Genomic DNA, 115,343 nt, shown 5'->3' on the forward strand with positions numbered 1-115,343 from the left:
GACAGCGACGAAGCCCGCGCAGCGACCTACGACGCCTGGCTCCATCACTACAATCACCACAGACCCCACACCGGCATCGGCGGCCAAACACCCTCAGACCGCGTTCACAACCTCACGGGGAAGAACATCTAGCGCCGCCCCCCGCCCACCTCGCTGATCGGCCCCTCCGTGCGCGAACCGGCCCCTTGCGGACGTGCGCAAGGGGCCGGCTCGCGTAGAAGGGGGCCGGTCGGCAGAATCCTGCGGATTACTCTGCGACCCGCGCCGCTATGTCGGTGCGGTGGTGCGAGCCGTCGAGACGAATGCGTCCGATCGCCTCGTACGCCCGGTCGCGGGCGGAGCGGAAATCGGATGCCACGGCGACGACACTGAGCACGCGTCCTCCCGAGGCCACGAGCGAGCCGCCCGGCGCATCGGGGCTGGCCGTGGCGGCGTGCGCGACATGCACGCCCTCGACGGCGGCGGCCTCCGCGAGCCCCTCGATCGGGCGCCCCGTCTGCGGCGCCTCAGGGTACCCCTCGCTCGCGAGCACGACGGTGATCGCGACGTCATCGCTGAACTCCGGCTGCGGCTGATCCTCGAGAGTGCCGGATGCCGCGGCGAACAGCAGCTCCGACAGCGGGGTGACGAGGCGGGGGAGCACGACCTGCGTCTCCGGGTCGCCGAACCGGGCGTTGAACTCGATCACGCGCACGCCAGACGGGGTGAGGATGAGTCCGGCGTAGAGCAGGCCGATGAACGGTGTGCCCTCGGCGTCGAGCTGACGGATCACGGGAAGTGCGACGTCGCGCGTGACCGCGTCGACGAAGTCCTGCTCGCTGCCGAACTGCTCCGCCAGCCAGGGCAGCGGTGAGTATGCACCCATGCCTCCGGTGTTGGGGCCGGCGTCGCCGTCGAGTGCGCGCTTGAAGTCCTGCGCGGGGCTGAGCGCGCGGACGGTGTCGCCGTCGCTCAGAAAGAACAGCGAGACCTCGGGACCCGAGAGGAACTCCTCGATCAGGACTGGGCCTGACGGAAGATAGTGCTCGGCGTGTGCGAGCGCCTCGGCGCGGTCGGACGTGACGATGACGCCCTTGCCCGCGGCGAGTCCGTCGGCCTTCACGACGTACGGAACGCCGAGATCGTCGAAGGCTGCTTCGACGGCGGCGACGGTCGTCGCCCGCACGGCGCGGCCGGTCGGCACGCCCGCGGCATCCATGACCCGCTTCGCGAACGACTTCGAGCCCTCGAGCTGAGCCGCGGCCTTGCCCGGCCCGAAGACCGGGATGCCGTGAGCGCGCAGCGCATCGGCGACGCCCGCGACGAGCGGAGCCTCCGGTCCGACGACGACGAGGTTGATCGCATGCTCGTTGGCGAACGCGGTGACCGCGGCGCCGTCGAGCGGATCGACCGTGACGGGCGTGGCATCCTGCGCGATGCCGGCGTTGCCCGGGGCGACGAACAGCTCGTGCTCCGTCTGCTCGGCCCGCAGGGCGAGGATGATCGCGTGCTCACGGGCACCGGAACCGAGTACGAGAATCTTCACCGGTCCAGCCTACCGAGGGTGGTGGGTCGGGTTTCGGCGAGCGGCCGTGCACAATTCAGCAAGAACTTCGCTGATCAGCGCGCGCCGCTGGCGTGTCGGGCCGTTCCGCCGAATTCTTGCTGAATCGTGAACGCATCACGACGGGCACACGGCGGCGCCGGGCGCGTCAGAGCTCGATCGGGCGCTCGACCGATCGGTCCCAGGGGATGGTCCAGCCGGCGGCGTCGAACAGTGCGTCGAGCACCATGGCCGTGAACCCCCAGACGATGGTGCCGTCGACGTCGAACGCCGGTCCCTTGAACGTCTGGCCGAGCCGGTGGAGCGTCGACGTGAACCGGGTCGCGGGGTCCAGCAGCTGCGCGACCGGCACGCGGAACACCTCGACGGTCTCGGCGTGATCCACCGCCACGACGCGTGATGGCGACCGCCACCAGCCGAGCACGGGCGTGACGAGATGGTTGCTCGCTGCGAGTGGGATCTCCGGAAGGGTCGCGAGCACCTCGACGCCGGACGGGTCGAGGCCCGTCTCCTCTTCTGCTTCGCGGAGCGCGGTGGCGACGGCATCCGCATCCTGCGTTTCGCGCCGTCCGCCGGGGAACGAGACCTGCCCGGGGTGCGATGAGAGGCTCGCCGCCCGCCGCTGCAGCAGCACGTCGAGATCGGCGGCCACCGTGGCCTCATCGTTCTCGGCGGGGATGCTGTCGAGCCGGCCGAAGAGCACGAGGACGGATGCCGTATGCGCGCCGTCGGAGACCGCCGGGAACCCACGACTCCACCCGTCACCGCGCTGCGCGGTCGCCAGCAGCTCGGCGCGTGCGCCGCGCAAGGTTTCGGGGTCGGGGCTCATCGACACGAGCCTATTCCTGCGGAGTGCGGGCGGGGCCGGGCGTACCCTCTTTCTCATGCCCTCCCGCAAGATCGACATCGTCACCGGCCGGACGGCCCTCGACGCCGTGCGTGCCGCGGATGCCGCGGGCGAGACCCCGCAGCGCACCGACCTCGCGACCGCGGTGCGCTACCTGCTGCAGCTGCTCGACGAGAAGGCTCCGGGCAACAGCGTCGAAGTGCGCGTGCCGCCCTTCGGCGCCGTGCAGGTGATCCAGGGGCCGCGCCACACACGTGGCACGCCGCCCAACGTGGTGGAGATGGATGCCGCGACCTGGATCGCCGTCGCGACCGGGGCGGCGTACTGGACGGATGCCGAGGCCGCCGGCCGCATCGCCGCCTCGGGCACGCGGGCGAGCCTCGTCGACGTGCTGCCACTCCGGCCGTAGCCCGGGGTGCCGCACCACAGGCAACGGTGGGAGAATGGAGGCATGGCTCCCACCGATTCCCACCAGACCGTCGAGGCGACCGTGCGTCGCGTGCCTCGCTATGGCGTGCTCATGGGTATCGGCGTGGTGGTCGGCATCATCGCGGCAGCCATCCTGACGTGGACCGGCAGCTTCGAGCAGTCCGAGGCGCTCGACGTCGTCTACCCGCCGGCGCAGGTCTTCGGATTCCTGCTCCTGTGGACGGTCCCGATCGGACTGGCCGTCGGCGGTGTCGTGGGCATCGTCCTCGAGCGCGTCGCGCGGCGGCACGATCGCGTCGTGCAGGTCGACCGCGAGACGATCACCGAAACCGACTGAGCGTCAGGCCAGTTCGGCGATCACCGGACGGATCGCGGCGTCGAACGCCACGACGTCGCGGCGGAGCCCATCGGTCACGGCCACGGTGAGGGCACCGATCCACCAGATGCCGCGCTGCGAGAACGGCAGCACCTGCACGTTCAGCTCGAACGAGTGCGCACGCCGCCCGACCTCGCGCTCGAACTCCGCGATCGCACTCGCGTAGGCGCGATACGCGTCGCCGCCGGTGTTGCTCTTCATCGAGTGGACGTAGCGGTCGTGCGCGGCCCTGGCGTACCGGAGAGCCGTCTCGCCGTGCGGAGCGATGGCGGTGGCGAATTCCTCGGCCCCGGTGGCGGGCAGCGCGACGAGGGTGTCGAAGCCGTCGATGAGCTCGAGCGGAACCTCGGACGGATGCGCACGGGGCTCGACCGTCATGTCCCAGTAGTGACGCCACTGCGCCTCGACGGCATCCGACGCCTCCACGGCATCCGGCGCCCGCACGGAGAGCTCGCGCAGGCTCGGAAGGTCTTCCGGCGTGCGGATCCCGAGCATCTGGCGCAGCGCGAGCGCCACGAGCACCGGAACGCTCGCGTCTTCGCGGATGAGCCACTGCGGCTTGTCGGCCATGGCCCCATCGTAGGCGGGAGCGGGGCCGTCGACCGAGGGTTGTTCTCGCGGAGAGTCGGGTCGGCTGCGGGCGGTAGGCTGGAGGGGTGGCTGCCTCCTCCACCAATCCCTATTCCGAAGCCGGCGTCGACACCGCTGCAGGTGATCTCGCGGTCGAGCTGATGAAGTCTTCCGTGCGCGCGACGCACGGCCCCGAAGTCCTCGGCGGTGTCGGCGGATTCGCCGGCCTGTTCGACGCCAGTGCGCTGCGCGACTTCCGGCGTCCGCTGCTCGCGACCAGCACCGACGGCGTCGGCACGAAGGTCGCGATCGCGCAGGCGATCGACAAGCACGACACGATCGGTCAGGATCTGGTCGGCATGGTCGTCGACGACATCGTCGTCGTCGGAGCGAAGCCGCTCTTCATGACCGACTACATCGCCTGCGGCAAGGTCTTCCCGCAGCGCATCGCCGACATCGTCCGCGGCATCGCCGAGGCCTGCTCCGCCACGGGCACCGCGCTCGTCGGCGGCGAGACCGCCGAGCACCCCGGGCTCCTCGGACCGCGGGACTACGACGTGGCCGGTGCCGCGACGGGCGTCGTCGAGGCTGACGCGATCCTCGGCGCCGAGCGCGTGCAGGACGGCGACGCGGTCATCGCGATCGCCTCGAGCGGGCTCCACTCCAACGGCTACTCGCTCGTGCGTCATATCGTGACGAACGCGGGCATCGGCTACGGCGACAACGCCGCGGACTTCGGTTCGACCTGGGGTGAGGCTCTCCTCGAGCCGACCCGCCTCTACACGCTGCCGCTGCTGCGCCTGATCGATGCGATCCCCGGCGGGGTGCACGCACTCAGCCACGTCACCGGCGGCGGCATCGCCGCCAACCTCGCCCGTGTGCTCCCGCAGGGCAGCTGGGCCGAGGTCGATCGCAGCACCTGGTCGCCGAGTCCCGTCTTCCGCGTGCTGAGCGACATCGCCGGTTCCACGCTCGAGTCGGCCGAGGGCACCTGGAACCTCGGCATCGGCTTCCTCGCGGTGATCGCCGACGACAAGAAGGATGCCGCTCTCGCGGCACTCGGTTCGCAGAGCCTGCACGCATGGCAGGTCGGGACCGTGCATTTCGAGGGCGGCGCCGCCGGCGCTCGTCCGGCAGGAGAGTTCGAACAGGGCGCCAAGGGCGTCGACGGTGGAGCGGTGCGCCTGGTGGGCGCCTACTCGGATGGAGTGAAGTAAGAGCCCATGTGCGGCATCGTCGGAATGGTGGGGGCAGCCCCGGTCAATCAGGACATCTACGACGCACTCCTGCTGCTGCAGCACCGCGGCCAGGATGCAACCGGAATCGCCACGGCTGAGGCCAACGGCATCATGCACAACGCGAAGGCGCAGGGCATGGTCCGCGAGGCGTTCCGCACACGCGACATGCGGGCGCTGCTCGGCAATGTGGGTCTCGGTCACGTGCGCTATGCCACGAAGGGCACCGCGTCGAACGAGGAGGAGATGCAGCCGTTCTATGTGAACGCGCCCTACGGCATCATCCTCATCCACAACGGCAACCTCACCAACACGCGCGAGCTGACCGCCGACATGGCGAAGCGCGACCGTCGGCACCTGAACTCCTCCAGCGACACCGAGCTGCTGCTGAATGTGCTGGCCGGTGAGCTGCAGAACACGACCTCGACCGTCGACCTCGACGCCGAGCGCGTCTTCGAGGCGGTCACCCGCACCCATGAGCGCATCGAAGGCGCCTACGCCGTCATCGCCGTGATCGCCGGCTATGGTCTCCTCGCGTTCCGCGATCCGTTCGGCATCCGCCCGCTCATCCTCGGGCGCCGCCCGTCGACCGTCCAGGGTGCAGAAGGCCGCGACGAATGGGTCGTGACCAGCGAATCGCTCGTGCTCGAGAACGGCGATTACGACGTGGTCCGTGAGGTCGAACCCGGCGAGGCGATCTTCATCACGACCGAGGGCGAGATGCACTCGCGTCAGTGCGCGGAGGCCGCGCAGCTCGCGCCGTGCGCGTTCGAGTACGTCTACCTCGCGCGTCCCGACTCGGTCATGAACGGCATCTCGGTGTACGAGTCGCGTCTGCGCATGGGCGACCGTCTGGCCGACACGATTGCCAAGCACGTGCCGATGGACAAGATCGACGTGGTCATGCCGATCCCCGACTCCTCGCGGCCGGCGGCGATGGAGGTCGCCCGCAAACTGGGCATCGAATACCGCGAGGGCTTCTACAAGAACCGCTACGTGGGCCGTACCTTCATCATGCCGGGACAGGCGGTGCGCAAGAAGAGCGTGCGCCAGAAGCTCAACGCCATGTCGACCGAGTTCCAGGGCAAGAACGTGCTCCTGATCGACGACTCGATCGTGCGCGGCACGACGTCGAAGGAGATCATCCAGATGGCGCGGGATGCCGGTGCCGCTTCGGTGACTTTCGCGTCTGCGGCGCCGCCGGTGCGGCATCCCCACGTCTACGGCATCAACATGCCCTCGCGTCACGAGCTCATCGCGCACGGCCGGACGATCCCCGAGATCGCCGAAGAGCTCGGCTGCGACCACCTCGTATATCAAGAGGTCGACGACCTCAAGGCGGCGATCATCGAGGGGTCGGCTCTGACCGACCTTGACATGAGCTGCTTCGACGGCCGGTACGTCACCGGCACCGTCACCGACGAATACCTGGCCTGGGTGGAGGGGTCGCAGACCTCGTGACGTCGCGCCCGCTCTGGCAGGGCCGGGCGCTCGCGCTGGTCGGGATCGTGCTCGTCGCGTTCTCGCTGCGGTCGGCGGTCGCCTCGCTGTCGCCGGTGATCGATCACGTCGCCCAGGACTTCCCGGTGTCGTCGGTGGTCGTCGGCCTGATCGGCGCCGCACCGCCGGTGTGCTTCGCGCTGTTCGGTCTGCTCACTCCGCTGTTCGAGCGGCGGTTCGGCCTGGAGCGCGTCGCGGTGACGGCGATCGCCCTGATGGCGGCGGGGATGCTGCTGCGTGGGATCGTGGGTGACTCGATCGGTCTGCTGGCCACGACCGCGCTCGTGTTCGCGGGGGTCGGATCCGGGAACGTGCTGCTGCCTCCGCTGGTCAAGAAGTACTTCCCCGACCGCATCGGCGTCATGATGACGGTGTACTCGACGACGCTGGCCGTCTCCACCTTTCTGCCGCCGCTCGTGGCCGTGCCGGTCGCGGACGCGTTCAGCTGGCGGGTGTCGCTGGGCATGTGGGGTCTCTTCGCCGCGATCGCACTGGTGCCGTGGGTGATGCTGCTGCTGCGGGAGCGCACGGCTCCGATGGCTGCCCCGGTGGAGCTGTCGGAGAGCGATCCATCGGAGAACGACCCGACCGACGGACGCCACGACATGCAGGACGCGGTGGCTGTCGCGACCGGACCCATCATGACCACACGGTCGAATCCGCGCTATTTCGGACGGCTCTGGCGACTGCCCCTCGCCTGGGCGCTGGCGATCGTCTTCGGTACGTCGTCGACGATGGCCTATGTCTCGTTCGCGTGGATGCCGACCATGCTCGTGGATATCGGCGGGGTGACTCCGGCCACTGCCGGATTCCTGCTCTCACTGTTCGCGCTGGTCGGATTGCCGTGCTCGCTGATCGTGCCGATCCTCATCGTCAAGTTCCACGCCACGCGTCCGCTGTTCTTCGTGGCCGTCAGCGGTGGGTTGATCGGCCTCGCCGGATTCCTGCTCGCCCCGACCGCGGCGCTGCCCCTCTGGGTGTGCTTCTTCGGCCTCACCGCGATCATGTTCCCGCTCAGCCTGGTGCTGCTCAGCATCCGCGCACGCACGCCGGAAAGCGCCGTCGCGCTCAGCGGGTTCGTGCAGAGCATCGGCTACGCCATCGCGGCGGTCTTCCCGCTGCTGGTCGGCCTGCTGCACGAGACGACCTCGGGGTGGCAGGTGCCGCTCCTCGTCGTGGGCTCCGTGCTCGTGGTGTCGATCCCCGCGGGCATCGTCGCCGGACGCCGCCGCACGATCGAAGACGAGTGGGAGCGCCGGCACGGACGCTGGTGAGCGACGTCAGCTGCGCGGTCGCGGCGGTGCGGTCGATGACCGGACGATGAGCTCCGGCTCGGTCGACGGCACCTCGCCCACGGCATCCTGACCCTCGATCTTCGCGATCACGCGGAGCGCGGCGGCGCGGCCCATCGCCTCGAAGGGCTGACGCACGGTGGTGAGTGCCGGCGAGGCGTAGGCGGCGAGGGCGATGTCGTCGACGCTGACGACCGACACGTCCTCCGGCACATTGCGGCCGGCCTCGTGCAGCGCTCGGATGAGTCCGAACGCCATCTCGTCGCTCGAGACGAAGACGGCGGTCACCTCGGGGATCGCAGCGATGGTGCGGCCCGCCCGGTACCCGGACTCGGGCGTCCAGTCGGCGGGGATCACCGGCGGGGGAGTGATGCCGCGGTCGCGGAGCGTCTGCTCCCAGGCTTCGCTGCGCTGCTGCGTCTCGGTCCAGTACTCGTCTCCCGAGACGTGCCAGACGGTCGAGTGGCCGAGATCGAGCAGGTGCTCGACGGCGAGACGTGCGATCGCGCGCTGATCGACGGAGAGCGGTGCGTCCTCGTCCAGCGAGGCCCGCTCGCTGCGCGTCGACGGCGTGCGCTCTGTTCGCGCCCTCATGGCGGGGCTGTCGAGTTCCACCGGTACGCCGAGGATGATCCCTTCCGCGCCCTGGCGTTCGAGGCGGTCGAAGGCCTCGAGGAACGACTCGGTCGATGCGTGATCGGCCACCGCGGCGGTCGTGACCGTGTAGCCGTTCGCCGCCGCCGCCTGTTCGATGCCCACCCCGAGAGCTGCGGACGAGTACCGGTCCGTGGAGACGACGATGACACCGAGAATTCGCGAGCGGCCGGACGCGAGGGAAGCGGCCGCCGCGTGCACGCGATAGCCCAGTTCCTCGACGGCGGCGAGCACTCGCCGGGCGGTGTCTGGGCGGACGTTGTCCTGCGCGGACATCACGCGGGAGACGGTCTGCGTCGAGACTCCGGCGAGGCGAGCGACGTCGACCTGGCTCGGCGCTCGATCGGAGCGAGGACGGCGGGGGGACATGGGGCAATGATAGCGATCAATCGGCGCAGATCCGGGGAGCGAAGACCGCCATCGTGCGATAATGTGAGCGCAAACAATTCTTGGGAGATGCATGTCCGACCTTCTCGCGCCGCCGTCCGGCGTCGACTCTCCGGCGCACGACGGCGCCTCGCCGGCATTGATCTGGCGGGACGGCGAGATCCTCCGAGACGGCGTCGCGCACCGCATCCTCGCAGGCTCCATCCACTATTTCCGGGTGCACCCCGATCAGTGGGAGGACCGGCTGCGCCGCCTGGCGGCGATGGGCGCGAACACGGTCGACACGTACGTGGCGTGGAACTTCCACGAGCGGATCGAGGGTGACCGCCGTTTCGACGGGTGGCGCGACATCGAGCGCTTCATCCGTCTCGCGGGCGAGGTCGGCCTCGATGTCTTCCTGCGGCCGAGTCCGTACATCTGCGCGGAGTGGTCCAACGGCGGCATCCCCTTCTGGTTGTCGGGACGCGTCGCCGCGCTGCGTACGAGCGACCCTGGATTCCTCGCCGCTGTGGATGCCTGGTACGACGAGCTCATCCCGCGTCTTGTGCCGCTGCAGGCGGCCTATGGCGGCCCGGTGGTCGCAGTCCAGGTCGAGAACGAATACGGGTCCTTCGGCAGCGACGATGCCTACCTCGCCCATCTCCGCGACGGTTTGCGATCGCGGGGCATCGTCGAGATGCTCACGACCGCAGACGGTATCACCGACGACATGGTCGTCCATGGCAGCGTTCCCGGCGCGATGACAACCTTCACCTTCGGTACGGGCGTGAACGAGGCGCTGCGGCTGCGACGCGATGACGAAGCGCTCATGTGCAGCGAGCTGTGGGGCGGCTGGTTCGATCACTGGGGCGAGCGCCACCACGTGCGCTCGGCCGACAGCATGGGCGGGACCATCGGAGAGTTGCTCGACGCCGGCGGTTCGGTGAGCCTGTACATGGCGCACGGCGGCACGAACTTCGGGTTGTGGAACGGGGCGAACCACGACCGCGTCCTCCAGCCTACGACGACGAGCTACGACTCGGATGCCCCCATCGGGGAGGACGGCTCGCTGGGCGCGAAGTTCCATGCCCTTCGCGAGATGTTCGCTCCGCATCACGGCGGCGAGCTGCCGCCGATCCCCGCGCCGCCGCGGCGGCAGGCCGCATCGTCGTCGCCCCTGGTGCAGACGGCGTCGCTCCTCGACATCATCCGCGCAGTTCCGATCGCGGGGCCGCCCACGGCTCGTCCTCAGACGTACGAACAGCTCGACGCGGAAGACGGACTCGTCGCCTACGAGGCGACGATCTCGTTCCCTGAGGGGGCGGTGCTGTCGATCGACGGGCTGCACGATCGTGCGACAGTCTTCCTCGACGACGAGCGGATCGGCACGCTGGAGCGCGATGGGGTGACGACGCTTCCGCTTCCCGGCGTGACGCGCACGGCTCTGCTCACGATCGTCGTGGAGAGCCTCGGCCGCATCAACTACGGGCCCTACACCGGCGAGGGCAAGGGGATCATGAGGGGCGTGATGATCGGCCGGCGGCTCGTGCACGGATGGGCGCATCGCGTCATCCCGCAGACGGCCCCCGTGATCACCGGCACATCCGATTCCCGCGACGGCCTGGCCGTGGCGCAGATCGACGTGGATGAGCCGCTGGACGCCTGGCTCGCCTTCCCCGGTGAGGGGAAGGGCATGGTGTGGCTCAACGGATTCCTGCTCGGCCGGTACTGGAGCGTGGGACCGCAGCACACGCTCTACGCCCCCGCCCCGCTCTGGCGTCGCGGTCGGAATGATGTTCGCGTGCTGGAGCTCGATGCGGTCGGCAGCGCGGTCGAGATCTGCGAGCATCCGGTCTTCGGCGAGACCGAGGAGTTCGTCGGCTCCTGATCGCGAACGGGAAGAGGGTCGCTCGCGCGAAGTCGAGCGGCCCTCTCCGCCTACCGCGGCCTCGGGAGAATGTTTGCGCATATATTTCGTCACTCCCTTGCCTGCAATGATGGCGCGGTATACGGTGATAGCGCAAACATCAGTGCGATGCTGACGTTTTCCACTGCGACGCGTCGGGGCGTCTTTCCTCCCGAAGCGCGCTTCGTCCGAGAGGCAAGACGTGTCGAACACTTCCCGACGTTCCCGTACCACGCGCTCCGTCAGCGCCCTACTGGCGACGGTCCTCGTGTGCGGCGGTGTGGTCGCCCAGGCGTCCGCGGCGTCCGCCGCCGACCTGATTCCCGTGCCGAAGACGGACTACCGTCTTGCCGGGGTCTCCAGCGCCTCCGATCCCTACCCCGCGCCACCGGCGGTCGACGGCACCGCGCTCGCCGCTTTCGACGGTGACTACGCGACCCAATGGGTGTCGCGCTACACCGAGAAGGCGCCGTTCCCGCACTGGGTCTCGGTCGACCTCCAGCGATCACTGTCGGTGAAGGCGCTCGACTACTCGGGCAAACTCGGTCAGCGCATCGACGCCAAGACGGTCGAGGTGTACGTCACCGATGACGCTCAGGCTGCAGCGACATCGCCCGCGGATGGCGGCTGGGGCGAGGCGGCCGCGAAGTCCGAGCTGCACCCACCCACCGCGAACGACGAGAAGCAGCGCATCACCCTGGAGACGGCGAAGGAGGGGCGCTTCGTCGCCCTGCTGATCATCGACGCGCAGGACATGGCAGGCAACGGTGCCGGCGCCGGCGAGATCGAGATCTTCTCCGATGAAGAGCTCCCGCCGATCGTCGAGCCCGAGCCCGAGCCGCCCGTCGACATCGACACGGTCGAGATCGCGAACGGCGGCACGACCGCCACCGTCGCGGTCGGCTTTCCGCAGATCACGGGCTATCTGGTCGGTGAGCGCCCGTTCGGCGGACAGCGCGCGTCGTCGAATCAGTGGTCGGTCGACGGCACGTCTTACGCCGCCGCGACCACGTCCACGCCCTCGGCGACCGGCGTCGACTACGTCTCGACGCTCACCGGCGTCGATGTGACGGTGCACAGCAGCATCCGCGTCACGTCTGCCGGCACCGTCGAGTTCGAGGTGACAGAAGTCGGGGGCGGCGCAGCCGTGAACACCCTCGGCCTGCCCGGGAACGCGTTCCTCTCCACGGATGCATCGGCCGCAGGATCCGTCCTCGACCGAACGGTCATCGACCCGAACAGCACCACGAACGCCGACGAGCACATCGCCGTGGACGCGTCTGCGGCCATCGGTGAGAAGGGCGCGGCCTTCGCGTTCCTCGGCAACGGCGCACTCGTCGGCAGCGTCATCACGAATGCGACCACGCAGGCGTCGGTCGAGCCGCAGTCGTGGGACGGGCGACTGCTCACCCGCATCACCGCGGCCGCAGGGCGCACCGCCGAGATCGGCTCCAGCTCTTGGCTGATCCACCCCACGGCGGCGGTCGACAGCCGCGTGACGACGTACGAGCTGCCGAAGGTCACCGTGCTGCTCACCGCCGACCGCAACGAGGACTCCGTCGTGGACTGGCAGGATGCCGGCATCCGCTATCGCGAGGTCGACACGGTGCGCCTCGGCGCCGAGCGGGTGGCGGAGCGCGTGGTCAGTCGCATCCCCTTCAACTTCGCGTCGACCGCGACGAACTACTTCGACCTCACGCTCGACAACACCAAGCGCATCGCCAACCAGACCGACGGTCTCGGTCAGTGGGTGCTCAACAAGGGCTTCGGCAACGAGGGCCACGACTCGGCCAACACCGACTACGGTGACAACTTCAACGAGCGGGCCGGCGGCGTCGGCGATCTCAACCGCCTCGTCGACGCGGGAGCCAAGCTCAACGCCGACATGAGCGTGCACGTGAACGCCACGGAGATCTACCCGCAGGCGAACTCGTTCGATCCCGCGATCCTCAGCGGGAGCGCGCCGTACCAGCCCGGCTGGAACTGGCTCGATCAGTCGTACTACATCGACCAGCAGGCCGACCTGGGCTCCGGTCGGGTGCTCGACCGGTTCCAGCAGCTGCGGGATGCCGTCCCCGGGCTCAGCGGCGTGTACATCGACGTGTACTACTCCAACGGGTGGGTCGCCGAAGAGCTGGCCGACGAACTGCGCGCGATGGATCTCGAGATCGCGACCGAGTGGGGCGACAGGTTCGTCGACAACTCCGTGTGGGCACACTGGCCCACCGACCTCGCTTACGGCGGCGTCGACAACAAGGGCATCAACTCGACGATGGTGCGGTTCATCCAGAACGGCCAGGCGGATGTCTGGAACGACGACGTCCTCCTCGGCCAGCAGCGACTGATCGACGCCGAGGGATGGAGCGGCAACCGCAACTGGGACGGCTTCATCGGCAACATCTGGACGCAGAGCCTCCCGACGAAGTTCATCCAACAGTTCGATCTGCTCACCTACGAGGCCGAGACCGCGGCGACGCTGACGGATGATGTGAGCATCGCCGTCGAGGACGGCGTGCGGATCATCACGATGGATGGCGCCACGGTGCTCCGCGGTGACTCCTACCTGCTTCCCTGGCAGTCTCTGGCATCCAACGCCGACGCCGGTTCCCCCGTCGACGCCGACAAGATGTACTTCTACTCGGCACCCGGCGGTGCCCAGACCTTCGGTCTGACCGGCGCATTCAGCGGCAACTCGGCCTTCGACGTCTTCGAGCTCGGGGATCAGGGCCGTGAGAAGGTTTCGACCGTCACGGCGGCCGACGGCGAGCTGACGATCGACGGCAAGAAGGGCACGGCGTACGTCGTCGTTCCTCAGGGCGGCGCGCAGCGTGCTGCCGTCGAGTACAGCGATGCGGGCCTGGGTGATCCCGGATTCAACTCCGGCTCACTCGACGTCTGGAACCCGCAGGGTGATGTGTCGATCGAACGCACCGACGTCGGCGCGCAGAAGAACGAGTCGCGCGGTGACAACGTCGCCGTGCTCGGAGCATCCGCGTCGTCGATCTCGCAGAAGGTGACCGGCCTCACCACCGGCGAGCGGTACTTCTTCTCGGCGCAGGTGCAGATCGATCCCAGCGAGACGCGCGACGTCACCGTCTCCGTCGACAGCCCGGCAGGGGCGGTCACCCGCACCTGGAACCTGTCTCCGACTCTCAACCTCATGCTTCCCGACTCGAAAGCGGGCCAGCACTACCAGCGGGGTGCGGTCTCGTTCCTCGCCCCCGCATCCGGCGAGGTCACGGTCTCCATCGCCGCGCCGGCAGGACCGGCGAAGGTCCGCATCGACAACGCCCGCGTGATGACCGACACCACGGCGCCGCTGGCGGCCGGAACGGTGTACTCGGAGGACTTCGAGGGCAATCAGCCCGGCTGGGGTCCGTTCGTCTACTCCGGCGATCCCGGGGGGATCCGCACGAGCATCGCGCAGCGGCACGATCCCTACACGAGCAGCGAATGGCGCAACACCGCGCGGCCGTACACCGCCGGTGAGCCGCTGGCCGGTCTCGCTGTCGACTCGACCCTGAGCGGCGATCACTCTCTGTTGTCGCACTCCGAGCTCAGCGGTGTCGTCTACCGGACCGACCCGACGCTCGTGTCATTGCAGGCCGGGCACACGTACCGCGTCGACTTCGATTACCAGCTCGGCGCGAGCGGGGCGTACCGCTGGGTGAGCGGGACGGATGCCGTCGCCGACGGCGCGGTGACCTCGACGACGCTCGGACGCACCGACCTTCCTCAGGCGCTCGAGACGACCGCCTTCCAGCACGAGGTCAAGGTCGGGTGCGGCGACTACACCTGGGTGGGCCTCGAGCGCATCGGCGGTCCGGAAGTCGACTTCGTGCTCGACGACTTCACGGTCACGGACCTCGGACCGACCGAGGGTGGCACGCCCTGCGCGACCGTCTCGGGCGGTGCCGCGGTGCTGAGCCCCGGTGGGCAGTCGGCCTTCACGTCGAGCTTCACGAACAGCGAGGACGTCGCGGTGGAGAACGTCGGTGTATCCCTCTCTCTTCCCGAGGGGTACGTGGTGGAGGTCGCCGACGGCTCGACGAATGTGTTCGAGCAGGTCGCTTCGGGCGACACCGTCGAGACGACCTGGTTGATCACCGCACCTGCCGCAGCCGCTGGCACGACCGTCGGCATCGGGATGGAGGCGACCTACCTCGCCGATTGCGATGTGCGATCGGTGCAGACAACCCTGCAGACCACGGTCGCGACCCGCGCACGGATCCCGAACGAGCAGATCACCGCATCGGCGAATTCCGAGGAGACAGCGAACGAAGACGGCAAGGCGTCGAACATGCTCGACGGCAACGCCGGCACCCTTTGGGTGAGCCGGTGGGGCACGGATGCCACGACGTATCCGCACGTGCTGACGTTCGATCTCGGTAAGGCGGAGAACGTCGACGGCATCTCCTACCTGCGACGCACCCCGAACGCGAACGGACCACTCAAGGGTTACGAGGTCGCGGTCTCGACGGACGGCGAGACCTACACGCCGGTGACCACCGGCGAGTGGGCGAACGTCGCCGAGTGGCAGGATGTGAGCTTCGCGCAGACGACGGCGAGGTATGTGCGGGTGACCGCGACGTCATCGATCTCCGGGTCGCAGTACGGCGCGGTAGCGGAGATCGCGATCTACGGGTCTTCCGCACCGCAGAGCGGCCACGCGCCGGAGGAGCGGCCGGCCGACGACCTCGGCGATTGCAACCCCGCGATCGACCCGAAGCTCAGCCTGGATTCCGCGTCGGTGCGCGCGGGGGAGACGGTCGGTGTGAACCTGTCCGGATTCGCTCCGGATTCGACTGTGTCGTTCTGGCTAGGCGACGTCAAGATCTCGGACGCCGCGGTCAATGCCGAGGGCGCCTGGGCGAGCCGGGTGCTGATCCCGGCGACGGCCGAACTCGGCAAGCATGACCTGATCGTGAAGAACTCGTCCGGTGAGGTGCTCGCGAGCGCGTCGCTGAAGGTGAAGAAGGCCAAGCCGGCGAAGGACGCGAAGGTCACCGCGTCGGTGGGTACGGTGCGCGGCGGCTCATCGATCGCCGTGCAGCTGCGCGGTTTCGAGCCGGATGCCGGCGTGCAGCTCTGGTTGCACTCGGAACCGGTGAAGCTGGGTGATGTCAGCCTCGATGCTGACGGAAACGCGGTGGCGACCGTCGTGATCCCGGCGGCGACCGAGGCCGGACAGCACTCGATCGTCGTGACAGATGCCGAGGGCGTGGAGCTCGCGCGGACCGGGCTGGCGGTGACGTCGGCTCCGGGCGCCGCGGCCGGAGCCGGTGCGGGCTCGGGGGCCCCGCTCGCCGCGACCGGGGCGGATGGCGTGCTGTGGTCGACGGTGGCGCTGTCAGCGCTGGCGCTGATGGTTCTCGGAGCCGTGTTGTGGACGCGGCGGCGACGGGTCAGCTGAGACCGCCTAGCAATCGCTGACCTGTGATGGGACGGCCCGGAGGATGATCCTGCGGGCCGTTCGGCGTGACCTCCATCGCGTAGCTAGTATGCTGCCATATTCGAACATCTGTTCTAGTCTGGGGGTATGACCCCGCAGCGGACGGATCTCGACCTCGATCTCGAGGAACGCCGTCGCGTGCTGGACGCGTGGGTCGAGAAACGGCGGCAGGTCGCGGTCCTGGAGGCGGAGGCGTGCGAGTTGCTGGTGGAGCAGATCGGGTTCCATGACGCGGATGTCGCGGAGAGTCCCTTTCACCGGGATGCGATCTACCGGTCGATGGTCGCGGAATTCTCCGCCGCGGGTCGGATCCCGAAGGGGTCGATCGAGTTCGCATTCACCGACGCCCGCACCCTGAGCGAAGAACTCCCCGCGGTGCGGGCGGCATTCCGGTCGGGGCGGGTGAGCGCGGGGCATGTGCGACAGATCGCCCGGGCGAGCGCGATCGTGTCCGAAGCGATTCGCAACAAGAAAGTGGATGCCGACGTGATGGGACTGTATGAGGCGGCGGTGCTGGTGTACGCGGAGCGGGAGACCGCGGCCCGCACGGGTGCGCACGCGAAGCAGGTCGCCGCCGCGCTCGTCGGGGAGACCGTCGTGGAGCGGCACCAGCGGGCGTCCGGGGAACGGTGTGTGAGCATCCGCTCCGTCGGCGACGGCCTTGCCCTGCTGTCCGCGGTGCTCCCGGAATGGGCCGCTGTCGCGATCAGAGATCGCCTCGACCAGATGGCCCGCCACGTGATGAACACCCGCGACGACCGGGACCCGGCCCTGGCCGGGTGGGCGTTCGACGATGACAGTGACACGATCACCTCGGACGACATCGCCCCGGACGATCCGGCGTTCGACCTGTTCGCGGGCCTCTTCGATGACGTGATCGACGGGCACGACGTGATCCACGGGAACGGGACCTTCGCCGTCGACCCCGACGCCAACGTCCAGCGCATCCCGGCGGATGACCGGACGTGGGACCAGGTTCGGGCCGACCTGTTCATGGACCTGCTGCTCGCCGCCGACCCCAGCACCGCGCAGGGGGCCGGGCTCGACAACATCCAGGGCCGCATCCAGGTCACCGTCCCCGGCAGCACCCTCACCGGTGCCGACAACCGCCCCGCCCTCCTCGACGGGCACGGGCCGCTGCACCCCGACATCGCCCGGGCACTTGCGGGCCGGAACACCGGCTGGTCACGCCTGTTCCTGGACCCCGACGGGATGGTCACCGAAACCGACACCTACACCCCGACCGCGCAGATGCGCCGATTCCTCCGCGCCCGCGACCAGCACTGCCGCTTCCCCGGCTGCCGCATGCCCGTCCACCGGTGCGACATCGACCACACCCACGACCACGCACGCGGCGGCAGAACCCGGCTGAGCAACCTCGCCCACCTCTGCCGCACCCACCACACCCTCAAACACCCCGACATCCCCGACAGACACCGATGGACCGCCCGACAACACCACGACGGCACCCTCACCTGGCACAGCCCCCTCGGACGCGAATACCGAGACAACGCGCCACCACGCGTCATGTTCACCTGAGATGGGGTGCGTGAGTCGGGAACTCGGGTAGGTCTTCAGAGATGGTTCCGCGGGCTCAGCCCTTGACGGCCCCCGCGGCGAGTCCGGAGCGCCAGTACCGCTGCAGGCTGAAGAACAGCAGGATGAGCGGGATGACGCCCAGCAAGGCACCGAGCATCACGGCTCCCTTGTCCGGGGAGAAGTACGTCATCATCCCGTACAGGCCCTGCGTCACCGGCTTCAGCTCGGCGCTCGAGATCATCATCAGCGGCAGGAGGAAGTTGTTCCACGTCGCCACGAAGATGAAGAGGAAGATGGTCACCATCGCCGGCCCCAGCAGCCGCAGGACGATCGTGAAGAAGATCCGCGCTTCGCCCGCTCCATCGATGCGTGCGGCCTCGAGCAGCTCGGTGGGCACGGACGACTGGGCGTAGACCATGCCGAGGAAGACGCCGAACGGCGACACGGCCGAGGGGATGATGATCGCCCACGCGGTGTTCGTCAGCCCGAGGGCGTCGAACTCGATGTACAGCGGCACCGTGAGCAGCGCTACGGGCAGCAGCAGGCCGGCCATGATGACTCCGACCGCGATCCGCTTGCCGGGGAACGCGAACTTGGCGATCGCGTACCCGGCCATCACGGCGAACAGCGTGCCGATGACCCCGGCGCTGACGGAGTAGAAGAGCGAGTTGCCGACCCAGCGCCAGAACAGCCCCTGCGTCCAGCCCATCAGGCTGTCGTAGTTCGACGCCAGGTTCCATTCCGCGAACCAGAAGCCGAAGGTCGACGTGAGGTCCGTGTTGTTCTTGGTCGACGCGACGATCAACCAGTAGACCGGTACGAGGAAGTACAGCGTCGCGATGACGAGCACGACGATGCCGAAGACGCGGGCCAGCGGCCCCGGCGCCATCGACGGCGGCGGTGCGTCGGCGGCCTCAGCCCGGCGTCGGCTCCGCTTCGACGTCGAGCCGACCGTGGTGAGGAGAGAGGTCGTGGTGGTCATGAGTCCGCCTTCCGGCGCTGCAGCAGCGCGTAGACGATCGCGAGCACGCCGGCGATCAGGGCCATGAGCAGGGAGTAGGCGGATGCCGGGCCGCTGCCCGACGGCGAGATCTCACCCATCATCGAGTTGTACGTGAGCATCATCGGCGTGAAGTCCTTGCCCATCCAGGTGTTGGCGGACTCCATGATCACGGGCTCGTTGAACAGCTGGATCGTGCCGATGATCGACAGCAGGACCGCGAGGAGTGCCGCACCACGGACGAGCGGCACCTTGATCCGCATGGCGACCTGAAACCCGGAGGCGCCGTCGAGCCGCGCCGCCTCGTACAGGTCGCGCGGCACGGCCTGCAGGGCGGAGAGGAAGATGAGCATGTTGTAGCCCGTGTACGTCCAGGTCGTCATGTTCGACATCGAGAAGAGGATGCTCTGCGGCGACATGAGGTCCGTCCCCTCCGGCAGATAGGGGAGCAGCGGCGAGACCTCGGGGGTGTACAGGTACAGCCACATCATCGCGGCGATGATGCCCGGCACCGCGTACGGGAGGAAGAACGCGAGGCGGAACAGCGCGGGGCGCCGGAGGATGAAGGAGTCGAGCAGCAGCGCCAGCCCGAGAGCGATGACGATCATGACGGGGATCTGCAGGCCGGCGTACAGCACGACCCGGCCCATGCCGGCCCAAAACGCCCCATCGGTGGCCGCGGCCGCGAAGTTGTCCAGACCGACGAACGTGTCGACGAGCTCGCCGCCCCCGTACAACCCACCCCCGGAGGGGACCTGCGCGAAGAAGGATGCGCGCACCGACACGACGATCGGCACCAGGAAGACCACGGCGAACAGCAGAGCGAACGGGGCCATGAACAGCCAGCCGGTGAGGCCTTCTCGTCGTATCCCTCGGCGCTTGACGCTCCGCTCGCCTTCGATGCCCGGGTCAGACGACGGTGACGCGCGCCGAGTCTCGGTCGCTGTGACCATTGTCCTGCCTCTCGATTCGTGAGGACGGCGGGGTGCGCGATGTTCGCGCGCCCCGCCGTCGCTCATTCGATTGTTGTCTGCGGCGAGTTCACTCGGCGACGGGGAGCCCGAGGTCTTCGAGTGACGTGACTGCGGTGTCCTGCGCAGTGCTGAAGATGTCGGCGACCTTCGCGGTGCCCGCCACCGCTGCGGCGGCCGTCTCGTTCATCTTCGACAGCGTCGAGAACCCCGGTGCGTAGGGGAAGTCGGGATTCAGGTTCGCCGTCGCGGTGGAGAGCTCGGCGAGCACGTCCTGTCCGCCGAACTGACGCAGCATCTTCTCCGGGGTCTCGACGCTGCCCTCGGCAGCGATCACGAGACCCTGCGAGGCCAGGTCATCGGCCTGCGTGTTGAACCAGTCGTTGAACTGCATGGCCTCCGCCGGGTGCTCGCATCCCTTCATCACGCCGATGCCGGAGCCGCCGTCGGGGCCGCTCTGCGCACCCGCGCCGAGATCCGGGAGCTGAGCGACGCGCCACTGGCCCTCGGCAGGCGTGCCGTCGAGGGAGTCGAGCAGGAAGCCGGCCTCCCAGGCTGCGCCGATGTGTCCGATCAGGCTTCCGTCGTTGAGCGCTGTGGTGAAACCTTCGCCGAACCGCTCGGTCGCAAGGGTCTGCTTGTTGTCGAGCAGGCCCTGCCAGAAGGCGGCGATGCGCTCGGAACCCTCGCCCTCGGCCTGAACCTTCCACTCGTCGCCCTCGGTGGAGAACCAGGTATCACCGGCGGCCGCAGACTGCGCGGACAGCCAGTACTGCGCCTCGTCAGGGGTGAACGCGGTGACGTACTTGCCGGCCGCAGCGGCGGATGCCGAGGTCGCCTCGAGGTCGGCCAAGGTCGCCGGCACCTCGGCGCCGAGCGTCGCGAACGCGGTCTCGTTGTAGAAGTACACGAGGGGCCCGGTGTCGGTGGGCAGACCCACCACGGCGTCGCCGACCCGCATGCCGCTGAAGGCTCCCGCGGAATAGTTGTCCTCGTACTTCTTCGCCTCGGGGGCGACATCCTCGAGCAGCCCCTTCACATAGAGCTGCGGGACCTCGGCGTACCCGACCTGAGCGAGGCACGGTCCGTTCTTCGCCTTGATGTCGGTCTCGAGCTTCAGAATCAGGTCGGCAGCCTTGCCGTCGAACTTCGTCGGCTTCACCTGAACGTCGGGGTTCTCTTCGTTCCAGCGCTCCACGATCTCGGCGACGCTCGTCATGCCGTCGCCGTCGGGGAGGCGGTGCACGTATTCGATCGTGATCGGCTCGCCACCGTTCGTGTCGCCGGTCGAGTCTCCGGAAGAGCAGGCCGCGAGGCCGAGAGCCGACACGGCACCGACCGCGATGATCGCGACCGTCCGGGTGGCAGGTGATGTGGATGCCATGCTGTTCTCCTCTTCGAGGTCAGATTTCTACAGGATCGCCGAGACGCCTGGTCGCTTCACCGCGATGCTGACACTGGTCATTAAACAGCAGAATGTTTGCGTTCACAACACCAGGAGAGTAACAAACCACCGCTTCGATGGCGTCCGCTACGGTAGCGCTGACATTCGAAGCGCGCACAGGGGCCGCGTCGTGCGGCATCCGTTGCGGGCGATCAGACGCCGAGAACCTCGTCGCCGACGCGGATGACGCCACTGAAGCTGTCGGCAGGCGCGTCGCTGGGCAGGAGCAGCCGTCCGAGCGTCGGCTCATCTTGCGCGAAGGCCTGGGTGAGGGTGGTGAGGACCTTGGCATCCCGGACGCCGGTGTCGGGATTGGCGTGGGTCGCGAGACAGCGGACGATGGGTCCCGCCCCATGGAAGGACAGGTCGCCGACCCGCACCTCACCGGACCAGCCGAGCTCCGCCCAAGGGTCGACACCGTCGATGACGATGTTGGAGCGAAAACGACGATCGTCGGCATCCGCGCCGAGTTCATGGGCCAGCGCGAGGGTGCTGCCCCGACTGTGAAGTGAGACGTAGCCGCGGGGGCGATCCTGGAATCGCGATGTCTCGCCGTCACCGACCAGGACGAGTGGGAGCCGACCCGGCCTCTGCAGCCGGCGGCCCTCGTGGGTGGAGAGCGCGAAGTCCGTGATCGCAGCGACGAGCTCGGCGCGTCCCGCGTCATCGAGCCTGGCATCGACGAGAACGCCGCCGTCGTGCTCGACCCGCACCCGTCGCGTCGCGTCGTCGTAGGTCGTCCGCAACGCGGCCAGCGCAGGGAAGTCCTGAAGCGCGAGGCCCTTCGACTTCGGCCAGTAGTCGAGGCCCTCGCGGTCTTCCGGTGTCGCGGCGTCGGCGAAGCGGAAGGCGAGCACGCGGTCGCCCGCGACGCGGCCGTCCGCCTGCACGGTCAGTGATTCGACCCGCTCAGGTGTGAAGCCTTTGATCGGGTGACGATACAGGGCGACGACGTGCGCCACGGGAGCATCCTCTCCGGCGAGGTCGACCCGCCCGGGCATGACGAAGCCCCCGTGGGTCACACGGGGGCGGAACGACGGAGCGGGCGGTCAGGCCTTTTCCAGTTCGTCCTCGTCTTCGTCTTCATACTCGTCAGCCCACTTGTCGACGTAGGCGTCTTCGTCGGTCGGATGAGCCAATTCGCGCTCGAGCGCGGAGTAGTTCACCGACGGACTGTACGCCTTGAGTTCGCGGGCGATCTTTGTGTGCTTCGCCTTCTGACGGCCACGGCCCATACGCCAGACCCCCTCACGATTTCAGCTGCGGGCGGCAGGAGCCCGACGCATTTCACGACACCGGTCGAGGCCGGTAAGAGTAGCATTCAGAATAGCACGCGGGTTAGACCCTCTGGCTGACGCCAGGCTGGTGAAGGAAGTGATCCTCATGACCGACAGCACCTCCACTCCGTCCGACGAGGCCGCGCAGAACGTCGCGCTGCAGAAGGCGGTCATCGTCGGCCTGCAGCCGGATCAGGATCGGCACGTGCTCGACGAGGCCGTGAGATTCGCTCGACTGCTGAGCGCGCCGCTCGTGGTCGCCCATGTCGACGTCACCCGTTTCGTGACCTATGAGGACCCGGACGGGTACGTGCACTCCGCGCCCATCGACATCAACTTCGACGCGGGTGCCGCCGAATTCGAAGCCGTGCAGGCTGCTGCAGCGGCGATCCTCGAAGGAACCGGCCTCACCTGGACCGCACGCCAGCTCGTCGGCGACCCCGCGCTCGCCATCAAGCAGCTCGCCAACAAGCTCGACGCGTCACTGATCGTGGTCGGCACGCGCAAGCGAGGGCTGGGCGAATCGATCAGGGAGTTCTTCACCGGATCGGTCGCTGCGCGGCTCACGCACCGACAGCACCGTTCCGTCCTCGTCGTCCCGCTCGGCGAGTCCGTGCCGGACACGCAGAAGGAGATCTGGCCGGAGTAGTCCTGTTCGTCGAGCGAGCGGCGTTTCGTCTCGCTGCGCTCGCTCAACGAACAGGCGTGGGGGTGATCGGACCCGTCAGCGACCGGAGCCGAGAGCGCCGAGAGCGCGGGTCACCGCGTGCGCGGCGGCATCCAGGCCGTCTTCGAGTTCGCTGACGACGGATGCCGGAAGCGCGCCGCCCTTCGCGACGTGCGTGCGCAGATCGGTGCGCACGCGGGCGCGGAAGGCGTTGACCACGGCATCCGCCCGATGCAGCTCTTCGCGACTGATGATGCGGGCGTCGTCCGAGGCCTGCCGCGGCCGGTTCTTCGCGGCGGTGCGCTCGTCGTGCTCGGCCGAGGCGAGGTCTGCCCTGAGGCTCTTCATCGCGTCCTTCACGCTCTGACGCACCTCGTTGGCGATCAGGCGGACCGAGTCGGTGAGGCCGGCCTCGATACCGGCGAGGTCGCCCTCGCGTGACGCGAGCTCGGCCCGTCCGGCATCCGTGATCGCGTAGATCGTGGTGCGGCCATCGACGGTCTTGGACACCAGGCCCTCCTCCTCGAGCTTCGCGAGCCGCGGATAGATGGTGCCGGCGCTGGGCGTGTACGTGCCGCCGGTGCGATCGGTGAGCGACTGGATGATGCCGTATCCATGCTGAGGCGCCTCGGCGAGCAGCGACAGCAGGTACAGGCGCAGGTCGCCGTGGGAGAAGACGGCGGGGCTCATGACTCTTCCCATTCGGGGTCGTTCGCGATCGATGCGGGGGAGCGTCGCAGCACGGTGACGCCGCCGGAGACCGAGTTGGCGCGCAGGTCGACGAAGCGGCCGGCCAGTTCGCCGGCGGTGCCGGTGAAGTTGCTCGGACCGGAGGAGCTGCGCTCCACGCCGTCGATGAGGAGGCGTCCGCTGAGCGAGCGGATCACGTAGTTGGCGGCGAGTGACTCGTCGAGGCGCACCGTGGTGCCGCCTGAGACGGAGTTCACCGTGATGGTGTTCACGTCCCCCGCAGCATCGACGAGCGTCGAGCCGGAGACGATGTCGACGGTCGCCTTGCGCACCACGCCGGTGACGGCGACGTCGCCCGAGACGCTGTTGGCCGTGATCGAGCCCGTGAGGCCGCGCACCTGCACGTCGCCGGACACCGAGTTGACGTTGAGGTCGCCGATCAGCGTGTCGACGATGATGTCGCCCGACACGGTGTTGAGTCGAGCGTCGTTGCGGATGCCGGAGACGAGGGCGCCGGCGCTCACGACACCGAGGTTGAGGGCGATGGAGCGGGGGACGGCCACGCTCACCTCGGCGCGAGGGCCACCGGACCCGAAGTTGCGGAAGACCTCGAGGAAGTTGTCCCAGCCGAGCTGCGGGTGGTCGATCTCGACCTCGCCGTCACGGGCCTCGACGCGGAGGTCTTTCGTGGTGACGCCGTGCACCTCGATGCGGATGCCGGGTTCGTCGTGGGCGATGATGTCGACCTGTCCGCCGACGAGGCCCACCTTGAGTCTCGTGACGGAATCGATGTCGATGACGCGTTCCTCGCCGGGGGCGATGAGCCACTTCTCGGTCATGTCTGCTTCTCCTGGGTTGAGGGATCACGATATATCGTGTCTGGTCAGAGTAACACGATATATCGTGATTGTGTCAACTCTCTCGGAACACCACCCTGTTCCAGGATCGCGCCGAGACGATCATGATGCGCCCGTCATGGAAGACCGGAGTGAGAAAGACGGCGTGGAGCAGATGCCAGGGGTGCAGCAGCAGATTCGGGGCGATCGCCCAGAGGAGCAGGCCCAGCCCGACGCAGCAGGCCGGGCCCGATGCTGCGCCGATGAAGGCATCGCGACCACGGACCTCGCCGAGCGGACGGACCGAGATCCGCAGAGCTGTGCGCTCGAGCGTGACCGCGCAGACACCGGGTGCCTTCATCAGCACCACGGCGTGCACGAGCTCGTGGAGTGCGAACGACGCGCACAGTCCGACGACATAGTGCGCGGCGACCACGAGCAGGGCGTCGACGATCAGCGGCTGGTCGAGGGCGACGGCGAGGATGAGACTCGATCCGATCACCACCGCGAACACCAGGTGCACCGGCCAGGCGGCGAGTGCCAGCCACCGGATGACAACTCTCGCGCCGAGTCTGCTGACCGTCGTCGACCACCTCACTCGGTGTCGGCGAGGAGCTGCTTCCGCCGTGCCCGCAACTGATCGTGCACCACCATCACCGCGAGGATCAGCACGGTCAGCACGATGACGGTGACGACGAGCGGGATCGGATCGTTGATTCCCACCCCCAACTGAGTGGTCCCTTGAGGCGTCTGATTCACATCGACGAAGATCGCATCGAAGTAACCCAGCCGCCGGCCTTCGGCGGAACCTGCCGAGAACATGAGCCAGATCGCGGTGCTGACCGCGGCTCCCGCGCTGACCACCAGCGCCGCGACGACGCTTCCGAGCGTTCTAAACAACCACTTCATGACGTTCGATCCTTTCGATCTTCTGCATACCGATGGCGGAGAGGGCTGCGGCGGCGACCGTCACGAGCACGAGCACCATGGCGCTGAACCAGGCCGGCAGGCCGAGCAGGTTCGCGCCGAGCAGGAGGGTGCCGGTGATGAGCGCCGCCACAGCGACACCGACGACGACGGAGAACGGGTTGCCCTTCTCCGGGGGGAAGATGATCCCGGCGAGCGTCAGGACCACTGTGTTCGAGGCGCAGAATCCCACCACGAGAAGGATCTCGCCGCCCTCGATGCCGGTGAGAGCGGACAGCAGGCCCACGGGTACGGCGCACACGCCCAGCGCGAGCACCTGCGGGCCGAGCACGAGCAGGTAGCGCCGGACCGGTCCATGGCGGCGAGGGCCGGAGGCCCGCAGCGGCTCGGTCGACACGTAGGCGTACACGCCCTGGATCGTCACGGCGATCAGGAGGAACGGTGGCAGGCGGACGTCGGCGACGAAGAGCGCGTATGACCCCCCCAGCACGATGCCGTACACGGTGATCGTCTCGATGGCTCGGATGTGCGCAGCGAAGTAAGCGCCGAACTCGGAGGAGCCGAGCAGCATCGGAACGCGAGCGAAACGACGGGTCGGGTCGAATTGGCGAGGCGTCGTAGAGCACACGAGCGCGACCAGGAGCACGACGGCGACGAGCCAGAAGACGAAGGCAGCGCCCAGCCCGTGGGCATCCGCCATCTCGGCGAAGATCAGTTGCGGCGCGAAGTACTCGCCCTCGCCCACGGCAGCGAAGAGCACGCGCTCGGACTGACCCGAGACGGCGACCGCGAGGGTGACGAGGGTTGCCGCCAGGATCACCGGCACCAGGAAGGCGCGCAGCCGCGCCAGCCGGAACTGGAGGAGCACCCTCTCGAGGATGAGGTAGTACGTGGCGGCGAGGAGATATGAGAGGCAGGTCGGCATGACGAGGCAGACGATCACCTCGTCGAGGATTCCCGGTCCTCCCAGGGAGATCGTTCCGGCCACCAGCGCCCCGAGGATGACGACCACGCCGATGCCCACGAGCATCGCCTCGAACAGCATGAACCCCAGGGTTCGCGCCCTGTTCGTGAGCGGGAAGCAGAACGTGAGCTCGACGAGATCGCTCGACTTCATGAACATGACGCGCACGACCGTGAAGATGGCGAGAACCCACATCGGGACCGCCGTGCCCGCGACGTGCAGCAGGGGGACGAGGAGGGCCGGATCGCTGATCAGCTGCCGGAGCGTCACCACGCCGAACACGCAGAACCCGGCGAACGCGACGAGCGCCACCGCCGCGAGCCCCCAGCGGACGATCGCGAGCCGGAGCGCTCCGCGACGGAGGATGCGGCGGAGGAGGAAGAGCGAGAGGAAGCGCGTGAGTGTCAGTACCGGCTTCACGACGTGCTCCGAGGCTGCGACGCGCTGATGGCGCGCTTCACGAGCTCGTCGACGGAGCCATGCTCCTCGTTGATGCGACTCAGAGGGAGGTCGTAGGCGATCTCTCCGCGACAGAGCACGACGATGCGGTCGCAGACGGCTTCGAGCAGGCGGAAGTCGTGGCTGCACAGCAGGAGGGCGATGTCCTGGCCCAACTCGCGTGCGCCGCGTTCGAACTCGTAGAGCGCATCGACGTCGACGCCGTTCAGGGTCTCGTCGATGATCGTGAGCGGACGCTCGAGGAGCAGGCTCGCGATGATCTGCACCTTCTTGCGCATACCGTGGGAGTAGTCCTCGATGAGGTCGAACTGCCGCGACTTCATCTGGTAGCGACTGAACAGATCGTCGAGGCGGGCGGTATCGGGCTCGCGGCCGTAGAACCGATGCATCAGATCGACGTATTCGCGTCCGGTGAGAAATTGCGGCAGGTAGTCGTTGCTCGCGACGTAGACGACGCTCTCGCGAGAAGCGCGGTCCTGATGCGGGAGGCCGGCGATGCGGATGCTGCCGTGCCGCAGCTGCAGGAGGTCGGCGATCAGACGGATCAGGGTGGACTTGCCGGAGCCGTTCGGGCCCACCAGCCCCACCCGCTCCCCGGGCGCGATGGTCAGCGAGAGGTCGTGCAGCACCGGTGCCCGTTTCGCGTAGGCGAACTCCACGGCAGAGACATCGAGCAGCATTCGTTTCCCTTCTTCCTTTCGTGCGGACCCTCGGCGCACCCTTGCGGATGCGCCGAGGACGTGTGCTAGACGCACTCCAGCCAGACGGAGACTCCGCGCTTGCCCCAGTTCCAGTTCCCGGTGAAGCGCTTGCCTCCATTGGCGAGGAAGCACCACGCGGCCAGGGATGCGAGGAAAGCGACACCGAACACGAGAAGCACGGCAAGAAGCACGAGCCACCACCCGTCGAACCGCAGGATCGCGGTGTCGAGAGCGTTCTCCACGCGGCTCTTCAGCAGCGTCGGCTCGATCACAGTCATAACGGGCATAAATCACCTCCAGACACTTCGTCAAGACCTCGATCGTGGCAGTCCTTCACCTTCGAAACAATACGAATGAACGCTATATACGGTCATATGAGTACGCTTGACATTGTCGCTACGTCAACTTCTAGGGTGAAAGACGAGAAGAGGAGGATGCCGTGATGCAGCAGGGCTGGTCGATCCAGGAGATCGCGCGACTCGCGGGGACGACGAGCCGCACGCTCCGGCACTATGACGACATCGGACTGCTGCCCCCGTCGCGCATCGCGCCGAACGGGTACCGGCACTACGACGCCGCGGCGCTCGTGCGCCTGCAGCGCATCCTGCTGCTGCGGGAACTCGGACTCGGACTGCCGCAGATATCGGAAGTCCTCGACAAGGAGCAGAGCGAGACCGCGGCACTCCGGACCCATCTCGCGCTGCTGCGCGAGGAGCAGGCCCGACTCGCGCGACAGATCGCGTCGGTCGAATCCACCATCACGGCGTTGAAAGGAGGTGAAGAACTCATGGCAGAGAACATGTTCGACGGCTTCGACCACACCCAGCACAAGGAGGAGGTCGAGGAGCGTTGGGGAAAGAAGGCCTACGCCGACAGCGATCGCTGGTGGCGCGGGATGACGGATGCCGAGCGCACCGCATGGCAGCAGCGCGTGTCCGACCTCGGACGCGACTGGATCGCCGCCGCGGAGAGCGGCGTGGATCCGGCATCCGCTGCTGCTCAGGATGTCGCGCGCCGCCACGTCGCGTGGCTCACGGGAGTGCCCGGCACTCCTGCGGCGGCCCTTCGACAGGCTCAGGGACCCAATCCTGACGTCAAGGGGTACGTGATCGGCCTGGGCGAGATGTACGTCGCGGACCCGCGTTTCGGCGCGAACTACGCCACGTCGTCCGGCGGCACGCACGGAGCGGAATTCGTCCGCGACGCGCTCCGCATCTACGCGGAGGGCAACCAGTAGGCGGAGGCGTTTCGTCTCGTCGCAAGCTCCTCGCTCAACGACCGGGGGCCCTCGGTCGTTGAGCGAGCGGAGCGAGACGAAACGGGGCTCGCCTCGCACACATCGGGACACTACTGCAAGGCCGAGATCGGATGCCGAGCGCGGGCGTAAGGTCGGGGCATGAGGCAGCGAACGCAGCGGACCAGCGCCGCGCCGCTGTTCGTGGCAGCCGCCGTCGCGTACGGCGTCAACGCCGCGCTCGGCACCGCCGTCGCGACGAAAGTCATCGACACCACGAACTTCCGCTGGGTGCATCACGCCCTCTACATCGCGACCTGTACCACGACCTCCGCCGCGATCAGCACCGCATTCTGGGCTCGGCCGCGCCGTGCCAGCCGCCGAGCAGCGCTGAGCCTCGCGCCGGCAGCCATCCCCCTCGCCGCCATCCCGTATCTCGGCACGCACAGCGCGCGGCATCCGCTCGTGGCGCTCGCCGCCGCTCCCTTCCTCCTCGCGGGCCTCGTGTGCTCGCTCCTCCCCCCGACCCGGAAGTGACCGCATGGAACTGCTCGATGCCATCCGCCGCCGCAAGACCACGAACGGCGCTTTCCTGCCCGATCCCGTCTCCGAGGAGCATCAGCGGCTCCTGCTCGAGGCGGCCGGCCGGGCGCCGTCGCAGCTGAACAGCCAGCCGTGGCGATTCGTCGTGATCGAGAACCGGGACACGATCGAGCGGATCGCTGGGATCTCCGGCGAGAGCATGACCGAGGCGATGTCGAACGGCACGTTCTTCGAGCGCTACAAGCCCTACTTCCGCTTCAGTCAGGCCGAGATGGAGGAGAAGCGCAGCGGGATGCTGTTCGACAAGCTCCCCGCGCCGCTGCGACCTTTCACCGGTCAGGTGTTCACCAAGCGCGGGCAGAGCCTCATGAACGCCCTCGGGGTGCCGAAGACCCTGGGCGCCGAGAACCGGAAGCTCGTGTCGGGCTCCCCGCTGCTGCTCGGCGTCATGCTCGACCGGAGCGAATACCGGCCGGGACAGCTCTCGTCGTTCTACTCGGTGTTCAGCATGGGCGCGGCGATGGAGAACATCTGGCTCACCACGGTCGAGCTCGGCATGGGCATCCAGTTCATCTCCTTCCCGATGGAGGTGCCGGGCAAGTGGGACGAGATCGTCGACCTGCTCCACGTGCCCGACGGTCTCGAACTCATGGCCGTGTACCGGCTCGGGTACGTGCCGCCCGAGCAGCGCCGACCGGCGATCGACTGGTCCAGCAGTCAGCGCAAACTCGCCTCGCAGTATGTGTTCCGGGAGAGCTGCGAGACGCCCCAGCAGGGCTGGGACGACGTGCAGCTGCGGCACGAGAGCTGAGCGCCCTCGCCCTCAGTTCCCGCCGCCGGTGCGAGGCAGGCTCTTCAGGTCCTTGAGCGCCGGTCCCTCGATCCGCGTTCCGTCCGCTGCGAAGCGCGAGGCGTGCAGCGGGCAGTCCCACGTGCATTCGGCGTCGTTCCAGTCGAGCACCCCGCCGAGGTGCGAGCAGACCGCCGAGACCGCGCGGGTGACCCCGTCGACGGTCGAGATCCCGACCGGCAGCCCGCCGCGGTTGGCGACCACGCCCTGACCTTCTTCCGGCTGAGCGACCGGAACCGGGCGCTTCTCGGCATCCAGCCATCCCGACACCGCGGCAGCGCCGACCTTCACGCCTTCGGAGGCGGCCTTCGCGAGATCGGCTGGCACGGTGAGCCGCGTGCCGAGGGCATTCATCCAGGGGGACCGGTCGCGCCAGTTCGTGCCGAGGATCTCGGCGGTCAGGCGCAGTGCGGCGGCCGGGGCGTTCGACAGTCCCCACTTGGCGTAGCCGGTGGCGACGCGGATCGCGCCGAGGCCGCGCGGCAATGCCCCCACGAAGGGGATCTGATTGTGGGATTGGTAGTCCTGCGCCGACCACCGGTGCGTCTCTTCCGCGCCGGGGAAGTGCTGCACGGTCCAGGCGACCAGGTCGTCGATCGCGGCGGTCTCACCGTCGGAGCGTCCCACCGGATGCCCGTTGCCGCCCACGATCAGCTGCGCCGTGCCGCCGGGACCGTCCGCGGCGGACACGGGGCGGATCGAGCGCGACGGGCTGTCGACCGACAGGAAGGTGCTGGTCGGCACCTCGCCGGGCACGCGGAACGAGACGCAGTACGACCGCATCCCGCTGATCTTCGAGAAGTAGAGGCCGCGATCGAGGATCGGGCTCCCGGTCGCGAGCACGATCTGATCGGCGAACAGGGGGCCGTCCGCCGTCTCGACGCGGACAGAGGGGAGGGCGTGAGCGCCGGTGACGCGGATGCCGGTGTGCAGGGTCCCGCCCTGCTCGAGGAACTCCCGGGCCAGAGCGGCCGTCACGGTCACCGGATCGATCGTCACCTGGTCGTCGAGCGCGACACCGCCGGAGACCGGGAAGGGGGTCGAGGCCAGGTCGCCGGGAGAGAGCATCCGGGTGGGCAGCCCGGCCTCGCGTGCGGCGGCGTGCTGTTCGCGCACGGTCTCCAGGCCCTCCGGGGTCTGCGCGTAGGAGTGGTCTGTCCGCCAGGTGTACGGCACGCCCGCGGTGTCGGCGAAGGATGTCAGCCAGTCCATGCCCTCCCGGTTCGCGTCGACGTAGGCGCGCACGAGTGCTGACGGGTGGTGCTGCCGGATCTCGGCGAGACGCTTTCCCTGGAGGAGTGAGAGCTTGCCGGTGTTGCCGCCGGTCGCGAGTTCCGCGATCTTGCCCGCCTCGAGCACTGCCACATCGAGCCCCGCCCGCGTGAGCATCACCGCGGTCGAAAGACCCGTGAGGCCGGCTCCGACGATGATCACGTCGTGATGCCGACCAGACTCGAAGGGTGTGCCGAGGGGCAAGGCCGAGTCGATCTTCCAGAGGGGCTTCATGAGGCCAGTGAACGCCCTCGGGGCGCGAGCGCCCACCGGCTTGACAACGGGAGGCCGTCCTGCCACGGAGCGATACAGTGACGATCGTGAATCTCCGCCGCGTCTTGCTCGTCGCCCTGGGCGGCACGATCGGCACCGCGGCCCGCCTCGCCCTGGGGCTGGCGATTCCTGATGCCGTTGGCTTCCCCTTCGCGGTGTTCGTCGCGAACATCCTCGGCGCGTTGTTGATCGGTGTGGTGGCTGCCCGGCCCTTCGACGGGCTCAGGGAACCACGAGTCGCCGATCTCCGGCTCTTCCTCGGCACCGGCGTGCTCGGCGGCTTCACCACCTACAGCGCGTTCATGACCGGCACGCTCGCGTTGTGGACGGATGCCCCGCTCCTCGCCGGCGCATACGCGATGGGGAGCCTCGTTCTCGGTCTCGCCGCAGCCGTCCTCGGTCTCCGCATCGGGCGACCCCGCGACGCTCGGGAGGTCGCGCCGTGAATCCGCTCCTCTTCCTCGCTGCGGCGCTCGCCGGCGGACTCGGCGCGGTGCTGCGCTATGTCGTCGACCTGGGGATGGCTCGCCTCGTCGGACGCCGGTTCCCGTGGGGCATCCTGGTGGTCAACGTCACCGGGTCCTTCGCCCTCGGCGTCCTGACGACGGCGCTCCCGGATGCCGCCTTCGTCCTCGGCGCTGGGCTCCTCGGGGGCTATACGACCTTCAGCACCGCCATGCTCGACACGGTGACCCTGTGGCGCGACGGCGAGCGACCGGCATCTGCCCTCCATGCGATCGGGATGCTGCTGCTGGGACTCGCCGCGGCGGGACTCGGGCTCGCCCTCGGGGCGGGTCTCTGACGCAGGATCCCGCGCCTCCCAGCATCCTCCCATCGCGGAAATGTACAAATGTACATGTACGGATGTCCAGGGGAGGGTCGCATGGCGGAAAGCACGCGGCGACGCCGTGACCCCGAGGCGCGCCGTCGCGAGATCGTGACCGCCGCGGCGGAGCTGATCGTCGAGGTCGGCGTCGACGGCGTCACGCACCGGATGGTCGCCGCCAGGGCCGGCGTGCCGCTCGGAGCCACGACCCAGTACTTCGACACGCTCGACGATCTGCGCACCGCCGCCCTCCGCGCGCTCGCGGAGGAGGTCGACGCCCGTCTCGACGGCGTCCGCATCGCACTCGCTCAACGCGGACCCACCCCGACGGTGATCGCCGACCTGATCGCCGAGGGACTCGACGACGCCCGCGCCGTCAAGGCCGACCGCGCCGTGGTCACCGCAGCCGTGCACGACCCCCGGTTGCGCAAGCTCGCACGGCACCTCTCCGAGCAGCTCGTCGCCTTCCTCGAGCCCACCTACGGTCACGACCGGGCGACCGCCGCGATGATCTTCATCGACGGGGTCATGTGGAGCACGCAGATCCGCGACACCACCCTCGACCGCGCCTTCATCGAGACCGTCCTCACACAACTCCTCGGCATGCCCGAGACTGATACCACCCCCGGTCGCACCGCAGCGCCGTCCGCACCCTGAACCGAGGAATCCCCCCGTGTCGAATCTCGCCGTCCTGAGTCTGAAGAACCGGGCGCTCATCGCCCTCATCACGATCGTCGCCGCGGTATTCGGCGGTCTCGCCCTGACCAACCTCAAGCAGGAGCTCATCCCCTCGCTGGAGCTCCCCAACCTCATGGTGATGACGACGTACCCCGGCGCATCGCCGGAGGTCGTCGAGAACGACGTGTCCACGCCCGTCGAATCCGCGATCCAGGGCGTTCCCGGCCTCGAGGCCACGACGGCCACCAGCACGACGAACGCCTCGATCGTGCAGGCGACCTTCGCCTACGGCACGAACCTCGCGACGGCCGAGCAGAAGATCCAGCAGGCGATCAACCGCATCTCGGGTCAGCTGCCCGAAGACGTCAGCCCGCAGGTGCTCGCCGTGTCGATCGACGACTTCCCGGTGATCCAGGTCGCCGTCACCGGCTTCGAGGATGCCGAGAACGCGCAGGCCGAGCTGCAGAACGTCGCGATCCCCGAGCTCGAGGACGTCGACGGTGTCAACGCGGCCGAGATCATCGGCGGTGTCGGTCAGCGCATCACCATCACCCCGGACGTCGCGGCGCTCGCCGCCGAGGGGCAGAGCACGCAGGCGATCACGTCAGCCCTGCAGCAGAACGGCACGCTCTTCCCGGGCGGCGACATCACCGAGAACGGCGAGACGCTGACCGTGCAGACGGGCGCCAAGATCACCACTGTCGACGAGCTCGCGGCCCTCCCGCTGGTCGGCACCTCGCTGACCATCGGCGACGTCGCGACTGTCGTGCAGGAGTCCGATCCGATCAGCTCCATCTCGCGCGTCGACGGCAAGGACGCGCTCTCCATCTCGATCACGAAGCTCCCCGCCGCGAACACCGTCGAGGTGTCACAGGGCGTGCTCGTCGCGCTGAACGAGATCGGTGACGCCTTCCCGGATGCGGAGTTCACGATCATCTTCGATCAGGCTCCGTTCATCGAGCAGTCCATCGAGAGCCTCGCGACCGAGGGCCTGCTCGGACTCGTCTTCGCGGTGCTCGTGATCCTGGTCTTCCTGCTGTCGATCCGTTCGACGCTGGTGACCGCGATCTCGATCCCGACCTCCGTGCTGATCACCTTCATCGGCCTGCAGGCGTTCGGATACTCCCTGAACATCCTCACGCTCGGTGCCCTCACCATCGCCATCGGACGAGTGGTCGACGACTCGATCGTCGTGATCGAGAACATCAAACGCCACTACGTCGGCGACGCCGACAAGGGCGATGCGATCCGGCTCGCCGTGCGCGAGGTAGCGATGGCGGTCACCGCATCCACGATCACGACCGTCGCGGTGTTCCTCCCGATCGTGTTCGTCGGCGACATGGTCGGCGAACTGTTCCGACCGTTCGCTGTGACCGTGGGCATCGCCATGATCGCGTCTCTGTTCGTCTCGCTGACGATCGTGCCAGTGCTCGCCTACTGGTTCCTCCGCCCCGGCAAGCCGCTGCTCGACGAGAACGGCGTGGCCATCGACCCCGAGCACCCGGACGCGCCGCCCACGTGGCTGCAGCGCCGGTACCGGCCGATCCTCGGCTGGACGCTCAAGCACTCCGTCGTCACCGTCGTCCTCGCCCTCGTGGTGCTGGGTGGCACCCTCGCCGCTGCCCCGCTGATGAAGGTGAACTTCCTCGGCGACTCCGGCCAGAACACGATGACGGTGACCCAGGACCTCGGCCCGACCGCGAGCCTCGAGGCCAAGTCGGATGCGGCGATGGTCGTCGAGGACGCGCTGCTCGGCATCGACGGCATCGAGCACGTGCAGGCCTCGATCGGCTCGAGCGGCTCGGCCCTGCGCGACGCCTTCTCCGGGGGCGCAGGCGTCACCTACTCGGTGCTGACCGACGGCGACGCCGACCAGGAGAAGCTGCGCACCGACGTGCAGGAAGCGATCGACGGTCTCGGCGACGAGGTCGGCGACGTGTCGGTCGCGGCATCCGCCGGCTTCGGGTCCAGCGACATCGAGATCACCGTCTCGGCGTCCGACGCCGACGACCTGCAGACTGCGACGACGTCGGTGGTCGATGAGCTCGACGGCCGCGACGGCGTCGGTCAGGTCACCGACAACCTCGCCGCATCGCTGCCCTACATCGCCGTCGTCGTCGATCGGGAAGCCGCGGCACAGCGCGGACTCTCCGAGGTCGCGGTCGGCTCCATCGTCTCCGCCACCATGCGTCCGCAGCAGGCCGGTTCCGTCGAGATCGACGACACCGCGCTGACCATCTACATCGCGAACGCAGCGCCGCCGACCACGGTCGATGCGCTCCGGACCCTCGCGATCCCGACCCCGCTCGGCGTCGTGCAGCTACAGGACATCGCGACCGTCGAGGAGCGCAACGGCCCCACCTCCATCACCACGGAGCAGGGCCGCCGCACGGCGACGATCACGGTGCCGCCGGCATCCGACAACCTCGCCGTGGCCACGGCATCCGTCACCGCGGCGCTGGCTGCGGCCGACCTGCCCGACGGCGCGTCCGCCGAGGTCGGCGGTGTCGCCTCGCAGCAGGCGGATTCGTTCTCGCAGCTCGGACTGGCGATGCTCGCCGCGATCCTCATCGTCTACGTGGTCATGGTCGCGACGTTCAAGTCGCTGCGTCAGCCGCTGGAGCTGCTCGTCTCGGTGCCGTTCGCGGCGACCGGTGCGATCCTGCTGCAGATCATCACGGGGGTGCCGCTCGGCGTCGCATCGCTGATCGGTGTGCTGATGCTCATCGGCATCGTGGTGACCAACGCGATCGTGCTCATCGACCTGGTGAACCAGTACCGGGAGAAGGGACTGTCGACGGTCGAAGCGGTGAAGGCCGGTGGCGAGAAGCGTCTGCGCCCGATCCTGATGACCGCCCTCGCGACGATCCTCGCCCTGACTCCGATGGCGCTCGGCATCACCGGGCAGGGCGGATTCATCTCGCAGCCCCTCGCGATCGTCGTGATCGGCGGACTGATCTCCTCCACGGTACTGACGCTGATCGTGCTGCCGACGCTCTACAACCTCGTCGAGGGTGCGAAGGAACGACGCCGTGCGCGCAAGGGCGGCGGGACGGATGCCGAGGCAGGCGCGGGTGCGGATGCGGTGACGGTGGATGCGTCCGGCCTGCCGGATCTGTCGCACCTGACCCGCCGCGAGATGCGCGACCGCGGACTCATCTGAGCGACGAGCCGTCCACAATTCAGCAAGAATTCTGCGGCCGGGGCGGAATCAACCGATGTCGCCCCGGTTGCGCGAATTCTGACTGAATTGTGAACGCGGTCGAGCCGAGACCAGGCGCGTCTCAGCCCAGCGTGATGCCCCAGCGCAGGGTCCACGACTCGCCGGGCGCGAGGCGGCGGATGCCGAGGCCGCTGTTGAGCGCGTCGGCGGGCGCCGTCATGGGCTCGATCGCGACGGCCAGCTCATGCCCCGGATACTTCGACGTCGTGAACGCCTGCACGAAGTCGAAGCCCTCGCCCTGCCAGAGCGTCAGGCGGCGGCCGTCGGGCGCGGTGAGGGTGGTGCGGACGAGCCCGTCGTCGTCGCGCGCGAGGTCGGTGAAGCCGGTGTCCAGCGTCGTGTCACCCAGACGGATGCCGTCGCGCAGAGCAGCCTCGGCCGGACGGGTGCCGGTGGGGAGCATCCGCTCATCGGTCTCGAGCGCGGTCTGCGCCGGCACGCGCAGGACGAGGTCGTGCGTGTCCACGTCGCCGATGGTGAGGAACGGGTGGGTGCCGAGCGCGACCGGTGCGGGTTCGGCCGAGCGGTTGGTCAGCACGTGCACGACGTCGGCTCCGGACTCGGTCAGCAGATACGTCACCGAGGTCTCGAGCAGATACGGATACCCCGTCTGCGGGAAGACCGTCGCGCGCAGCGTCGCGGCGGCATCCGTCTGATCGATCTCATACGCGATGAACCGCAACAGGCCGTGGCTCGCGTTCTGGAACTTGGGCTCGGTGATCGCGAGCTGGCGGGAGGTGCCCTCGTCGTCCCACAGGCCGTCGCGCACACGGTTCGGCCACGGGGTGAGGACGACCCCGGAGCAGGAAGGCGTCGGTATGTCGAGCGGGTACGGCGTGACGAGGTCGACACCTCCCACGCGCAGCGAGCGCAGAGACGCGCCGACCTGAGCGATCTGGGCCGTGACGTCGCCGGACTGGAGGTGCACCTGCGTGCCGGTGGGGGATTCGTGATTCACCCCGCCATCGTACGGGGAGGATTCTCAGGCGTGACCTGTAGACTTGTTCGGTCGGCTTCGGACACCCGCGCAGAGCGCGGACGTTTTTGTGTCAGAAGTGTGAGTCCAGGGGCCGATGGTGAGCGTCGATCGACGCAAATCAACCATCACATGAATGGCCCCGGCCGCTGATCGTCCGGAACCCTGTTTCCCCTTCGAGGAGGAAGCACTCGGGTGCTCGCGCGTGCGCGCAGCGCTGTTCTCGTGCGAGAACTCAGAAGGACAAGACTGTGCCCAAGAACAAGAAGCCCCGGGGCGGCCGTCCCGCCGCCAACTTCGAGCCGCGATACGGCGCCAAGAAGACCTCATTCCACGATCGCCACACCACGGGTCGCGACGGCGCCCGCGACGGCGCTCGCCCTGATCGCGGTGGACGGACGGATGCCGGCGACCGCCGCGCCGCTCCCGCAGCCGGCGGATACGACCGTCGCCCCGGCAGCCGCAGCGCAGGACACCGCGGATACCGGCCCGGCGAGGCCGAGACCGGCGCGCCCAAGCAGCGCTGGAACGCGCAGGAGCGCGCCGGCCGCGACGAGGCCCGCAGCATCCGCAACCGCGCCGAGTCCGGTCGCCGTGAGGCTCCGCACCACCGCGGCGACGAACGGCGCCCCACCGGCCCCGGCACGTACCGCGACGAGCGCGGCGGCCAGCGGTTCGACCGCGACGCACGTCCCAGCCGCGACGACCGCGGAGCATCGACCGAGCGTCGCGGCTTCCGCGACAACGACCACCGCGACGGCGCCAGCCCGGTGCGCGACGCCCGTCGCGGCCAGCGGCCCACCGGTGCCGGCAACCACCGCGAGGAGCGGGGAGGCCAGCGGTTCGACCGCGACGCCCGTCCGAGCCGCGACGACCGAGGAGCCGCGCCCCAGGGCCGCGGCTACGACCGTCCGAACCGTGGGAGCGCCGAGCGCCCGGAGCGTTCGTACGACGCCGATCGCGCCCGCCGTGCCTTCGACCGCGACCGGACGCAGCGTTCGTTCGACGCGCCGCGCGACGAGCGTCCTCGTCGCGATGACCGCACCTCCTCCGACCGTGTTTCTTCCGAGCGCACCGAGCGTCCCCGCTACGACCGGGATGCCCGCGATTCCCGCGGTGGCGACCGCGCCCGTCCGTCGACCGGTGGCGCCTACCGCACCGAGCGGGTGCGCCCGCTGACCTCGGACACCCGCGGGCGTCCGGCCCGCAACGACCGCCCGAGCCGCAACGACTGGAACGCGACCAGCCGTCCCGCGTCGCCGGCAGCGAAGTTCGCGCCCGGTGAAGACGTCGTGCACGACCGCCTCGAGGCCAAGTCCGTCGCGGCCGTCGAGGTCGACGGTGTCACGTTCGGCGACCTCGGTCTCGGCTCGAACATCGTCGACACGCTCGCCGAGCTGGGCGCCGCATCGCCGTTCGCCATCCAGGCGGCCAGCATTCCGGCCGTCCTCGAAGGACGCGACGTGCTCGCCCGTGGTCGTACCGGCTCCGGCAAGACCATCGCCTTCGGTGCGCCGCTCGTCGAGCGCGTGCTGCAGTCGCAGGCCGGCAAGCGTCGCGAGTTCGGTCGGTCGCCGCGCGCGATCATCCTCGCTCCGACGCGCGAGCTCGCGCTGCAGATCGACCGCACGATCCAGCCGATCGCCCGCAGCGTCGGTCTCTTCACGACCCAGATCTACGGCGGCGTGCCGCAGGGTCGTCAGGTCGGCGCGCTGAAGAAGGGCGTCGACATCGTGATCGGCACCCCCGGTCGTGTCGAGGACCTCATCAACCAGGGCAAGCTCGACCTTTCCGACTGCCGCATCGCGGTGCTCGACGAGGCCGACCACATGTGCGAGCTCGGCTTCGTCGAGCCGGTGCAGCGGATCCTCCGTCACACGGCGGAGGGCAGCCAGAAGCTGCTGTTCTCGGCGACGCTCGACCGCGAGGTCGCTGCTCTCGTCGACGAGTTCCTGATCGATCCCGCGGTCTTCGAGGTCGCCGGTGAGGACCAGGGCTCCAGCCAGATCGAGCACCGCGTGCTCGTGATCGAGCACCGCGACAAGGCCGAGATCCTCACCTCGCTCGTCGACCGTGCCGGCAAGACGCTCGTTTTCGCCCGCACCCGCGCCTACGCGGACATGCTCGCCGAGCAGTTCGACGATGCCGGCATCCCGGCCGTCTCGCTGCACGGAGACCTCAACCAGGCCAAGCGCACGCGCAACCTCGAGCGCCTGACGTCGGGCCGGGTCAACGTGCTGGTCGCGACGGATGTCGCCGCCCGCGGCATCCACGTCGACGACATCGACCTGGTCGTCCAGGCCGACGCCCCCGACGAGTACAAGACGTACCTGCACCGGTCAGGTCGCACGGGTCGCGCCGGACGCTCGGGCCGTGTCGTCACGCTGATCACGCGTCAGCGCCAGCGCCGCATGACCGAGCTGCTCGACCGGGCCGAGATCGACGCCCCGTTCGAGAACGCGCGTCTCGACGACGACATCATCGAGGAGATCACCGGTCGCATGCCGACTGCGGCGGCCCTCACGAGCTGAGGTCTCGAACAGGCTGGCGTTTCGTCTCGCTTCGCTCGCTCAACGACCGGTAGTGCCTCGGTCGGCTGGCGTTTCGTCTCGCTTCGCTCGCTCAACGACCGGTAGTGCCTCGGTCGGCTGGCGTTTCGTCTCGCTTCGCTCGCTCAACGACCGGTAGCGCTCGGTCGGCTGGCGTTTCGTCTCGCTTCGCTCGCTCAACGACCGGTAGTGCCTCGGTCGTTGAGCGAGGAGCGGAGCGACGAGACGAAACGGCTACCCGAGCTCGTGCTCGTGGATGCTCGACGTGAGGCTCGTGCCGTTCAGGTCGAGGTAGAGCACCTGCTCGGTGACCGTGAGGATGATCGTGTTGCGACGCTCGATCAGCGCCGCAGCCGTGTCGATGAAGCCCGGGTCGAAGCTGTACACGCGAATTGCGTCGGACCGGTGGATCTTCTTCCCGACCCACGGGGCCATCACCTTCGCCGGGTCGCGGTGCGTGTAGACGACCGTGCGCTCGGCGAGGCGGCTGCCGTAGTGCAGCCGCTCGGCGTCCGGAGCGCCGATCTCGATCCATGCCATGATCGCCCCGGTCATATCGCGTACGATCACGGCCGGCTCGTCGGTCGACGAGATGCCGTCGCCGAATGCGATCCCTTCTGCGTACTCGAGCCCGTGGGCCAGGACGCGGGTGATCATGTAGGCGTCGGTCTCGGACGGATGCCGGGCCACTCGCAGCGCGTAGTCCTCGTACACGCCCCTGTCCGTGTCGGCCAGCTGGACGTCGAACGTGTGCATCGTGGAGCCGGTAGCCATAACTGTCGAGCCTACGCGGCTGCCGGGTCGCCCCGGTTCAGAAGAGCATCGGCTGTGCCGCGGATGCCGTGCTCGATCCCGTCGTACGGAACGTGACGGCGGCGCTCGGGCGCTGCGTCGGCTGCACGCCTCCCTGTCGCCAGATCGATTCGACGTGGCCTTGGCCGGAACGGGATCCTCGCTGCGGGTAGTCGTCTTCGTGTCGGCCGTCGAGCCCGTGCATCCGGATCAGCGGACGCGCGCGCTTCGCGAGCCACTGCCGGTACCCCTTCGGTGCCTCGGCAGAGACGCCCGGGTATAGGCCGCGGTACGACGAGACGAGGTCGGGACGGGCCTCGCCGAGCCACTGGAAGAACCACGGCTTCACGCCTGCGCGCAGGTGCAGGGCGCCGTAGATCACGGAGCGCGCCCCGGCGGCCTTGATACGGGCCAGGGCGTCGTCGATGGCGGCGACCGAGTCGGTCATGTGCGGCATGATCGGCATCAGGAACACGGTCACGCGGAATCCGGCATCGGCCAGCGCCCGCACGGTGTCGAGTCGCGCCTGTGTGGTCGGCGCCCCTGGCTCGATCGTCTTCTGCAGGTCGTCGTCGTACATCGCTATCGACATCTGCACGTCGACCGGTACGCGCTCCGCGGCCTTCACGAGCAGCGGGATGTCGCGGCGGATCAGCGTGCCCTTCGTGAGGATGGACATCGGCGTGCCGGATGCCGCGAGCGTCTCGATGATCCCCGGCATCAGCTTGTAGCGGCCCTCGGCCCGCTGGTACGGGTCGGTGTTCGTGCCGAGCGCGACGGTCTCGTGCTGCCAGCTGCCCTTGCGTAGCTCTTTCTCGAGGATCTCGACGACGTTCACCTTCACGACGATCTGCGAGTCGAAGTCGGCGCCGCCGTCGAGGTCGAGATACTCGTGGGTGCCGCGGGCGAAGCAGTTATGACTGATGACGCCGTTAGCGATGAAGTCGCCCGTCCCCGTCGTGATGTCGAGGAGATCTTGGACCTCGCCGAGCGCTTCGAGCGAGACGACGCGGAGATCGGATGCCGTCTTCACGGCCGTTCCTACGACATCGAGCTTTCGTGTGATCGCGGGCGTCGTCAGGGTGAAGAATCGCTGTCGACTCGGCAGGCCGCCGGTCACCCGCACGTTGCGCACATCGTTGGATCGAGGAGGCTCGACGATGTGCGGGATGCCGAGAGTTCGCATGCCGTCTTCAATGAGGCGGATGATGTCGGCATCCTTGTTCGAAATGCGAAGGACCCCGCGAGAGCAGCTTCCCTCCGCATCGAAGATGCCGCCGAGGAATCCGGCGAACCAATGCGTGTCGGGGGTCGTGGGTGTCACGATGAGCTGTTCGATCGTCTCCACATTCGCCCGCGCTGCCGTATGGATCGCGTCGGCGGCAGTACGAGTAGCGCTTGCAACCGTGAAGGGCCGTACTCGGGTGAACACGTCCTCGGCCTCGAGATACTCTCGGGTTCTCTCCAAGGCTTCCGCATCGATCAGCGCAAGTCGGAACATGTTGATCTCGCGAGTGCGTGTGGCGCTCGGGTAGGTGCCATGAAAGATCATGCCGTCGCCACGGATCATCCCGGAGAGATACCCGCGGCGGTATGCGACAGACTCTTGATCTATCGCCGCGCCGACGGGCCCGATCCCGAAACCCATCAGGCGATTGTTCGTCGTGAGATGGGGTCGTTGACCGGTCTCTGCATCGGCGACGTGTTTCCAGCCACGTTCCGTCAAGAAGCGGTGATCTCCGCTTGCGATGAGCTCGGTCCCGTCGGCAAGACCCACTCGATACGCCGGCTTGCGAGTCGACCATTTGGCCTGGATGGTCGTGCGCACGTAGCGCCGGTAGTCACCGACCTTCTCCGTGCCGACGATCTCGTCCCCGATCTCGAGGTTCTTCAGTGGGCGCTGTCGCCCATCCGCGCAGAGGATCAGAGTGTCAGGGGAGACGCAGTAAACGCAGGCATGACTGCATCCGCGGTACGGGTTGATGGTCCAGGCGAACGGCATCCTCGAAGCGCCCGGAACATGGTTCAGGGCGGACTTCGACAGCACCTCGTGGAAGGTCATCCCGGCGAACTCGGGAGTCGTCACAGACCGCAGCACGCTCGACCGGTCTTCGAGACCGGGGAGTGCCGCGGCATCCGTCTCTCCGAGCTTCTGTCCCTGCCAGCGCATGCTTCATTCGAACATGCGGACGAAGTTAACGCAAGCCGAATTCGAAGATATCTACCCCTGCGCCGGAAGGAACGGATCCACGAGGGTCGCCGATGCCAGCGGATGCCGACGCTCGGCGGGCGGCCGCGGCCCGGCCCCGCGCACATCGGGCACGCGGATACCCAGCTCCTCTGCCGGCGACCCCGGCCGAACCCGCAGATCGCGCGCCTCGACATCCACGAACAGCGGATCGGCGGTGACCGAATGCCGGTCATGCCCGAGCCGCGCCCACTCGTCGTCGAGACGCTCGACGATGTCGAAACCGACGCGCCCGTCCGCGCCGGTCGCCCTCGCCGCGTTCGCCGCCCGCGAGGCCCCTTCCCGCAGCGCAGCATCCCAGAAGAGATTCAGGTCGCTGTCGATCCCGAAGTTCCGGATGTCACGGTGGTCCGGGTAGCCGACGAAGGCCGGCATCCCGTCACCCACGACGATGTTGCGGTGGAAGGTGAACGACACGTGATCCTCGGGGCGCGTGATCGAGATCTGTCCGTTGCGGCCGAAGGCCCAGACGTTGTCGCGGATGATCACCTCGCGGCCGTAGTGCTGGTGATACGCCTGGCTCGACACGTCGTGCACCACGTTCTGCTCGATCACCACGTGCGACGACCCCTCGTCGAGGTAGATTCCCCACCCGCCGTAGTTCGCGCACTCCACGTCGTGGATGCGATTGCCGCGGATCACCGTTCCCGGGGCGATGCCGAGCAGATACACGCCGCCCATGTCGTTGAGCAGCCCTCCACCCAGGTGGTGGATGTCGTTGCCCTCGATGCGGTTGCCCTCGGACGGGCTGTGCAGGTAGTCCCACGTCCAGCCGACCGAGACTCCCGAGTAGAGGAATTCGCGGATCTCGTTGTGCGCGATGACGTTGTGCGAGCCGTGCTGGAAGAGCACCGCGACCGCGTTCGGGTAGACCTGTCCGCCGCGCTCGATGAGGCAGTCCGACACCTCGTTGGCCCGGTTGTAGTCGGCGGCCAGGGCGTCGATCCCGCCCCCGGAGCGCACAGCCCCCGCGCCGAGATCGCGGAACTCGACGCCGCTGATCAGCGCGCCGCGGGTGCCGGGGCCGAGGCTCACGCCATACCCGCCGACGCGTTCGATCGCGCCGCCGACGATCGCGCAGGACCGCGCGAAGGAGAACCGCAGGGCAGCGGGCACGGTGCTCGCCGCCTGCACGTCGGCCGCATACCTTCCGTCGGCCGGTAGCTGCGGATCCTCCCGCACGCCGAACGGCGGTACGGCCGCGGGCACCGCCTCGAAGTCCGCCTCCGCGAACCGGATGCCCTCGAAGCGCACCTCGCGCACCGGCGCCTCCGCCGTGCCGTCGAGGGTCACGAAGGCGTCTGCCACCGGCATCCGTACGTCGAGATCGGTGATGTCGGTGCCGGGGGAGGGCAGGTACAGCACGTGCGGTCCGGATGCTCCGACGAGCTGGCCCGTCGCATCGAGGTACCACTCGCCGGCGACCTCGCCGAAGCTCTCGGCGACGTTGTCGAGGTAGTACCGCGCGAAGAGGGCGGCGGCATCGTCGCGCAGGGCGAAGATGCTGCGCAGTGAACTCGTGATCGTGCGGTTCTCGCGGTCGATCGCGGTGATCGGCATCCGCTCCTGCACCCAGTAGTGCGGCACCACGATCTCGACGGCACCTTCCTGCGCCAAGGAGGGGATGTCGCCCTCGGCGAAGCGGAAGGATGCCGCGCCGTCGAACAGCGTGCCGACGAAGCTGCCGGCGGGGTCGAGCCCGGCCTGCTCCTCGACGCGCAGGAAGCCATCGCGCGGATACCGAGGGCGGGATGCCGCGACACCGTCGACGTACAGGCGACGTGCGACCGCACGCGGAGCGGGTGCGGCGAACGCCTCGACGCCGTTGACCGAGACCGGCCGCCAGCCCGTCAGGCGCACGGATCCGCGGAGCATGGGAGGGTTCGAGGGGTCTGCGGCGACCACTGACGTGAACGAATCGGCCGCCGTGAACGACACCGGTGGGGTGTGCGCGTACTCGCCCCCGGCCATCCAGATCACGGCGCGCTGCCCGGGCTCGCGCCGCTTCCGCACGAGTTCGAGCGCGTGTGCGAGGTCGTTCGCCGGATAGCCGTGCGATCCGTCGGCGTACGGCGATCCGTTCGGGGCGGCGTACACCTCGATCCGGTCCGTGCTCATGCGCTCAGCCCTTCGTGGCGCCGGCGGTGACTCCGGCGGAGATCTGCCGCTGGAAGATCAGGTACACGACGATGATCGGCGCCACCGCGAGGAGAACGCCGGCGATGTACGTCGGCACGTTGTCGGGGTACTGGCCGCGCAGCGCGCTCACGCCGACCATGACGGTGCGGTTCTGCGGCGACTGCATGATCAGCAGCGCGATGAGGATGTCGTTCCACACGAACAGCGCATTCAGGATGCCCATCGAGATCAGAGCGGGCTTGCCCACCGGCACCATGATCCGCCACCACACGCCGAACAGTCCGCTGCCGTCGACGCGGGCTGCCTCGGTGAGTTCCCTCGGGATGCCGGAGTAGTACGACGTCATGAAGAACACCGTGAAGGGGAGGAACTGCGCGACGTACGCGATGATCAGCCCCGGGAACGTGTTGATCAGTCCCATGTCGCTGAGCACCTTGATGGTGGGGACCATGATCACCTGGAACGGGATCATCATCATCGCCAGGATGATGAGGAACGCGATCTTGCTCCCGCGGAACGTGAGGTGGCTGAGCGCGTACCCGCACATCGAGGCGAGCACCAGCAGGATCGCGACCGAGAACACGGTCACGATGATCGTGTTCGCGAAGTAGCGGCCCATGTCGGCGTTGGTCCACGCGTCGATGAAGTTCTGCACGTTGAACGTCTGGGTGACGCCCAGGCGGTCGAGCACATAGTCCTTGCGCGTCTTGAGCGAGATGTTCAGGCCGTAGAGCATCGGCGCGATGGTGGCCAGAGCCAGCAGCATCATGGGGATGGCGATGAGCCACCTGCCCAGGCGTTCCCGGCGCATCATGCCTCCTTCGTGGCGCGGCGGAGCACGCGGATCTGGATCAGGCCGATCACCAGCACGATCAGCAGCAGGAAGACGGATGCCGCCGAGGCGAGCGCCGGGCGGGCTTCGCCGTTGAGCTTCCAGATGAGGAACTCCGGCAGGTAGCTCGCAGCTCCGGGGCCGCCGGCGGTCATCGTGTACAGGAGGCCGAAGAGGCCGGTGAGCATGCCGATCGTGGTGGTGACGAAGACGAACTGGATGGTCTGGCTGAGGCTGGGGATGATGACATGCACGATCTGCTGCCAGAGGTTCGCGCCGTCGATCTTGGCCGCGTCGAGCAGCTCGGCGTCGAGGGTTGCGAAGCCGGCGAGGAAGATGGTGAAGGCCATGCCGAACGTCGCCCAGATGTGCACGACGAGCACGGAGGGCAGTGCGGTGTTCGGCAGGCCCAGCCAGTCGACTCCGGGGATGTTGACCGCGCCGAGCGCGTTGTTGATCGGCCCGTTGGCGGCGAGCAGGATGTTGAAGATCGCGCCGATGATGATCGGCGACAGCACCACCGGTAGGAAGTACACGCTGCGGTAGAAGCGGTGACCGGGGATCTTGAGGAAGACGAACGTCGCCAGGATGCCGGCGACGAAGACCTCGATCGGCACGAAGAGCAGCACGACCAGCACGTTGCGGGCGGATGCCTGGAAGCGGGCGTCGCCGAGGAGGGTGAAGTAGTTGTCCAGTCCGACGAACTGCCCGTTGAGCTCCCGGTCGCCGGTGAACGAGTAGTTCACGCCGAGCAGCAGCGGGTAGAGCCGGAAGGCGACGAGGATGAGGATGACCGGCAGCACCATGAGGTAGGGCGCGATGCGCTCGGACGTCCACGGCTTCTTCCGCAGCGGAACGCCGAGGTCGGCGCGGACGCGGCGGGCGGTGCGGCCGCGGCCCGGAGCCTTGTTCTCGAGAACAAGGCTCCGGGTCGAGGTGGTGTCGGTCGACAAGGGATCAGCCCTCCGACGCTGCCAGCTGGGCTGCCGCGTCCTGGACGGTGACCTCGCCGCCGAGCAGCTGCTGTCCGAGGCGGTGCAGCAGGTCGAGCGTGTCGGCTTCGAGCGCCGTGTGGAGCAGCGGCTTGCTGCCGGACAGCTCGCTGACGATGTCGTTCGCCGACGAGATGTCGGTGTCCAACTCGATCGTCGTGTCGGAGGTGATCTGGCCACCCGCGAGCGAGTAGGCGGCGAGGGCGTCGTGGTCGACCGTGGCCTTGATCCAGTCCACGCCGAGTTCCTTCTTGTCCTCGTTGAGCACGCCGTAGCCGATGCCGCCCTCCGCGGGAAGCGCCAGGGTCGTGCCGTCGTTCGTGCTGACCGGCATCATGAACCCGAGGTCCTCACCGAGGAACTCGTCGAACTGCTTCCAGTGCGCGGTGCCGCTCATGAGGCCCACGACCATCGCCGACTTACCGCCGGAGAAGAGGTCGAAGGAGTCGTTGAACATCGCGGTGGAGTTCGCACCCTCGTTGTACCAGCCGTCGGCTGCGGTATCTGCCCACAGCTGCAGCGCCTGCACGGCGTGCTCGCTGGTCCAGTCGCGCTCGCCGTCGATCCAGGCGTCGTACTCCTCCGGCGTGAAGATACCCGAGGCGAAGCCGGAGAGGAAGAACTCGATGCCGAGCCCCTCCTTGTTCCCGAGGGCGAAGCAGGAGGCCTCGGTCTTCTCGGTGATCGCGGTGCAGGCCGCGGCCAACTCGTCCCAGGTCGCGGGCGGGGTGTCCGCGTCGAGACCGGCGGCGGTGAAGAGCGCCTTGTTGTAGTAGATCGGGAAGCCCTGCAGGAACATCGGCGCGGAGTACGTCTCCCCGTCGGCCTGGAAGGCGGGCCAGCCGGCAAGAGTGTCCTCGAGGTCGGCGAGCTCGTCGGTCAGGGGCACGAGGGTGTCGGCGCGGCTCTTGAGCTGCGTGCCGCCGTTGAAGAGCGCGAGGTCGGGGCCGGTGCCGGCTTCGACCGCGCTGCCGAGCAGCGTGTAGTACTGGTCGAACGGCTGGTTGACGATCTCGACCTCGACGTCGGGGTGCTTCTCCGCGAACGCGGCCTTGACGTCTTCCGTGTAGGCGGCTGCGGCCTCGTCGGCGTCGCCCCAGTTCCAGATGACGAGCTTGTCGTCGGTGCCCGAGCCTTCGGACGAGCCGCTCGGCGATGCACCTCCACAGCCGGTGAGTGCCAGTGCCGCCACACTGATGGCGGCGGGGATGGCGATCCTTCGCTTCATTGCGGATCCTCTCGACGTTGATGAAGAAGTTGCTGCAGGACCTGAGGGTGCAGGTCTCTGAAGGGAAACATACTACGTCTTACGAAAACGGGCAAGCAAAGGTCACATGACTGATGTTCGACCGTGATGAAGGGATCAGTCACCGACCCAGCTGAGCGACGAGTGCTCGACGCCGTTCCAGGCTCGGCGATCGCGGGCCGCCGGCCGGGAGGAGAAAATCCCGCGCCAGGCTCTCCATATCCCGCTCGGCCCAGCGTCGAGCCAGGTCGCCGCGGTTGGCAGCGGACAGCTGCGAGAGGGCGTCTTCGCCGAGCAGTCGGGTCGATGCGGCTTCGACGTCCATCCCCAACTCGGACAGGAGAGCGAACCCCTCATCCGTGTCGTAGAGCCGCTCCGAGATCTCTGCGGCGGTCTGGTACCAGAACGCCGCAAGCGCGAGATCCTTGGCATCCCTGTCGTGCCCGTAGTACTGCACGGAGCGGTCGATCCACGATCGCATCTTCAGTGCCGCGTAACCGGCTGGTTGAGGGATACGGATCTCGTGACCTGTGGGCAACATCAGAGGCAGGGAGCGGTCGTATACGTCACGGAAGCCGAAGACGACGAGGTCCTGGCCGCGCGCGGCGGGGTGAGTGATGCCTTCGGGGTCTTCGACATCGCCGAAGGGCATGATGTCTACGGGGGTCTCGGCGATACGGTAGCGGATGCCGTTGCTCCCGATCTGCCGGTAACGCTCGTCGATCCGGGTCGATATCCCCCAATCGCTGACAGCGATGCCGAGGTCGATGTCTGTCGTCGCTCGGGCTTCGAAAGCGTGTCCGAATGCGGCGTGCAGGATGTCGCGGCATGCGGCTCCGACGAGCATGATCTGCGAAGGATCGGCGCCTGTCTCCGCGGCGAGGTCGACGATCACGGGCGTGATCGTGTCGTACAGACCCACGTCCACCTGCGTCAGATCGATCATCGGTGGCGCTCGCGGAGTTGCTGGGCCGCTTCGCGCTGGCGGGCATCGTTCGACGCGATCAGATCCGCGTACACGAGCAGCCATGGCGCGGGGTGAATGCCTGGCTGTGTCTCGTCGCCCTCTGATCTCCAGAAGCGGTGTCGGAGGAAGATGTTCGGGTGGTCATCGTCGCGACGCCACCGGCGCGCACGAATGAACTCCGTCGGATACTCGACGGTGTAGAGAGTCGCCGTCTCAGGGCGGAGGAGGTCGGGGACGGCGGCCTCGCCGCCGACGTAGATCGCTGAATCCTTCGCATCGAGGTTTCGCCATTCGCCGGAGAAGCGTCCTGTGTTCGCAGCGGACCCGAGCCCCGAAGGGAACGAGATCGTCCACTGATCGATGAGTCGGTCATGCAGAAGTGGAGTCAGTTCCCTGCGATCGTCCAGATAGCTGTACTGGGTGAGCAGTTCGAGCGTCTCCTGGGTCTGGCCCAGTGACGCGCCGGCCGCTGTTGCGAGCTGACGGACGGGCATCGACAGCAGCTCCGGCCACGAGAGAAGTGCGAAGATCACCTGCGCCCTCTTGCGGCTGAACAGGTTCACGCCCCCTCGGGTCATGCGCGGGCTGTCCGCCTTCGCGCCCTGCACACTGCGTCTTCCCCGCACATCGATGTGCACGCCGGGGAAATCGATGAGCGCATTGCCTGCCGTATCGATGTAGTCGATGCCCAATTGTCGGAACATCGCGGCGCTTCGCTCGGTCACGCGTGGGCCCACGAGGAGGAGCCGCTCCGACCTTTCGTGGTGCGGTTGCACCCAGTCGTTGGACGAGACCGTCAGGGGATCCGCGTGTGCAACGTGATACGCCGCTCGAGAGTCGCCGTGGGCGAGGGTGGCAGCGACAGTCTCCCGGGTGGGAAGTTCGGCGAGGTCGAGCGGCTCGATGATGCGGAGCCCCAGCTCATCGAAGCGGTCCGCCAGGCTCTGTGCGAGACTCTCGTTCATGCGAACTCCTGGTTCGTTTTATCTCCGTGTTCATTTTAAATGAAAATCACGTAAGAGTGAACAGTGGGGCGTCCCGGTGCGTCGTCGTTCAGGAGCGCTTCTCGGAGGGCAGCCGACGACGCGACCACGACCCGAGGATGTGTGCGCTCATCGCGATGCGCGCGCCCTCGGCATCGCCGGCGGAGATCGTCTCGACGATCTTCTCGTGCTCGGCGAGGGTGAGTTCGAACGCGTGCGCGGGGTCGACGCCGGTGAAGCGATCGCTACCGACCGCGTGTGCGATCAGCACGCGGGCGATGTTCTCCGCAAGCGCGTTGTCGGCGAGTTCCATGACGGACCGGTGGAAACGCAGGTCGGCCTCGCGGAAGGCGGCGGAGTCGTCGACGCACTCGGCCATCGCGGCGAGGTCCTCTCGGAGTCGTGCGCGCGCCTCGTCGTCGACCGTGGTCGCAGCGGCGGCCGCCATCGCCGCTTCGAGCGCGCCGCGGACCACGCTCAGATCGTCGAGCACGCCGAGCGTCGAGTCGTTCGTGATCATGGTGGAGAGCACCAGCGGGTCGAGCACGTTCCAGCTCGTCGAGGGATTCACGTGCGTGCCGCGGCCCTGGGCGACGGTCACCATGCCCTTCTCCTGCAAGCGCTTCATGGTCTCGCGGATCACTGTGCGGCTGACGCCGAACTGCACGCTGATGACGCTCTCCGGGGGCAGCAGGTCGCCGGGCCCGAACTCGCCGGTGACGATCGACTGCACGAGCTCCTTCAGCACGGTCGCGCCGATGCGGTCGATCGGGGTGCGTGCGCGCGCGGCGGTGGCGGGATCTGCGGGCAGAGTCATGCCAGACACTCTATTGATCCGGCTGCCCGCTGGACACCGGACACTCGCGAAACCCCAGACATATGATGTATGGTGTTTGCTACTGCTCGATCTCTCACACTCAAGGGCGACATGAAGATCACCGGCTTCCGCACGCTGCGCACCGTCCACGACTGGGGACGGCCCGTCGGCGACGTCAACGGATTCATCGCATCCGGCGTCACCGACGTCCCGCTGGTGATCCTCGAGACGGACGAGGGCGTCGAAGGAGTCGGCATGGGGTCGCACGCCGACCTCGACCGCCTGTTCCCCGCGATCGAGGGACAGGATCCCCGCGCCGTGACCACGCTCTACGACGCGATGCTCGCGCGGGTGTTCAAGTCGTCGCACGGCGGCGCCACCTTCGGCGGCATCGGCGCGTTCGACACCGCCCTCTGGGACATCAAGGCCAAGCTCGCCGGAGAACCGCTGTGGCGTCTGCTCGGCGCGGGCGACCGTTTCGTGCCCGGATACGCCTCGGGACTCGACGCGGCCCTGACCGACGAGCAGCTCGCCGACCTCTATCGGCGCTTCGCCGACCGCGGGTACACCGCCGCCAAGCTCAAGGGCGGTCGCAACGTCGAAGCCGACCTCCGACGTTTCGGCATCCTCACCGATCTCCTGACAGCGAACGGCGCACCGCCCGCGCTCATGCTCGACGCGAACGAGTCATGGAACCTCAAGCAGGCCGTACGTCACGTCAGCGCTCTCGAGGAGCACCTCGACCTCACCTGGGTCGAGGAGCCTCTCCGTCGGTGGGACGCCGCAGGTCACGCCCGCCTCAGCGCGGCCATCAAGGCCTCGGTCGCGACAGGGGAGAACCTCACCGGCCTCGAGCAGTACCGGCCGCTCCTCGACGCCGGCGGGGCCGACATCGTGCAGGCCGGCGCGGTCTGGGGCATCACGCACTTCCTCCGCGTCGCGGTCACCGCGCACAGCCGCGACCTGCCGGTCAGCCCGGTCGGCCTCACGGCGAACCACGCGGTCACCGCCGCGGCCGCGGCCGTGCCGAACCATCTCTCCGCCGAGGTGCAGGATCTCGGCTCTCCGTTCGGGCTCACGCTCGACCAGGAGTTCGAGAGCGGCGGCATCGTGCTGGGCGACCGGCCCGGTGTCGGCATCCAGGTCGACGAGGCCGCGATCCTCCGAGCCCGCAGCGACGCCGACTGGCAGGAGCCCGCCGGTCCGCACGTGCGCTCGCCGCGGGCGGGCCTCCGACTCGTCGACAACGGCGCCTGGGGCGAGTGATGCAGCTCCGCCCCGGCATCCATCGCGTCCAGGCGCCGCTCGGCGAGCGCTTCATCGCGATGTACCTGCTCACCGGTCCCGACGGCGCGCTGCTGTTCGACACCGGGGTCGCCGATTCGGTTCCGGGCACCCTGCTGCCGTACCTCACTGATATCGGCTTCGACCTCGCCGACCTCCGCTGGGTGATCAGTTCGCACTGCGACTTCGACCACACCGGCGGGAACTTCGCGCTCGCCGCCGCCGCGCCGCACGCCGAGTTCCTCGCCGGTCGCGCGGACGTGGCGATGACCGAAGACGTCGAGCTGCTCATCTCCGCTCGCTACGGCGAGTTCGCGGCCCTGGACCGGTTCGACGACCCGCCCGAGACCACCGCCGAGGTGCGCCGATCGACAGGTCTCGTGCCGGTGGGCCGCGCCCTCGACGGCGGCGAGACGTTCGATCTCGGCGACCGCACGATCGAGGTGCTGTCGGTCCCCGGGCATTCGCCGGGTCACCTCGCGCTATGGGATGCCGAGAACCGCGCGCTCCTCATCTCCGACGCCGTGCTGGGCGAGACCGTGCCGACCGCCGACGGGCGCCCGGCCTTCCCGCCGACCTACCGGGACACGGTCGCGTATGCCGACAGCATCCGTCGTCTGCGCGCGCTCGACGCCGACCTGCTGCTGACCGCCCACTACCCCGTGTACGAGGGAGCGCCCGTCACGGCCTTCCTCGACGGCTCGCTCGCGTACATCGAGCGGGTCGACCGCGTGATCGAGGAGGTGCTCGCCTCGGGGGAGGAGCACACCTCGCTCGATCTCATCCGTCGTGCGGCGGCCGATCTGGGCCCGTGGCCTGCGGCCGCCGCCGACTACCTGATCTTCCCGATGACCGGGAACCTCGAGCGGCTCGTCGCGCAGGGGCGGGTCGTCGAGGGCGAGAGAGACGGCATCCGCACCTGGCGGTGGCTCGCGTGACCGTCCCCGACGTGGCGACGAAGGTGCGCCTCGGCGCGATCGGCGCCGGCTGGTGGGCCACGAGCAACCACTTCCCGCTCTTCGCGGCGCGTGACGACGTCGAGCTCGTCGGCGTCTGCGGGAAGGGCGAGGGTCTCGAGGCCGTGCGCGCGAAGTTCGGCTTCGGCTTCGCAACGGAGGATGCGACCGAGTTGCTGGATGCCGACATCGACGCGGTGGTGATCTCGACTCCGCACGACCTGCATCACCCGCTCGCCGCCGAGGCGCTCGCACGCGGACTGCACGTGCTGTGCGAGAAGCCGATGACCCTGCACGCCGCCGAGGCGTGGGACCTCGCCGCGCGGGCCGAACAGGCGGGAACCGTCTTCCTCGTGCCGTACGGCTGGAACTACAAGCCGTTCACCGTCGCCGCCAAGCGGATGCTCGAGAGCGGGGCGATCGGCGAGATCCAGTACGCCATGTGCCACATGGCCTCGCCGACGCGCGGGCTGTTCGGCACCGACCCGTCGCACATGCTGGAGCGCTGGAACTCCGACACCGCCCCGGACCCCCGCACCTGGTCGAGTCCGGAGAAGGGCGGCGGCTACGCCCACGGACAGATCACGCACTCCTCGGCGCTGCTGTTCTGGCTCACCGGGCTGCGCGCGGCATCCGTCGCCGGCCGCGTGATCTCCGCCGGGGCGCCCGTCGACCTGTTCGACGCCGGTGTCATCCGCTTCGACAACGGCGCGGTCGGCTCGCTGTCCGGAGCGGCCACGCTCGCCGACGGCGACAAGTACCAGGTCGACATCCGCCTGTTCGGCACCGAGGGCGTGTTGATGATCGACGTCGAGCGCGAGCGGGTCACGCTCAGCCGCTACGACGGCCGCCGCGAGGAGGTGGCGATCGCGGAGGGCGAGGGTGAGTACGAGTGCCTCGAGCCGCCTGCCCGCTTCATCGAGCTGATCACCGGCCAGAGCCACGAGAACAACTCCGACGTCACGGTCGCCGCCCGCTCGGTCGAACTCATCGACGCGCTGCTGCGGTCGTCCGCCGCCGGCGGCGTCGACACCCCTGTCTGAACATCCACGCACCGAGGTAGGTCATGACTGAAAATCCCCGCAGCATCCTCGACGGTTACCGTGTGATCGACTGCTCGATCGCGATGGCCGGCCCTTTCGCTGCGCAGCGGCTCGGCGATCTCGGCGCCGACGTCATCAAGGTCGAGCCAACCGCCGGAGAGTGGCAGCGCTTCGCGTCGGCCGGGGGAGCTGCGGGCAACGAGATCAACGTCTCGTTCCTCTCCCTCAACCGCAACAAGCGATCGCTCGCCGTCGACCTGAAGTCGGATGCCGGACGCGAGGTCGTGCGCGACCTCATCGCCGGGGCCGACGTCTTCCTGCAGAACTACCGGCCGGGTGTCGCCGCGCGCCTCGGCCTCGACTACGAATCGCTCGCCGCGATCAACCCGTCGTTGGTCTACGTGTCGATGTCGGGCTACGGCGAGGACGGGCCGTACAAGGACCGCCCAGGGCAGGACCTCCTCCTTCAGGCCATGAGCGGAGCGATGCTCTCCGCCGGTCGCGAGGGCGAGCCGCCGTCGCCCGCCGGGCAGTATCTGGCGGATGCCGTCACCGCATCGACCGCCTTCGAAGCGGTGCTGGCCGCCCTGCTGCACCGCGAGCGCACCGGCGAGGGCCAGCTCGTGACGGTGAACATGCTCGACGCGCTGACCACCCTGCAGATGCAGGAGCTCAGCGTCTACACGGTCGGCGGTGTGCCGCAGCAGCGCGGCAGCGAGCCGAACGCGCACGTCTACATCCGTGCGCCCTACGGCATCTTCGCCACCTCTGACGGCTACCTCGCGCTCGGGTTCGCCGACCTGGAGAAGCTCGGCGAGGTGCTGGACGAGCCGTCGTTCCGCGGACTCGACGCCGAGGTGCACGGGTGGACGCATCGCGACGAGCTCTACGCCACGGTGGCGAAGCACCTGCGCGAGCAGCCGACGCAGCACTGGCTCGACACCCTCCTCCCCGCCGGCATGTGGGTGGGACCGGTCTACGGCTATGAGGACCTGGTGAACGATCCGCAGATCATCCACAACGGCACCTTCGTCGAGTACGACCACCCCACGGAGGGGCACATCAAGACGCCCGGCTTCCCCTATCGCTTCGCGAAGACGCCGGCGCGCATCGACCGCGGTGCGCCGCTCACGGGTGAGCACACGGCCGAGATCCTCGCCGAGCTCGGGCTGTCGCCGGAGCGCACTCAGGAACTGCTGGACTCCGGTGCCGTCGCGCAGACCTCGGCGCGGGTGGCGCCTGTGATGAGCACGGTGCCGTGACGGACTACGTCGGCCTCACCTGGGACCACCCCCGCGGACGGAACGCCCTCGAGGCGTCATCCGGCGATCTCGGCGGTGGCGACACCCTGCGGTGGGAGGTGCAGTCGCTCGAGGGCTTCGAGTCCGCCCCGATCGACGAGCTCGCCCGGCGTCACGACCTGCTCGTGCTCGACCATCCGCACCTCGGCGATGCGCTCGCGAGCGACAGCATCCGTCCCATCGATGAGCTGTTCGACGAGGAGCAGGTGCAGGCATGGTCGGAGGCCGCGGTCGGTCCGAGCATCGCCTCGTATCGACTCGACGGCCGCTTGTGGGCGCTGCCCCTGGATGCCGCGACGCAGGTTTCCGCGCGCCGTCGGGATCTCGTGGTCGACGCCCCCGAGACCTGGGACGACGCGCTCGCGCTGGCCGAGCGCGGTCTCGTCGCGACGAGTCTCGCCGGCCCGCACGCGTTCCTCTCCCTCTGCTCGATCGCGGTGTCGCTCGGCGACGATCCCGGGCGGGGTTCCGCTGGTCTCTTCGATCGCGCCCTCGCGCTGCGCGCGCTCGACCTGGTGACCCGCCTCTCGGCTCGGGCGCCGGAGGGCACGGCTCTCCTCAACCCGATCGGACTGCTCGATCGCATGCGGGATCGCGGCGACATCGGATACATCCCCCTCGTCTACGGCTACGTCAACTACAGCTCGCCGATCCTCGCTTTCGGTCCGGCGCCCGCCTTCGCCGGCCGCATCGGCTCGACCATCGGGGGTACCGGCATCGCGGTCACCCGCCGCTCCGCACCGTCGGCCGCTCTGCTCGCGCACCTGGGCCGCCTGCTCAGCGCCGAGGCGCAGACCGTGTTCATCCCGCAGCACGACGGGCAACCCGGGTTGCGAGCGGCATGGACGGATGCCGCGGTCGACGCGGCCGCGCACGGCTTCTACTCCGCGACCTTCTCGACGATCGAGGCCGCGTGGGTGCGGCCGCGCCTCGCCGGCTACATCCCCTTCCAGTCCGCGGCATCCGCCCTCGTTCGCTCCGTCATCGTCGGGGAGCGCTCGGCCGATGAGGCGCTCGACGAGATCGAGGAGCGGTTCGCCGCGCTGGGCGGCGGCGCTTCGACGAGCTCAGCGACCCAGGGCCGCGGCGCTTCGGCATCGATCAAGGAGACAGCATGACCACGGAACTCATCGTCGTCGAGAAGCACGACCACGTCGCGACGGTGCGGCTCAACCGTCCCGAGAAGCTCAACGCCGTCACCCAGGCCATGAGCGACGAGCTCGTGCGCATCGTGCGCGAGTTGAACGACGATCCCGAGGTGCGGGCCGTCGTCTACACCGGCACCGGACGTGCGTTCAGCGCCGGCAGCGACATCTCGACGCTCGACCAGTACGAGACTCCGTGGGACTTCCGCAACCGGCGCGACTACTGCGATGCGCTGCGCGAGCTCCGCAAGCCCGTGATCGCGGCCGTCAACGGCTACGCGTTCGGCGGTGGGCTCGAGGCCTCGCTGACCTGCGACATCCGGATCGCCGCCGACACCGCGAGCTTCGCGGCGCCCGAGATCAAACTGGGGTGGATCGGCGGCGGTGGCATGTCGGTGCTGCTCGCGAACTCGATCGGCGCGAGCAACGCGTCGCTGATGCTGATGACCGGAGACCCGATCGATGCGCAGCGCGCCCTCGCGTGGGGTCTGATCAGCGAGGTCGTCCCCGCCGACGCGCTCGTCGAACGGGCGCTGGAGCTGGCCACGACGATCGCGTCGCGGCCGCCGATCGCCGCCGAGACCGCCAAGGCGAATCTGCGCGCCGCCTTCAACCTGCCGCAGGACCAGGCCATCGCGTACGAGCGCGAGATGCAGGGCATCACCTTCGCCACCGAAGACGCCGCCGAGGGGCGGGCGGCCTTCGCCGAGAAGCGCCCCGGCGTCTTCCGCCGTCGCTGATGCGCGTCTGTCCGGGTTCGGCTGCGGGACTCGCTGTTCACAATTCAGCAAGAATCTCGCCGGTTCGCGCGAATCACCCCGAAACCGGCCAGCCGCGCAGATTCTGACTGAATTGTGCACCCGAGCCCACGAACACCGAACGCCCATAGTGTGGAAATGAGGAGCAGATGACTGAGAACTGGACCGGGGATGCCGTGGGCGTCCTGCCTGCTGATGCCGCAGACGCGCTGCTCGTCGGGCGCGTGCAGCTGCCCGAGGGGCCGAGCGTCGTGGTGCTGCGCGACGGCCGCCTGCACGATCTGTCGGCGACCTTCCCGACCATGGCCGCGCTCGCCGAGACCGCCGACCCCGCGTCCGCTGTCTGCGCGGCGGATGGGCCGGTCGTCGGAGGATTCGACGAGGTCTGGGCCAACACCGACCCGGACACCCGCGACGCCGCGCGCCCGTGGCTGCTGTCCCCGATCGACTTGCAGGTCGTCAAGGCGTCCGGGGTGACGTTCCCCGTGTCGATGCTCGAGCGCATCATCGAGGAGCGCGCCCGCGGCGAGGCCGAGTCGGCCGACGGCATCCGCGCCACGATCGTCGACGCGCTGGGCGGGGACATACGCGACCTCGTTCCGGGATCGCCCGAGGCCGCGCGCCTCAAGCAGGTGCTCATCGGTGCAGGTCTCTGGAGCCAGTACCTCGAGGTCGGCATCGGACCGGATGCTGAGATCTTCACCAAGGCGCCTGTCCTGGCGACGGTCGGCGCCGGGTCGGATGTCGGAGTGCTCGCCGAATCGAAGTGGAACAACCCCGAGCCAGAGGTCGTGCTGGTGGTCGCCTCGCACGGCGCCATCGTCGGCGCCACACTCGGCAACGACGTGAACCTCCGCGACATCGAGGGCCGGTCCGCGCTGCTGCTCGGACGCGCGAAGGACAACAACGCGTCGGCATCGGTCGGTCCGCTGATCCGGTTGTTCGACGACGGATTCAGCCTCGACGATGTGCGTCAGGAGACCGTCACCCTCTCGGTCGACGGCGACGACGGATTCTGCATGGAGGCCTCGTCGCACATGGCGCAGATCAGCCGCGATCCCGCCGACCTCGTGCGGCAGGCGAGCGGCACCCACCACGCCTACCCCGACGGCTTCGTGCTGTATCTCGGAACGATGTTCGCCCCGACAGACGACCGCGGCGAGGCGGGCCACGGCTTCACACACCACCTCGGCGATGTCGTGCGCATCGCCTCTCCCCACCTGGGCGCGCTGGTGAATCGCGTGCAGCACAGCGAAGAACTCGCGCCGTGGAGCTTCGGCATCGGCGCGCTCATGACCAACCTCGCACAGCGGGGCCTGCTCGGAAGGACGAGTGCATGACGACTCTCAACACGACCGACCCCCGCACCGGGAACACGTCGGCCACCGACATCGAACCGACGGATGCCGCCCACGTCGCAGCCCTCACCGAGGCGGCGGCATCCGCGTTCATCGAGCTGCGCTCCCGTCCGCGCGCGTGGCGGGCCGGGCTCCTCCGTGCGCTCGCCGACGGGCTCGAGGCCGACCGGGAGGCGCTCGTCGGCGCGGCCCTCGCCGAGACCGGGCTTCCCGAGGCGCGGCTGAACGGGGAACTCTCGCGGAGCGCCTTCCAGTTCCGTCTGTTCGCGGATGCCGTGGACGAGGGCGGCTACCTCGAAGCCGTCATCGATCATGCGGGCGACACCCCGCTCGGCCCCGGTCCCGACGTGCGGCGCATGCTCGTGCCGATCGGACCCGTCGCGGTCTTCGGCGCCAGCAACTTCCCGTTCGCGTTCTCGGTGGTCGGCGGCGACACCGCATCCGCGCTCGCCGCGGGCTGCCCCGTCGTGATCAAGGCGCACAGCTCGCACCTTCTCACCTCGCAGCGTTCGTTCGACTCCCTGTCGCGCGCGGCATCCGCCTATGGTGCGCCGCAGGCCACGCTGGGCATCGTGTACGGGCAGCAGGCCGGAGGGCTGCTCGTCGCGGACCCGCGCATCACGGCCGTCGGGTTCACCGGCTCGCTGTCGACGGGCAAGATCCTGCAGGCGATCATCGACGAGCGCGAGACGCCCATCCCGTTCTACGGCGAGCTGTCGAGCCTCAACCCGCTGGTGATCACACCGGGGGCGGCGGCGGAGCGCACGGCCGCGATCGGCGAGGGCCTCTTCGCCTCGGTCACCGGGTCGGCCGGGCAGCTGTGCACGAAGCCGGGTGTCGCGTTCGTGCCCGTGGGTGCCGAGGGTGATGCCCTGGTCGCCGACGTGGTCGCCCGGGCCGAGGATGCCGCCGCGCAGACGCTGCTGAACTCCCGCATCCACGGCGCGTTCGACGAGATCCGCACCCGCCTGATCGACGAAGGTGGGGCGCGCAGTCTCGTGGCGCCGCGCGCCGGGGAGGACGGGTTCTCCCTCACCCCCGCCGTGCTGGAGATCGACGCGAAAGACGTCACGCCCGCGGTGGCGGAGGAGGCCTTCGGGCCGCTCGTCGTGGTGATGCGGTACTCGACGGTCGCGGAGGTGCGCGACGCCCTCCAGGCGGTGCCGCACTCTCTGACGGCGACCATCCATTCGTCGCCCGACGAGGCCGACGTGCGTGGAGAGCTGACGGACGCCGCGCGCGACCTGGTCGGCCGCATCGTCTACGACGGCTACCCCACGGGTGTGCGGGTGTCGTGGGGCATGAACCACGGCGGTCCGTGGCCGGCGACGAACACGCAGCACAGCTCGGTCGGGGTCACCGCGATCCGTCGGTTCCTGCGCCCGCTCGCCTGGCAGGACGCCCCGGTCGACGTGCTCCCGGACGAGTTGCGCGACGGTCCGGCCGACCTGCCGCGGCGGGTCGACGGCGTGCTGCAGCTCGCGGATTCGTAGGAGCTTGGACGGGCTCAGCGGCCCAGAGGGCCCTGGGTCCCTGAGCCTGTCGAAGGGGCCCTGAGCCTGTCGACGGGCTCAGCCGAAAACGCCGTCCGGCAGCAGTCCGCGCATGATCAGCGCGCCCCAGAGCCCGTCGTCGATGACGGCCTCGAGCCGCTCGATCCCCGCCGCGACCTGGCCGCCGTCGCGGCATCCGAGTACCACGGACGTGACCGCGGGATGCCGCAGGCTGAACTGCATGGCGGCGGTGGGCAGGTCGATGCCGAAGTCCTCGCACACGTCGGCGATGGCGTTGGCTCGGGCGATGAGCGCGGGCGGTGCGGGGACGTAGTCGTAGGTGGCGTCCGCGGCGACGCGCGGGTGCGCCAGCAGCCCGGAGTTGTAGACCCCGACGTTCACGACACCGACGCCGCGGGCGAGAGCGGCGGGCAGCAGGTCGGCGAGAGCGGGCTGTTCGAGGAGCGTGTAGCGTCCGGCGAGCATGACCACGTCGATGTCGGTCTCGCGCACGAATCGGGCCGGCAGGGCGGACTGGTTCATGCCGACGCCCACCGCGTTCACGACTCCCTGCTCGCGTAGCTCGGTCAGCGCTCCGATGCCCTCCTGCGAGGCCTGGTCCCAATGGTCGTCGGGGTCGTGCAGGTAGACGATGTCGAGCCGGTCGACGCCGAGGCGGTCCATGCTCGCCTCGACGCCGCGGAGGATCGCGCCCCGCGAGAAGTCGAACTCGCGGCGGTAGGCCGCCGGCACTGCGAACCCGCCGCCGTCGAGCTGGCCCTCCGCATGGGGCTGGGGGATCAGCGTCCGCCCGGCCTTGGTCGACAGCACGTACTCGTCGCGAGGTCGGTCGGCGAGGAGCGCGCCGAGGCGTCGCTCGGAGTAGCCCAGGCCGTAGTGCGGAGCGGTGTCGAAGAGCCGCGAGCCGTGATCCCACGCGGTGTCGACGGCCGAGCGCGCCTGCTCGTCTGAGGTGACGCGGCCGAGGTTGCCGAGCTGGGCGCCGCCGAGGCCGAACCGGGTGAGGGGTGTTCCGGTGCGCAGCCGTGCCGACGGCATCCGCTGTGATCGCTGATCTTCTCGCACCCGCTCAGCGTAGCGAATACATATGACGAATGATCAATAGCGGACGAAACCCGGTCTCGCGCATTCCTCGCGACAGGGGACAATGGGACTGATGCTTCCCTCGCCGCACGCCCAGCACGCGGCTCCGCGCTCCCCGATGCGCGGTCCTGCCCTGCCGATCGGTGTCGCCGTGACCGCGATCGGCATACTGATCTCGATCGCGTCCGCACCGATCGCGTCGTCGAGTGCGGTCGAGGAGATGCCGGAACCGGTGGCTGTGGTGCAGGTGCCGACCGTCAAGGTAGGGGCGACGATCGCGGCGGACCCGTGCGCCGACCCGACAGTGCTGCAGTCACTCTCGAGCGGTGACGACGCCGCGACCGTCGCCGGTTTCGGCGGGGGAGAGAACTTCCGTGCCGCGGTGGTCGCCGGTAATGCGCCCTGCATCTCGCTGACCGACCCGGCACGCCTGTGGGTCGTCGTGAACAAGAGCCTCCCGTTGAATCCACCCGAGTACGAGCCCGCGGGGCTTGACTCCGTGCCGCTGCAGATGACGACGCGATCGGGCCTGGTGCGCTCAGATGTCGCCGCTGCCGTCGGACAGATGGCCGATGCGGCGGCGGCCGCGGGAGCGGGCCGCATCGGCGCGAACAACGGCTACCGGTCTTACGGTCTGCAGGCCGCCAACTACGACAATTTCGTGCGAACGCTGGGGCAGACGGATGCGGATGCCGGTTCGGCCAGGCCAGGGCACAGCGAGCATCAGACCGGTCTCGCGCTCGACGTGGTGGCGTGCGACGCGGCGTGCGGCGGGCTCGACGGGTTCGGCGGCACCGGGCAGAGCGAATGGGTGGCGGCGAACGCGTGGGAGTTCGGGTTCATCGTCCGCTACGAAGACGTGGGCACGCCGGTGACCGGTTATGCGCCCGAGCCGTGGCACCTGAGATACGTCGGTGTGGACCTCGCCGCTGCCTACCGCTCGGGTGGATACCGCACGCTCGAGGAGTTCTTCGGGCTGCCCGCGGCGCCCGACTACACCCACTGAGGGGCGCGCACGGGGCGCTTTGCGGCATCCCACAAGCGCGGTACCCAGTGTCACGTTCCGTGGGATGCATTCTCACAATGACCTGTCTCGTGTCGGCATCCGCCCATAGAATCGCGGGAGCAACGACGCACGACACGTTCAGGAGGATCGCATGGAACGCGACATCTACGAAGAGGATCACGAGGCTTTCCGCGACCTCGTGAAGGATTTCGTCAAGCGCTACGTCACCAACGCGACGATCGAGAAGTGGGATGCCGACGGCGAAGTCGACCGCGCCACGATGCTCGCCGCGGGCGAGGCCGGCATCATCGGGCTGTCGGTTCCGGAGGAGTTCGGCGGCGCGGGCATGCTGCAGGACTATCGCTTCCGCGCGGTCGTCAACGAAGAGGTCATCGCCGCAGGTGCCGGTTCGCTCGCCGGCGCATTCGGCATCCAGGACGACCTGGCGATCCCGTACCTGGTGCACATGGGCACGCAGGCGCAGAAGGAGAAGTGGCTGCCCCGCATGGCCACCGGCGAGGTCGTCGGAGCTCTGGCCATGACCGAGCCCGGCGCCGGATCCGACCTGCGCGGTATCAAGACCACCGCGAAGAAGGTCGACGGCGGCTACATCGTCAATGGCGCGAAGACGTTCATCTCGTCGGGTGCCTCGGCCGATCTCGTCGTCACGTTCGTGAAGACCGGCGAGGGCAACCGTCCGGACGCGTTCAGCCTCGTGCTGCTCGAAGACGGCATGGAGGGCTTCGAGCACGGCAAGAAGCTGCACAAGATGGGCTTCCAGGGCCACGACACCGCCGAGCTGTCGTTCAGCGACGTGTTCGTGCCCGAAGAGAACCTCATCGGCGGGGTCGAGGGCAAGGGCTTCGTGCAGCTGATGATGAACCTGCCCCTCGAGCGCCTGTCGATCGGTGTCGCAGGAGCGGCAGCCGCGCAGGCCGCGCTCGACTGGACGATCGCCTACACGAAGGACCGCGAGGCGTTCGGCGAGCGGATCATCGACTTCCAGAACACCCGCTTCAAGATCGCCGACATGGCGACCACGGTCGACGCGCTCTGGGCCTATATCGACCGCGCGCTGCTCGCCTACTCGAAGGGCAAGCTCTCGGCCGAAGAGGCCGCGAAGGTCAAGTTCTGGGCGACCGAGCGCGAATGGGAGGTGCTCGACACCGGGGTGCAGTTGCACGGCGGCTACGGGTACATCACCGAGTACCCGATCGCCCGCGCGTTCCTCGATGCTCGCGTGCACCGCATCTACGGCGGCACCAACGAGATCATGCGCGAGATCGTCGGACGGCAGATCGCGGGGAAGCGGTAGCAACGGCGATCACGCTGGATCAGAAATGCTCCCCTGGACGCTCCCGGGGGAGCATTTCTGATCCACCCCGACTGTCAGGTCCTTCCGACTCCGGCGCGGCGCAGCCGGTCTGCGATCAGGATCCCGAGGGCGGTCGCGCCGACGCAACTGGCCAGCGTGATCGCGAAGAACGCGATCCGCACACCGACCGGCATGGTCTCCAGGTTGAACGACGCCCAGGCGAGCAGCGGATACACGACACCTACGACGACTGCTCCGACGTAATGCATCCAGGTGCCCCAGTACCGCCAGATCACGAACAGGAAGGGCAACTCCGTGAACGCCGCCCACCACAGGTTCGTCGCGACGCTGCCGAACCCGTAGCCGGAGAACGGCACGATCACCAGACCCGCGAGGAGGCCGACCAACAGGCCGACCAGCGGACGACGCAGCAGCCGCAGAGCGACCACCGACGGCAGCATCCACAGCCCCGCCAGCGCGACGCTGACGAACGGCAGCCCGGGGAACAGGATGGTCGAGATCCAGTTCGCGGGCGCCAGCAGCAGACCGCCCGCGACACCCAGCGCCGCGCAGGTCAGCAGGATCGCCGTCGGGAACCGGAAACGGGTGCGACCCGCCACCCCGCTCATACCAGCGGCTCCGCAGCAGCCTCGCGCGCAGTCTTCGATGCCGGAGAGGCCGCACCGATCTTCCAGTACCCGCAGAAGCTCACCGCGTTCTTGTCGACGCCGCGCTCCCCGACGAGGTGCTTGCGCACTCCCGCCGCGAGCGACTGCTCGCCCGCCGCATACGCGTGGAACGGTGCATCCGGCAGCGCGGTGCGCGACAGCGTCTCCAGGGCCAGAGACCCGGGTGCGGCACCATCCGGCCGCACGATCCAGACCAGCTCGATGCCCGCCGGGCGGGGGAACGACAGCGCATCCTCTGTCGTCGGGACCTCGATGATCGCCGTGCCGACGGCATCCGCCGGCAGAGATGCACTGATCGACGCGATCGCCGGCAGCGCCGTCTCGTCGCCCACCAGCACGACACGATCCGTGCCGCGCTGCGGATTGAAAGTGAGACCCTCATCGATGATCAGCACATGCTCACCCGGGCTGCACGTCTCCGCCCACCGCGACGCGGGACCCGCCGTGCCGTCGGCCGCTGAGCCGTGCAGCACGAAGTCCACGTCGATCTCGGCACCGGCATCCGCCGTCGCCGCACGGTACGCCCGAACGGTGTAGTTGCGCATGACCGGACGCTCGCCATCGGGGATGCGCAGGAATCTCAGATACCCGAACATCTTGTTGGCCTTCGCCGGCACGCGGTCGAGTCCTCCGTCGCCGCCGATCGGCAGGAACAGGCGGAACCACTGGTCGAAGCCCATCGGCCGGAACTTCTCGATCTCACGACCTCCGAGGGTCACCCGCACCCAGTGCGCCGACAGCCGTTCGCTGCGCAGCACCTCGAGGTGGATGAGCTCGGACGACTCGGGTTTGACCAACTTGCTGTATGCCATCGGGCGCCTTTCAGGGCAGCTGCCAGGGGAAGAACGCGACGAAGATCGCAGCGGATGCCGCGACGCTCGCCACCGTGAAGACGAAGTCGCGCGCACGGAACGGCACGAGATGCCGCTCGGTGCGCGTCGGATGAGCGCCGAACGCGCGCGAGTCCATCGCAAGAGCCACGCGCTCGGCGTGGCGGATCGCCCCCGCCAGCAGCGGCACGATGTACCCCCATCCGCGAGCGATGCGAGCGAACGGACCCCGCCCGCCGTGATGCCCACGCACGCGGTGCGCCGCACGGATCACGGCGAGCTCGTGCCCGAACCGCGGCACGAACCGGAACGCCGCCAGAGCCGTGTATCCGATCCGGTACGGCACTCGCAGCTGCTGCACGCTCGCACGGACGAGGTCAGGACCGGTCGTCGTGAGGCCGCCGATCAGCGCGAGCGCCATGATCGAGCCGAGGCGCAGGGCGGTGGCGAAGCCGATCTCGAGCGCGCCCGAGTACAGCGTCCAGTCGCCGACCCGCAGGAACGGCGCACTGTCCGCAACGAGTGCCGCGTCCACCCAGAGCGAGAAGCCGACGCCGATCGCCAGCACGCCGACCGGCAGCGCGAGCAGCATGAGCGCGAACAGCCGACCGGTGAGCCGGGCGCCGATCATGATCACCGCGTACGCGAGCACGAGGAAAGCGGCCGGAGTCGCGAGATCGCGCACGAAGATGAGCAGCACCATCGCCGGCGCGAAGCCCACGACCTTCGCGAGCGGGTTCAGCGCATACAGGAACTGGTGCCGCGACGTGACCGTCATCGTCGCGTACGGGTCGAAGGCGGCAGACGCGGGAGTCGGCGCAGTGGCGGTCACGACGACACCTCCAGACCGGCGGATGCCAGCACCCGCTGCAACGGGGGAAGGCGCAGACCCGCCTCGGCGAACACCTGTTCGTCCTGGAACAACGTCGACGTCGGGCCCGCGGCATGAACCCGGCCATCCTTCAAGACGACCGTGTGGGTGGTGTGCTCGGCGACCAGCTGCAGATCATGGGTGACGATCACGATCGTCGTCCCCTCGGCACGCAGGTTCCGCAGCAGCTCGAGGAGCTCGGATGCTCTGGCGCGATCCTGCCCGAACGTCGGCTCATCCAGCGCCAGCACCCGCGGGCGCGTGATCAGGGCGGTACCGACCGAGAGGCGCCGCTTCTCCCCGCCCGAGAGCAGGAACGGATGCACGTCCGCCTTGTGCTCGAGCCCGAAGCGGGCGAGCATCTCCTCCACGCGAGCCGCGATCTCGGCATCCGACATCTTTCGTTCTCCGGGTCCCTGAGCCGGGGCCACGCGCCTCGGAGGCTCCGGGCAGCGCGGAGCGATGGCTGGAGGGAGGCGGGGAGAGCGAAGGGTCAGACCGTGCGCGAGCTCATCGAACACCGTGTGCGCGATGAACTGATGCTCCGGATTCTGGAACACGAACCCGATGCGCGACGACAGATCCCGCGGCGAAGCCGAACCGGGGTCCATGCCGTCGACGCTCACCTGCCCCTTCGGCGGTGCCACGACTCCCGCGAGCGCCTGAATCAGCGTGGTCTTGCCCGCACCGTTCGCACCGACGATCGCGGTGAGACTGCCCTCTGCGATGTCCAGATCGACGCCGTGCAGGATCTCGGTCCGTCGCCGCCGTACCGTCAGCCCCCGGGCGCGGATGATTGTCGGGGCTTCGGTCGTTGAGCGAGCGGAGCTGCGTTTCGTCTCGTCGCGGAGATCCGCACTGAGCAAGCTTTGGCGAGTCGAAGCGTCCTCGCTCAACGACCGGAGGGACTGAGCCAGCTCCTCCGGCGACAGGGGCAGCACGTCGAACACATGCCCCTGCTCCCGCAGCCGCAGCGCCGCCAGTGTCGCCGCAGGCAGCCACACACCCATCGTGACGAGCTCATCGGCATGCTCCCGGATGACCTCTGCGGCCGGCCCGTCGAACGCGACCCGACCCTCGCGGTCGAGCACGATCGTGCGCGTGAGGAACCCCATCGCCGCATCCAGGTTGTGCTCCACGAGCAGGATCGCGCGATCCCCCGCCCCGATCACATCGGTCAGCGCGGCGTACACGTCGTCGATGCCCTGCGGATCCAGGTTCGCGGTCGGCTCGTCCAGCACGATGAGTGGAGACCCCATCGCCAGCGCACACGCGATCGCGAGACGTTGTCGGCCACCGCCCGAGAGGTGATCCGGGTTGTCGTCGCGTCGTTCCCACAGTCCGACGCGGCGGAGCGCGTCCTCGACCCGCTCGCGAACAGCAGGCAGCGGCAGGAGCAGGTTCTCCGGCCCGAACGCGACCTCGTCGTACACGGTGCCCGTGACGATCTGCGCGTCCGGATCCTGGAACACCATCGCGACCTGCGTGCTCAGCGTCGCCGTGTGGGTCGTCGCCGTATCGAGCCCGCCGGCCTCGACCGTGCCTGTCATCGTCGCGGGGAGCGCGTGCGGGATCAGCCCGTTCAGGGCGAGTGTGAGCGTCGACTTGCCCGAGCCCGAAGGACCCAGCAGCAGCACGACCTCGCCCGCCGCGATGTCGAACGTGACGTCGCGAGGCGACGGGTGCGCGGCATCCGCGTGGGTGAGTGAGAGCTCACGCACGCTGAGGAGGGGCGCGGATGGGCGCACGGCGTAGTCCTGGGTCGGTGGATCGAACCCTTCTAACTTAGCTGAGCCTTACCTGATTTCACCATCGCCCGAACAGGCGCGAGCATCAGCGCTGAGCGACCCCGGCTCGCCGCAACGCCGCCCCGATGGCGAGTCCGGCGGCAGTCCAGACGATGGGTCCCAGCACCGAGATCACGAGGTACAGCACCTGCGCCCACAGCGGCAGCGCACCCAGGTGCGCGGCGAAGAACACCACGACGGCGACGACCACGCCGATGACCGCGGCCGAGATGAAGAACCGCCAGGCGCCCCACGCCCGGTACCGGGTGAGCGCCGCGACGCCCTCCTGGATCGCTCCGAACAACAGCGCCGTGCCGATGAAACGCAGCGACCACGCCGGGTTGAACGCGCTCGCGACAAGTGCCGCGATGACGTGCGTGACCAGCGCCACGAGAGGTCGCCGCAGCACCTCCTGAGCGATGATCCCGGGCAGCACGTGCGACCCGAGCACGAGGCCGTACAAGAAGACCGGGCCGGCCAGCACGGGGACGGTCAACCAGCCCGCGACTCCGCCGATGATGCCCGTGGCGACGCCGATCGCCGCACAGACCAGCAGCAGTCTGGTCGAAAGAACGGGGGGCGGGGACACCGTCCCAGCCTACTTGCGGGCTGAACGCCGACGGCCGGACGGGGACCGTGAAAAAGGACCACCGCGCCCACCTCATGTCGACGAAAGTCACCCCTGTGGCCCTAGGTCTAGGTTTCCGGCAGGCCCCTGGCGCGCCTGTCGACCCCGGACTAATTTGAGCCGCAGTGCGGCAACGTCGCCGCATGATCGAGATCATCGGGAGAAGCACATGGGTCGAACACCCCTCCGGATGGCAGCAGCCACCACCCTGGCGACGCTGTTCATCGCATCGACGGCAACCGCAGGTTACGCGGCGGAGGAGGTGACGCACCCCGTTCCCATCGGCGGCACCCCCGGCCACTACATCGTCGTGATGAAGGCCGATCCCCTCGCCAGCTACACAGGCGATGTGAAGGGCCTCAAGGCCACCAAGCCTGCCGAGGGCGAGCAGCTCGAGACGCAGTCGCAGGATTCCCAGCGCTACGTCGAGCATCTCGAGACCGAGCAGACCGACCTCGCCACGCAGGTGGGCATCACGCCCGACACGACCTATCAGGTCGCGCTGAACGGATTCAGCGCCGACCTCACCGGCGAACAGGTCGACGAGCTCCGTGCCTCGAAAGACGTGTACGCCGTCTATCCCGATGAGATCCGGCACCCTGTCGCCCAGACCTCGACCGACTTCCTCGGTCTCGGCGACGACCGCAAGGGCCGTGGCGGAGTCTGGCAGCAGACCGGCGGCGTCGACAAAGCAGGCGAGGGCGTCGTCGTCGGTGTGATCGACACCGGCATCGCGCCGGAGCATCCGTCCTTCACGGGCAAGAAGCTCAAGAAGCAGAACAAGCAGCAGAACCGTCACAAGGGCAACCAGCCCTACACCGACGGCTCCTTCGTGTACTTCGACAAGTCCGACGGCGGGCAGTTCCAGTCCCCGATCGTCGAAGCGCAGGACTGGGACAGGAGCGACTACTCGTCCAAGCTCATCGGCGGCCAGTACTTCTACCGGGGTGCTGAGGCAGCGGGCTTCGACTTCCAGTACGACTACCTCTCGCCGCGCGACGGCGACGGACACGGCTCGCACACCGCCAGCACCGCAGCCGGCAACTTCAAGGTCGCGGCATCCGTCGAAGGCGTCGACCTCGGCACCGTCTCCGGCGTCGCCCCCGGCGCCAAGGTCGCCGCGTACAAGGCCTGCTACGTGGGCCCCGACACCGCCGTCACCACCGACGACATCTGCGCTCTCAGCGACCTCGTCGCCGCGATCGATCAGGCCGTCGCCGACGGCGTCGACGTGATCAACTACTCGATCGGCGGAGGATCGGCCACCACCGTCATGTCCCCGGAGGACCTCGCGTTCATGAGCGCAGCGGCCGCAGGCGTCTTCGTCGCGGTCAGCGCCGGCAACGACGGTCCCGACCCGGCGACGGCCGACCATGCCTCGCCCTGGTACACGACCGTCGCGGCATCCACCATCCCGACGTGGGAGGGCACGGTGCAGTTCGAAGGCTTCGAACAGGCCGGCGCCTCGGTGAGCGTGCCGTTCGGCGAGACCGTGACCGGTCCGTCGATCTATGCGGGGGATGCTGCGGCAGCCGGCGCCGCCGCCGCCGACGCCGCCCTCTGCGTACCAGGGGCGCTCGACCCGGCCGAGATCGCAGGACGCATCGTCGTCTGCGATCGCGGAGGCAACGCGAGAGCGGAGAAATCTCAGGTCGTGAAGGATGCCGGTGGCATCGGCATGGTCCTCGTGAACGTGCCGGGGGGTGCGGATTCGCTCGACAACGACTTCCACGCCGTCCCGGCCGTGCACCTCAGCTCGGTGCACCGCGCGGCCGTGCTCGCCTATGTGCAGGGCGGCACCGATCGCCCGATCTCGCTGGTCGGCGAGAACACCACGGGTGTGACCACGCCGACGCCGCAGATCGCCGGGTTCTCGAGCCGCGGCCCGATGCTCGCCGACGGCAGCGATGTGCTGAAGCCGGATGTCACGGCTCCCGGTGTCGCGATCCTCGCGGCGACCGACAACGCTCCGGGAGAGGAGCCGACGTTCGGCATCCTCTCGGGCACCTCGATGTCGTCGCCGCATGTCGCAGGTCTCGGCGCGCTGTATCTCGGTGAGCGTCCGAAGGCGACGCCCGCCGAGGTCAAGTCGGCCATGATGACGACCGCCTACGACACGGTGCTCGCGGATGGCTCGCCGAACACGAACCCGTTCGAGCAGGGTGCCGGTCACGTCGACCCGACGCGCTTCTTCAACCCGGGTCTGCTGTACCTCAACGGTGCGAAGGACTGGGCCGCGTTCCTCGACGGCAAGGGTCTCTCGGACTTCCCGGGGATCGAGCCGATCGACGGCAGCGATCTGAACCAGGCGTCGATCTCGATCGGCACGCTGGCAAGCGCGCAGACCGTGACGCGGTCGGTCACCTCGACCGAGAAGGGCGTCTTCACGGCCAAGGCCTCGGTGCCCGGCGTGAACGTGAAGGTCACCCCGCAGCAGCTGACGTTCGACAAGCCCGGGCAGACGAAGACCTTCACGGTGACGTTCGACAACGCCAGCGCTCCGGTCGAGCAGTGGGCGACCGGATCGCTCGTCTGGACCAGCGCGAAGAACACGGTGCGCTCGCCGATCGCGGTGTTCCCGGTGACGGCGGATGCTCCGGCTGAGGTCACGGGCTCAGGCGTCGACGGCAGCACAACGGTCGAGGTCACCCCCGGCCTCACCGGGGAGCTCCCACTGAACCTGTCCGGACTCGCCGCGTTCGAGCTGCTCGCCGACCCGGACAATCCAGTCGAGGGCCACTCAGGTGACGAGAACTCCGGAGACGCCGACAAGGACGTCGCCTGGATCGTCGATGTGCCCGAGGGCACCACGCTCTCGCGCTTCGACCTCGACTCGTCGGACGACGACGGCAGCGACCTCGACCTCACCGTGTACCGCGTGGTGAGCGCCGACGACCTGCAGTACTACCAGCGCTGGCAATCGGCATCCGGATCGGCGGACGAGAGGGTCACGATCCCCGCGCCCACCGCCGGCACCTACCTCGTGGTGGCGAACATCTACTCGACGACGGGCCCGATGACGTGGGACATGACCTACGCCAACGTGCTGCCGGCCGGCGAGGGTGCTCTCACCGCGACGCCGAACCCGCTCTCGGTGGTCCGCGGTGAGAAGACGAGCTACCAGCTCGGCTGGACGGGTCTCACTCCGGGAGCGCGCTACCTCGGGCTCGTGCAGTACGGCGACTCGGAGGTCCGCACGATCCTGACGGTCGACGCACCGGCAGCGGCGGATGTTCCCGAGACGGAAGCACCGGAGACGGAGGCTCCCGAGACGGAGACCCCGCCGACCGAGGCCCCGGAGACGGAGGCCCCGCCGACCGAGGCGCCGCCGACGGAAGCACCGCCGACCGAGGCCCCGCCGACGGAAGCCCCGGAGACGGCGAAGCCGGAGTAAGCCCCCACTGTTTCGTCTCGCTTCGCTCGCTCAACGACCGGGCTCCTCCCTCCCGGTCGTTGAGCGAGTGGCACTTCGACTCGCCGGGGCTCGCTCAGCGCGGGTCTCCGCGAGGGAGACGAAACGTCCACTCATCGCGTGATCGGCGCCGCTCGTCGCAGCATCCGCTCTCCGACGCGCATGCGGCACCACCGCTTTTCTAACGTGGGGGAACGCAACGTCGCGTATCCCGAGGAGACCCCCATGACTGTGACCGACCCGGACCTTCCAGCCGTCGCCCTCTCGGAGGAGCATCACGAGAAGGCGAACCGCTGGACCCTGCCGAAGATCCTCATCTGGTCGGCCATCGCCCTGCTGGGCGCCGTGGCCTGGACGATGCTCGCGATCGTCCGCGGTGAGACCGTCAACGCGATCTGGTTCGTGTTCGCGGCCGTCTGCACGTACCTGATCGGCTACCGCTTCTACTCGAAGGTGATCGAGAAGTACATCACCCGCCCCGACGACCGTCGCGCGACTCCGGCCGAGGTCAAGCAGGACGGCAAGGACTACGTCCCCACCGACCGCCGCGTGCTCTACGGCCACCACTTCGCCGCCATCGCCGGCGCCGGCCCGCTCGTCGGCCCGGTGCTCGCCGCGCAGATGGGCTACCTCCCCGGCACGATCTGGATCATCGTGGGCGTCGTGCTCGCCGGTGCGGTGCAGGACTACACCGTGCTCTTCTTCTCGATGCGCCGCGGCGGACGCACGATCGGTCAGATGGCCCGGCAGGAGCTCGGCAGGATCGGCGGCACCGCCGCGATCATCGCGTCCCTCCTGATCATGCTGATCATCGTCGCGATCCTCGCCCTCGTCGTCGTCAACGCCCTCGGCGAGAGCCCGTGGGGCGTCTTCTCGGTCGCGATGACCATCCCGATCGCGATCTTCATGGGCGTCTACCTGCGCTTCCTGCGTCCGGGCAAGGTCACCGAGGTCTCGCTCATCGGCTTCGTGCTGCTGATGGCCGCGATCATCGGCGGAGGTCAGGTCGCGGCGACCGACTGGGGTCAGGCGATCTTCACCCTCGACCGCACCACGATCGCGTGGGGCATCATCATCTACGGCTTCATCGCCGCGGTGCTCCCGGTCTGGCTGCTGCTCGCACCGCGGGACTACCTGTCGACCTTCATGAAGATCGGCGTGATCGTGATGCTCGCCGGTGCGATCATCCTGGTGCGTCCCGAGATCACCGTCCCCGCCGTCAGCATCTTCGGCGAGAACGGGATGGGTCCGGTGTTCGCGGGCCCGCTCTTCCCGTTCCTGTTCGTGACGATCGCCTGCGGAGCGCTGTCGGGCTTCCACGCCCTGATCGCCTCCGGCACCACTCCGAAGCTCATCGAGAAGGAGCGCCAGTCGCGCTTCATCGGCTACGGCGGCATGCTCATGGAGTCGTTCGTCGCGATCATGGCGCTGGTCGCCGCGATCTCGATCGACCAGGGCATCTACTTCGCCATGAACGCCCCGGCGGCGGCGACAGGAGGCACGGTCGAAGGTGCCGTCGCCTTCGTGAACTCGCTGGGGCTGACCGGCGTGAACCTCACGCCCGAGATGCTCACCGGAACAGCGGATGCTGTCGGCGAGGAGATCGTCTCCCGCACCGGCGGCGCACCGACTCTCGCGCTCGGACTTGCGACCATCATGCAGCAGGCCTTCGGCGGGCAGGCCCTCATGGCGTTCTGGTACCACTTCGCGATCATGTTCGAGGCGCTGTTCATCCTCACCGCGGTGGACGCCGGCACCCGTGTCGCGCGCTTCATGCTGCAGGACTCGATCGGCGCCTGGTTCCCGAAGTTCCGTGACGTGACGTGGCGTCCCGGTGTCTGGATCTGCACCGCGATCATGGTGGCAGGCTGGGGAGCGATCCTCATCCTCGGCGTCACCGACCCGCTCGGCGGCATCAACACCTTCTTCCCGCTGTTCGGCATCGCGAACCAGCTGCTCGCCGCGATCGCGCTCGCCGTGGTGCTGGCCATCGTGGCCAAGCGCGGCCCGTCGTACTTCACGTGGCTCTGGATCATCGGCCTCCCGCTCGCGTTCACCGCGGTCGTCACCATCACGGCGTCGCTGTACAAGATCCTCTCGCCGGTCCCCGCCATCGGCTACTGGGCGAACCACTTCAAGTACGTGGCCGCTCGTGACTCGGGCGACGACACCCTCGGCGCCCCGGAGGTGCTCGATGCCGTCATCCGGAACACGGCCGTCCAGGGCACGCTGTCGATCATCTTCGTCACCCTCGCGGTCATCGTCATGATCACCGCCGTGATCGCGACGATCACGGCGATCCGCAACGGCGGCGGTGAGAACACCGAGGACGAACCCGTGGCCTCGCGACGCTTCGCCCCGGCCGGCTTCCTGCCGAACGCCGCCGAGCGCGAGCTCGAGAAGCAGTGGGAGCCGATCCTCGCCGAGGACCGCAAGGCGTCGAGCCACTGATGAGCGAGACACAGGCGGATGCCGCGACCACCCACCCTCTGCGCACGCTCGCGCGTGCCGCAGGGCGGGTGGGCCGCGGCATCCGCTGGTACATGACGACGCTGATGGGCGACACGGCCTACGCGACGTATGTCGCGCACCACCGGCGGGAGCATCCCGGGGAGGAGCCGATGACCGAGCGGCAGTTCTGGCGGCAGAAGATGGATGACCAGGACCGCAATCCCGGCGCCCGCTGCTGCTGAGACAAGGGCTGCCGACCTCTTTATGCTGAACGCATGACTGACGTCGTTCTCGCTGCCGTGCTGGGCGTGATCGGCGGCGTGGTCCTGACCGTGCTGCTGCTGCTGGCACGTCGTCTCGCGCGCGGGGCGACGGATCTCGGCAGCGACGCGGAGCAGGGCGCCCTGCGCGCGCTGCATCACGCGAGTCTCGCAGCTCCGCACCTGCGCGCAGGGCTCGCGGCGCCGGAGGTCGTCAAGGCCGCCCGTCACCTGCGTGTGCTGCTCGGCAGCACGGCGGTCGCGATCGTCAGCGCCGAGGGCACCGTGTCGTTCGACGGCGCGTCCGACGGCCTCGAGTCCGCCGCTCTCCGCATCGCCACGCAGGTCACCGGGTCCCGCCGTCGGCAGGTGTTCCCCTCGCCGGATCGGGAGGACGACCTCGAGGCGGTCGGTGCGCCGATCCTCGTCGGTGGGCGGATCGTCGGCGTGGTCGTCGCGTTCGCCGCCCCGGTGCGCGCCGCTCTCGTGCGCGCCGCCGAGGAGGTCGCGGACTGGTGCGCCGCGCAGGTCGAGCTCGGCGACCTCGACGCCTCGCGCACTCAGCTCGCCGAGGCGGAGCTGCGCTCGCTCCGGGCGCAGATCTCGCCGCACTTCATCTACAACGCGCTCACCGCCATCGCCTCCTTCATCCTCACCGACCCGGCGCGGGCCCGCGAGCTCGTGCTCGAGTTCGCGGACTTCACCCGCTACTCGTTCCGCCGTCGCGGCGAGTTCACCACGCTCTCCGAAGAGCTCGGCAGCATCCACTCCTACCTCGAGCTCGAGCGGGCACGGTTCGGCGACCGGCTGCGCGTCACCCTGCGGATCGCGCCGGAGACACTCGCCACCGTCATCCCGTTCCTCTCGGTGCAGCCTCTGGTCGAGAACGCCGTGCGCCACGGGTTGGAACCCGGCGAGGGCGGCGGCGAGATCCGCATCAGCTCCCGCGACGACGGCACGCATACCGAGATCGCCGTCGAGGACGACGGGGTCGGGATGGATCCGGAGGCGCTGCGCACCACACTCACCGCCGGCGACGACGGTCTGCACGTGGGGCTCCGCAACGTCGACACGCGCCTCCGCCAGCTCTACGGCGCCGAAGGCGGACTGGTCGTCGAGACCAACACGGGCGCGGGTACCCTGGTGCGCATGCGGGTGCCGAAGTCGCAGCCGCTGCATGACCCGCTGCACGATCCGGAGAACGCATGATCGACGTCCTCGTCGCCGACGACGAGAAGCCGGCGCTGGACGAGCTCGTCCACCTGCTGCGTAGCGACGAGCGCATCGGCGAGATCCTCACCGCGACGAGCGGTGCGGATGCCCTGCGCCAGCTGTCGGCCCGCGCGGTGCAGATCGCCTTCCTCGACATCCACATGCCCGGGCTCACCGGCACCGAGCTCGCGCGTGCCCTGCTCGGCCTCGCCCATCCGCCGGCGGTGGTGTTCGTGACGGCAGACGACGCCCGTGCCGTCGAGGCTTTCGAGCTGCGCGCCGCCGACTACCTGCTGAAGCCCGTCAGAGCCCAGCGGCTGCGCAGCGCCGTCGATCGGGTCGTCGAACTCGGCGACGCGGCGAAGGCCAGCGACGACGAGATGCTCCCTGTCACGGTCGGGTCGGCCGTGCGCTTCGTGCGGCGGAACGACGTGCGCTGGGTGCAGGCGCAGGGCGACTACTCCCGGTTGCACACCGGTGACGGCGCGGGGCATCTGGTCCGCATCCCGATCTCAGAGCTCGAGACCCGATGGACGGATGCCGGATTCCTCCGCATCCACCGCTCTTCTCTGGTGCGCATCGCGGCCGTGACCGAGGCGCGCCTGTCCGGCGCCGACCCCTCGGTCTCGATCGGCGATCTGTCGCTTCCGGTCAGCAGGCGCATGGTTCCGGCGGTGCGCGAGGCCCTCCTGCGCGGCGAGAGCTCCGGATGAGCGGGGGCAGCGGACGGGAGACGCCCAAGCGCGTGCGGGTGACGGCCGACCTGCCCGCCCGGCGGCCGGCGACCTTCACCCGCGGCATCGCCCTGCCCGGCTCGCCGGTGGACGAGGCGGATGCCGTCTACGCACGCGCGCTCATGCGCAGCCAGCTTCGCCTGGCGCTCGGCACCGTCGCGGGCTTCGTGCTCGTGGTGGTCGCGCTGACGCTGACGATCGCCCTGATCCCCGAGATCGGCGAAGTGGTGATCTGGGGTGTGCCGCTGTCGTGGTTGCTGCAGGCGTATGCGTTCTACCCGGTCATCCTGGTGTTCGCCGTGCTCCATGTGCGCACCGCGGCCCGCAACGAACGGCGCTACCGGGCACTTCGGGAGCGCGAGTGAACGCCGTCATGGACCTCGTGGGCGTCGCCTTCGTCGTCGTCGCGACGCTGCTCATCGGCGTCTACGGGTTGCGCATCTCTCGCACGACCGGTGACTTCTTCGTCGCCTCCCGCACGGTGCGGCCGGTGTGGAACGCCTCCGCGATCAGCGGCGAGTACCTCTCGGCCGGGACGTTCCTCGGGCTGTCGGGCCTGGTGCTGCTCGACGGGGCCCGCGGCTTCTGGTTCCCGATCGGCTATGCGGCGGGCTATCTGCTGGTGTTGGCTTTCGTCGCCGCCCCGCTCCGTCGCAGCGGCGCGTACACGATCCCCGATTTCATGGAGGCGCGACTGGAGTCGACGGCCGCCCGCCGGGTCACCAGCGTCGCGGTGCTCGTGATCGGCTGGCTGTACATCGTGCCGCAGCTGCACGGAGCCGGCATCACCCTGCTCGTCGTCGCCGGTGTGCCCGCGTGGGTCGGCGCAGTGACGGTCGCGGTGCTGGTCGCTGCGGCCGTGGCGGCGGGCGGCATGCGTGCCATCACCTACGTGCAGGCGTTCCAGTACTGGCTCAAGCTCACCGCCCTCCTCGTACCGGTGGTGTGCATAGCCTTCGCGCTCGGCGGCGGCCCGCACGACTTCGACCCGGCGCTGGTCTTCCCGGCCGAGGCAGGGCCTTCGGGGTTCGACGCGTACGAGACGGCATCCCTGCTGCTGGCTCTGCTGCTGGGGACCATGGGACTCCCGCACGTGCTGGTGCGGTTCTACACGAGTCCGACCGGAGTGTCGGCGCGACGGACCACCGTGATCGTGATCGTCATGGTCAGCGCGTTCTACGCGGTGTCGAGCACGATGGGGCTGCTCGCGCGCATCGCGGCGCCCGATCTTGCGGTGCCGGGGATCGCCGACACGGTCGTGCTGCTGCTGCCGTCGCGGGTGTTCCCCGGAGTGTTCGGCGAGCTGCTGACCGCCTTGATCGTGGCCGGGGCGTTCGCCGCGTTCCTGGCGACCTCGGCCGGACTCGTGGTGTCGCTCGCCGGGGTGATCAGCCAGGACGTGTTCTCGGGATCGGTGCGCTCGTTCCGCCTGTCGGCCGTGCTCTGCGCGCTCGTGCCCCTCGCCGTCGCGCTGCTGACGGCTCCGGCAGGGCTCGGGTCGAGCGTCGGCGTCGTGTTCGTGGTGGCCGCGTCGACCCTGTCGCCGGTGGTGCTGATGGGGGTGTGGTGGCGCGGGCTCACCGCCCGCGGCGCCGTGGCGGGGATGCTGTCCGGCGGGCTCGCCGCAGGACTCGCGCTGCTCGTGCACGCCGTGATCGGCGGCATCGGGGTCGCGGCTCCGTATCTGGCGCAGCCGGCGGCCTGGACGATTCCGCTCGCCGCCGCGGTCACCATCGTGGTGTCGCTGCTCGATCCGCATGGCCCTTCGCCGCGCGCCGACCGCTTCCTCGCCCGGGTGCATACGCCGGAGCGCGGCTGACCCCCTCGTTTCGAATCGCGCAACTTGCGCGAAAAGGTCGTCCACATCGACCATTCGCGCGATTCGAAATCAGATCTTGCGGCCTCGGGGCATCAACCGCACATCGGGCAGGGGAGGGGCGGGGATGCGCACGGCGTGTCCCTCGACCTCGCCGAAGCGGGCGGATGCCGCGCCGGTCGAGGACTCCGCCTCCCACGCCTCGCGCGCCGCGACGATCTCGTCGTGCGTGCGCCCGGCGAAGTTCCACCACATCACGATGTCGTCCTCGAACGGCTCTCCGCCGAGCAGGAACAGCAGCGCGCCCTGAGCGGACGACACCTCGACCTCGTCGCGGGAGTCGCCGAGGTAGAGCAGCTCATTGCGCTCCATCGGATGCTCCGACACCACGGCATCGCCCTCGACGAGCATGACGGCGTGCTCCCAGTCGGCCCGCAGCGGCAGGCGCACTCGTGACCCGGGGGACAGCACGATCTCGGTTCCGGCGATCGGCGTGTGCACGGTGGCGGGAGACTGCACGCCGGCGAACTCGCCGAGGACGACCGTGGCCGTGGCATCCGATCCTTCCGCTGCGGCGATCGTCGCGCCGGGAAGGTCCGTGTGCCGCTCGAAGCCGGCCGCGCCGTGACGAGTTGACTCGGGCAGCACGACCCACAGCTGCAGCGCATCGAGAGGGATCGGTCCGTCGCCGATCGAATACTCCGAGTGCGAGATGCCGTTACCGGCGGTCATCAGGTTCAGCTGCCCGCGCCGCAGGTCGGCGTCGCTGCCGAGCGAGTCGCGGTGCCGGATCTCGCCGACGAGCGGCCAGGTCACGGTCTGCAGGCCGATGTGGGGATGCGGTTCGACGCGCATCTTCGTCTCGGCGGGGCCGAACCGATCGAGGAAGCACCAGGCGCCGATGGTCGGCAGGTTGCGGTGCGGAAGCGCCCGCAGCACGTTCATGCCGCGGACCCCGCCGAGCGGGACCTCGCGCGGTTCCAGAACGAGCTGGCGCTGCCCGATCATTCGCCCTGGGTCCCTGAGCCTGTCGAAGGGCCCGAGCCTTCCGCCTGGGTCGCTGAGCCCGTCGAAGCGCGCGGCCAGCGGATCTCCGCGCCGTCGATCTCGTGCGTCTCGAGGTACCTGGCGATGTAGGGGCAGAGCGGCACGATCGCCTCACCGGATGCCGCGGCATCCGTCAACGCCGCCGATGCGAGCTTTCCGGCCAGGCCCTGTCCCTGGAAGGCGTCGTCGATCTCGGTGTGGATGAACCGGATGGATCCGGGGCGGAGGTCGAAGGCGGCGAAGCCCGCGAGCACATCGTCCGCGCGGATCTCATAGCGCGATTCCTCGTCGTTGCGGGTCACGGTGATGCCGGTCATCGGGCCTCCTTCATGCGTCTGCATCCAACTTACGCCCGGATCTGTGGAGACGGGCGGCCGACGTCGGCGGGGATCGTTACGCTGGAAGGATGCCGCAGACTCCCCGTGACCCGTACCAAGGCTGGGTCCCTGAGCCTGTCGAAGGGTACGCAGACGAGCCATGGGACGACGGCGGCTGGGAGCCGAGCGCACCACCGGAGCCGATGGACTGGGAGCCGCAGGGTGCCGGTTTCGAACCGCCGCTCGACTGGGGCCAGGGGCCGACGACTCCGGTTTCGCCGCGAGCATCCGCTCCCTCCGCGTCGGCCGTCCGCAAGGCCACGCCGAGCCGCTACCCGACCGCCGCCGAGGCCCTTCACACGGTCTTCGGGTACGACGAGTTCCGCGGCGACCAGGCCGCGATCGTCGAGCAGGTGATCGGCGGCGGTGACGCCGTCGTACTGATGCCGACGGGCGCCGGCAAGAGCGTCACGTACCAGGTGCCGGCACTCGTGCGAGAGGGCACCGGGCTGGTGATCAGCCCACTGATCGCCCTCATGCACGATCAGGTCGATGCGCTGCGCGCCAACGGCGTCCGGGCCGCCTATCTGAACTCCACGCAGGCGATCGAGGAGCGCCGCGAGGTCGAGCGCTCCTACGTCGCCGGCGAGCTCGACCTCATCTACGTCGCGCCGGAGCGACTCTCGAACGCGCAGACCACGGCCCTCCTGCAGCGCGGCACGCTCAGCGTCATCGCGATCGACGAGGCGCACTGCGTGTCGCAGTGGGGCCACGACTTCCGCCCCGACTACCTGACGCTCGGCGATCTCGGCGAGCGATTCCCGGGTGTCCCCCGCATGGCGCTCACCGCCACGGCGACCGCGGCCACTCACAAGGAGATCACCGAGCGGTTGCAGCTGGCGAAGGCCGAGCACTTCGTCGCCAGCTTCGACCGCCCGAACATTCAGTACCGCATCGTGCCGAAGGTCGATCCGCGGAAACAGCTCGCCTCGTTCATCAAGTCCCTGGACCCTTCGACCGGCTCAGGGACCCCACCCGCCGGCATCGTCTATGCGCTGAGCCGCAAGTCGGTCGAGCAGACGGCCACCTACCTCGCGGCCCAGGGGTTCGACGCGCTGCCGTACCACGCGGGTCTTCCGGCCGAGGTGCGGGCCGCGAACCAGTCGCGCTTCCTCCGCGACGACGGTGTGGTCATGGTCGCGACGATCGCGTTCGGCATGGGCATCGACAAGCCCGACGTGCGCTTCGTCGCGCACATCGATCTGCCCAAGTCCGTCGAAGGGTACTACCAGGAGACGGGCCGCGCCGGCCGCGACGGCGAGCCCTCGGTCGCGTGGATGGCCTACGGCCTCGGCGATGTCGTGCAGCAGCGCCGCATGATCGACCAGAGCCCCGGTGACCGCACGTTCAAGATGCGGCTGGGGCAGCACCTCGACGCGATGCTCGCGCTCTGCGAGACGGTGGAGTGCCGCCGGCAGAATCTGCTCGGCTACTTCGGACAGCAGTCTCGGCCCTGCGGCAACTGCGACACCTGCCTCGACGACACCGAGACCTTCGACGGCCTCGTCCCCGCGCAGAAGCTGCTCTCGACGATCGTCCGGCTCAAGCGCGAGCGCAACCAGTCGTTCGGCGCGGGGCATCTCGTCGACATCCTGCGCGGTGCCTCGACCGAACGCATCCGGCAGCAGGGTCACGACAAGCTCACCACCTACGGCATCGGTGCCGATCTCTCCGATCAGGACTGGCGGAGCGTCGTGCGGCAGCTCCTGGCGCGCGGCATCCTCGTCGCCCAGGGCGACTACGGCACGCTCGCACCCGGCGAGCCGGCGGCCGCCGTGATGCGCGGCGAGACCGCCGTGCCGCTGCGGAAAGACACGATCGGCCGCCCGGCATCCTCGTCGCGCGCACGCAAGGCCAGCGCGGCGGATGCGCTGGATGCCGGGGACCGCGGGCTGTTCGAGGCGCTCCGCGCATGGCGCGCCGAGACTGCGCGCGAGCAGGGGGTTCCCGCGTACATCGTGTTCGGCGACGCGACGCTGCGCGCCCTCGCCGAGCACCGTCCGGCGTCGCTCGCCGACCTCGACGGCATCACTGGCATCGGTGCGAAGAAGCGTGAGGCATACGGCGAAGGCGTGCTCGCGGTCATCGCTACCGCCTGACCGGGGACTGCACCCGCTGACCTCCCGCGGAGGTGTCGCATTCTGCCGCTGGGCCGAGCGCCGGGCGGCACATAGTGCCACCTCCTGAACGCAGGGCGGGATGCCGGGAAGCGACTTCGTCCACATCCGGGGGAGGTGTCAAGTTTCGCCGCTAATCGGGCCTGGATGCGGCACATAGCGCCACCTCCTGCGGCGAGCGAGCCCCGCGAGGCACGCGCGTCAGCGAACGGGCAGCACGTCCTCCAGGTGCGCTCGCAGGTGCGCAGCGACGTCGACGGCCTCCCGGTCATACAGCCACTGGTACTGCAGGCCGTCCCACATCGCGATGAGCCAGAGCGCCTCGTGCGCGGGGTCGCGATGCGCAGGGAGGTCGCCGTCGACCTGAGCCAGCCGGAACAGCTCGGTGAAGTACGAGATCGCGCTCGAGAAGCGGTTCGTGAAGTAGTCGTGCGCCGGATGCGAGGCGGGAACGGCCTCGCAGGAGAGCACGGCGTACACCTCGACGAGTCCGGGTTCGCTCTGCGCGTTCACCCTGGCGCCGTCGGGAAGGCCACGCAGCAGATCCCCCGCACGATCCGAGCTGAGCACCTCGCCCCGCTCACGGATCGCGTTGTCGCGCTCCGAGAGCACGGCGCTCAGCAGCAGCTCCTTGGTCGGGTAGTGATGCAGCAGGGTCGACTTCGAGACACCCACGGCCTCGGCGATGTCGCGGAGACTGGTGTCGCCGTAGCCGTCGCGTGAGAAGAGGCGCATGGCGTCGGCGACGATCTGTGTCCGGCGTCGGCGTCCCACCGCGTATCCCGCTTCGGCGTCGAGCGGCTCTCCGCTGAGCACCTCGCCCCCGAAGGGGATCGGCAGGGGGCCGGAAGGCTCGGGTGCCGGCGCCTGCTCGTCGGGGTCGCGCCAGCTCGTGGGAAGCGCCCACTGCGCTTCGCGCTCCTCGAGCATCTCGACCACATCGACCTGATCGGGCAGGTACTGCGCGAGCAGCTGGAGCCCGTCCCAACCGGCGGTGTGGCGCGTGATCTCGCCGTCGACGTCGCGCTCGGAGGCGATCGCCCCGAGATGCTGCGCGTCTTGCAACACGTCGCGGCTGAGGCTGCGCAACCGGGCATAGCGCGCCTGCATCCGCTCGTGCGCCGGATGCCCCGCCGCCGACGCCTCTCCGGTGAGCGCGGCGAACAGCTCGAGGTACCCCGGGGTCCGGGCGTTGCGCTCCGCGAGACGGGCGAACATCAGCTCGCCGGGTTCGGATGCGGCGGCGATGTCACTGAACACGGCCTCGTTCTCGGCTTCGAACTCGCCGACGACCTCCGCGAGGAGTGCGTCCTTCGAGGGGAAATGACCGAGCAGCCCGGGATGACTGACGGATGCCGCCGTCGCGATGTCGCGCAGAGAAGTCGATCGGTAGCCGTTGGCGACGAACAGTTCGCGCGCCGCTGCGACGATCCGTCGGCGCGTGTCCGCGGCACGGGTGCGCCGCGAGCCCGGAGGCGTCATCGTCGTCATCGCATCCTCTTTCCTCGCTTCCATCCTCCCTCATTACCAATCGGTCTGCTTTCACTTACCAATCGGTCGAGATTCGTGTATCTTCATCCCAGAGCCGCCTCGCCCGATGACGTGCGGCGCATCGAAAGGACTGTCATGACAGAGCTGTCATCCGCCGCGAACGCGGCAGTCGTCGGTACCACCGGCATCAAGACACCGGGAACAACGCCGGCGAAGACCCCGCGCGGCTACACGCCCGGCCTCGCCGCCGTGAACTTCGGCGTCTACCTCGCCCTCCTCACCCCGGTCATGGTGTCCATGGCCTTCAAGATCCAGCGCATCGACCCGACCAACACCGAGGGAAGCCTCGGCCTCGTGATGGGCGTCGGCGCGATCTTCGCCCTCATCGCCAACCCGCTCGTCGGGCGCCTCTCCGACCGCACGACCTCGCGCTGGGGCATGCGCCGCCCCTGGATCCTCGGCGGCGCGATCGTCGGGCTCGGCGGCTTCGTCCTGATCGGCGTCGCGAACTCCGTCGTCATGGTGCTGCTCGCCTGGTGCCTCGTGCAGGCATCGATGAACGCGGTCCTCGCCGCCGCGAACGCCACTCTGCCCGACCAGGTCCCCGTCTCGAGCCGCGGCAAGGTGTCGGGCATCATCGGCATCACCACGCCGATCGGCATCCTCGCCGGAAGCTTCCTGGTGAACTTCCTCCCCGGCGACTTCGAGCGCTTCGTCGTCCCCGGCGTGATCGCGCTCGTCCTGGTGATCGTCTTCGTGCTGCTCCTCAAGGACCGCCGCCTCGCCGAGAAGCCGGCGGACAGGTTCACGGTCGGCACGTTCTTCGGCTCATTCGTCTTCAACCCCCGCAAGCACCCCGATTTCGGGTGGACCTGGCTCACCAAGTTCTTCGTCATGTTCGGCTACGCCGGCATCGCGACCTTCCTGCCGCTGTACCTCATCACCAAGTTCGGGCTCGACGAGCAGGGTGCCGTCGGCACGATCCTCGTCGCGAATCTCGCCTCGATGGCGGCGATGGCGATCTCCTCGCCGCTCGGCGGGTTCCTCTCCGACAAGATCGGCAAGCGTCGGCCGTTCGTCGCCGTCGCCGGCCTCATCATGGTGGTCGGCCTCGTCATCCTCGCGGTCGCGCCCGACATCACCACCGTCATCGTCGCCCAGGCGATCATCGGGCTCGGGGCAGGGTCGTTCCTCTCCGTCGACCTCGCTCTCGCCACCGAGGTGCTCCCCGACCCCGACGATGTCGCGAAAGACCTCGGCGTCCTCAACATCGCCAACGCCCTGCCGCAGTCCATCGCTCCGGCCATCGCCCCCGGCATCATCGCCCTGGGCGCGGCCACGCCGCTCGGCGGCTACACCACCTGGTACCTGTTCGGCGCGCTCGTCGCGTTCGCCGGTGCCGTTCTCGTCTACCGCATCAAGGGAGTCAAGTGACCATCTCCGACACCACCGGCGCTGGCACCACCGCCACGACCAACGCGCGTCCCTGGCTCGACGCCGACCTGCCGGTCGACGAGCGGGTGCAGCTCCTCCTCGACGAGATGACCGTCGAAGAGAAGGCTGGTCTCTTCTTCCACACGATGATCGCGATCGGTGATCTCGAGGAGCCGAACCCGGTGTTCGCGACACCCTCGGCCCGCGAGTTCCTCGAGGTCAGGCAGATGACGCACTTCAACCTGCTCGGCGCGGCGCCCACCGGTCGGGAGATCGCGGCCTGGCAGAACGCGCTGCAGCGGCTCGCGGCATCCACTCGGCTCGGTATCCCGGTGACGCTGTCGACCGACCCGCGGCACTCGTTCAGCGAGAACCCCGGCGCCTCGATCCTCGCGGGCCCGTTCTCGCAGTGGCCGGAGACCCTGGGGCTCGCGGCCATCCGCGACGAGGAGCTCGTCGAGCGTTTCGCCGACATCGCGCGGCAGGAGTACACCGCAGTCGGGCTGCGAGTCGCGCTGCATCCGCAGGTCGATCTCGCGACCGAGCCCCGCTGGGCGCGCCAGACGGCGACGTTCGGAGAGGATGCGGAGCTCTCCGGCAAGCTCGGCGCCGCCTACATCCGTGGATTCCAGGGTGCGGCCTTCGGTACGGGGTCCGTCTCGACCATGACCAAGCACTTCCCCGGCGGAGGGCCGCAGAAAGACGGTGAAGACCCGCACTTCCCGTACGGTCGCGAGCAGGTCTACCCCGGCGGTGAGTTCGAGCTGCACCTGAAGCCGTTCGAGGATGCGCTTGCGGCGGGCACGCGCCAGATGATGCCGTACTACGGAATGCCCGTCGGCACCGAGTACGAGGCGGTCGGCTTCGGCTTCAACAAGTCGGTCATCACCGGCCTGCTGCGCGAGCGCTACGGATTCGACGGTCTCGTCTGCACCGACTGGGGCCTCATCACCGACTCCGAGATCTTCGGCCAGCCGTTCCCGGCGCGCGCCTGGGGCGTGGAGGACCTGTCGCCGCTGGAGCGGATGAAGAAGGTGCTGGATGCCGGTGTCGATCAGTTCGGCGGCGAGGCGAATCCGGAGCTGCTGGTGGACCTCGTCGCCTCCGGTGAGATCTCCGAGGAGCGCATCGACGTGTCCGCACGACGGATCCTGCGCGAGAAGTTCGAGCTCGGTCTCTTCGAGAACCCCTTCGTCGATGAAGATGCCGCGGACGAGGTCGTCGGACGGGCCGAGTTCCGCGCCGCAGGCGAGGCCGCGCAGCGCGCGTCGATCACCGTGCTGACGAACGACGGCGCCCTGCCCTTCGCCCGGGGGCTCAAGCTCTACGTCGAGGGGATCGACGCCGAGGTCGCGGCATCCTACGGCGAAGTCGTCGCGACGCCGGGGGAGGCCGACCTCGCCGTCATCCGCCTGGAGGCCCCGTTCGAGGAGCGGGCGACGATGTTCGAGAACTTCTTCCACGCGGGATCGCTCGACTTCTCCGCCGATGTCGTGGCGCATGTGCGCGAGGTTGCAGCGGCCGTGCCGACCGTGGTCGATGTGCTCGCCGACCGTCCGCCGATCCTCACTCCGATCGCGGATGCCGTCGCCGCCGTCACGGTGAACTGGGGAGCATCGGGGGCGGCACTGCTCGACGTGCTCAGCGGAGCGGCTGCCGCGCTGGGCCGGCTCCCGTTCGACCTCCCGCGGTCGATGGCGGCGGTCGAGGCCTCGCGTCCTGACGTGCCGTTCGACACGGCCGACCCGCTGTTCCGCTTCGGGCACGGCCTCACGCTCTGATCCCCTCTCGCCGACTGGCTGTCGGCTCGCGACAAGCGGATGCCGGGGCGTCCCGGCATCCGCTTAGAGGAACACGACAGGGGAGTTCGCCCCCATTTGTCGCAGACCTACCATGGGGGCATCCCTACTTCTCCTTGGAGGACTGCCATGGTCGACGCTGCGACCCGCTCTTCGACGGCACCTGACGTGTCGATCGAGCCCCTCACCGCCCCGCACATCGATGTCGCCGCGGTCAACGACGCACTGATGGGCACCTGGGCCGACACCCGCCGCCAGGCGCGCGAGATGATCAAGGACTCCGCGTTCTGGCGCAAGGACGAGCTCGGCAAGGACGAGCACCGCGAGCGCGTGCTCAGCCAGCTGCACCTGCTGGTCGAGAACAAGGCCGTCCACCGCGCGTTCCCGAAGTCGCTGGGCGGCGAGGACGACAACGGCGCCAACATCGCCGGCTTCGAAGAGCTCGTGGTCGCCGACCCGAGCCTGCAGATCAAGTCGGGGGTGCAGTGGGGCCTGTTCGGCTCGGCGGTGCTGCAACTCGGCACCGAGGAGCACCACGAGAAGTGGCTGCCGGGCATCATGAACCTCGAGATCCCCGGCGCGTTCGCGATGACCGAGATCGGCCACGGCTCGGATGTCGCCGCTGTCGGCACCACCGCGACGTACGACCCGGCGACCGAGGAATTCGTCATCCACACGCCGTTCCGCGCGGCCACCAAGGAATACCTCGGCAACGCCGCCCTGCACGGCGTCGCGGCGACGGTGTTCGCCCAGCTCATCACGAACGGCGTCAACCACGGCGTGCACTGCTTCTACGTGCCGCTGCGCGGCGAGGACGGGAACGACCTCCCGGGCATCGGCCGCGAGGACGACGGACTCAAGGGCGGACTCAACGGCATCGACAACGGCCGCCTCTCGTTCGATCAGGTCCGCGTCCCGCGCACCAATCTGCTGAACCGCTACGGCGATGTCGCGGCGGACGGCACCTACTCGAGCGCGATCGACAGCCCCGGCCGCCGCTTCTTCACGATGCTCGGCACGCTCGTGCAGGGGCGCGTCTCGCTCGACGGTGCAGCCAGCTGGGCATCCGCCCTCGCCCTGAAGATCGCGATCACCTACGCCACCCAGCGTCGCCAGTTCGACGGCGCGGACGGGCAGGAAGTCATGCTCATGGACTACGGCAAGCACCAGCGCCGTCTGCTCCCGCGCCTGGCGACCACGTACGCGCAGATCTTCGCGCACGACGAGTTCCTGCAGAAGTTCGACGGCGTGTTCTCGGGGCGGATCGACACCCCGGCCGATCGGGAAGACCTCGAGACGCTCGCCGCAGCCCTCAAGCCGCTGTCGACCTGGCACGCGCTCGACACCCTGCAGGAGGCGCGCGAAGCCTGCGGCGGCGCGGGCTTCATGTTCGAGAACCGTCTCGTCGGACTCCGTGCCGACCTTGACATCTACGTCACCTTCGAGGGCGACAACAACGTGCTGCTCCAGCTGGTCGGCAAGCGTCTGCTCACCGACTACGCGAATCAGTTCAAGGGGAAGGATGCCGCGGCGCTCGCGAAGTTCGCCGTCGGCATGACCGCGGGCAAGGTCTTCCACGGCGCCGGCCTCCGCCAGCTCGGTCAGGCCGTATCCGACTTCGGTCAGGTCTCCCGCTCGGTCGAGCGGGGCCTTCGCGAAGAGCAGCAGCATGACCTGCTCGCCGGCCGCGTGCAGCAGATGGTGGCCGACATCACCGGACGGCTGCGTCCGGGGGCGAAGGACAAGGCGCTCGGCGCCCGGCTCTTCAACGAGAACCAGGCCGAGCTCATCGAGGCGGCCCGCGCCCACGGCGAGCTGCTGCAGTGGGAGGCGTTCACCGACGCCGTCCACGAGATCGAGGACGCCGATACGAAGAAGGTCCTCACCTGGCTGCGCGACCTCTTCGGCCTGCAGCTGATCGAGAAGCACCTCGCGTGGCACCTGATCAACGGTCGTCTGTCGACGCAGCGCGCCGCCGCCGTGTCGAGCTACATCGATCGCCTCTGCGCACGGCTCCGCCCCTACGCCCTCGACCTCGTCGATGCCTTCGGCTACGAGCCCGAGCACGTGCGCGCGCCCATCGCGAGCGGCATCGAGAAGCAGCGTCAGGACGAGGCCCGGGCGTACTACGCCGACCTCGAAGCGACGGGCACGGCCCCGGTCAAGGAGAAGAAGGTCAAGCGCGAGCAGCTCGGCGACCTGACCAAGCGATGATGTCGTGGCGCGGACTTATAGTTGCGTGAAGTATAAGTTCGCGCCACTCCAAGAGACCCGTACCGCAGATCAGCTCTTACACGCCGGGAAGGTAGCGAAGGCCGTTCCTTGCCGTTCGGCTCGACTTCGCTTCTATGGCAGGCGCGCAGAGGTGATCGCGTTGCGAAGTCGTCGTGGCCCTCGAGCGCGGCCAGTCTTAGTAAAATCGTGAGCGGATGAAACAGGAGTTTAATTAGAACAACTCGGTTAATATCACCGTATGATATAACCATGAGATCTGGAATAAACCAGGCGCTCCAAACCCTGTTGCGCGTCGTGCCGCCCGAGTTTCGTCCGGAGCCGGACGGCGACACGGTCCGCATCTCTCGCGGCTCGACCTACTGGGTGTTCCACCCGGTCTGGGCAGGGGAAGGGCTCCCCGCCGACGTACGTCGCGTCCGCAACATGATCACACATTCCTCCTTGCAGCCTCGCGGGATTCCAGTGATCACCGCTCGCCGGATGAGTCCGGGCGCTCGCGAGATTCTCAGCGAAGAACAACTCTCCTGGGCAGATGCGGGTGGCCGTGCTCAGATCGTCGTGCCAGAGGAGGTCTACATCACAAGGCTTGACCCTATACCCGTGGATGCCGGTCGTCGGTTCAAGTGGTCGGCCGCAGCGGACGCGGTTGCTGAAACCCTCCTGGCCTGGCAAGTACGCCAAGGACCGGATGCGCATGAACCGCTGGAACGGCCGGCCGAGATCGCCGAGACTGCGGGAGTCTCAATCCCTCACGCCGCACGTGTTCTTCGGCAGTTCGATGAGCAGAGCTATACCGCGAAGATCGGTGCGGAGCGCGGTAGCTCGGCGGGCCGCGCGCTACGCGATCCGGGGCGGATGCTGAGTGATTGGGCCGGCCACCACGCTGCCAGCTCCCTCACCGCAGCCGCAGAGTTCCACGTGCCGTGGCGAGAGCATCAACTCTCGATCTCGATGCTCGCGGAATCACTATCGAACTTGGACTGGGCCGTAACCGGTGTCGCCGCTGCTGACCGCATAGCTCCATACCTCACGAGCATCCCAACGGTTGATATTTACGTTTCGGCTGACGCGCTACAGGAGGCACTCCAGCTGCTGTCGAGCCAACGCGATGTGATGCAAGTGGATCAAGGAGGCCGAGTACGTGTTTTTGCCGAGAGCGAGTACGTCTTCCGGCTGGCCGACCATCAGGATGGCCTTCGGGTGGCCTCGCCGATCCGCGTCTACAGCGATCTATTGCGGCTCGGCGGACGCGCAGCGGAAGCAGCCGAGTATTTGAGGGAGGCGACCATTGGATTCTGATTCGAGAACACGGGAAGCACGGGCGCGCGCAGAGGAAGCTCTAGTGCGGTTCGGGCTGCTGGCTGGAGAGCACGCCAGAGATTTCGTTGTCATAGGTGGACTCAATCCCGACTACTTGGCCCCGGATGCGCCTGTGCCGCATCAAGGTACGACTGACATCGATCTTCTGTTCGCGCTCGGTTTCGACGAGCTCGCCTCCGCTCCAGACTTCGCCTGGATCGACGCTGCTTTGAGCGCCGGTGGGTTCGTTTCAGCCAACAAGTGGCGCTGGGATGCGGTGCTCAAAAACGCGAGGGTCCGCCTCGAGTTCCTGTGTGACGTACGGGATCACACCGCGGATACAGTGCCTCTGCCTGGCTCACAGTCTGCGGTGGCGAGCAAACTAGCAGGACCTGCTGCCGCGCTGCTCGACCCAATCGTTCGAGAGATTCCGGTCCCTGCTGCGGTCCGTGAGGACTTCACCGCCGCCCCCCAAAGGCTCGCTCTTCGGTTCGCAAACCTTGGCGGGTATCTCCTAGCGAAGGCGGCTGCTGCACGATCGCGCGTGCTGGCGAAGGACAAGTACGACCTCATGTTCGTCGTCCTTTTCAACGAGGGCGGCCCCGCCGCAGCCGCGCGCGCGGTTTCGAAACAACTTGAGACAGCCGTGGAAGCAGCCGATTCGGCCGACATTCGAGCCACCATGACGAGCTATCTCGATTCGAGCGGTTCCTGGGCACGAACGTTCGCTCAGACGATGATCGACACGGGGGATCCTTCGTCTGAAGAGCAGCTTCGCACCGATGCGTCCGTCGCTGCGGGTATCTTCCTCAAAGAGATCGTCTCTGAGTAGCGGACTCCGATCCGTCGTGCCGCTTGTTGCGGGCAGCTACCGGTCCGTCGGTTGCAGATAAGAAGCCAGGCATTAAAACGAGTCTCCGCCCACCGTACCGACTCCGGGCGCGCTGGGTAGGCTCGGAGGACCCGAACAGGAGCCCCCCATGACCCGCGTCCACGCCTATGCCGCACCGAGCGAAGCGGCACCGCTCGAGAAGACCGTCATCGAGCGTCGTGAGCTCGGCCCGCTCGATGTGCTGATCGACATCGCCTTCGCTGGCATCTGCCACTCCGACATCCACACGGTGCAGGGCGACTGGGGCCCGCAGCAGTACCCGCTGGCCCCCGGGCACGAGATCACGGGCACGGTCGCCGCGGTCGGCGCCGAGGTCACGAAGCACCAGGTGGGCGACCGTGTCGGCGTCGGCTGCCTCGTCAACTCCTGCGGCGAGTGCCGCAACTGCCTGCGCGGTGACGAGCAGTTCTGCTCCGAGGGCGCGGTCTTCACCTACGGCGCTCCCGATCGCGACGGCACCATCACCCAGGGCGGGTACTCCGAGCAGGTCGTCGTGACCGAGAAGTTCGCGCTCCGCATCCCCGACGGCCTCGCGCTCGACGTGGCGGCTCCGCTGCTGTGCGCGGGCATCACGACGTACTCGCCGCTGAAGCACTGGAACGTCGGCCCTGGCACCCGCGTCGCGGTCGTGGGACTGGGCGGTCTCGGTCACATGGGCGTGCAGATCGCGCACGCGCTCGGCGCGGAGGTGACCGTGCTGTCGCAGACGCTGAACAAGAAGGACGACGGTCTGCGGCTCGGCGCCGACGACTACCGCGCCACGAGCGATCGAGACACCTTCCGCGACCTGCGCTCGTCCTTCGACGTGATCCTCAACACCGTCAGCGCGGTGATCGACATGCGCTCGTACCTGAGCCTGCTCGACGTCGGCGGCACCATGGTGTGCGTGGGAGCGCCCGCTGAGCCTCTGCCGGTCCAGGTCATGTCGCTGATCGGCGGGCGCCGCTCGCTCGCCGGCTCCAACATCGGCGGCATCGCCGAGACGCAGGAGATGCTGGACTTCTGCGCCGAGCACGGCATCGCCGCGGAGATCGAGGTGATCCGGGCATCCGAGATCAACGCCGCCTACGAGCGGGTGCTGGCATCGGATGTGCGCTACCGGTTCGTGATCGAGGCGGCCACGTTCGCGGCCTGAACGACGCGGATGTCCGGGGCGGTGGATAGCCTCGTCGCATGACCTCGCTGATCACGGGCCCCGATGCCCGCGCCCGCTGCTTCTGGGTCGGCGACGACGTCGAGTACCGCCGGTATCACGACGAGGAATGGGGCACGGCCCTGCGCGGCGACCGCGCGCTGTTCGAGAAGATGTCGCTGGAGGGGTTCCAGGCCGGGCTGTCGTGGATCACGATCCTGCGCAAGCGGCCGCGGTTCCGCGAGGTGTTCGCCGGCTTCGATCCCGAGGTCGTCGCCGAGTTCGGCGAGAGCGACGTGGAGCGTCTGATGACGGATGCCGGCATCATCCGCAATCGCGCCAAGATCGAGGCCACGATCGGCAATGCGCGGATCGTGCGGGGAATGGGCGAGGGGGAGCTCGATGAGCTCATGTGGTCGTTCGCGCCGCCAGCTTCCGGCATCCGCCCGGCGACCATGGCCGACGTGCCCGCGGTGACCCCCGAGTCGGCAGCTCTGAGCAAGGAACTGCGTCGTCGCGGGTTCCGCTTCGTGGGACCGACCACGATGTATGCGCTGATGCAGTCGGCGGGGATGGTCGATGACCACCTCGAAGGATGCTGGCGCGCCTGAACGCGGAACGGGCAGACCTGCCCGTCAACCGATATACCGGTCGCGGTTAGGATGAACGGGTGCGCCGCCGGCCCATCGGGCTGCGGCGGAGAGCCGAAGAGTGTGTGTGACCCTGGGGGGAACCGGGTATGAAGGCGTTGACGTGGATGCGCGCGCGACCCAAGACGCTGGCGGCAGCCGCCGGAGTCACCGCCGGTGTCATCGCGATCACCACGATGGCGTTCGCCTACGAAGGCTTCCCGACGACCAAGGTCGACCTGAACGACGGCGGCGTCTGGATCACCAAGACGTCGAGCCTCATGGTCGGTCACTTCAACCACGAGTCGACGGTGCTCGACGGCGGTCTGCGCACCACCGGTGAGAACTACGACATCCTGCAGGACGCCTCCAACGTCCTCGTCGTGGACGAGGACGCCTCGACCGTCACGTCGGTCGACCCGGCGCGGGTGCTGCTCAGCGACTCGACCGTCATCCCGGGAGCGGCGAAGGTCGCACTCGGGAGCGACACCGCCGCGATCCTCGACGAGAAGTCCGGCGACCTCTGGGTGGTGCCCGTCCGAGGTCTGGCCTCGTTCGAGATCGAAGCCGCGGAGCCGCTCGTCGAGCTGGGCGAGAACGCCGACGTCGCCGTGGCATCCGACGGCACCGTCTTCGCGCTCGCCGCGGAACGCGGCGAGGTCGTGACCGTGCCCGTCGACAGCGAAGGGCAGCCGGGGGAGCCCTCCGCGGCATCCGTCGGCGAGATCGACCTCGCCGAGCGTCCTACGATCACTGCCGTCGGCCGCACCCCCGTGGTGTTCGATGCGGCGGCCGGCGTCGTGACGACTCCGGGCGGATTCCGCACCGAGATCAAGGGCGCGCAGGATGCCGTGCTGCAGCATGCCTCAGCCGATACGGATGCCGTCGCCCTCGCCACTCCGACCGCACTGCTGCGCGTGCCCCTCGACGGCGGCGAGCCGACCGAGACGACGGCGGCCACGGCGGGGAACGCGGCGGCACCGGTCTGGCTGCGTGGCTGCACCTATGCCGCCTGGGCGGGTTCCGCGACGTTCATCCGCGAGTGCGCGGGAGACTCGAACGATGTGAAGGCACCGATCGAGGGCGCCGAGACCTCGACGAGTCTCACGTTCCGAGTGAACCGCGACGTGATCATCCTCAACGACGCCGTCGGCGGTGCGGCATGGATGGCCGACGAGAGCCTGCAGCGGGTCGACAACTGGAACGACCTCACCCCGCCCGAGGGCGAGACCGAGAACCAGGACGAGTCCACCGAGGAGACCGTCGAGACCACGCTGCCGGAGCGCAGCGAGGTGAACACTCCGCCCGTCGCGGAGGACGACTCCTACGGGGTGCGCGCGGGCGGCACGACGCTGCTCCCCGTGCTCGACAACGACAACGACCCCGACGGCGACGTCCTCGTCGCGGCGCTCGCCGAGCAGCAGCCCTCGATCGGCACGGTGCAGCCGATCAACAACGGTGGCGCGCTGCAGATCGCGGTGGACGAGAAGGCCTCGGGTTCCACGACGTTCAGCTATGAGGTCGACGACGGCCGCGGCGGCAAGGACACCGCCGTCGTCACCCTGTCGGTGCGCGGAGAGAACGAGCACGCGGCACCCAAACCCAAGCGGAAGACCTCGCTCGCCGTCGAGACCGGTGGAACGATCTCGTACAACATCCTCCCCGACTGGATCGACCCGGACGGCGACGACATCTACCTGCAGGACGTCATCGCCGCGCCGGGCGACGAGGTCGACTTCAGCAAGGACGGGCAGATCACCTACAAGGCGACCGCCAGCCTGCAGGGGCGCAAAGACGTGCAGGTCTCCGTCGCCGACGCTTTCGGCGAGGTCGCGACCGCGACGATCGCGCTCGACGTCCGTCCGCAGGGATCGACCGATCCGAAGACCAACGCCGACCACGTGATCACCCGCGCCGGCGAGCAGGTGACGGTCGCGCCGCTGACGAACGACACCAGCGCCGGACGAGAGCCGCTGCGCCTCAGCCGAGTGCTCGACACGGCCGGAGCCACCATCCTGCCGGACACCCCGAACAAGACCTTCTCGTTCACGGCCGAGGCGACCGGGGTGTACTACGTGCAGTATCAGGTCACGACCGGGCCCAAGAACGGGGAGGGACTCGTGCGCATCGACGTCATGCCCGAGTCCGAGTCCGACCTCCCACCCGTCGCCGTGCGCGACGTCGCTCTCCTGCCCACGGGTGGAGACGTGCTGCTCGGAGTGCTCAACAACGACACCGATCCCGCCGGCGGCATCCTCGTGGTCCAATCGGTGACGATGGAGCCGGGGAGCGGCATCTCTGTCTCGGTGCTCAACCACGAGACCCTCCGCATCACGGATCAGGGTGCGCTCGAGGATCAGATGCGCATCTCGTACCGCATCTCGAACGGATCCAAGTCCGCCGACGGCGAGGTCGTGGTGATCCCGATCCCAGCCTCGGACGAGATCCTCCAGCCGATCGCCAACCCCGACACCGCCACCGTGCGCGTGGGCGATGTCGTGTCGATCCCCGTGCTCGACAACGACACGCACCCGAGCGACGACGTCCTGCACGTCGCGCCGGAGTTGATCGAGCCGTTCGTCGAACCCGAGGACGGAGAGGCGTTCGTCTCTCAGGACACTGTGCGCTTCAAGGCCGGCACGGAACCGGGGACGGCCTACCTGACGTACGAGGCGACGGATTCCCGTCAGCAGAAGGCTGCCGCGTACGTCACGGTGCAGATCCTGCCGATCGACGAGGAGACGAACGCCGCGCCGCGCCCCCTCGATCTGGTGGCACGCGCGCTCGCGGGCACCGAAGTGAACATCGCGGTGCCGCTCGATGGCATCGATGCCGACGGCGACTCCGTCGAACTGGTCGGGATCGAGTCGAGTCCGACCAAGGGGCGGGTATCGAACGGCCCGAACTTCATCACGTACGAGGCCTCGGACGGGGCGTCGGGAGTCGACGTCTTCAAGTACCGTGTGCGCGATCGTCTCGGCAAGGAGGGCATCGCCACCATCCGGGTCGGCATCGCGCCGACCGAGCAGATCAACCAGGCCCCCTATGCGGTGAAGGATGCGGTCGTGGTCCGTCCGGGACGCGACATCGCGGTGCCGGTGCTGGAGAACGACTCCGACCCCGAGGGCGACAAGCTCGCGCTCGTCGAGGACGGCCTCGAGCTGCCCGACAACCTGGACGCCCGCGTCTCCGGCGACCGCGTGATCGTCGAGGCGCCCGAACAGTCGGCGGAGACCTCGCTGCAGTACACGGTGAGCGATGCCCGCGGTGCGACCGCGACGGCGACCCTGCAGGTGACGGTCGACGAGAACGTGCCGCTGCAGGCTCCGGTGGCTCGGGACGACCGGCTGCAGCCCGCCGATCTCACCGACGGCGGACTGACCGCCGATCTGGAGATCCTGTCGAACGACGAGGATCCCGACGGCACGAAGGACCGGCTCGACGTGACGGTGGGAGACGGGGGCACCCTGCTCGAGGACGGCAAGGTGCGGGTGACCGTCACGGACGAACTGCAGCTGATCCGCTACACCCTCACGGATCAGGACGATCAGCAGGCGTCGGCGTTCATCTTCGTCCCGTCGAGAGCCGACCTCCGCCCGACGCTGACCTCGACGAAACCGCTCGAGGTCGTCAGCGGCGAGACGAGGAAGCTGCCGCTGTCGGAGTACGTGACGGTCGCCGGCGGCGGCGACGTGGTGATCACAGAGGCGGCGAAGGTGAGCGCGAACCATGCGAACGGCGCCGACCTGATCGAGGACGCGTCGACGCTCGTCTACACCTCGGCAGACGGCTTCTTCGGTCCCGACGCCCTCACGTTCGAGGTCACCGACGGCACCGGACCGGACGACCCGGAGGGGAGGAAGGCGACGCTGAGCATCCCGATCAACGTCCTTCCGCCGGATAATCAGCAGCCGACGCTCATCCAGGGCCAGGTCGACGTCGCTCCGGGCGAGCCCGCGGTCGCGCTCGACCTCGCCGCCCTCACCGACGACCCCGATCCGGAAGACAAGGGCAAGCACGACTTCACGCTCACGGACGGCGAGGGCGCCGGCATCTCCGCACGCATCGACGGCGACAGGCTTCTGGTCGAGGCCTCCCCGAACGCCAAGAAGGGCACGGCGGCGACGCTGACGGTGCGGGTCACGGACGGCACCACGGAACCCGTCGAGGGAACCGTGACGGTCCGCGTGACGGCCTCGACGCGTTCCATGCCCACGGCCAACACCGACACCATCGCCGAGGCGGATGCCGGCGAGAGCATCGACATCCCCGCGTTGGCGAACGATTACAACCCGTTCCCCGAGAGCCCGTTGAAGATCGTCTCGGCCGTCGTCGAATCCGGACGAGGCGCGACCAGCTTCACGGACGACCAGGTGACGGTCACGCCCGCGGAGAACTTCGTCGGCACGCTCGTCGTGCGCTACCGCATCCAGGATGCGACGGAGGATGCCGACCGCGAGGTGAACGGGCAGATCGTGGTCACGGTTCAGGACGTTCCGGCAGCTCCCGGTGTGCCGACCGTCGCCAGCGTGCAGGACCGCACCGTCGTGGTGTCCTACTCCGCGCCGTCGAACAACGGGGCCGAGATCTCTAAGTACACGGTGAGGTCGGTGGGCGGTGCGCCCTACTCGAAGGACTGCCAGTCGACGACCTGCACGCTCGACGGTCTCACCAACAACGTCGAGTACACCTTCCAGGTCACGGCGACCAACCGCGTCGGCGAGTCGGAACCGTCCGGTCTGTCGGCGCCGGCGCGGCCGGATGCGCGTCCGGACACGCCTAATCCGCCGACGCTCGCGTTCGGCGACAAGTCGCTCGAGATCGCCTGGACGACGCCGTCGACCCCCGGATCACCCGTCGAGCGGTACACCCTCGAGATCTCGCCGGCCCCGCCGTCCGGGATCACGCAGAAGGAGGTCACCGGTAACTCGATCGTGTGGGAGGGCCTCGAGAACGGCTCCGACTACCAGGTGCGGGTCCAGGCGCACAACCGCGCGCCCGACCCGTCGAGCTGGAGCGGATGGTCGGCATCCGAGATCCCCGCCGGTCCGCCGCTGGCCGCCGGAGCCCCCACCACGCAGGAGCTGTCGCCCGTCGATCAGCAGGCGCAGATGCAGGTCAACTGGTCCGCTCCCGACAAGAACGGCGACGCGATCGACAGCTACCAGCTCGAGGTGCTGCAGAACGGCCGCGCCGTGCGCACGCTCACTCCGGGCCCGCAGGCGACGAGCCAGGCGGTCGTGGTCGCGACGTCCGAGACGCCGTACACCTATCGCATCCGCGCGCACAACAAAGCGGGCTGGGGTGCCTGGAGCGAGCAGTCCGCCCCGCGTCGCGGAGTCGTCGCTCCCGGTGCTCCGACGAGTCTGCGGATCGTCACCGAGGGCGATCGCGCGCTCGCGATCGACTTCAACGCGGGGTCGAGCGGCGGCGCATCGTCGAGTGAGATCGCGTATCAGTACCGTCTGAACAACGGAGACTGGGCCGGCGTTCCCGGCAACAGGACCATCAGCGGGCTCACCAACGGCGCGGACTACACCGTCCAGGTGCGCGCGGTGGCGACGGTGAGCGGCTCGACCTACTCCAGCCGGGAATCGAATGCCGTCACGGGCAACCCGCATGGCACGCCGCATGCGCCCGCTGTGAGTGCTGCGCAGCTGCCCACGCAGGTGCAGCTGAGCTGGAACGCGAACGGCTCCCCGAACGGGCGGCCCATCCAGGTCGTGCAGGTCAGCATCGACGGCGGCGGCTGGCAGAACGTCGGCATCGCCGGCTCGATGAACGTGGGCGACGGCTACAGCCAGGTGCACAGCATCAAGTCACGGGCGCAGGACAGCACCGGTGTGTGGTCGGCGGAGAGCGTGACGGCCTCCGCGAGCTCCGGCGCGCAGCCGCAGCCGCGTTGGTGGGCGTCGCAGGGACCGGACTCCGGCAACTGCAATCCGGACACCTGCTACTACCTGAACATCAACTACGCGAACATCACCCCGGGCATATACAACATCCGCTGCCTCGAGAACGGCGTGCCGTTCCGATCGTCGTCCGGGCAGGTGTCGCAGTACAACCGGTACAACCTCGGAGCATCGGGAACGACCACGCTGAGCTGCTGGCACGGAGGCATGAACCGCACGCTGCAGGCCGACATCCAGAACGTCGGCGCATCAGAGGGGACCACATGGCCGTGATGCCGGTCGCGATGGGGAAGTCTGCCCATTGGGACCGGGCGAACGCGCCATTAGGATGAACTGATGTATCGCACCGCGTGAGGGCGGGTCGGATCGCGATTCGAGATGCAGAGCCTGGGGGGAGACCGGGATGAAGGCACTGTCGTGGATGCGTGCGCGCCCGAAGATGCTGGCGTCGGCGGCCGGCGTCACAGCGGGTGTGATCGCGATCACGACGATGGCGCTCTCGTACGAGGGCTTCCCGACGACGAAGGTCGATCTGAACGACGGCGGCGTCTGGATCACCAAGACATCAGACCTGCTCGTCGGGCATTTCAACCACGAGTCCACGGTGCTCGACGGCGGTCTGCGCACAGCCGGTGAGGACTTCGACATCCTCCAGGCCGCAGCGAACGTGCTCGTGGTCGACGACGGAGCCTCCACGGTCACCGCGGTCGATCCGGCTCGCGTGTCACTGGGAGACTCGGCCCGCATCCCGTCTTCCGCGAAGGTCGCCCTGGGGGCCAACACCGCCGCCATCCTCGACCGAAAGTCCGGCGATCTCTGGGTCGTGCCGGTCAGGGGCATCGCCTCGTTCGAGATCGAGGCGGCGGATCCGGTCGCCGAACTCGGCGAGGGCGCGGATGTCGTGGTCGCCGAAGAGGGCACCGTGTTCGGCCTCTCGAGCGCCGACGGCGAGGTCGTAACCGTTCCCGTCGACAACGAAGGCGAACCGCTGGAGACGACGACCGCCTCGATCGGTGAGCTCGATTCTTCGGAGCAGCCATCCATCACGGCCGTCGGCCGTACCCCGGTCGTGCTCGAACCCGCATCCGGCGCGGTGCTGACACCGGGCGGGTTCCGCACCGAGATCCCGGACGCGGACGGCGCCGTGCTGCAGCAGGCCTCGGCGGAGACCGCGGCGGTGTCCGTGGCTACGGCATCCGCTCTGGTGCAGGTGCCCCTCGACGGCAGCGAACCCACGACGACGGATGCCGGTGGCCAGGGTGCCGCAGCGGCGCCGGTATGGCTGAAGGGCTGCGCCTACGGCGCCTGGAGCGGCACCGGGGCTTTCCTGCGGGAGTGCGCCGGATCGGCGAACGATGTCTCGGCGAAGATCGAGGACGCGCAGGAGTCGAAGAGCCTCGTGTTCCGTGTGAACCGCGACGTGATCATCTTGAACGACGCGGTGGGCGGCGCGGCCTGGCTCGCGAACGAGAGCCTGCAGCGCGTCGACAACTGGAACGACCTCACGCCTCCCGAGGGTGAGACCGAGAACCAGGAGGACTCCACCGAGGAGACCGTCGAGACGACGCTCCCCGAACGATCCGAGGTGAACACCCCGCCGATCGCCGAAGACGACTCGTTCGGAGTACGTCCCGGCGGCTCCGCGCTGCTGCCGGTCATCGACAACGACAACGACCCGGACGGCGACGTGCTGGTGGCGGCGATGGCCGACCAGCAGCCGTCGATCGGCACGGTTCAGCCGATCTACAACGGTGCTTCGCTGCAGATCGCGGTCGCGGAGGACGCCACCGGTACGGCGACCTTCCAATACGAGGTCGATGACGGCCGCGGCGGCAAGGACACCGCGACCGTGACGCTCTCGGTCCACGACGACGGCACGAACGGGGCGCCGACTCCCAAGCGCAAGACATCGCTCACGGTCGAGACCGGCGGGACGGTGTCGTACAACGTCCTCCCCGACTGGATCGACCCCGACGGAGACGACGTCTACCTCAAGGAAGTCCTGCCCGCGCCCGGCGACGAGGTCGACTTCAGCACAGACGGCCAACTGACCTACAAGGCGACGGCCAGCCTGCAGGGGCGCAAGGACATCCAGGTCACCGTCTCCGACGGCCTCGGCGAAGTGACGACCGCCACCATGTCCCTCGACGTGCGCCCGCAGGGTTCGACCCAGCCGAAGACGAACGCCGACCACGTGGTCACCCGCGTCGGCGAGCAGATCACGGTCGCCCCTCTCGCCAACGACACCAGCTCCGGACGGGAGCGGCTGCGCCTCGGCCGGGTCGACGAAGTCCCGGGCGCGACCGTGCTGCCCGACATCACGAACAACACGTTCTCGTTCACGGCTCCCGCCGTCGGCGTGTACTACGTGCAGTACCTCGCGACCGCCGGGCCAGAGAATGCCGAGGGCCTGGTACGCGTCGACGTGACCGAAGCCGCCGAGGTGACTCTGCCTCCGGTCGCCGTGCGCGACGTGGCGCTGCTGCCCACCGGCGGTGACGTGCTGATCGGCGTCCTCGCCAACGACACCGACCCCTCCGGCGGGATCCTGGTGGTGCAGTCCGTATCGGTCGAGCCGGACTCGGGGGTCTCGGTGTCGGTGCTCAACCACGAGACGCTCCGCATCACCGACCAGGGGACACTCGAGGAGCAGGTGCGCATCACGTACCGCATCTCCAACGGCGAGCAGTCCGCGGAGGGCGAAGTGGTCGTGGTCCCGATCCCGGCGCCCGATGAGATTCTGCAGCCGGTGGCGAACCCCGATTCGGTGAACGTCCGTGCCGGCGACGTGGTCACCATCCCGGTGCTCGACAACGACACGCACCCGAGCGACGACACGCTCCACGTCGCCCCCGAGCTCATCGAGCCGTTCGTCGACCCGGAGGACGGCGAGGCCTTCGTCTCGCAGGACGCGGTGCGTTTCAAGGCGGGCGCCGAGGCGAAGACGGTGTACCTGACGTATGAGGCGGTGGACTCGCGTCAGCAGAAGGCGGCTGGCTACGTCACGATCCAGATCCTGCCCGTCGACGAGGAGACGAATGCCGCGCCCCGACCGCGCGACCTCGTGGCGCGCGCGCTCTCGGGCACCGAGGCCGACATCGCGGTCCCGCTCGACGGCATCGACGCCGACGGCGACTCGGTCGAGCTCCTGGACATCTCGTCGAACCCGACGAAGGGCCGCATCACCGAGGTCGCACAGGACTACTTCACCTATGAGGCGCTGGACGGCGCCACTGGTGTCGACGTCTTCAAGTACCGGGTGCGCGACCGTCTCGGCAAGGAGGGCACCGCCACGATCCGCGTGGGCATCGCGCCCGCGGAGCAGGTCAACCAGTCGCCGTACGCGGTGAAGGATGCCGTGGTCGTGCGTCCCGGCCGCGAGATCGCCGTGCCCGTGATGCTCAACGACTCCGACCCCGAGGGCGACAAGGTCTCGCTGGTGAAGGACGGGCTCGAGGTGCCCGGTGAGCTGGAGGCGCGCGTCTCCGGCGACCGCGTGCTCGTGCAGGCACCCGACCGCGCACTCGAGTCCTCCCTGCAGTACACGGTGAGCGACGCGCGCGGCGCGACGGCGACCGCCGTGCTCCAGGTCACCGTCGACGAGAACGTGCCGCTGCAGGCGCCGGTCGCGAGAGACGACAGGCTGCGGCCCGCCGATCTCAAGGACGAGGGTCTGACGGCCGACCTCGACATTCTCGACAACGACGAGGATCCGGACGGCACGACCGAGCGCCTCGAGCTCGAGGTCGGGCCCGGGGCCACGGTGCTGGAGAACGGCAAGATCCGGGTCACCGTCACGGATGAACTGCAGCTGATCCGGTACACGCTCACCGACCAGGACGACCTGCAGGCATCGGCGTTCATCTTCGTCCCGTCGGAGGACGGGCTCCGGCCGAGCCTCACCTCGACCAAGCCGCTCGAGGTCAAGAGCGGCGAGACGAAGGACGTGCCGCTCGACAAGTACGTCACCGTCGCCGGCGGAGGGGATGTCGTCATCACCGAGCACGCCAAGGTGAGCGCGCTCAAGTCCGACGGATCCGATCTCGTGAAAGACGAGCGCACGCTGGTCTACACCTCGGCTCCCGGCTACTTCGGGCAGGACGCGCTGACGTTCGAGGTCACCGACGGTACCGGACCGGACGATCCGGAGGGGCGCAAGGCGACGCTCAGCATCCCGATCAACGTGCTCCCGCCCGATAACCAGCCGCCGGAATTCATCGGCGGTCAGGTGAACGTCGCCCCTGGCGAACCGGCGACGGAGCTCGACCTCGCCGCGCTCACCGAGGATCCCGACCCGGAGGACAAGGGTAAGCACGAGTACTCCCTCCTCGACGGCGAGGGCAAGGGGATCAGCGCCAGGATCGACGACGACAAGCTCCTGGTGGAGGCGTCATCGAACGCGAAGAAGGGTGCCGCGACCACGTTGACGCTGCGCATCAGTGACGGCGAGACCGAAGCGGTGGAGGGCTCGGTCCTCGTGCAGGTCACGGCATCGAATCGCGCGATGCCCGCCGCCAACACCGACACCGTCGCGGAAGCCGACCAGGGCAAGACGGTCACGGTGCCGGTGCTCGCGAACGACTTCAACCCCTTCCCGGAGACGCCGCTGAAGCTTCTGAACGCGGCTGTCGAGACGGGCGCCGGCAGTGCCAGCACGAAGGGGAACGATGTCGTCGTGACCCCATCGCAGGACTTCGTCGGCACGCTGGTGGTGCGATACACGATCGAGGATGCGACCGAAGATCCCGACCGTCACGCCACCGGCCAGGTCGTGCTCACGGTGCAGGGCGTTCCCGGCGCGCCGGGCGCACCGAGCGTGACGAGCGTGCAGGACCGCACGGTCGTGGTGTCGTACGGCGCCCCGTCGAACAACGGCGCCGAGATCACCAAGTACACGGTGAAGGCGGTGCAGGGCGGCTCGTACGCGAAGGAGTGCCAGTCCACGACCTGCACGCTCGACGGCCTCACGAACAACGTCGAGTACGTCTTCCAGGTCACGGCGACGAACCGCGTGGGCGAGTCCGAACCCTCCGGCTCGTCGGCCGTCGCCCGCCCGGACGCACGACCCGACACCCCGAACCCGCCGACCCTGAAGTTCGGCGACAAGTCGCTGCAGGTGGCATGGACCACGCCGACGACACCGGGTTCGCCCGTCGAGCGGTACACGCTGCAGATCTCGCCCGCCCCGCCCTCCGGCGTCTCTCAGAAGGAGGTGACCGGCAACTCCCTCACCTGGGAGGGGCTCGAGAACGGCGGCAATTATCAGGTGCGTGTGCAGGCGCACAACCGCGCGCCGGATCCCTCGAGCTGGAGCGGCTGGTCGGCATCCGAGATTCCCGCCGGTCCTCCGCTGGCCGCGCCCGCTCCGACGACCGCCGAGCTCGCGCCGGTGGGCAACCAGGCCCAGATGCAGGTGAACTGGCAGACGCCGCCCGCCAACGGCGACGCGATCAGCAGCTACCAGCTCGAAGTGTGGGAAGGCAGCACGCTCCGCAACACCCTGAGCCCTGGCGCGGCATCGAACAGTCAGGCCGTCGTCGTCCCGACCTCGGAGACCGCGTACACCTACCGGATCCGGGGATACAACAAGGCCGGCTGGGGCGAGTGGAGCGCGATGTCGGCGCCGCGTCGTGGCGTGATCGCCCCCTCGGCACCGCAGATCAGCGCCGTCAATCCGGGCGACCGGTTCGTCGATGTGGTGTGGACGCAGGGCAGTCGCAACGGCGCCTCGACGAACGAGGTCAGCTACCAGTACCGGCTCAACGGCGGGAGCTGGGCCGGCATGCCGGGGAACAATCGGATAGGCGGCCTGAACAACGGCACGTCCTACACGGTGGAGGTCCGCGGAGTCTCCACGGTCAGCGGCTCGCAGTATGTCGGGGCGCCGTCGAACGGCGTCGCGCAGACCCCGTACGGTCAGCCCCAGGCGCCGGCCGCCAACGCGAGGAACCTCGGCACGAGCGTCGAGGTCAGCTGGAACTCGGCACGCTCGTACAACGGCCGACCGATTCAGAACACCCAAATCAGGATCGATGGGGGCAACTGGCAGGACGTCAGGGCCGACGGCTCACGAACCGTGGGCAACGGCTACGAGCAGACCCACAGCATCGACGTCAGGGCTCAGGACTCGACGGGCGTCTGGTCACCGGTCGCATCGGCATCCGCCCGGACCGACAACAGGCCGGATCCCCGCGCCTTCGTGACGCGCGGCGCGAGCGCGGTGGGCGAGGACGGCTGCAGCAGCGCCTCGTGCGCGTACTTCGTCGTCAACACACGCGACTTCAACGCCGGCACCTACAACATCACCTGCCACTCCGACCGCGGTCGCATCGGCTCCGGCACCTATACCCACAATCTGGGTGCCAACGACAGTCAGCAGCTCGGCTGCTACTTCGGATACCCGGGCGTCAACACCTGGGTGGAGATCAACGGTAAGGCCTACGAGAAACGCGGCTGGTAGCCGCGTCGACCGTTCGACAGACAATCTCAAGCGACTAAGAGAAAGCACCACCGACATGAGCATGACCCCCGAGCAGGCCGCCTGGTTCCAGGGAACCTTCCAGCGCCTCGTGGACAACATCGACAAGGCCGTGCAGGGCAAGCGGGAGATCGTCGGCCTCGTGCTGGCGTCGATGCTCGCCGAGGGACACGTGCTCCTCGAGGACGCTCCAGGAACCGGCAAGACCAGCCTCGCCAAGGCCCTGGCCGCGACCGTGCAGGGTACGAGCGCCCGCATCCAGTTCACGCCCGACCTGCTGCCGTCCGACGTCACCGGCGTCACGATCTACGACCAGCAGCAGCACCGCTTCGAGTTCCACAAGGGCCCGATCTTCGCGTCGATCGTGCTCGCCGACGAGATCAACCGCGCCTCGCCGAAGACGCAGTCCGCCCTTCTCGAGGTCATGGAGGAGTCCCGGGTCACCGTCGACGGCGTGACGCACGAGACGGGGCGCCCCTTCCTCGTCATCGCGACGCAGAACCCGATCGAGCAGGCCGGAACCTACAAGCTCCCCGAGGCGCAGCTCGACCGCTTCCTCATCAAGACGTCGATCGGCTACCCCGACCTCGCGGTGACCGAGAGCATCCTGGCCGGAGCGTCCGACCGCAACCCCTCGGCCGGCCTGGGCGCGATCATCACGACGAGTGCCGTCGCCGACATGGCCGATCTCGCGGCATCCGTGCACGTCGAGCCCGCCGTGCTCCGCTACGTGGCCGAGCTGGCCGAGGCGACGCGCAATGACCCGGCGACCCGTCTGGGGGTGTCGGTCCGAGGTGCGATCGCGATGATCCGCCTCGCCAAGGTGTGGGCGGCGGCGCACGGCCGCCACTTCGTGCTCCCCGACGACATCAAGACCCTCGCGCGTCCGGCATGGCAGCACCGTCTGCTGCTCGACGCCGAGGCCGAGTTCGCCGGCACCAGCAGCGACACGGTCGTCGCTCGCGTGCTCGACGGGATCGCTGCACCCCAGGCGCGAACGGCGGCCTGATGACGACGGAGGCACTCGCGGCGCCGTCGGCGCAGACGGAACGCGACGCCGGATGGCGTGACGTCGCGGCCGTCATCGGCGCGCGCGTCCTGACGCGCCTCCGTATCATCGGCTCCGCCATCCGCCCGCTCGCGTGGGTGCTGATGGGGATCACGATCGCGTTCTGGATCCTCGGCCAGGTCGCGGGGTGGGCGGAGTTCATCATCGCGGCGATCGTCATCGCGATCACGGTCGCGCTCTGCGCCCTGTTCCTGATCGGGCGCACCGCGTACGACGTGTCTCTCGACCTCGCGCGCACGCGAGTGGTCGTCGGTGAGCGCGCTGTCGGCGCTCTCACCCTGGCGAACCGCGGCGCGAGGGCGATCCTGCCGTCGCGCATCGTGCTCCCGGTCGGCTCGGGCCGCGGCGAGTTCGGCATCCAGCGTCTCGCGCCCGGCGAGGAGGCGGAGGAGCTGTTCGCGATCCCCACTCAGAAGCGCGGTGTCGTGAAGGTCGGTCCCGTCAGCGTCGTACGCGGCGATCCGCTCGGGCTGTTCGAGCGTGCACACCGCCGCGACGACCCGGTCGACCTGTTCGTGCACCCGAAGACAGTGCTCTTCGACGGGCAGTCGCTCGGCTACCTGCGCGACCTCGAGGGCATGCCGGCGGCCGACCTCTCTCGCGACGACGTGTCGTTCCATGCCCTCCTCGAGTACCAGCCCGGCGACGACCTGCGTCACGTGCACTGGAAGTCGACCGCGCGCACCGGCACGATGATGGTCCGCCAGTACGAGGAGACCCGCCGCTCGCACTTCGTGATCGGCCTGTCCCGCTCGGGCGCCGATTACGCCACCGCCGACGACTTCGAGCTCGCGATCTCGGCCGCCGGATCCATCGGTCTCCGCGCACTCCGCGACTCCCAGCGCGTGGACATGCGTGTGCAGGGGAGGGAGCTCCCGTCGGGCACCGGCAAGCAGTTGCTCGACTCGCTCTCGGCGGTCGAGAACAGCAAACCGCGCGAGGGCGGCATCGCCGAACTCGCCGGCGTCCTCTCAGCCACGATGCCGCTCGCGAGCGTCGTCGTCCTGGTCTGCGGGTCGAAGGTGCGGCCCGACGACCTTCGTCTGGCCTGCTCGCGGCTCCCGTTCGGCGCGCGCGCCCTCGCCGTGGTCGCCGACACGTCGGTGACGGGCCCGGCCCTCCGGCGCATCGGCGAAGCCGACGTCATCACCATCGGCGCGCTCGACCAGATCCCGCTCGCCCTCCAGAAGGTCCTCGCATGACCGCGCCTGCCCCTGCATCCGCCGCGATCTCCCTGCGCCGCTGGATACTCGACCTCGCAGCGTCCGCCGTTCTCGTCGCCGTCGCACTCGTCGGCTTCTGGCCCTCGTTCGCCGGTCCCTCCTTCCTACCCGCCGCGATCGGCGGCATCGTGATCGGACTCGCGATCGCCGGCGTCGCCGCCTGGCGCCGCTGGGGCATCCTGATCATCACCGGGCTGGTCGTCGCCGCGTACTTCGTCTTCGGAGCCGCGTTCGCCCTCCCGCATACCGCGATCCTCGGATTCGTTCCGACGCTCGAGACGCTGCAGAAGCTCGCGCTGGGCACGGTCACCGCCTGGAAGCAGATGCTCACGACCGTGGCGCCGGTCGCTGCGGTCGACGGGCACCTCATCGTCCCGTTCCTGCTGGCGCTCGTCGCCACGACGCTCACGGCATCGCTCGCGCTCCGCTTGCCGATCGTGGCGTGGGCGCTGCTCCCCGCGGGCGCGCTGCTGATGCTCGTGATCGCGCTCGGCACCCCGCAGCCGGCCTTCCCCGTCGTGCAGGGTCTCGTCTTCGCCGTGGTGAGCATCGCCTGGATGGCGCTGCGTCAGATCTGGGCGCCGCAGAACATGGCCGTCTCGGTCAGCGAGGTCGATCCGTCGCGCGCTGCGCACATGCGCATGCGGCGGCTGATCGCGGGCCTCGCCGTGCTGGCGGTCGCCGGCGGCGCGGGCGTCGCCGCGAGCGCGATCGCCGCCCCGGCCGAACCGCGGCACGTGTTCCGCGACGTGATCATCCCTCCGTTCAACATCCGCGACTATCCGAGCCCGCTGCAGGCGTTCCGCAAGAACGTCCGTGATGACGTCGACGAGACGCTCTTCACGGTGCAAGGGCTGCCGAAGGGCGCCCGCATCCGCACCGCCGTGATGGACGAGTACGACGGAATGGTCTACAACGTCACCGACGGCGGGCCCACCTCATCGAGCGCGTTCTCGCCACTGCGGTCCAACATGTCGCCGGATGCCGAGGGCGTGCCCGTCACGCTCAACATCGCGGTGGACGAGTACAGCGCGGTCTGGATGCCGGCGGCAGGGGAGCTGTCCGAGATCCGCTTCACCGGCGATCGCGCCGAAGAGCTGCGGCGCGGCACCTACGTGAACGCCGAGACCGGCACCGCCGTGTCCACGGTGAAGCTGCAGAAGGGCGACGAGTACTCCGTCGACGCCGTCATGCCGAACGCTCCCGATGACGATCAGCTCGCCGAGGTGGAGTTCGGAACCGTGGCGAAGCCGAAGCAGAGCAACGTTCCCGAAGAGCTCACCGCCCTGGCGGCTGAGACGGTCGCCAGTGCCGAGTCGCCCATCGAGCAGGTGCGCGCGCTGGAGAGCTTCCTCTCCGAGGGCGGATTCTTCAGTCACGGGCTCGAGGGCGAAGTGCTCTCCCGCGCAGGTCACACCTCCGAGCGCATCACCACTCTCATCGGCGGGGACCAGATGATCGGCGACGACGAGCAGTACGCCGTCGCGATGGCTCTGCTCGCCGGAGAGCTCGGCATCCCCACCCGCGTCGTCATGGGCTACTACCCCGACGAGGAGCAGGAGGGCGAGGCCCTCTTCACCGCCACGGGCGACAACGTGCACTCGTGGGTCGAGGTGAACTTCGAGGGCTTCGGCTGGCTCAGGTTCAATCCGACGCCGCCCGAGGACCAGGTTCCCAACGACCAGAACACGAAGCCGCGCGTCGACCCGAAGCCGCAGGTGCTGCAGCCGCCGCCCCCGCCGCAGGAACCGGTCGACCTGCCGCCGACGCTCCCGGACGACCGCGAGTCGGAGGACGAGAGCCTCAACCTCGCCGGCCTCATCGGCGCGATCCTCCTGATCGGCGGGATCACGCTCGGCATCCTCGCGCTGCTCATGTCGCCGTTCATCGTGATCGGCGCGTGGAAGGCGGCGAAGCGCCGATCGCGCCGGGCCGCGGCCCGCACGGCCGACCGGATCAGCGGCGGCTGGGACGAGCTCACCGATCGCGCCGTCGACTATGGCGCCCGGCTCACGCCCGGGGGCACTCGACCCGAGGAGGCCGCGGCCGTGGTGGCGACGCTCGCCGTGCCGCGCGTCGCGGATCTCGCGCAGCGTGCCGACGCCGACGTGTTCGGTCCCACCGACCCGACCCCGGAGGACGTCGAGGCGTTCTGGAGCGAGGTCGACACGATCGTCGGCGGCCTGGGGGAGGACGCCGGCTTCTGGAAGCGCACGAAGGCCCGCCTGAGCCTCCGGTCGCTGCTGGGCGGATCGGCGATCTCGAACGGTTTCCAGGGGCTCCGAGAGGCCGCGACCGCGCGCGTGCGCCGCGAACCTGGCACGATCGAGAACAGCAACACGAGTACACCCGTCGCACCCGAGAGCGAGACCCCATGACGCAGCCCGCGTTCGCACAGATCGCGCCGATCTCCCGCCGCGCGATCGGTTACCTCATCGACGCGGTCATCGCTGCCGGTCTCGCCATCGTCCTCGGCGGCGGGCTGCTGCTCGCCGTGACCCTTTCGGGCAGCATCGAGGCCGGGCTGACGACGCTGCTCATCGGCGGTCCGATCGTCTCTCTCCTGCTGCTCGGCTGGTTCGTCGTCTACACGCTCATGCAGTCGAAGAACGGCTCGATCGGCATGCGTGCGCAGGGCCTGCGTCTGGTGTCGGCACGCGACCAGGGACCGCTCGGATTCGGACGGACCCTTTTGCGCAACATCATCTTCGGGCTCGCCGGCTCGATCGTGGTGGGCTACTTCACGCCACTGTTCGACGGCTCCGGGCGCTTCCAGGGCTGGCACGACAAGGTCGCGGGATCGCTGATGTTCGATTCGCGGGCGACTCCTGCCGGAGCCCAGGGTGGCGCTCCCGCGACGACCGCGATCCCGGTCGCCGGTCAGTCGGCCGAGCAGGCTCGACCGGCTGCTCCGGCGATTCCCGGCATCCCGCATCCCTCCACGCCGTCGCTCGCATCGCCGCCCGCGGCGTCCGCCTTCCCCGCGCAGCCCGCGGCGCCGGCTTTCCCCGCGCAGCCCGCGGCACCGGCTTTCCCTGTGGCACCCGCGGCGCCCGTGCTCCCCCCTCAGCAGCCCACGCCGGCGTTCCCCGTCGTGACGCCGCCGGCCGAGTCGGATTCGCTGATCGCCTTCGTCCCCGGGATCACGCAGGATGCTCCGCCGCCGCGCGTGACGCCGCCCCCCGCACCTCAGCCGGATGCCGAGTCCGAGCTCGACGCGACCGTACAGGGCTATCCCGTGGCGCGACCGGACGCCCCGAGCGCCCCTCCGGCGCCGAGCATCCCGACCGTTCCTCCGGCGCCCGCGGTTCCGGTGCCGACGGTCACGGCGCCCGAGTCCCAGGCCCCCGCGCCCACCGCGCCCGAGTCCGAGGACATCGAGGACACACGGATCAGCATTCCCGGTCACCGGCTCGTCTTCACCTGGGATGACGGCACACGCGTCTCGGTCTCGCGGCGCACGATCTTCGGTCGCAACCCCGCGGCCGAAGACGGCGCGGTCGTCGTGCCGGTGCGCGACGAGACCCTGTCACTGTCGAAGACGCACTTCGAGGCGGCCGCGGAATCGTCCGGCGGGTGGGTGCTGGATCGCCACTCGACCAACGGCACGACACTCGTCCGCGACGGACAGCGGATCGCGTGCCCTGCGGGTCAGCGCGTTCCCGTGCGGCTCGGAGATGCGATCGAGATCGGTGATCGCATCGTCACGATCGGGGGCTACGCATGAGGCCCGCGCTCATCGTCTCGACGGGGTCGGCGACGCACCCCGGACTCCGTCGCGCCCTCAACGAAGACGCCCACCTCGCGAGTCCTCCCGTGTTCGTGGTCGCCGACGGCATGGGCGGCCATGAGGCGGGCGAGCGCGCGAGCGCCGCGGTCATCGCCGAGTTCTCCAGCTCGATCGGCCGGGCCTCGCTCGAACTCGACGACGTGCGGCTCGCGCTGTCCCGTGCACGGGCGAGTGTCGAAGAGCTCTCCACCTCGGGCAACGGGCGCGCGGGGACGACCCTGAGCGGCGTGGTCATCGCCTCGGTCGACGGCATGGGCTACTGGCTCGCGGTCAACATCGGCGACTCCCGCACCTACCGGCTGGCCGATGGCGAGCTCGAGCAGATCAGCGTCGACCATTCGGTCGTGCAGGAGCTGATCGAGGCCGGCGAGATCACGGTCGAGGATGCCGCGACCGACCGGCGCCGCAACATCATCACGCGCGCGATCGGGGCCAGCAGCACCGGCGACGCCGACTACTGGCTGTTCCCCGCCGAGCTCGGCGATCGGATCATGGTCTGCTCCGACGGCCTGACCTCCGAGGTGTCCGACGCTCGCATCCGCGACGTGCTGCAGAACACCCCGGATCCGCAGAAGGCCGCAGACGTGCTGGTCGACGATGCCGTCACCGCCGGCGGCAGGGACAACATCACCGTGGTCATCGTGGATGCCGTCTCGGTCGCGTCGCGACCGGGGACGCTCCTGGAGACGGATTCGGACATCGACATGGACACGCGGCCGCGTGAATCCGCAGCAGGAGGGGTTCGCTGATGCAGACCATCTACCGACCGGGCCAGTGGTATCTGATCGTCATCCCCGGAGCGCTCGTGGCACTGCCGCCCGACGTCCCCGGAGACGTGGTGGCGCGTCTGTGGGAGCGGCTGCCGGAGCACAAGACGCTCGCGACCGTGGTCGACGTGCTGACCGCACACGCCGGGGGAGCGTTCGCGTCGCTCCCGCCGTTCGTCGCTGCGGTGGCGGAGGGCAAGGACATCCGCATCGCGCTGCGCGGCGGGGTCAGCGCGCGTGTGAGCGGCGGCACCGAGTCGCACCAGTTCTCGGGCGCCGAGGTGACCACCTGGAGCGAGCGGTTCGTGGGAGGCGCCTCTCGCGTCGAGATCACGGTCGAAGCGGTCGAGGGGGCAGCTGCCCTTCCCGTGCACAGCGGTGTCGTGCGGGCAGCCGCCGTGAGCGCGGAGCTCGAGGACGAAGACGGCCGCGACCTCGCAGGCTCGCTGGGTCCGGTGCCCGTGATCGAAGCGGATGCCGCCGGGGCGTCGGCCGCGGTCCTCACGAGCACGCCCGCGCCATCGATCGCCGATTTCGGGGGAGGAGTGCCGGCGACGGCATCCGACGATACCCCCGCTGCGCAGTCATCGTCGGAGTCCGACGACGCGGATGCCGAGGAGCCGACCGAGACCGAATTCGAGCCCTCCGTGGTTCCCTTCGAGCCTCTCGACGCGGACGCAGCTGCCGCACCGGTCGCCGATGAACCCGCAGATGAACCGGTCGGGGATGAGGACCACGCCGAGGAACCGGTCGCGGATGAGGACGTCGCGGATGCAGCGGAGGCCGCCGAGCCCGTCGCCGCTGGGGAGGAGAGCGCTGTCGACGACACGTCGGCCGAGGAACCGGTCGATCCGCTCGACGAGCTGTTCCCCGATGCCGAGTCGATCGAATCGATCGTGTCCGAATCCGAGCCTGCATCCGCACCGGCGGTCGACGGAGCGACGATCGTCCCGACCGAGGTCACGCTGGCCCCGTCGAACGAGGACTTCGACCAGCTGTGGGGCGCCACGGTGCACTCCGTCCCCACCGCGGGAGCGGCGCCTGCGGCGCCGGTGCCGCAGGCCGCTGCCTTCTCGGCACAGGGCGACCACGACGGAGCGACGATCTCGGCCGCCGAGCTGCGGGCCATGCGCCAGCAGCAGCCCACGGGTGATGACGTGCCGACTGCCGTCATCCCTGTCACGCCGGGGGCGACCGGCCGGGTGCGGGTGTCGACCGGCCAGGTCGTCGCGCTCGATCGCACCGTCATCATCGGACGCCGTCCGCGGTCGACCCGCGCCAGCGGGGCGAATCTGCCGCATCTGATCGCCGTCGAGAGCCCGCAGCAGGACATCTCCCGCAGCCACCTCGAGATCAGGCCGGAAGGCGACACCGTGGTGGTCATCGACCTGCACACCACGAACGGCTCGACTCTGCTGCGTCCCGGCGCCGATCCGATCCGTCTGCACCCCGGCGAGCAGACCCTCGTGCTCTCCGGCGACGTGGTCGACCTCGGCGACGGCGTGAAGGTCGCGTTCGAGGACCTCCCGTGAGTCGTCCTCCCTCTCCGCCGCCGGTGCTGCCCGGCTTCCGCTATCTCGAGCCGCTCGGTACGGGCGGCTTCGCCGACGTCTTCCTGTACGAGCAGGAGATGCCGCGCCGCCAGGTCGCGGTCAAGGTACTGCTCGCCGATCGCATCTCCAGCACCGCGGCGCAGGAGTTCGCCGACGAGGCGAACGTGATGGCGATGCTGTCGACCCATCCGGCGATCGTCACGATCTATCAGGCGGGCGTCGCCGGCGACGGCCGTCCGTACCTGGTGATGGAGTACTGCCCCCGCCCGAACCTGCAGCTGCGGGCCCGGCGCGAATCGTTCTCGGTCGCCGAAGCATTGCGCGTCGGCGTGCAGGTCGCGGGAGCGGTGGAGACGGCGCACCGCGCCGGAGTGCTGCACCGCGACATCAAGCCGGCGAACATCCTGGTCACGGCGTACAACCGGCCGGCGCTGACCGACTTCGGAATCGCGTCGACGACCGGAGCCACCGGCGAGGCGTCGGGTATGTCGATCCCGTGGTCCCCGCCCGAGTCGTTCGCCGAGACCCCGACAAGTGGCCCTCGCACGGACGTGTGGGCGCTGGGCGCGACGCTCTACACGCTGCTCGCCGGACGCTCGCCGTTCGAGCGGCCGGGGGAGCGCAACTCCAGCGCGGACCTCATCGAGCGGATCGAGCGCGCCGCGCTCACGTCTCTCGGGCGCCCGGATTCGCCGGAGAGCCTGCAGCGCGTCCTCGAGCGCGCGATGGCGAAGAACCCCGACGATCGCTATCCGAGCGCGGTGGCGTTCGCACGTGCCCTGCAGAAGGTGCAGATCGAGCTCTCGCACTCGGTGACCCCGATCGACATCGTCGACGATCACCCGACCGCGGAAGATCTGGACGACGACGGCGACGGCCTCACCCGAGTCCGCGAGATCGTGAGCATCGACCCCGATGTCTCAGCCTTCACGCGTCCCTCTGCCGCTACCCAGCCGAAGAGTTCGCTGCCGGCTCTGCCGGATGTGCCGCGGTTCGACTCACCGGCTTCGGCGGGCGCCGTCGACGAAGCGACACAGATGCGCGTGCCGACGGTCGGCATGCCGCCGGCGCCCGCCGCGCCGACCCCGGACGACCGTACGATCGTGCGTCCGCCCATGGTGGTCGCACCGCACGCCCCGGCATCCGTCGTCCCTGCCCTGGCGTCCCCGCCGGGTCCTCCCGTCTCGCCTGCCGCCGGTGCGCCCGCCCTCGCGAACCCCAAGAACCGTCGGGGGCTGTGGATCGCCCTGTCGGCGGTCGCGGCCGTGATCGTCGTCGTGGGGACCATCGTCGGACTGAACGCGCTGGTGGCCGGCATCGAGACGACTCCCGAGGCCACCGAGAGCGCCGACCCGCAGGACGTGGTCTCCGATTTCGTGCCGAAGGTGGCCGACCTCAGCGGAGCCCGACAGGGCGAGCTGATCGTCTTCACCTGGTTGAACAAGGACCCGCAGGAGGGCGACACGTTCATCTGGGAAGTCGTCGACGTCTCCGGCCAGGGAGAGCCGCAGCAGGCCGAGGATGCGGTCGCGCAGCTTCCCGCGAGTGCCGGCACCGTCTG

At 68.7% G+C, this 115,343-nt stretch carries 88 protein-coding genes (1 of these 88 running past the window's edge); 52 read left to right on the forward strand and 36 right to left on the reverse strand.

Annotation, left to right across the window (positions count from 1 at the left end; genetic code table 11):
* Positions 1–132: integrase core domain-containing protein (locus tag RS85_RS19300; RefSeq protein ID WP_152642427.1), on the forward strand; the 132-nt coding region annotated here is incomplete at its 5' end.
* Between the two features lie 115 nt (positions 133–247).
* Here RS85_RS19300 and purD read toward each other — a convergent pair.
* Positions 248–1,525: a phosphoribosylamine--glycine ligase gene (gene purD, locus RS85_RS13510; RefSeq protein ID WP_046014000.1), complete on the reverse strand. Its 1,278-nt coding sequence runs from the start codon at positions 1,523–1,525 to the stop codon at positions 248–250.
* Positions 1,526–1,691: 166 nt separating this feature from the next.
* Positions 1,692–2,372: an NUDIX hydrolase gene (locus RS85_RS13515; RefSeq protein WP_046014193.1), complete on the reverse strand. Its 681-nt coding sequence runs from the start codon at positions 2,370–2,372 to the stop codon at positions 1,692–1,694.
* A 55-nt stretch (positions 2,373–2,427) separates the two neighbouring features.
* Between RS85_RS13515 and RS85_RS13520 the strand changes: the two genes are divergently transcribed.
* A complete protein-coding gene (locus tag RS85_RS13520; RefSeq protein WP_046014001.1) occupies positions 2,428–2,799 on the forward strand; it encodes a sterol carrier family protein in 372 nt (123 codons plus the stop codon).
* A 42-nt stretch (positions 2,800–2,841) separates the two neighbouring features.
* Entirely contained in the window at positions 2,842–3,156 is a 315-nt protein-coding gene (locus RS85_RS13525; RefSeq protein ID WP_046014002.1) for a hypothetical protein, read from the forward strand.
* Between the two features lie 3 nt (positions 3,157–3,159).
* Here the strand turns inward: RS85_RS13525 and RS85_RS13530 are convergent, their stop codons facing one another.
* On the reverse strand, positions 3,160–3,765 hold the full coding sequence (locus RS85_RS13530; RefSeq protein WP_046014003.1) for a hypothetical protein: 606 nt from the start codon (positions 3,763–3,765) through the stop codon (positions 3,160–3,162).
* Positions 3,766–3,851: 86 nt separating this feature from the next.
* Here RS85_RS13530 and purM point away from each other — a divergent pair, with 86 nt between their 5' ends.
* The 3 genes from purM to RS85_RS13545 are packed head-to-tail and all read left to right on the forward strand — an operon-like array spanning position 3,852 to position 7,774.
* A complete protein-coding gene (purM, locus tag RS85_RS13535) occupies positions 3,852–4,982 on the forward strand; it encodes a phosphoribosylformylglycinamidine cyclo-ligase (protein WP_046014004.1) in 1,131 nt (376 codons plus the stop codon).
* A 6-nt stretch (positions 4,983–4,988) separates the two neighbouring features.
* Complete coding sequence (gene purF, locus RS85_RS13540; protein WP_046014005.1) at positions 4,989–6,461, forward strand: amidophosphoribosyltransferase; 1,473 nt, start codon at positions 4,989–4,991, stop codon at positions 6,459–6,461.
* Positions 6,458–7,774, forward strand: coding sequence for an MFS transporter (locus RS85_RS13545; RefSeq protein ID WP_200894840.1), 1,317 nt, complete (start codon positions 6,458–6,460; stop codon positions 7,772–7,774). The genes purF and RS85_RS13545 overlap by 4 nt, the downstream gene beginning before the upstream one ends.
* A gap of 6 nt (positions 7,775–7,780) precedes the next feature.
* On the opposite strand, the gene RS85_RS13550 is transcribed toward RS85_RS13545, so the two are convergent.
* On the reverse strand, positions 7,781–8,815 hold the full coding sequence (locus RS85_RS13550) for a LacI family DNA-binding transcriptional regulator (RefSeq protein WP_046014007.1): 1,035 nt from the start codon (positions 8,813–8,815) through the stop codon (positions 7,781–7,783).
* A 91-nt stretch (positions 8,816–8,906) separates the two neighbouring features.
* On the opposite strand from RS85_RS13550, the gene RS85_RS13555 reads away from it, so the two are divergent.
* The 3 genes from RS85_RS13555 (at position 8,907) to RS85_RS13565 (ending at position 17,709) form a co-directional block, all read left to right on the forward strand.
* Entirely contained in the window at positions 8,907–10,700 is a 1,794-nt protein-coding gene (locus RS85_RS13555) for a glycoside hydrolase family 35 protein (RefSeq protein WP_082087630.1), read from the forward strand.
* A 220-nt stretch (positions 10,701–10,920) separates the two neighbouring features.
* The gene (locus RS85_RS13560) at positions 10,921–16,131 is read left to right on the forward strand and encodes an endo-alpha-N-acetylgalactosaminidase family protein (protein WP_046014008.1); all 5,211 of its coding nucleotides are present in this window, start codon (positions 10,921–10,923) and stop codon (positions 16,129–16,131) included.
* A gap of 126 nt (positions 16,132–16,257) precedes the next feature.
* Entirely contained in the window at positions 16,258–17,709 is a 1,452-nt protein-coding gene (locus RS85_RS13565) for an HNH endonuclease signature motif containing protein (protein WP_046014009.1), read from the forward strand.
* Between the two features lie 55 nt (positions 17,710–17,764).
* On the opposite strand, the gene RS85_RS13570 is transcribed toward RS85_RS13565, so the two are convergent.
* The 5 genes from RS85_RS13570 to RS85_RS13590 form a co-directional block, all read right to left on the reverse strand.
* Positions 17,765–18,691, reverse strand: coding sequence for a carbohydrate ABC transporter permease (locus RS85_RS13570; protein ID WP_046014010.1), 927 nt, complete (start codon positions 18,689–18,691; stop codon positions 17,765–17,767).
* Positions 18,688–19,662, reverse strand: a complete 975-nt coding sequence (locus tag RS85_RS13575) for a carbohydrate ABC transporter permease (protein ID WP_082087631.1) — start codon at positions 19,660–19,662, stop codon at positions 18,688–18,690. The genes RS85_RS13570 and RS85_RS13575 overlap by 4 nt, the downstream gene beginning before the upstream one ends.
* A gap of 88 nt (positions 19,663–19,750) precedes the next feature.
* Entirely contained in the window at positions 19,751–21,064 is a 1,314-nt protein-coding gene (locus RS85_RS13580) for an ABC transporter substrate-binding protein (protein ID WP_046014011.1), read from the reverse strand.
* A 212-nt stretch (positions 21,065–21,276) separates the two neighbouring features.
* Positions 21,277–22,125 carry an MOSC domain-containing protein gene (locus RS85_RS13585; RefSeq protein WP_327037221.1) on the reverse strand — a complete coding sequence of 283 codons (849 nt, stop codon included), beginning with the start codon at positions 22,123–22,125 and terminating at the stop codon, positions 21,277–21,279.
* Between the two features lie 48 nt (positions 22,126–22,173).
* On the reverse strand, positions 22,174–22,359 hold the full coding sequence (locus RS85_RS13590; RefSeq protein WP_029263716.1) for a DUF3073 domain-containing protein: 186 nt from the start codon (positions 22,357–22,359) through the stop codon (positions 22,174–22,176).
* Positions 22,360–22,507: 148 nt separating this feature from the next.
* Here RS85_RS13590 and RS85_RS13595 point away from each other — a divergent pair, with 148 nt between their 5' ends.
* On the forward strand, positions 22,508–23,050 hold the full coding sequence (locus RS85_RS13595) for a universal stress protein (protein WP_046014012.1): 543 nt from the start codon (positions 22,508–22,510) through the stop codon (positions 23,048–23,050).
* A 75-nt stretch (positions 23,051–23,125) separates the two neighbouring features.
* Here RS85_RS13595 and RS85_RS13600 read toward each other — a convergent pair whose 3' ends face one another.
* The 7 genes from RS85_RS13600 to RS85_RS13630 all read right to left on the reverse strand — a co-directional run bounded on the left by RS85_RS13600 (position 23,126) and on the right by RS85_RS13630 (position 27,932).
* On the reverse strand, positions 23,126–23,758 hold the full coding sequence (locus RS85_RS13600; RefSeq protein WP_046014013.1) for a PadR family transcriptional regulator: 633 nt from the start codon (positions 23,756–23,758) through the stop codon (positions 23,126–23,128).
* A complete protein-coding gene (locus RS85_RS13605) occupies positions 23,755–24,597 on the reverse strand; it encodes a DUF4097 family beta strand repeat-containing protein (protein WP_046014014.1) in 843 nt (280 codons plus the stop codon). The genes RS85_RS13600 and RS85_RS13605 overlap by 4 nt, the downstream gene beginning before the upstream one ends.
* A 73-nt stretch (positions 24,598–24,670) precedes the next feature.
* Positions 24,671–25,192 (reverse strand): hypothetical protein, encoded by a 522-nt coding sequence (locus RS85_RS13610; protein WP_046014015.1) that lies wholly within the window; start codon positions 25,190–25,192, stop codon positions 24,671–24,673.
* Complete coding sequence (locus RS85_RS13615) at positions 25,189–25,503, reverse strand: hypothetical protein (protein ID WP_152642428.1); 315 nt, start codon at positions 25,501–25,503, stop codon at positions 25,189–25,191. Before RS85_RS13615 ends, RS85_RS13610 begins: the two co-directional genes overlap by 4 nt.
* Positions 25,487–26,905, reverse strand: a complete 1,419-nt coding sequence (locus RS85_RS13620) for a hypothetical protein (protein WP_046014017.1) — start codon at positions 26,903–26,905, stop codon at positions 25,487–25,489. The genes RS85_RS13615 and RS85_RS13620 overlap by 17 nt, the downstream gene beginning before the upstream one ends.
* Positions 26,902–27,624, reverse strand: coding sequence for an ATP-binding cassette domain-containing protein (locus RS85_RS13625; protein ID WP_052703566.1), 723 nt, complete (start codon positions 27,622–27,624; stop codon positions 26,902–26,904). Before RS85_RS13625 ends, RS85_RS13620 begins: the two co-directional genes overlap by 4 nt.
* 65 nt (positions 27,625–27,689) lie before the next feature.
* The gene (locus RS85_RS13630; protein ID WP_152642429.1) at positions 27,690–27,932 is read right to left on the reverse strand and encodes a hypothetical protein; all 243 of its coding nucleotides are present in this window, start codon (positions 27,930–27,932) and stop codon (positions 27,690–27,692) included.
* 155 nt (positions 27,933–28,087) lie between these two features.
* Here RS85_RS13630 and RS85_RS13635 point away from each other — a divergent pair, with 155 nt between their 5' ends.
* The 3 genes from RS85_RS13635 (at position 28,088) to RS85_RS13645 (ending at position 30,233) form a co-directional block, all read left to right on the forward strand.
* Positions 28,088–28,882 carry a MerR family transcriptional regulator gene (locus tag RS85_RS13635; protein ID WP_046014019.1) on the forward strand — a complete coding sequence of 265 codons (795 nt, stop codon included), beginning with the start codon at positions 28,088–28,090 and terminating at the stop codon, positions 28,880–28,882.
* Positions 28,883–29,041: 159 nt separating this feature from the next.
* The gene (locus RS85_RS13640) at positions 29,042–29,416 is read left to right on the forward strand and encodes a hypothetical protein (RefSeq protein WP_046014020.1); all 375 of its coding nucleotides are present in this window, start codon (positions 29,042–29,044) and stop codon (positions 29,414–29,416) included.
* A gap of 4 nt (positions 29,417–29,420) precedes the next feature.
* Complete coding sequence (locus RS85_RS13645; protein ID WP_046014021.1) at positions 29,421–30,233, forward strand: nitroreductase family protein; 813 nt, start codon at positions 29,421–29,423, stop codon at positions 30,231–30,233.
* A gap of 12 nt (positions 30,234–30,245) precedes the next feature.
* Here RS85_RS13645 and RS85_RS13650 read toward each other — a convergent pair whose 3' ends face one another.
* Positions 30,246–31,778: an FAD-dependent oxidoreductase gene (locus RS85_RS13650; RefSeq protein ID WP_046014022.1), complete on the reverse strand. Its 1,533-nt coding sequence runs from the start codon at positions 31,776–31,778 to the stop codon at positions 30,246–30,248.
* An 86-nt stretch (positions 31,779–31,864) separates the two neighbouring features.
* Here RS85_RS13650 and RS85_RS13655 point away from each other — a divergent pair, with 86 nt between their 5' ends.
* From RS85_RS13655 to RS85_RS13670, 4 genes are all read left to right on the forward strand, one after another.
* Entirely contained in the window at positions 31,865–32,263 is a 399-nt protein-coding gene (locus tag RS85_RS13655; RefSeq protein ID WP_046014198.1) for a fluoride efflux transporter FluC, read from the forward strand.
* Entirely contained in the window at positions 32,260–32,619 is a 360-nt protein-coding gene (locus RS85_RS13660; protein ID WP_046014023.1) for a fluoride efflux transporter FluC, read from the forward strand. The genes RS85_RS13655 and RS85_RS13660 overlap by 4 nt, the downstream gene beginning before the upstream one ends.
* An 81-nt stretch (positions 32,620–32,700) precedes the next feature.
* On the forward strand, positions 32,701–33,300 hold the full coding sequence (locus tag RS85_RS13665; RefSeq protein WP_046014024.1) for a TetR/AcrR family transcriptional regulator: 600 nt from the start codon (positions 32,701–32,703) through the stop codon (positions 33,298–33,300).
* 16 nt (positions 33,301–33,316) lie between these two features.
* Positions 33,317–36,484, forward strand: coding sequence for an efflux RND transporter permease subunit (locus RS85_RS13670; RefSeq protein WP_046014025.1), 3,168 nt, complete (start codon positions 33,317–33,319; stop codon positions 36,482–36,484).
* A 121-nt stretch (positions 36,485–36,605) separates the two neighbouring features.
* Here the strand turns inward: RS85_RS13670 and RS85_RS13675 are convergent, their stop codons facing one another.
* Complete coding sequence (locus tag RS85_RS13675) at positions 36,606–37,502, reverse strand: aldose 1-epimerase family protein (protein ID WP_046014026.1); 897 nt, start codon at positions 37,500–37,502, stop codon at positions 36,606–36,608.
* Positions 37,503–37,771: 269 nt separating this feature from the next.
* On the opposite strand from RS85_RS13675, the gene RS85_RS13680 reads away from it, so the two are divergent.
* The gene (locus tag RS85_RS13680) at positions 37,772–40,051 is read left to right on the forward strand and encodes a DEAD/DEAH box helicase (protein ID WP_046014027.1); all 2,280 of its coding nucleotides are present in this window, start codon (positions 37,772–37,774) and stop codon (positions 40,049–40,051) included.
* A 252-nt stretch (positions 40,052–40,303) separates the two neighbouring features.
* Here RS85_RS13680 and RS85_RS13685 read toward each other — a convergent pair whose 3' ends face one another.
* The 9 genes from RS85_RS13685 to RS85_RS13725 form a co-directional block, all read right to left on the reverse strand.
* The gene (locus RS85_RS13685) at positions 40,304–40,843 is read right to left on the reverse strand and encodes a YaeQ family protein (protein ID WP_046014028.1); all 540 of its coding nucleotides are present in this window, start codon (positions 40,841–40,843) and stop codon (positions 40,304–40,306) included.
* A 37-nt stretch (positions 40,844–40,880) separates the two neighbouring features.
* Entirely contained in the window at positions 40,881–43,031 is a 2,151-nt protein-coding gene (locus RS85_RS19540; protein WP_052703568.1) for an intein-containing Rv2578c family radical SAM protein, read from the reverse strand.
* A gap of 51 nt (positions 43,032–43,082) precedes the next feature.
* The gene (locus tag RS85_RS19070) at positions 43,083–45,227 is read right to left on the reverse strand and encodes a right-handed parallel beta-helix repeat-containing protein (RefSeq protein WP_052703569.1); all 2,145 of its coding nucleotides are present in this window, start codon (positions 45,225–45,227) and stop codon (positions 43,083–43,085) included.
* A 4-nt stretch (positions 45,228–45,231) separates the two neighbouring features.
* Positions 45,232–46,059, reverse strand: a complete 828-nt coding sequence (locus tag RS85_RS13700) for a carbohydrate ABC transporter permease (protein ID WP_046014201.1) — start codon at positions 46,057–46,059, stop codon at positions 45,232–45,234.
* Complete coding sequence (locus tag RS85_RS13705; protein WP_200894841.1) at positions 46,059–47,033, reverse strand: carbohydrate ABC transporter permease; 975 nt, start codon at positions 47,031–47,033, stop codon at positions 46,059–46,061. The genes RS85_RS13700 and RS85_RS13705 overlap by 1 nt, the downstream gene beginning before the upstream one ends.
* Positions 47,034–47,037: 4 nt before the next feature.
* Positions 47,038–48,300 (reverse strand): ABC transporter substrate-binding protein, encoded by a 1,263-nt coding sequence (locus RS85_RS13710; protein ID WP_046014029.1) that lies wholly within the window; start codon positions 48,298–48,300, stop codon positions 47,038–47,040.
* Between the two features lie 139 nt (positions 48,301–48,439).
* Positions 48,440–49,264 (reverse strand): hypothetical protein, encoded by an 825-nt coding sequence (locus RS85_RS19075; RefSeq protein ID WP_052703570.1) that lies wholly within the window; start codon positions 49,262–49,264, stop codon positions 48,440–48,442.
* Positions 49,261–50,250, reverse strand: coding sequence for a type IV toxin-antitoxin system AbiEi family antitoxin (locus RS85_RS13720; RefSeq protein ID WP_052703571.1), 990 nt, complete (start codon positions 50,248–50,250; stop codon positions 49,261–49,263). Before RS85_RS13720 ends, RS85_RS19075 begins: the two co-directional genes overlap by 4 nt.
* A gap of 88 nt (positions 50,251–50,338) precedes the next feature.
* On the reverse strand, positions 50,339–51,085 hold the full coding sequence (locus RS85_RS13725) for a FadR/GntR family transcriptional regulator (RefSeq protein ID WP_046014030.1): 747 nt from the start codon (positions 51,083–51,085) through the stop codon (positions 50,339–50,341).
* A 111-nt stretch (positions 51,086–51,196) separates the two neighbouring features.
* Here RS85_RS13725 and RS85_RS13730 point away from each other — a divergent pair, with 111 nt between their 5' ends.
* The 8 genes from RS85_RS13730 to RS85_RS13765 all read left to right on the forward strand — a co-directional run bounded on the left by RS85_RS13730 (position 51,197) and on the right by RS85_RS13765 (position 60,423).
* Positions 51,197–52,351 carry a mandelate racemase/muconate lactonizing enzyme family protein gene (locus RS85_RS13730; RefSeq protein WP_046014031.1) on the forward strand — a complete coding sequence of 385 codons (1,155 nt, stop codon included), beginning with the start codon at positions 51,197–51,199 and terminating at the stop codon, positions 52,349–52,351.
* The gene (locus tag RS85_RS13735) at positions 52,351–53,307 is read left to right on the forward strand and encodes an MBL fold metallo-hydrolase (RefSeq protein WP_046014032.1); all 957 of its coding nucleotides are present in this window, start codon (positions 52,351–52,353) and stop codon (positions 53,305–53,307) included. The genes RS85_RS13730 and RS85_RS13735 overlap by 1 nt, the downstream gene beginning before the upstream one ends.
* The gene (locus tag RS85_RS13740) at positions 53,304–54,368 is read left to right on the forward strand and encodes a Gfo/Idh/MocA family protein (RefSeq protein ID WP_160298630.1); all 1,065 of its coding nucleotides are present in this window, start codon (positions 53,304–53,306) and stop codon (positions 54,366–54,368) included. Before RS85_RS13735 ends, RS85_RS13740 begins: the two co-directional genes overlap by 4 nt.
* A 23-nt stretch (positions 54,369–54,391) precedes the next feature.
* Entirely contained in the window at positions 54,392–55,630 is a 1,239-nt protein-coding gene (locus tag RS85_RS13745) for a CaiB/BaiF CoA transferase family protein (RefSeq protein WP_046014033.1), read from the forward strand.
* Positions 55,627–56,787 carry a hypothetical protein gene (locus tag RS85_RS13750; RefSeq protein ID WP_200894842.1) on the forward strand — a complete coding sequence of 387 codons (1,161 nt, stop codon included), beginning with the start codon at positions 55,627–55,629 and terminating at the stop codon, positions 56,785–56,787. Before RS85_RS13745 ends, RS85_RS13750 begins: the two co-directional genes overlap by 4 nt.
* Positions 56,784–57,554 (forward strand): enoyl-CoA hydratase/isomerase family protein, encoded by a 771-nt coding sequence (locus RS85_RS13755; protein ID WP_046014034.1) that lies wholly within the window; start codon positions 56,784–56,786, stop codon positions 57,552–57,554. The genes RS85_RS13750 and RS85_RS13755 overlap by 4 nt, the downstream gene beginning before the upstream one ends.
* Before the next feature lie 167 nt (positions 57,555–57,721).
* Positions 57,722–58,912 carry a fumarylacetoacetate hydrolase family protein gene (locus RS85_RS13760; RefSeq protein WP_046014035.1) on the forward strand — a complete coding sequence of 397 codons (1,191 nt, stop codon included), beginning with the start codon at positions 57,722–57,724 and terminating at the stop codon, positions 58,910–58,912.
* Positions 58,909–60,423 carry an aldehyde dehydrogenase (NADP(+)) gene (locus RS85_RS13765; protein ID WP_046014036.1) on the forward strand — a complete coding sequence of 505 codons (1,515 nt, stop codon included), beginning with the start codon at positions 58,909–58,911 and terminating at the stop codon, positions 60,421–60,423. Before RS85_RS13760 ends, RS85_RS13765 begins: the two co-directional genes overlap by 4 nt.
* Positions 60,424–60,501: 78 nt before the next feature.
* On the opposite strand, the gene RS85_RS13770 is transcribed toward RS85_RS13765, so the two are convergent.
* A complete protein-coding gene (locus RS85_RS13770; RefSeq protein ID WP_327037222.1) occupies positions 60,502–61,509 on the reverse strand; it encodes an aldo/keto reductase in 1,008 nt (335 codons plus the stop codon).
* 91 nt (positions 61,510–61,600) lie between these two features.
* Here RS85_RS13770 and RS85_RS13775 point away from each other — a divergent pair, with 91 nt between their 5' ends.
* Both RS85_RS13775 and RS85_RS13780 read left to right on the forward strand, forming a co-directional pair.
* On the forward strand, positions 61,601–62,533 hold the full coding sequence (locus tag RS85_RS13775) for a M15 family metallopeptidase (RefSeq protein WP_052703589.1): 933 nt from the start codon (positions 61,601–61,603) through the stop codon (positions 62,531–62,533).
* Positions 62,534–62,684: 151 nt separating this feature from the next.
* A complete protein-coding gene (locus RS85_RS13780) occupies positions 62,685–63,848 on the forward strand; it encodes an acyl-CoA dehydrogenase family protein (RefSeq protein ID WP_046014038.1) in 1,164 nt (387 codons plus the stop codon).
* Between the two features lie 74 nt (positions 63,849–63,922).
* Here RS85_RS13780 and RS85_RS13785 read toward each other — a convergent pair whose 3' ends face one another.
* The 5 genes from RS85_RS13785 to RS85_RS13805 form a co-directional block, all read right to left on the reverse strand.
* Entirely contained in the window at positions 63,923–64,477 is a 555-nt protein-coding gene (locus RS85_RS13785) for an ECF transporter S component (RefSeq protein ID WP_046014039.1), read from the reverse strand.
* Positions 64,474–65,349: a siderophore-interacting protein gene (locus tag RS85_RS13790; protein ID WP_046014040.1), complete on the reverse strand. Its 876-nt coding sequence runs from the start codon at positions 65,347–65,349 to the stop codon at positions 64,474–64,476. Before RS85_RS13790 ends, RS85_RS13785 begins: the two co-directional genes overlap by 4 nt.
* A gap of 10 nt (positions 65,350–65,359) precedes the next feature.
* A complete protein-coding gene (locus RS85_RS13795) occupies positions 65,360–66,145 on the reverse strand; it encodes an energy-coupling factor transporter transmembrane component T (protein WP_046014208.1) in 786 nt (261 codons plus the stop codon).
* A 50-nt stretch (positions 66,146–66,195) separates the two neighbouring features.
* Entirely contained in the window at positions 66,196–67,986 is a 1,791-nt protein-coding gene (locus RS85_RS13800; protein WP_046014041.1) for an ABC transporter ATP-binding protein, read from the reverse strand.
* A gap of 85 nt (positions 67,987–68,071) precedes the next feature.
* Complete coding sequence (locus RS85_RS13805; RefSeq protein WP_046014042.1) at positions 68,072–68,614, reverse strand: ECF transporter S component; 543 nt, start codon at positions 68,612–68,614, stop codon at positions 68,072–68,074.
* Between the two features lie 229 nt (positions 68,615–68,843).
* Between RS85_RS13805 and RS85_RS13810 the strand changes: the two genes are divergently transcribed.
* The 7 genes from RS85_RS13810 to RS85_RS13845 all read left to right on the forward strand — a co-directional run bounded on the left by RS85_RS13810 (position 68,844) and on the right by RS85_RS13845 (position 78,541).
* Entirely contained in the window at positions 68,844–72,047 is a 3,204-nt protein-coding gene (locus RS85_RS13810; RefSeq protein ID WP_052703573.1) for a S8 family serine peptidase, read from the forward strand.
* A 243-nt stretch (positions 72,048–72,290) separates the two neighbouring features.
* Positions 72,291–74,516: a carbon starvation CstA family protein gene (locus RS85_RS13820; protein WP_046014044.1), complete on the forward strand. Its 2,226-nt coding sequence runs from the start codon at positions 72,291–72,293 to the stop codon at positions 74,514–74,516.
* Entirely contained in the window at positions 74,516–74,758 is a 243-nt protein-coding gene (locus RS85_RS19310) for a YbdD/YjiX family protein (RefSeq protein ID WP_082087634.1), read from the forward strand. Before RS85_RS13820 ends, RS85_RS19310 begins: the two co-directional genes overlap by 1 nt.
* 33 nt (positions 74,759–74,791) lie before the next feature.
* Positions 74,792–75,985 carry a sensor histidine kinase gene (locus tag RS85_RS13830; protein WP_046014045.1) on the forward strand — a complete coding sequence of 398 codons (1,194 nt, stop codon included), beginning with the start codon at positions 74,792–74,794 and terminating at the stop codon, positions 75,983–75,985.
* Positions 75,982–76,701 (forward strand): LytR/AlgR family response regulator transcription factor, encoded by a 720-nt coding sequence (locus RS85_RS13835; RefSeq protein ID WP_046014046.1) that lies wholly within the window; start codon positions 75,982–75,984, stop codon positions 76,699–76,701. The genes RS85_RS13830 and RS85_RS13835 overlap by 4 nt, the downstream gene beginning before the upstream one ends.
* Entirely contained in the window at positions 76,698–77,087 is a 390-nt protein-coding gene (locus RS85_RS13840; RefSeq protein WP_046014047.1) for a hypothetical protein, read from the forward strand. The genes RS85_RS13835 and RS85_RS13840 overlap by 4 nt, the downstream gene beginning before the upstream one ends.
* The gene (locus tag RS85_RS13845; protein WP_046014048.1) at positions 77,084–78,541 is read left to right on the forward strand and encodes a sodium/solute symporter; all 1,458 of its coding nucleotides are present in this window, start codon (positions 77,084–77,086) and stop codon (positions 78,539–78,541) included. Before RS85_RS13840 ends, RS85_RS13845 begins: the two co-directional genes overlap by 4 nt.
* A gap of 69 nt (positions 78,542–78,610) precedes the next feature.
* On the opposite strand, the gene RS85_RS13850 is transcribed toward RS85_RS13845, so the two are convergent.
* On the reverse strand, positions 78,611–79,546 hold the full coding sequence (locus tag RS85_RS13850; RefSeq protein WP_046014049.1) for a pirin family protein: 936 nt from the start codon (positions 79,544–79,546) through the stop codon (positions 78,611–78,613).
* Entirely contained in the window at positions 79,543–79,902 is a 360-nt protein-coding gene (locus RS85_RS13855) for a GNAT family N-acetyltransferase (RefSeq protein ID WP_046014050.1), read from the reverse strand. Before RS85_RS13855 ends, RS85_RS13850 begins: the two co-directional genes overlap by 4 nt.
* 89 nt (positions 79,903–79,991) lie before the next feature.
* Here RS85_RS13855 and recQ point away from each other — a divergent pair, with 89 nt between their 5' ends.
* A complete protein-coding gene (recQ, locus tag RS85_RS13860; protein WP_046014051.1) occupies positions 79,992–82,061 on the forward strand; it encodes a DNA helicase RecQ in 2,070 nt (689 codons plus the stop codon).
* Positions 82,062–82,280: 219 nt separating this feature from the next.
* Here recQ and RS85_RS13865 read toward each other — a convergent pair whose 3' ends face one another.
* Complete coding sequence (locus tag RS85_RS13865) at positions 82,281–83,594, reverse strand: TetR/AcrR family transcriptional regulator (protein WP_235282444.1); 1,314 nt, start codon at positions 83,592–83,594, stop codon at positions 82,281–82,283.
* A gap of 111 nt (positions 83,595–83,705) precedes the next feature.
* Between RS85_RS13865 and RS85_RS13870 the strand changes: the two genes are divergently transcribed.
* The 16 genes from RS85_RS13870 to RS85_RS13945 form a co-directional block, all read left to right on the forward strand.
* On the forward strand, positions 83,706–85,004 hold the full coding sequence (locus RS85_RS13870; RefSeq protein WP_046014052.1) for an MFS transporter: 1,299 nt from the start codon (positions 83,706–83,708) through the stop codon (positions 85,002–85,004).
* Entirely contained in the window at positions 85,001–86,785 is a 1,785-nt protein-coding gene (locus RS85_RS13875; protein WP_046014053.1) for a glycoside hydrolase family 3 protein, read from the forward strand. Before RS85_RS13870 ends, RS85_RS13875 begins: the two co-directional genes overlap by 4 nt.
* A gap of 147 nt (positions 86,786–86,932) precedes the next feature.
* Positions 86,933–89,017: an acyl-CoA dehydrogenase family protein gene (locus RS85_RS13880; RefSeq protein WP_046014054.1), complete on the forward strand. Its 2,085-nt coding sequence runs from the start codon at positions 86,933–86,935 to the stop codon at positions 89,015–89,017.
* A gap of 270 nt (positions 89,018–89,287) precedes the next feature.
* Positions 89,288–90,337, forward strand: a complete 1,050-nt coding sequence (locus tag RS85_RS13885; RefSeq protein ID WP_046014055.1) for a type IV toxin-antitoxin system AbiEi family antitoxin — start codon at positions 89,288–89,290, stop codon at positions 90,335–90,337.
* 43 nt (positions 90,338–90,380) lie between these two features.
* Entirely contained in the window at positions 90,381–91,169 is a 789-nt protein-coding gene (locus RS85_RS13890; protein WP_046014056.1) for a hypothetical protein, read from the forward strand.
* A gap of 148 nt (positions 91,170–91,317) precedes the next feature.
* Positions 91,318–92,364 carry an NAD(P)-dependent alcohol dehydrogenase gene (locus tag RS85_RS13895; RefSeq protein ID WP_046014057.1) on the forward strand — a complete coding sequence of 349 codons (1,047 nt, stop codon included), beginning with the start codon at positions 91,318–91,320 and terminating at the stop codon, positions 92,362–92,364.
* A gap of 38 nt (positions 92,365–92,402) precedes the next feature.
* A complete protein-coding gene (locus tag RS85_RS13900) occupies positions 92,403–92,972 on the forward strand; it encodes a DNA-3-methyladenine glycosylase I (protein ID WP_046014058.1) in 570 nt (189 codons plus the stop codon).
* A 128-nt stretch (positions 92,973–93,100) separates the two neighbouring features.
* Positions 93,101–99,175 carry an Ig-like domain-containing protein gene (locus RS85_RS13905; RefSeq protein ID WP_046014059.1) on the forward strand — a complete coding sequence of 2,025 codons (6,075 nt, stop codon included), beginning with the start codon at positions 93,101–93,103 and terminating at the stop codon, positions 99,173–99,175.
* A gap of 130 nt (positions 99,176–99,305) precedes the next feature.
* The gene (locus RS85_RS13910) at positions 99,306–105,362 is read left to right on the forward strand and encodes an Ig-like domain-containing protein (RefSeq protein ID WP_046014060.1); all 6,057 of its coding nucleotides are present in this window, start codon (positions 99,306–99,308) and stop codon (positions 105,360–105,362) included.
* Positions 105,363–105,417: 55 nt separating this feature from the next.
* Positions 105,418–106,389 (forward strand): AAA family ATPase, encoded by a 972-nt coding sequence (locus tag RS85_RS13915; RefSeq protein ID WP_046014061.1) that lies wholly within the window; start codon positions 105,418–105,420, stop codon positions 106,387–106,389.
* On the forward strand, positions 106,389–107,651 hold the full coding sequence (locus RS85_RS13920) for a DUF58 domain-containing protein (protein WP_046014062.1): 1,263 nt from the start codon (positions 106,389–106,391) through the stop codon (positions 107,649–107,651). The genes RS85_RS13915 and RS85_RS13920 overlap by 1 nt, the downstream gene beginning before the upstream one ends.
* Positions 107,648–110,050, forward strand: a complete 2,403-nt coding sequence (locus RS85_RS13925; RefSeq protein WP_046014063.1) for a transglutaminase-like domain-containing protein — start codon at positions 107,648–107,650, stop codon at positions 110,048–110,050. The genes RS85_RS13920 and RS85_RS13925 overlap by 4 nt, the downstream gene beginning before the upstream one ends.
* Complete coding sequence (locus RS85_RS13930; RefSeq protein ID WP_046014064.1) at positions 110,047–111,399, forward strand: RDD family protein; 1,353 nt, start codon at positions 110,047–110,049, stop codon at positions 111,397–111,399. Before RS85_RS13925 ends, RS85_RS13930 begins: the two co-directional genes overlap by 4 nt.
* Positions 111,396–112,211, forward strand: coding sequence for a PP2C family protein-serine/threonine phosphatase (locus tag RS85_RS13935; RefSeq protein ID WP_046014065.1), 816 nt, complete (start codon positions 111,396–111,398; stop codon positions 112,209–112,211). Before RS85_RS13930 ends, RS85_RS13935 begins: the two co-directional genes overlap by 4 nt.
* Positions 112,211–113,761, forward strand: a complete 1,551-nt coding sequence (locus tag RS85_RS13940; RefSeq protein ID WP_052703574.1) for an FHA domain-containing protein — start codon at positions 112,211–112,213, stop codon at positions 113,759–113,761. Before RS85_RS13935 ends, RS85_RS13940 begins: the two co-directional genes overlap by 1 nt.
* Positions 113,758–115,343: the 5' portion of a serine/threonine-protein kinase gene (locus tag RS85_RS13945; RefSeq protein WP_046014066.1), read on the forward strand. It continues 67 nt past the right edge of the window; 1,586 of the gene's 1,653 nt are visible here — the first part of the coding sequence; its start codon is at positions 113,758–113,760; its stop codon lies off the right edge, out of view. Before RS85_RS13940 ends, RS85_RS13945 begins: the two co-directional genes overlap by 4 nt.

Origin of the sequence: Microbacterium sp. SA39 (genome assembly GCF_000967865.1) — a bacterium.
Classification (GTDB): Bacteria; Actinomycetota; Actinomycetes; order Actinomycetales; family Microbacteriaceae; genus Microbacterium.

Coding starts and splice junctions, on each gene's coding strand:
- RS85_RS13515 (WP_046014193.1), bottom strand. CDS start 2,372: ATGAGCCCCGACCCCGAAACCTTGCGCGGCGCACGCGCCGAGCTGCTG.
- RS85_RS13520 (WP_046014001.1), top strand. CDS start 2,428: ATGCCCTCCCGCAAGATCGACATCGTCACCGGCCGGACGGCCCTCGAC.
- RS85_RS13525 (WP_046014002.1), top strand. CDS start 2,842: ATGGCTCCCACCGATTCCCACCAGACCGTCGAGGCGACCGTGCGTCGC.
- RS85_RS13530 (WP_046014003.1), bottom strand. CDS start 3,765: ATGGCCGACAAGCCGCAGTGGCTCATCCGCGAAGACGCGAGCGTTCCG.
- purF (WP_046014005.1), top strand. CDS start 4,989: ATGTGCGGCATCGTCGGAATGGTGGGGGCAGCCCCGGTCAATCAGGAC.
- RS85_RS13550 (WP_046014007.1), bottom strand. CDS start 8,815: ATGTCCCCCCGCCGTCCTCGCTCCGATCGAGCGCCGAGCCAGGTCGAC.
- RS85_RS13555 (WP_082087630.1), top strand. CDS start 8,907: ATGTCCGACCTTCTCGCGCCGCCGTCCGGCGTCGACTCTCCGGCGCAC.
- RS85_RS13565 (WP_046014009.1), top strand. CDS start 16,258: ATGACCCCGCAGCGGACGGATCTCGACCTCGATCTCGAGGAACGCCGT.
- RS85_RS13570 (WP_046014010.1), bottom strand. CDS start 18,691: ATGACCACCACGACCTCTCTCCTCACCACGGTCGGCTCGACGTCGAAG.
- RS85_RS13575 (WP_082087631.1), bottom strand. CDS start 19,662: ATGGTCACAGCGACCGAGACTCGGCGCGCGTCACCGTCGTCTGACCCG.
- RS85_RS13580 (WP_046014011.1), bottom strand. CDS start 21,064: ATGGCATCCACATCACCTGCCACCCGGACGGTCGCGATCATCGCGGTC.
- RS85_RS13585 (WP_327037221.1), bottom strand. CDS start 22,125: ATGCCCGGGCGGGTCGACCTCGCCGGAGAGGATGCTCCCGTGGCGCAC.
- RS85_RS13590 (WP_029263716.1), bottom strand. CDS start 22,359: ATGGGCCGTGGCCGTCAGAAGGCGAAGCACACAAAGATCGCCCGCGAA.
- RS85_RS13595 (WP_046014012.1), top strand. CDS start 22,508: ATGACCGACAGCACCTCCACTCCGTCCGACGAGGCCGCGCAGAACGTC.
- RS85_RS13600 (WP_046014013.1), bottom strand. CDS start 23,758: ATGAGCCCCGCCGTCTTCTCCCACGGCGACCTGCGCCTGTACCTGCTG.
- RS85_RS13605 (WP_046014014.1), bottom strand. CDS start 24,597: ATGACCGAGAAGTGGCTCATCGCCCCCGGCGAGGAACGCGTCATCGAC.
- RS85_RS13615 (WP_152642428.1), bottom strand. CDS start 25,503: ATGAAGTGGTTGTTTAGAACGCTCGGAAGCGTCGTCGCGGCGCTGGTG.
- RS85_RS13625 (WP_052703566.1), bottom strand. CDS start 27,624: ATGCTGCTCGATGTCTCTGCCGTGGAGTTCGCCTACGCGAAACGGGCA.
- RS85_RS13630 (WP_152642429.1), bottom strand. CDS start 27,932: ATGCCCGTTATGACTGTGATCGAGCCGACGCTGCTGAAGAGCCGCGTG.
- RS85_RS13635 (WP_046014019.1), top strand. CDS start 28,088: ATGCAGCAGGGCTGGTCGATCCAGGAGATCGCGCGACTCGCGGGGACG.
- RS85_RS13640 (WP_046014020.1), top strand. CDS start 29,042: ATGAGGCAGCGAACGCAGCGGACCAGCGCCGCGCCGCTGTTCGTGGCA.
- RS85_RS13645 (WP_046014021.1), top strand. CDS start 29,421: ATGGAACTGCTCGATGCCATCCGCCGCCGCAAGACCACGAACGGCGCT.
- RS85_RS13650 (WP_046014022.1), bottom strand. CDS start 31,778: ATGAAGCCCCTCTGGAAGATCGACTCGGCCTTGCCCCTCGGCACACCC.
- RS85_RS13665 (WP_046014024.1), top strand. CDS start 32,701: ATGGCGGAAAGCACGCGGCGACGCCGTGACCCCGAGGCGCGCCGTCGC.
- RS85_RS13685 (WP_046014028.1), bottom strand. CDS start 40,843: ATGGCTACCGGCTCCACGATGCACACGTTCGACGTCCAGCTGGCCGAC.
- RS85_RS19540 (WP_052703568.1), bottom strand. CDS start 43,031: ATGCGCTGGCAGGGACAGAAGCTCGGAGAGACGGATGCCGCGGCACTC.
- RS85_RS19070 (WP_052703569.1), bottom strand. CDS start 45,227: ATGAGCACGGACCGGATCGAGGTGTACGCCGCCCCGAACGGATCGCCG.
- RS85_RS13700 (WP_046014201.1), bottom strand. CDS start 46,059: ATGCGCCGGGAACGCCTGGGCAGGTGGCTCATCGCCATCCCCATGATG.
- RS85_RS13710 (WP_046014029.1), bottom strand. CDS start 48,300: ATGAAGCGAAGGATCGCCATCCCCGCCGCCATCAGTGTGGCGGCACTG.
- RS85_RS19075 (WP_052703570.1), bottom strand. CDS start 49,264: ATGATCGATCTGACGCAGGTGGACGTGGGTCTGTACGACACGATCACG.
- RS85_RS13720 (WP_052703571.1), bottom strand. CDS start 50,250: ATGAACGAGAGTCTCGCACAGAGCCTGGCGGACCGCTTCGATGAGCTG.
- RS85_RS13725 (WP_046014030.1), bottom strand. CDS start 51,085: ATGACTCTGCCCGCAGATCCCGCCACCGCCGCGCGCGCACGCACCCCG.
- RS85_RS13730 (WP_046014031.1), top strand. CDS start 51,197: ATGAAGATCACCGGCTTCCGCACGCTGCGCACCGTCCACGACTGGGGA.
- RS85_RS13735 (WP_046014032.1), top strand. CDS start 52,351: ATGCAGCTCCGCCCCGGCATCCATCGCGTCCAGGCGCCGCTCGGCGAG.
- RS85_RS13745 (WP_046014033.1), top strand. CDS start 54,392: ATGACTGAAAATCCCCGCAGCATCCTCGACGGTTACCGTGTGATCGAC.
- RS85_RS13755 (WP_046014034.1), top strand. CDS start 56,784: ATGACCACGGAACTCATCGTCGTCGAGAAGCACGACCACGTCGCGACG.
- RS85_RS13760 (WP_046014035.1), top strand. CDS start 57,722: ATGACTGAGAACTGGACCGGGGATGCCGTGGGCGTCCTGCCTGCTGAT.
- RS85_RS13765 (WP_046014036.1), top strand. CDS start 58,909: ATGACGACTCTCAACACGACCGACCCCCGCACCGGGAACACGTCGGCC.
- RS85_RS13775 (WP_052703589.1), top strand. CDS start 61,601: ATGCTTCCCTCGCCGCACGCCCAGCACGCGGCTCCGCGCTCCCCGATG.
- RS85_RS13780 (WP_046014038.1), top strand. CDS start 62,685: ATGGAACGCGACATCTACGAAGAGGATCACGAGGCTTTCCGCGACCTC.
- RS85_RS13785 (WP_046014039.1), bottom strand. CDS start 64,477: ATGAGCGGGGTGGCGGGTCGCACCCGTTTCCGGTTCCCGACGGCGATC.
- RS85_RS13790 (WP_046014040.1), bottom strand. CDS start 65,349: ATGGCATACAGCAAGTTGGTCAAACCCGAGTCGTCCGAGCTCATCCAC.
- RS85_RS13795 (WP_046014208.1), bottom strand. CDS start 66,145: ATGACGGTCACGTCGCGGCACCAGTTCCTGTATGCGCTGAACCCGCTC.
- RS85_RS13810 (WP_052703573.1), top strand. CDS start 68,844: ATGGCAGCAGCCACCACCCTGGCGACGCTGTTCATCGCATCGACGGCA.
- RS85_RS13820 (WP_046014044.1), top strand. CDS start 72,291: ATGACTGTGACCGACCCGGACCTTCCAGCCGTCGCCCTCTCGGAGGAG.
- RS85_RS19310 (WP_082087634.1), top strand. CDS start 74,516: ATGAGCGAGACACAGGCGGATGCCGCGACCACCCACCCTCTGCGCACG.
- RS85_RS13830 (WP_046014045.1), top strand. CDS start 74,792: ATGACTGACGTCGTTCTCGCTGCCGTGCTGGGCGTGATCGGCGGCGTG.
- RS85_RS13835 (WP_046014046.1), top strand. CDS start 75,982: ATGATCGACGTCCTCGTCGCCGACGACGAGAAGCCGGCGCTGGACGAG.
- RS85_RS13840 (WP_046014047.1), top strand. CDS start 76,698: ATGAGCGGGGGCAGCGGACGGGAGACGCCCAAGCGCGTGCGGGTGACG.
- RS85_RS13850 (WP_046014049.1), bottom strand. CDS start 79,546: ATGATCGGGCAGCGCCAGCTCGTTCTGGAACCGCGCGAGGTCCCGCTC.
- RS85_RS13855 (WP_046014050.1), bottom strand. CDS start 79,902: ATGACCGGCATCACCGTGACCCGCAACGACGAGGAATCGCGCTATGAG.
- recQ (WP_046014051.1), top strand. CDS start 79,992: ATGCCGCAGACTCCCCGTGACCCGTACCAAGGCTGGGTCCCTGAGCCT.
- RS85_RS13865 (WP_235282444.1), bottom strand. CDS start 83,594: ATGGAAGCGAGGAAAGAGGATGCGATGACGACGATGACGCCTCCGGGC.
- RS85_RS13870 (WP_046014052.1), top strand. CDS start 83,706: ATGACAGAGCTGTCATCCGCCGCGAACGCGGCAGTCGTCGGTACCACC.
- RS85_RS13880 (WP_046014054.1), top strand. CDS start 86,933: ATGGTCGACGCTGCGACCCGCTCTTCGACGGCACCTGACGTGTCGATC.
- RS85_RS13885 (WP_046014055.1), top strand. CDS start 89,288: ATGAGATCTGGAATAAACCAGGCGCTCCAAACCCTGTTGCGCGTCGTG.
- RS85_RS13895 (WP_046014057.1), top strand. CDS start 91,318: ATGACCCGCGTCCACGCCTATGCCGCACCGAGCGAAGCGGCACCGCTC.
- RS85_RS13900 (WP_046014058.1), top strand. CDS start 92,403: ATGACCTCGCTGATCACGGGCCCCGATGCCCGCGCCCGCTGCTTCTGG.
- RS85_RS13905 (WP_046014059.1), top strand. CDS start 93,101: ATGAAGGCGTTGACGTGGATGCGCGCGCGACCCAAGACGCTGGCGGCA.
- RS85_RS13910 (WP_046014060.1), top strand. CDS start 99,306: ATGAAGGCACTGTCGTGGATGCGTGCGCGCCCGAAGATGCTGGCGTCG.
- RS85_RS13915 (WP_046014061.1), top strand. CDS start 105,418: ATGAGCATGACCCCCGAGCAGGCCGCCTGGTTCCAGGGAACCTTCCAG.
- RS85_RS13920 (WP_046014062.1), top strand. CDS start 106,389: ATGACGACGGAGGCACTCGCGGCGCCGTCGGCGCAGACGGAACGCGAC.
- RS85_RS13925 (WP_046014063.1), top strand. CDS start 107,648: ATGACCGCGCCTGCCCCTGCATCCGCCGCGATCTCCCTGCGCCGCTGG.
- RS85_RS13930 (WP_046014064.1), top strand. CDS start 110,047: ATGACGCAGCCCGCGTTCGCACAGATCGCGCCGATCTCCCGCCGCGCG.
- RS85_RS13935 (WP_046014065.1), top strand. CDS start 111,396: ATGAGGCCCGCGCTCATCGTCTCGACGGGGTCGGCGACGCACCCCGGA.
- RS85_RS13940 (WP_052703574.1), top strand. CDS start 112,211: ATGCAGACCATCTACCGACCGGGCCAGTGGTATCTGATCGTCATCCCC.